The 107,176-nt window shown below is 66.0% G+C and carries 116 protein-coding genes, 1 tRNA gene and 1 riboswitch (2 of these 118 running past the window's edge); of the genes, 49 read left to right on the forward strand and 68 right to left on the reverse strand.

Annotation, left to right across the window (positions count from 1 at the left end):
- Positions 1 to 1,542, forward strand: the 3' portion of a protein-coding gene (locus B9Z03_RS25640) for a M23 family metallopeptidase (protein WP_085466816.1). Its footprint begins 414 nt before the window's first position; only the last 1,542 of its 1,956 coding nucleotides appear in the window; its start codon lies beyond the left edge, outside the window; its stop codon occupies positions 1,540 to 1,542.
- Positions 1,543 to 1,575: 33 nt separating this feature from the next.
- Here the strand turns inward: B9Z03_RS25640 and B9Z03_RS25645 are convergent, their stop codons facing one another.
- Positions 1,576 to 3,009: an MFS transporter gene (locus B9Z03_RS25645; RefSeq protein WP_244561844.1), complete on the reverse strand. Its 1,434-nt coding sequence runs from the start codon at positions 3,007 to 3,009 to the stop codon at positions 1,576 to 1,578.
- Here B9Z03_RS25645 and B9Z03_RS30345 point away from each other — a divergent pair.
- A complete protein-coding gene (locus tag B9Z03_RS30345) occupies positions 2,972 to 3,109 on the forward strand; it encodes a hypothetical protein (RefSeq protein WP_244561948.1) in 138 nt (45 codons plus the stop codon). The genes B9Z03_RS25645 and B9Z03_RS30345 overlap by 38 nt on opposite strands.
- A gap of 76 nt (positions 3,110 to 3,185) precedes the next feature.
- On the opposite strand, the gene B9Z03_RS25650 is transcribed toward B9Z03_RS30345, so the two are convergent.
- Both B9Z03_RS25650 and B9Z03_RS25655 read right to left on the reverse strand, forming a co-directional pair.
- On the reverse strand, positions 3,186 to 4,583 hold the full coding sequence (locus B9Z03_RS25650; RefSeq protein WP_085466818.1) for a L,D-transpeptidase family protein: 1,398 nt from the start codon (positions 4,581 to 4,583) through the stop codon (positions 3,186 to 3,188).
- A gap of 154 nt (positions 4,584 to 4,737) precedes the next feature.
- Complete coding sequence (locus B9Z03_RS25655) at positions 4,738 to 5,301, reverse strand: TetR/AcrR family transcriptional regulator (RefSeq protein ID WP_085466819.1); 564 nt, start codon at positions 5,299 to 5,301, stop codon at positions 4,738 to 4,740.
- A 110-nt stretch (positions 5,302 to 5,411) separates the two neighbouring features.
- Between B9Z03_RS25655 and B9Z03_RS25660 the strand changes: the two genes are divergently transcribed.
- Positions 5,412 to 6,200, forward strand: a complete 789-nt coding sequence (locus B9Z03_RS25660) for an SDR family NAD(P)-dependent oxidoreductase (RefSeq protein ID WP_176247642.1) — start codon at positions 5,412 to 5,414, stop codon at positions 6,198 to 6,200.
- A gap of 6 nt (positions 6,201 to 6,206) precedes the next feature.
- Here the strand turns inward: B9Z03_RS25660 and B9Z03_RS25665 are convergent, their stop codons facing one another.
- Positions 6,207 to 7,178, reverse strand: coding sequence for a GlxA family transcriptional regulator (locus tag B9Z03_RS25665; protein ID WP_085466821.1), 972 nt, complete (start codon positions 7,176 to 7,178; stop codon positions 6,207 to 6,209).
- Positions 7,179 to 7,305: 127 nt separating this feature from the next.
- Between B9Z03_RS25665 and B9Z03_RS25670 the strand changes: the two genes are divergently transcribed.
- On the forward strand, positions 7,306 to 8,451 hold the full coding sequence (locus B9Z03_RS25670; RefSeq protein WP_085466822.1) for a DJ-1/PfpI family protein: 1,146 nt from the start codon (positions 7,306 to 7,308) through the stop codon (positions 8,449 to 8,451).
- 102 nt (positions 8,452 to 8,553) lie between these two features.
- Here the strand turns inward: B9Z03_RS25670 and B9Z03_RS25675 are convergent, their stop codons facing one another.
- From B9Z03_RS25675 to B9Z03_RS29595, 5 genes are all read right to left on the reverse strand, one after another.
- Positions 8,554 to 9,366 carry a transglutaminase-like domain-containing protein gene (locus B9Z03_RS25675; RefSeq protein ID WP_085466823.1) on the reverse strand — a complete coding sequence of 271 codons (813 nt, stop codon included), beginning with the start codon at positions 9,364 to 9,366 and terminating at the stop codon, positions 8,554 to 8,556.
- A gap of 7 nt (positions 9,367 to 9,373) precedes the next feature.
- Entirely contained in the window at positions 9,374 to 9,637 is a 264-nt protein-coding gene (locus B9Z03_RS25680; protein ID WP_085466824.1) for a DUF1488 family protein, read from the reverse strand.
- 75 nt (positions 9,638 to 9,712) lie between these two features.
- Positions 9,713 to 10,078: a hypothetical protein gene (locus B9Z03_RS25685; protein ID WP_085466825.1), complete on the reverse strand. Its 366-nt coding sequence runs from the start codon at positions 10,076 to 10,078 to the stop codon at positions 9,713 to 9,715.
- Positions 10,075 to 10,335, reverse strand: a complete 261-nt coding sequence (locus tag B9Z03_RS25690; RefSeq protein WP_085466826.1) for a hypothetical protein — start codon at positions 10,333 to 10,335, stop codon at positions 10,075 to 10,077. The genes B9Z03_RS25685 and B9Z03_RS25690 overlap by 4 nt, the downstream gene beginning before the upstream one ends.
- Positions 10,332 to 10,661, reverse strand: coding sequence for a hypothetical protein (locus B9Z03_RS29595; RefSeq protein ID WP_139832392.1), 330 nt, complete (start codon positions 10,659 to 10,661; stop codon positions 10,332 to 10,334). The genes B9Z03_RS25690 and B9Z03_RS29595 overlap by 4 nt, the downstream gene beginning before the upstream one ends.
- Before the next feature lie 268 nt (positions 10,662 to 10,929).
- On the opposite strand from B9Z03_RS29595, the gene B9Z03_RS25695 reads away from it, so the two are divergent.
- Both B9Z03_RS25695 and B9Z03_RS29955 read left to right on the forward strand, forming a co-directional pair.
- Positions 10,930 to 11,322, forward strand: a complete 393-nt coding sequence (locus B9Z03_RS25695) for a hypothetical protein (RefSeq protein ID WP_085466827.1) — start codon at positions 10,930 to 10,932, stop codon at positions 11,320 to 11,322.
- 68 nt (positions 11,323 to 11,390) lie between these two features.
- A complete protein-coding gene (locus B9Z03_RS29955) occupies positions 11,391 to 11,558 on the forward strand; it encodes a hypothetical protein (RefSeq protein ID WP_176247643.1) in 168 nt (55 codons plus the stop codon).
- A 136-nt stretch (positions 11,559 to 11,694) separates the two neighbouring features.
- Here the strand turns inward: B9Z03_RS29955 and B9Z03_RS25705 are convergent, their stop codons facing one another.
- The 3 genes from B9Z03_RS25705 to B9Z03_RS25715 form a co-directional block, all read right to left on the reverse strand.
- The gene (locus tag B9Z03_RS25705; protein WP_085466829.1) at positions 11,695 to 12,981 is read right to left on the reverse strand and encodes a flavin-dependent oxidoreductase; all 1,287 of its coding nucleotides are present in this window, start codon (positions 12,979 to 12,981) and stop codon (positions 11,695 to 11,697) included.
- A gap of 87 nt (positions 12,982 to 13,068) precedes the next feature.
- Positions 13,069 to 13,467 (reverse strand): SH3 domain-containing protein, encoded by a 399-nt coding sequence (locus B9Z03_RS25710; RefSeq protein ID WP_085466830.1) that lies wholly within the window; start codon positions 13,465 to 13,467, stop codon positions 13,069 to 13,071.
- A 31-nt stretch (positions 13,468 to 13,498) separates the two neighbouring features.
- Positions 13,499 to 13,924, reverse strand: coding sequence for an EF-hand domain-containing protein (locus B9Z03_RS25715; RefSeq protein WP_085466831.1), 426 nt, complete (start codon positions 13,922 to 13,924; stop codon positions 13,499 to 13,501).
- Between the two features lie 287 nt (positions 13,925 to 14,211).
- Between B9Z03_RS25715 and B9Z03_RS25720 the strand changes: the two genes are divergently transcribed.
- From B9Z03_RS25720 to B9Z03_RS25735, 4 genes are all read left to right on the forward strand, one after another.
- On the forward strand, positions 14,212 to 14,571 hold the full coding sequence (locus B9Z03_RS25720) for an EF-hand domain-containing protein (RefSeq protein WP_085466832.1): 360 nt from the start codon (positions 14,212 to 14,214) through the stop codon (positions 14,569 to 14,571).
- A 126-nt stretch (positions 14,572 to 14,697) separates the two neighbouring features.
- The gene (locus B9Z03_RS25725; protein WP_244561845.1) at positions 14,698 to 15,354 is read left to right on the forward strand and encodes an RNA polymerase sigma factor; all 657 of its coding nucleotides are present in this window, start codon (positions 14,698 to 14,700) and stop codon (positions 15,352 to 15,354) included.
- Positions 15,351 to 15,800, forward strand: a complete 450-nt coding sequence (locus tag B9Z03_RS25730; RefSeq protein ID WP_139832393.1) for a hypothetical protein — start codon at positions 15,351 to 15,353, stop codon at positions 15,798 to 15,800. Before B9Z03_RS25725 ends, B9Z03_RS25730 begins: the two co-directional genes overlap by 4 nt.
- Positions 15,797 to 16,189, forward strand: coding sequence for a periplasmic heavy metal sensor (locus B9Z03_RS25735; RefSeq protein WP_085466834.1), 393 nt, complete (start codon positions 15,797 to 15,799; stop codon positions 16,187 to 16,189). The genes B9Z03_RS25730 and B9Z03_RS25735 overlap by 4 nt, the downstream gene beginning before the upstream one ends.
- 46 nt (positions 16,190 to 16,235) lie before the next feature.
- On the opposite strand, the gene B9Z03_RS25740 is transcribed toward B9Z03_RS25735, so the two are convergent.
- The 10 genes from B9Z03_RS25740 to B9Z03_RS25785 form a co-directional block, all read right to left on the reverse strand.
- Complete coding sequence (locus tag B9Z03_RS25740; protein WP_085466835.1) at positions 16,236 to 17,162, reverse strand: hypothetical protein; 927 nt, start codon at positions 17,160 to 17,162, stop codon at positions 16,236 to 16,238.
- Positions 17,110 to 18,273, reverse strand: coding sequence for a radical SAM protein (locus B9Z03_RS25745; RefSeq protein WP_085466836.1), 1,164 nt, complete (start codon positions 18,271 to 18,273; stop codon positions 17,110 to 17,112). Before B9Z03_RS25745 ends, B9Z03_RS25740 begins: the two co-directional genes overlap by 53 nt.
- Positions 18,274 to 18,285: 12 nt before the next feature.
- Entirely contained in the window at positions 18,286 to 18,558 is a 273-nt protein-coding gene (locus tag B9Z03_RS25750) for a hypothetical protein (RefSeq protein WP_085466837.1), read from the reverse strand.
- Between the two features lie 146 nt (positions 18,559 to 18,704).
- On the reverse strand, positions 18,705 to 18,935 hold the full coding sequence (locus tag B9Z03_RS25755) for a hypothetical protein (protein WP_085466838.1): 231 nt from the start codon (positions 18,933 to 18,935) through the stop codon (positions 18,705 to 18,707).
- A 203-nt stretch (positions 18,936 to 19,138) separates the two neighbouring features.
- Complete coding sequence (gene clpB / locus B9Z03_RS25760; protein ID WP_085466839.1) at positions 19,139 to 21,748, reverse strand: ATP-dependent chaperone ClpB; 2,610 nt, start codon at positions 21,746 to 21,748, stop codon at positions 19,139 to 19,141.
- Positions 21,749 to 21,949: 201 nt separating this feature from the next.
- On the reverse strand, positions 21,950 to 22,585 hold the full coding sequence (locus tag B9Z03_RS25765) for a DUF4167 domain-containing protein (protein WP_432417015.1): 636 nt from the start codon (positions 22,583 to 22,585) through the stop codon (positions 21,950 to 21,952).
- A gap of 320 nt (positions 22,586 to 22,905) precedes the next feature.
- Positions 22,906 to 23,763, reverse strand: a complete 858-nt coding sequence (gene prmC / locus B9Z03_RS25770; protein ID WP_085466841.1) for a peptide chain release factor N(5)-glutamine methyltransferase — start codon at positions 23,761 to 23,763, stop codon at positions 22,906 to 22,908.
- Positions 23,764 to 24,019: 256 nt separating this feature from the next.
- Positions 24,020 to 25,096 carry a peptide chain release factor 1 gene (gene prfA, locus B9Z03_RS25775; protein ID WP_085466842.1) on the reverse strand — a complete coding sequence of 359 codons (1,077 nt, stop codon included), beginning with the start codon at positions 25,094 to 25,096 and terminating at the stop codon, positions 24,020 to 24,022.
- Between the two features lie 8 nt (positions 25,097 to 25,104).
- Positions 25,105 to 27,375, reverse strand: coding sequence for a phosphoenolpyruvate--protein phosphotransferase (gene ptsP / locus B9Z03_RS25780; RefSeq protein WP_085466843.1), 2,271 nt, complete (start codon positions 27,373 to 27,375; stop codon positions 25,105 to 25,107).
- A gap of 75 nt (positions 27,376 to 27,450) precedes the next feature.
- Positions 27,451 to 28,725, reverse strand: a complete 1,275-nt coding sequence (locus B9Z03_RS25785) for an aspartate kinase (protein ID WP_085467869.1) — start codon at positions 28,723 to 28,725, stop codon at positions 27,451 to 27,453.
- Positions 28,726 to 28,930: 205 nt separating this feature from the next.
- Here B9Z03_RS25785 and B9Z03_RS25790 point away from each other — a divergent pair, with 205 nt between their 5' ends.
- Positions 28,931 to 29,647: a gamma-glutamylcyclotransferase gene (locus tag B9Z03_RS25790; protein WP_176247687.1), complete on the forward strand. Its 717-nt coding sequence runs from the start codon at positions 28,931 to 28,933 to the stop codon at positions 29,645 to 29,647.
- Here B9Z03_RS25790 and B9Z03_RS25795 read toward each other — a convergent pair.
- Both B9Z03_RS25795 and B9Z03_RS25800 read right to left on the reverse strand, forming a co-directional pair.
- Positions 29,637 to 30,398 carry an ABC transporter permease gene (locus B9Z03_RS25795; protein WP_085466844.1) on the reverse strand — a complete coding sequence of 254 codons (762 nt, stop codon included), beginning with the start codon at positions 30,396 to 30,398 and terminating at the stop codon, positions 29,637 to 29,639. The two genes, B9Z03_RS25790 and B9Z03_RS25795, sit on opposite strands and share 11 nt — an antisense overlap.
- Positions 30,395 to 31,321: an ABC transporter ATP-binding protein gene (locus B9Z03_RS25800; RefSeq protein WP_085466845.1), complete on the reverse strand. Its 927-nt coding sequence runs from the start codon at positions 31,319 to 31,321 to the stop codon at positions 30,395 to 30,397. Before B9Z03_RS25800 ends, B9Z03_RS25795 begins: the two co-directional genes overlap by 4 nt.
- A gap of 217 nt (positions 31,322 to 31,538) precedes the next feature.
- Between B9Z03_RS25800 and ubiG the strand changes: the two genes are divergently transcribed.
- On the forward strand, positions 31,539 to 32,291 hold the full coding sequence (gene ubiG / locus B9Z03_RS25805) for a bifunctional 2-polyprenyl-6-hydroxyphenol methylase/3-demethylubiquinol 3-O-methyltransferase UbiG (protein WP_085467871.1): 753 nt from the start codon (positions 31,539 to 31,541) through the stop codon (positions 32,289 to 32,291).
- Positions 32,292 to 32,335: 44 nt separating this feature from the next.
- Complete coding sequence (locus B9Z03_RS25810) at positions 32,336 to 33,508, forward strand: ATP-binding protein (RefSeq protein ID WP_085466846.1); 1,173 nt, start codon at positions 32,336 to 32,338, stop codon at positions 33,506 to 33,508.
- Here B9Z03_RS25810 and B9Z03_RS25815 read toward each other — a convergent pair.
- The 4 genes from B9Z03_RS25815 to B9Z03_RS25830 are packed head-to-tail and all read right to left on the reverse strand — an operon-like array spanning position 33,505 to position 35,857.
- Positions 33,505 to 33,930 (reverse strand): DUF1178 family protein, encoded by a 426-nt coding sequence (locus B9Z03_RS25815; RefSeq protein WP_085466847.1) that lies wholly within the window; start codon positions 33,928 to 33,930, stop codon positions 33,505 to 33,507. The genes B9Z03_RS25810 and B9Z03_RS25815 overlap by 4 nt on opposite strands.
- Entirely contained in the window at positions 33,927 to 34,784 is an 858-nt protein-coding gene (locus B9Z03_RS25820) for a carbon-nitrogen hydrolase family protein (RefSeq protein ID WP_085466848.1), read from the reverse strand. Before B9Z03_RS25820 ends, B9Z03_RS25815 begins: the two co-directional genes overlap by 4 nt.
- Before the next feature lie 11 nt (positions 34,785 to 34,795).
- Complete coding sequence (gene grxC / locus B9Z03_RS25825) at positions 34,796 to 35,053, reverse strand: glutaredoxin 3 (protein WP_085466849.1); 258 nt, start codon at positions 35,051 to 35,053, stop codon at positions 34,796 to 34,798.
- Positions 35,054 to 35,083: 30 nt separating this feature from the next.
- On the reverse strand, positions 35,084 to 35,857 hold the full coding sequence (locus B9Z03_RS25830) for a ComF family protein (RefSeq protein WP_139832395.1): 774 nt from the start codon (positions 35,855 to 35,857) through the stop codon (positions 35,084 to 35,086).
- Between the two features lie 97 nt (positions 35,858 to 35,954).
- Here B9Z03_RS25830 and B9Z03_RS25835 point away from each other — a divergent pair, with 97 nt between their 5' ends.
- A complete protein-coding gene (locus B9Z03_RS25835; protein ID WP_085466851.1) occupies positions 35,955 to 36,827 on the forward strand; it encodes a methyltransferase domain-containing protein in 873 nt (290 codons plus the stop codon).
- Between the two features lie 15 nt (positions 36,828 to 36,842).
- Here B9Z03_RS25835 and B9Z03_RS25840 read toward each other — a convergent pair whose 3' ends face one another.
- The 6 genes from B9Z03_RS25840 to B9Z03_RS25865 form a co-directional block, all read right to left on the reverse strand.
- Positions 36,843 to 37,013 carry a Flp family type IVb pilin gene (locus B9Z03_RS25840; RefSeq protein WP_244561846.1) on the reverse strand — a complete coding sequence of 57 codons (171 nt, stop codon included), beginning with the start codon at positions 37,011 to 37,013 and terminating at the stop codon, positions 36,843 to 36,845.
- Positions 37,014 to 37,110: 97 nt separating this feature from the next.
- Positions 37,111 to 37,425 (reverse strand): hypothetical protein, encoded by a 315-nt coding sequence (locus B9Z03_RS25845; RefSeq protein WP_085467872.1) that lies wholly within the window; start codon positions 37,423 to 37,425, stop codon positions 37,111 to 37,113.
- Between the two features lie 100 nt (positions 37,426 to 37,525).
- Positions 37,526 to 37,945: a (deoxy)nucleoside triphosphate pyrophosphohydrolase gene (locus B9Z03_RS25850; RefSeq protein WP_085466853.1), complete on the reverse strand. Its 420-nt coding sequence runs from the start codon at positions 37,943 to 37,945 to the stop codon at positions 37,526 to 37,528.
- Between the two features lie 13 nt (positions 37,946 to 37,958).
- A complete protein-coding gene (locus tag B9Z03_RS25855; protein ID WP_244561847.1) occupies positions 37,959 to 38,726 on the reverse strand; it encodes a GNAT family N-acetyltransferase in 768 nt (255 codons plus the stop codon).
- Between the two features lie 5 nt (positions 38,727 to 38,731).
- Positions 38,732 to 39,973 (reverse strand): bifunctional glutamate N-acetyltransferase/amino-acid acetyltransferase ArgJ, encoded by a 1,242-nt coding sequence (gene argJ, locus B9Z03_RS25860; RefSeq protein ID WP_085466854.1) that lies wholly within the window; start codon positions 39,971 to 39,973, stop codon positions 38,732 to 38,734.
- Positions 39,974 to 40,048: 75 nt separating this feature from the next.
- A complete protein-coding gene (locus B9Z03_RS25865; RefSeq protein WP_085466855.1) occupies positions 40,049 to 40,318 on the reverse strand; it encodes a putative antibiotic biosynthesis monooxygenase in 270 nt (89 codons plus the stop codon).
- A gap of 99 nt (positions 40,319 to 40,417) precedes the next feature.
- Between B9Z03_RS25865 and B9Z03_RS25870 the strand changes: the two genes are divergently transcribed.
- The 3 genes from B9Z03_RS25870 (at position 40,418) to B9Z03_RS25880 (ending at position 43,279) form a co-directional block, all read left to right on the forward strand.
- Positions 40,418 to 41,011 carry a TetR/AcrR family transcriptional regulator gene (locus B9Z03_RS25870; RefSeq protein ID WP_085466856.1) on the forward strand — a complete coding sequence of 198 codons (594 nt, stop codon included), beginning with the start codon at positions 40,418 to 40,420 and terminating at the stop codon, positions 41,009 to 41,011.
- Between the two features lie 425 nt (positions 41,012 to 41,436).
- Positions 41,437 to 41,895 (forward strand): hypothetical protein, encoded by a 459-nt coding sequence (locus B9Z03_RS25875; protein ID WP_085466857.1) that lies wholly within the window; start codon positions 41,437 to 41,439, stop codon positions 41,893 to 41,895.
- A 448-nt stretch (positions 41,896 to 42,343) separates the two neighbouring features.
- Positions 42,344 to 43,279 carry a transposase gene (locus B9Z03_RS25880; protein ID WP_085463671.1) on the forward strand — a complete coding sequence of 312 codons (936 nt, stop codon included), beginning with the start codon at positions 42,344 to 42,346 and terminating at the stop codon, positions 43,277 to 43,279.
- A 142-nt stretch (positions 43,280 to 43,421) separates the two neighbouring features.
- Here B9Z03_RS25880 and B9Z03_RS25885 read toward each other — a convergent pair whose 3' ends face one another.
- On the reverse strand, positions 43,422 to 44,297 hold the full coding sequence (locus B9Z03_RS25885) for a peptidylprolyl isomerase (protein ID WP_085466858.1): 876 nt from the start codon (positions 44,295 to 44,297) through the stop codon (positions 43,422 to 43,424).
- A gap of 237 nt (positions 44,298 to 44,534) precedes the next feature.
- Between B9Z03_RS25885 and secA the strand changes: the two genes are divergently transcribed.
- On the forward strand, positions 44,535 to 47,261 hold the full coding sequence (gene secA / locus B9Z03_RS25890) for a preprotein translocase subunit SecA (protein WP_085466859.1): 2,727 nt from the start codon (positions 44,535 to 44,537) through the stop codon (positions 47,259 to 47,261).
- A 32-nt stretch (positions 47,262 to 47,293) separates the two neighbouring features.
- Here the strand turns inward: secA and B9Z03_RS25895 are convergent, their stop codons facing one another.
- From B9Z03_RS25895 to B9Z03_RS25905, 3 genes are all read right to left on the reverse strand, one after another.
- Positions 47,294 to 47,776: a hypothetical protein gene (locus B9Z03_RS25895; RefSeq protein ID WP_085466860.1), complete on the reverse strand. Its 483-nt coding sequence runs from the start codon at positions 47,774 to 47,776 to the stop codon at positions 47,294 to 47,296.
- 212 nt (positions 47,777 to 47,988) lie between these two features.
- Positions 47,989 to 49,080, reverse strand: a complete 1,092-nt coding sequence (locus B9Z03_RS25900) for a helix-turn-helix transcriptional regulator (protein ID WP_085466861.1) — start codon at positions 49,078 to 49,080, stop codon at positions 47,989 to 47,991.
- 85 nt (positions 49,081 to 49,165) lie between these two features.
- A complete protein-coding gene (locus B9Z03_RS25905; protein WP_085466862.1) occupies positions 49,166 to 49,474 on the reverse strand; it encodes a hypothetical protein in 309 nt (102 codons plus the stop codon).
- A gap of 160 nt (positions 49,475 to 49,634) precedes the next feature.
- Between B9Z03_RS25905 and B9Z03_RS25910 the strand changes: the two genes are divergently transcribed.
- Together B9Z03_RS25910 and B9Z03_RS25915 are read left to right on the forward strand one after the other, a co-directional pair.
- Positions 49,635 to 51,044: a lipopolysaccharide biosynthesis protein gene (locus tag B9Z03_RS25910; protein WP_085466863.1), complete on the forward strand. Its 1,410-nt coding sequence runs from the start codon at positions 49,635 to 49,637 to the stop codon at positions 51,042 to 51,044.
- Positions 51,044 to 52,327 carry a GNAT family N-acetyltransferase gene (locus B9Z03_RS25915; RefSeq protein WP_085466864.1) on the forward strand — a complete coding sequence of 428 codons (1,284 nt, stop codon included), beginning with the start codon at positions 51,044 to 51,046 and terminating at the stop codon, positions 52,325 to 52,327. The genes B9Z03_RS25910 and B9Z03_RS25915 overlap by 1 nt, the downstream gene beginning before the upstream one ends.
- Here the strand turns inward: B9Z03_RS25915 and B9Z03_RS25920 are convergent, their stop codons facing one another.
- Positions 52,328 to 53,965, reverse strand: coding sequence for an acyl-CoA synthetase (locus B9Z03_RS25920; protein WP_085467874.1), 1,638 nt, complete (start codon positions 53,963 to 53,965; stop codon positions 52,328 to 52,330).
- A gap of 352 nt (positions 53,966 to 54,317) precedes the next feature.
- Positions 54,318 to 54,402: transfer RNA gene (locus B9Z03_RS25925), tRNA-Leu, on the reverse strand.
- Positions 54,403 to 54,578: 176 nt separating this feature from the next.
- Between B9Z03_RS25925 and B9Z03_RS25930 the strand changes: the two genes are divergently transcribed.
- Positions 54,579 to 55,085, forward strand: coding sequence for a disulfide bond formation protein B (locus tag B9Z03_RS25930; RefSeq protein WP_085466865.1), 507 nt, complete (start codon positions 54,579 to 54,581; stop codon positions 55,083 to 55,085).
- A 30-nt stretch (positions 55,086 to 55,115) separates the two neighbouring features.
- Here the strand turns inward: B9Z03_RS25930 and B9Z03_RS25935 are convergent, their stop codons facing one another.
- Together B9Z03_RS25935 and B9Z03_RS25940 are read right to left on the reverse strand one after the other, a co-directional pair.
- Complete coding sequence (locus B9Z03_RS25935; protein WP_085466866.1) at positions 55,116 to 55,673, reverse strand: HNH endonuclease; 558 nt, start codon at positions 55,671 to 55,673, stop codon at positions 55,116 to 55,118.
- Between the two features lie 111 nt (positions 55,674 to 55,784).
- On the reverse strand, positions 55,785 to 56,453 hold the full coding sequence (locus B9Z03_RS25940) for a DNA-3-methyladenine glycosylase family protein (protein WP_085466867.1): 669 nt from the start codon (positions 56,451 to 56,453) through the stop codon (positions 55,785 to 55,787).
- 56 nt (positions 56,454 to 56,509) lie between these two features.
- Between B9Z03_RS25940 and gluQRS the strand changes: the two genes are divergently transcribed.
- Positions 56,510 to 57,430 carry a tRNA glutamyl-Q(34) synthetase GluQRS gene (gene gluQRS / locus B9Z03_RS25945; RefSeq protein WP_085466868.1) on the forward strand — a complete coding sequence of 307 codons (921 nt, stop codon included), beginning with the start codon at positions 56,510 to 56,512 and terminating at the stop codon, positions 57,428 to 57,430.
- A gap of 90 nt (positions 57,431 to 57,520) precedes the next feature.
- A complete protein-coding gene (locus B9Z03_RS25950) occupies positions 57,521 to 58,393 on the forward strand; it encodes a DMT family transporter (protein WP_085466869.1) in 873 nt (290 codons plus the stop codon).
- On the opposite strand, the gene B9Z03_RS25955 is transcribed toward B9Z03_RS25950, so the two are convergent.
- Positions 58,376 to 59,227, reverse strand: a complete 852-nt coding sequence (locus B9Z03_RS25955; RefSeq protein ID WP_085466870.1) for a YihY/virulence factor BrkB family protein — start codon at positions 59,225 to 59,227, stop codon at positions 58,376 to 58,378. The genes B9Z03_RS25950 and B9Z03_RS25955 overlap by 18 nt on opposite strands.
- A 164-nt stretch (positions 59,228 to 59,391) precedes the next feature.
- Between B9Z03_RS25955 and B9Z03_RS25960 the strand changes: the two genes are divergently transcribed.
- From B9Z03_RS25960 to B9Z03_RS25985, 6 genes are all read left to right on the forward strand, one after another.
- The gene (locus B9Z03_RS25960) at positions 59,392 to 59,583 is read left to right on the forward strand and encodes a twin transmembrane helix small protein (RefSeq protein ID WP_085466871.1); all 192 of its coding nucleotides are present in this window, start codon (positions 59,392 to 59,394) and stop codon (positions 59,581 to 59,583) included.
- A 19-nt stretch (positions 59,584 to 59,602) separates the two neighbouring features.
- A complete protein-coding gene (locus tag B9Z03_RS25965) occupies positions 59,603 to 60,184 on the forward strand; it encodes a cob(I)yrinic acid a,c-diamide adenosyltransferase (RefSeq protein WP_085466872.1) in 582 nt (193 codons plus the stop codon).
- A gap of 25 nt (positions 60,185 to 60,209) precedes the next feature.
- Positions 60,210 to 60,977 carry a rhomboid family intramembrane serine protease gene (locus tag B9Z03_RS25970; protein ID WP_085466873.1) on the forward strand — a complete coding sequence of 256 codons (768 nt, stop codon included), beginning with the start codon at positions 60,210 to 60,212 and terminating at the stop codon, positions 60,975 to 60,977.
- 265 nt (positions 60,978 to 61,242) lie between these two features.
- Positions 61,243 to 61,989, forward strand: a complete 747-nt coding sequence (locus B9Z03_RS25975) for an electron transfer flavoprotein subunit beta/FixA family protein (RefSeq protein WP_085466874.1) — start codon at positions 61,243 to 61,245, stop codon at positions 61,987 to 61,989.
- A 24-nt stretch (positions 61,990 to 62,013) separates the two neighbouring features.
- Positions 62,014 to 62,943: an electron transfer flavoprotein subunit alpha/FixB family protein gene (locus B9Z03_RS25980; RefSeq protein WP_085466875.1), complete on the forward strand. Its 930-nt coding sequence runs from the start codon at positions 62,014 to 62,016 to the stop codon at positions 62,941 to 62,943.
- 121 nt (positions 62,944 to 63,064) lie between these two features.
- Complete coding sequence (locus B9Z03_RS25985; protein WP_085466876.1) at positions 63,065 to 63,943, forward strand: 3-hydroxybutyryl-CoA dehydrogenase; 879 nt, start codon at positions 63,065 to 63,067, stop codon at positions 63,941 to 63,943.
- Between the two features lie 5 nt (positions 63,944 to 63,948).
- Here B9Z03_RS25985 and gloB read toward each other — a convergent pair whose 3' ends face one another.
- Positions 63,949 to 64,716 (reverse strand): hydroxyacylglutathione hydrolase, encoded by a 768-nt coding sequence (gene gloB, locus B9Z03_RS25990; protein WP_085466877.1) that lies wholly within the window; start codon positions 64,714 to 64,716, stop codon positions 63,949 to 63,951.
- A gap of 101 nt (positions 64,717 to 64,817) precedes the next feature.
- Here gloB and B9Z03_RS25995 point away from each other — a divergent pair, with 101 nt between their 5' ends.
- Positions 64,818 to 65,564 carry a class I SAM-dependent methyltransferase gene (locus tag B9Z03_RS25995; RefSeq protein WP_085466878.1) on the forward strand — a complete coding sequence of 249 codons (747 nt, stop codon included), beginning with the start codon at positions 64,818 to 64,820 and terminating at the stop codon, positions 65,562 to 65,564.
- Positions 65,565 to 65,606: 42 nt separating this feature from the next.
- The gene (locus B9Z03_RS26000; RefSeq protein WP_085466879.1) at positions 65,607 to 65,807 is read left to right on the forward strand and encodes a hypothetical protein; all 201 of its coding nucleotides are present in this window, start codon (positions 65,607 to 65,609) and stop codon (positions 65,805 to 65,807) included.
- Between the two features lie 56 nt (positions 65,808 to 65,863).
- On the opposite strand, the gene metA is transcribed toward B9Z03_RS26000, so the two are convergent.
- Both metA and B9Z03_RS26010 read right to left on the reverse strand, forming a co-directional pair.
- Complete coding sequence (gene metA / locus B9Z03_RS26005) at positions 65,864 to 66,802, reverse strand: homoserine O-acetyltransferase MetA (RefSeq protein ID WP_085466880.1); 939 nt, start codon at positions 66,800 to 66,802, stop codon at positions 65,864 to 65,866.
- Positions 66,803 to 66,847: 45 nt separating this feature from the next.
- A riboswitch (SAM riboswitch) is annotated at positions 66,848 to 66,925 on the reverse strand.
- Between the two features lie 72 nt (positions 66,926 to 66,997).
- Positions 66,998 to 68,350 (reverse strand): MFS transporter, encoded by a 1,353-nt coding sequence (locus B9Z03_RS26010; protein WP_085466881.1) that lies wholly within the window; start codon positions 68,348 to 68,350, stop codon positions 66,998 to 67,000.
- Positions 68,351 to 68,633: 283 nt separating this feature from the next.
- On the opposite strand from B9Z03_RS26010, the gene B9Z03_RS26015 reads away from it, so the two are divergent.
- Complete coding sequence (locus B9Z03_RS26015) at positions 68,634 to 70,004, forward strand: S8 family peptidase (protein WP_176247645.1); 1,371 nt, start codon at positions 68,634 to 68,636, stop codon at positions 70,002 to 70,004.
- A 38-nt stretch (positions 70,005 to 70,042) separates the two neighbouring features.
- Positions 70,043 to 70,321 (forward strand): hypothetical protein, encoded by a 279-nt coding sequence (locus B9Z03_RS26020; RefSeq protein WP_085466883.1) that lies wholly within the window; start codon positions 70,043 to 70,045, stop codon positions 70,319 to 70,321.
- Here B9Z03_RS26020 and B9Z03_RS26025 read toward each other — a convergent pair.
- Positions 70,297 to 71,046, reverse strand: a complete 750-nt coding sequence (locus tag B9Z03_RS26025) for a copper chaperone (protein WP_085466884.1) — start codon at positions 71,044 to 71,046, stop codon at positions 70,297 to 70,299. The two genes, B9Z03_RS26020 and B9Z03_RS26025, sit on opposite strands and share 25 nt — an antisense overlap.
- A gap of 9 nt (positions 71,047 to 71,055) precedes the next feature.
- On the reverse strand, positions 71,056 to 72,480 hold the full coding sequence (locus B9Z03_RS26030; protein ID WP_085466885.1) for a tyrosinase family protein: 1,425 nt from the start codon (positions 72,478 to 72,480) through the stop codon (positions 71,056 to 71,058).
- A 259-nt stretch (positions 72,481 to 72,739) separates the two neighbouring features.
- On the opposite strand from B9Z03_RS26030, the gene hisC reads away from it, so the two are divergent.
- On the forward strand, positions 72,740 to 73,837 hold the full coding sequence (hisC, locus tag B9Z03_RS26035; RefSeq protein ID WP_085466886.1) for a histidinol-phosphate transaminase: 1,098 nt from the start codon (positions 72,740 to 72,742) through the stop codon (positions 73,835 to 73,837).
- Entirely contained in the window at positions 73,834 to 74,769 is a 936-nt protein-coding gene (locus B9Z03_RS26040) for a prephenate/arogenate dehydrogenase family protein (protein ID WP_085466887.1), read from the forward strand. The genes hisC and B9Z03_RS26040 overlap by 4 nt, the downstream gene beginning before the upstream one ends.
- 34 nt (positions 74,770 to 74,803) lie before the next feature.
- Here B9Z03_RS26040 and B9Z03_RS26045 read toward each other — a convergent pair whose 3' ends face one another.
- From B9Z03_RS26045 to B9Z03_RS26060, 4 genes are all read right to left on the reverse strand, one after another.
- Positions 74,804 to 75,043, reverse strand: a complete 240-nt coding sequence (locus B9Z03_RS26045; protein ID WP_085466888.1) for a hypothetical protein — start codon at positions 75,041 to 75,043, stop codon at positions 74,804 to 74,806.
- Positions 75,043 to 76,263, reverse strand: coding sequence for an aminomethyltransferase family protein (locus tag B9Z03_RS26050; RefSeq protein ID WP_085467875.1), 1,221 nt, complete (start codon positions 76,261 to 76,263; stop codon positions 75,043 to 75,045). Before B9Z03_RS26050 ends, B9Z03_RS26045 begins: the two co-directional genes overlap by 1 nt.
- 187 nt (positions 76,264 to 76,450) lie before the next feature.
- Entirely contained in the window at positions 76,451 to 78,022 is a 1,572-nt protein-coding gene (locus tag B9Z03_RS26055) for a phytoene desaturase family protein (RefSeq protein WP_085466889.1), read from the reverse strand.
- Positions 78,009 to 79,628 carry a phytoene desaturase family protein gene (locus B9Z03_RS26060; RefSeq protein WP_085466890.1) on the reverse strand — a complete coding sequence of 540 codons (1,620 nt, stop codon included), beginning with the start codon at positions 79,626 to 79,628 and terminating at the stop codon, positions 78,009 to 78,011. The genes B9Z03_RS26055 and B9Z03_RS26060 overlap by 14 nt, the downstream gene beginning before the upstream one ends.
- Before the next feature lie 157 nt (positions 79,629 to 79,785).
- Here B9Z03_RS26060 and B9Z03_RS26065 point away from each other — a divergent pair, with 157 nt between their 5' ends.
- The 3 genes from B9Z03_RS26065 to B9Z03_RS26075 all read left to right on the forward strand — a co-directional run bounded on the left by B9Z03_RS26065 (position 79,786) and on the right by B9Z03_RS26075 (position 82,421).
- Positions 79,786 to 80,565: a class I SAM-dependent methyltransferase gene (locus tag B9Z03_RS26065; protein ID WP_085466891.1), complete on the forward strand. Its 780-nt coding sequence runs from the start codon at positions 79,786 to 79,788 to the stop codon at positions 80,563 to 80,565.
- An 8-nt stretch (positions 80,566 to 80,573) separates the two neighbouring features.
- Complete coding sequence (gene betI / locus B9Z03_RS26070; RefSeq protein ID WP_085466892.1) at positions 80,574 to 81,257, forward strand: transcriptional regulator BetI; 684 nt, start codon at positions 80,574 to 80,576, stop codon at positions 81,255 to 81,257.
- A gap of 63 nt (positions 81,258 to 81,320) precedes the next feature.
- Positions 81,321 to 82,421, forward strand: coding sequence for an ABC transporter substrate-binding protein (locus B9Z03_RS26075; protein ID WP_244561848.1), 1,101 nt, complete (start codon positions 81,321 to 81,323; stop codon positions 82,419 to 82,421).
- 383 nt (positions 82,422 to 82,804) lie between these two features.
- On the opposite strand, the gene B9Z03_RS26080 is transcribed toward B9Z03_RS26075, so the two are convergent.
- Complete coding sequence (locus tag B9Z03_RS26080; RefSeq protein WP_139832396.1) at positions 82,805 to 83,263, reverse strand: hypothetical protein; 459 nt, start codon at positions 83,261 to 83,263, stop codon at positions 82,805 to 82,807.
- A gap of 486 nt (positions 83,264 to 83,749) precedes the next feature.
- On the opposite strand from B9Z03_RS26080, the gene B9Z03_RS26085 reads away from it, so the two are divergent.
- Positions 83,750 to 84,997, forward strand: coding sequence for a flavin monoamine oxidase family protein (locus B9Z03_RS26085; protein ID WP_085466894.1), 1,248 nt, complete (start codon positions 83,750 to 83,752; stop codon positions 84,995 to 84,997).
- Between the two features lie 12 nt (positions 84,998 to 85,009).
- Here the strand turns inward: B9Z03_RS26085 and B9Z03_RS29605 are convergent, their stop codons facing one another.
- From B9Z03_RS29605 to B9Z03_RS26105, 5 genes are all read right to left on the reverse strand, one after another.
- On the reverse strand, positions 85,010 to 85,417 hold the full coding sequence (locus tag B9Z03_RS29605; RefSeq protein ID WP_139832397.1) for a DUF5615 family PIN-like protein: 408 nt from the start codon (positions 85,415 to 85,417) through the stop codon (positions 85,010 to 85,012).
- The gene (locus B9Z03_RS26090; protein ID WP_085466895.1) at positions 85,414 to 86,055 is read right to left on the reverse strand and encodes a DUF433 domain-containing protein; all 642 of its coding nucleotides are present in this window, start codon (positions 86,053 to 86,055) and stop codon (positions 85,414 to 85,416) included. The genes B9Z03_RS29605 and B9Z03_RS26090 overlap by 4 nt, the downstream gene beginning before the upstream one ends.
- 116 nt (positions 86,056 to 86,171) lie before the next feature.
- Positions 86,172 to 87,245, reverse strand: a complete 1,074-nt coding sequence (locus B9Z03_RS26095; protein WP_085466896.1) for an ABC transporter ATP-binding protein — start codon at positions 87,243 to 87,245, stop codon at positions 86,172 to 86,174.
- Positions 87,246 to 87,261: 16 nt separating this feature from the next.
- Positions 87,262 to 88,083: an ABC transporter permease gene (locus tag B9Z03_RS26100; protein ID WP_085466897.1), complete on the reverse strand. Its 822-nt coding sequence runs from the start codon at positions 88,081 to 88,083 to the stop codon at positions 87,262 to 87,264.
- Positions 88,080 to 88,997 (reverse strand): ABC transporter permease, encoded by a 918-nt coding sequence (locus B9Z03_RS26105; RefSeq protein ID WP_085466898.1) that lies wholly within the window; start codon positions 88,995 to 88,997, stop codon positions 88,080 to 88,082. The genes B9Z03_RS26100 and B9Z03_RS26105 overlap by 4 nt, the downstream gene beginning before the upstream one ends.
- Before the next feature lie 250 nt (positions 88,998 to 89,247).
- Between B9Z03_RS26105 and B9Z03_RS26110 the strand changes: the two genes are divergently transcribed.
- On the forward strand, positions 89,248 to 90,657 hold the full coding sequence (locus tag B9Z03_RS26110) for an aminotransferase (protein WP_085466899.1): 1,410 nt from the start codon (positions 89,248 to 89,250) through the stop codon (positions 90,655 to 90,657).
- Between the two features lie 18 nt (positions 90,658 to 90,675).
- On the opposite strand, the gene B9Z03_RS26115 is transcribed toward B9Z03_RS26110, so the two are convergent.
- A complete protein-coding gene (locus B9Z03_RS26115; protein ID WP_085466900.1) occupies positions 90,676 to 91,596 on the reverse strand; it encodes a LysR family transcriptional regulator in 921 nt (306 codons plus the stop codon).
- A 106-nt stretch (positions 91,597 to 91,702) separates the two neighbouring features.
- On the opposite strand from B9Z03_RS26115, the gene B9Z03_RS26120 reads away from it, so the two are divergent.
- Positions 91,703 to 92,371, forward strand: coding sequence for a L,D-transpeptidase (locus B9Z03_RS26120; RefSeq protein WP_085466901.1), 669 nt, complete (start codon positions 91,703 to 91,705; stop codon positions 92,369 to 92,371).
- Between the two features lie 21 nt (positions 92,372 to 92,392).
- Here the strand turns inward: B9Z03_RS26120 and B9Z03_RS26125 are convergent, their stop codons facing one another.
- The 3 genes from B9Z03_RS26125 to B9Z03_RS26135 are packed head-to-tail and all read right to left on the reverse strand — an operon-like array spanning position 92,393 to position 94,729.
- Entirely contained in the window at positions 92,393 to 93,748 is a 1,356-nt protein-coding gene (locus B9Z03_RS26125; protein ID WP_085466902.1) for a sensor histidine kinase, read from the reverse strand.
- Positions 93,745 to 94,416 carry a response regulator transcription factor gene (locus tag B9Z03_RS26130; RefSeq protein WP_085466903.1) on the reverse strand — a complete coding sequence of 224 codons (672 nt, stop codon included), beginning with the start codon at positions 94,414 to 94,416 and terminating at the stop codon, positions 93,745 to 93,747. Before B9Z03_RS26130 ends, B9Z03_RS26125 begins: the two co-directional genes overlap by 4 nt.
- Before the next feature lies 1 nt (position 94,417).
- Complete coding sequence (locus B9Z03_RS26135; protein ID WP_085466904.1) at positions 94,418 to 94,729, reverse strand: PepSY domain-containing protein; 312 nt, start codon at positions 94,727 to 94,729, stop codon at positions 94,418 to 94,420.
- A gap of 124 nt (positions 94,730 to 94,853) precedes the next feature.
- Between B9Z03_RS26135 and B9Z03_RS26140 the strand changes: the two genes are divergently transcribed.
- Entirely contained in the window at positions 94,854 to 95,129 is a 276-nt protein-coding gene (locus B9Z03_RS26140) for a PepSY domain-containing protein (RefSeq protein WP_085466905.1), read from the forward strand.
- Entirely contained in the window at positions 95,129 to 95,710 is a 582-nt protein-coding gene (locus B9Z03_RS26145) for a cytochrome b/b6 domain-containing protein (RefSeq protein ID WP_085466906.1), read from the forward strand. The genes B9Z03_RS26140 and B9Z03_RS26145 overlap by 1 nt, the downstream gene beginning before the upstream one ends.
- Before the next feature lie 52 nt (positions 95,711 to 95,762).
- Here B9Z03_RS26145 and B9Z03_RS26150 read toward each other — a convergent pair whose 3' ends face one another.
- The 4 genes from B9Z03_RS26150 to B9Z03_RS26165 form a co-directional block, all read right to left on the reverse strand.
- Positions 95,763 to 96,962, reverse strand: a complete 1,200-nt coding sequence (locus tag B9Z03_RS26150) for an aromatic ring-hydroxylating oxygenase subunit alpha (RefSeq protein WP_085466907.1) — start codon at positions 96,960 to 96,962, stop codon at positions 95,763 to 95,765.
- A 245-nt stretch (positions 96,963 to 97,207) separates the two neighbouring features.
- Positions 97,208 to 98,470, reverse strand: a complete 1,263-nt coding sequence (locus tag B9Z03_RS26155) for an HlyC/CorC family transporter (RefSeq protein WP_085467878.1) — start codon at positions 98,468 to 98,470, stop codon at positions 97,208 to 97,210.
- Between the two features lie 2 nt (positions 98,471 to 98,472).
- Positions 98,473 to 99,603 carry a 3-dehydroquinate synthase gene (aroB, locus tag B9Z03_RS26160; RefSeq protein WP_432417016.1) on the reverse strand — a complete coding sequence of 377 codons (1,131 nt, stop codon included), beginning with the start codon at positions 99,601 to 99,603 and terminating at the stop codon, positions 98,473 to 98,475.
- Complete coding sequence (locus B9Z03_RS26165) at positions 99,600 to 100,202, reverse strand: shikimate kinase (protein ID WP_085466908.1); 603 nt, start codon at positions 100,200 to 100,202, stop codon at positions 99,600 to 99,602. Before B9Z03_RS26165 ends, aroB begins: the two co-directional genes overlap by 4 nt.
- A 158-nt stretch (positions 100,203 to 100,360) precedes the next feature.
- Between B9Z03_RS26165 and B9Z03_RS26170 the strand changes: the two genes are divergently transcribed.
- The 5 genes from B9Z03_RS26170 (at position 100,361) to B9Z03_RS26190 (ending at position 104,200) form a co-directional block, all read left to right on the forward strand.
- Positions 100,361 to 100,510 carry a histidine kinase gene (locus tag B9Z03_RS26170; RefSeq protein WP_085466909.1) on the forward strand — a complete coding sequence of 50 codons (150 nt, stop codon included), beginning with the start codon at positions 100,361 to 100,363 and terminating at the stop codon, positions 100,508 to 100,510.
- Positions 100,511 to 100,523: 13 nt separating this feature from the next.
- Positions 100,524 to 101,432 (forward strand): site-specific tyrosine recombinase XerD, encoded by a 909-nt coding sequence (locus B9Z03_RS26175; RefSeq protein ID WP_085466910.1) that lies wholly within the window; start codon positions 100,524 to 100,526, stop codon positions 101,430 to 101,432.
- 104 nt (positions 101,433 to 101,536) lie between these two features.
- On the forward strand, positions 101,537 to 102,484 hold the full coding sequence (locus B9Z03_RS26180; RefSeq protein ID WP_085466911.1) for an acetyl-CoA carboxylase carboxyltransferase subunit alpha: 948 nt from the start codon (positions 101,537 to 101,539) through the stop codon (positions 102,482 to 102,484).
- 211 nt (positions 102,485 to 102,695) lie between these two features.
- Complete coding sequence (locus B9Z03_RS26185; protein ID WP_085466912.1) at positions 102,696 to 103,949, forward strand: L,D-transpeptidase family protein; 1,254 nt, start codon at positions 102,696 to 102,698, stop codon at positions 103,947 to 103,949.
- On the forward strand, positions 103,949 to 104,200 hold the full coding sequence (locus B9Z03_RS26190; protein WP_085466913.1) for a sulfurtransferase TusA family protein: 252 nt from the start codon (positions 103,949 to 103,951) through the stop codon (positions 104,198 to 104,200). Before B9Z03_RS26185 ends, B9Z03_RS26190 begins: the two co-directional genes overlap by 1 nt.
- On the opposite strand, the gene B9Z03_RS26195 is transcribed toward B9Z03_RS26190, so the two are convergent.
- The gene (locus B9Z03_RS26195; protein ID WP_085466914.1) at positions 104,190 to 105,296 is read right to left on the reverse strand and encodes a CobW family GTP-binding protein; all 1,107 of its coding nucleotides are present in this window, start codon (positions 105,294 to 105,296) and stop codon (positions 104,190 to 104,192) included. The two genes, B9Z03_RS26190 and B9Z03_RS26195, sit on opposite strands and share 11 nt — an antisense overlap.
- Positions 105,297 to 105,303: 7 nt before the next feature.
- On the reverse strand, positions 105,304 to 106,455 hold the full coding sequence (locus B9Z03_RS26200; RefSeq protein WP_085466915.1) for a D-alanyl-D-alanine carboxypeptidase family protein: 1,152 nt from the start codon (positions 106,453 to 106,455) through the stop codon (positions 105,304 to 105,306).
- Between the two features lie 192 nt (positions 106,456 to 106,647).
- Between B9Z03_RS26200 and B9Z03_RS26205 the strand changes: the two genes are divergently transcribed.
- Positions 106,648 to 107,176, forward strand: partial view of a M20 aminoacylase family protein gene (locus B9Z03_RS26205; RefSeq protein ID WP_085466916.1) — the start only. Its footprint extends 638 nt past the window's final position; the window shows 529 of its 1,167 coding nt (coding positions 1-529); its start codon is at positions 106,648 to 106,650; its stop codon lies off the right edge, out of view.

Consider the following 107,176-nt stretch of genomic DNA (forward strand, 5'->3'; position numbering starts at 1 on the left):
TCGCGCAGCTATCCGCCCTTCGATCCGCTCGACGTCTTCTCCGACGACGATGCGCCTGCGCCCGCCACGGCCGAGGCGCCGGGCGTCATCTATGGCGCGAAGGTCGAGAGCGAGGTCAGCCTGCGCACCATCGACTTCCCCGTAGCGACGGCGGCCTTCGACGAGAAGAGCGCGCTGAGCGCGGACGAGATCGAGGAAGTGGTGCGCGAGACCGGCATCGCGCTGTCGGACGGCGCGGTCCAGGTCGCCGCTCTCCATTATGTCGATCCGGAGCGCTTCGGTCAGTCGCTCGGCGGCGCCGGCATCGGCCAGTCCTATGCCCGCATCATTCCCGAAAACGTCTCGACCGCCATCCGCGCGCCGATGGACGGGGGATCGGTCGGATTCTCCGAGGACTACGTGCCGATTCGCGCCGAGAAGGATCTCAGCGATGCCTTCAAGGACGCCGGCTACGACGAGGAGATGTCGTCCGGCATGGTGAAGGCGCTCGTCTCACACCTCGGCGGCCCCGCGATCAAGCAGGGCAGTGTGCTGCGGATCGGGGTCGAATCGACCGGAACGCAAAACCGGATCGTCCGCTGCAGCCTCTACGATGGCCAGCAGCACATCCTTTCGATCGCCATCGACGACCGGAACAGGTTCGTTCCGGCCGACGAACCCGAGAGAACATCCGAACTCGCGAGCGCTTTCGACGATTCGCCGGCGCCGCTCAGGGCCCGCGGCGATCTGCCGAACGTCTATGACGGCATCTACCGCTCCGCTTATTCCTACGGCATGTCGCGGCAGATGACACAGCAACTCATCCGCCTGCTCGCCTCGGACGTCGACTTTCAGTCGCGTCTCAACCCGTCCGACCGGATCGAGGTGTTCTTCTCGCAGCCTGCGGACGATGATTCGGCCTCGGACGAATCCGAGCTTCTCTATGTGAGGGCGTCTTTCAGCGGTAACACGCGCACGCTCTACCGTTTCCAGATGCAGGACGGCTCCGTCGACTACTTCGACGCCGACGGCCGCTCGGCACGCCAATTCCTGCTGCGCAACCCGGTCCCGAACGGCAAGTTCCGCTCCGGCTTCGGCGGCCGGCGGCATCCGATCCTCGGTTATGTTCGCATGCACACCGGCGTCGACTGGGCGGCCCCCCGCGGCACGCCGATCATCGCGGCCGGCAACGGCGTTGTGGAGAAGGCTGGATGGACCGGCGGTTATGGCCGGCAGACCATCATCCGCCACGCCAACGGCTACGAGACCTCCTACAACCACCAGAGCGCGATTGCCCAGGACGTCGTGCCGGGCGCGCGTGTCCGCCAGGGCCAGGTCATCGGCTATGTCGGCTCGACCGGCCTGTCGACCGGACCGCACCTCCACTACGAGCTGATCGTCAACGGCAACAAGGTCGACCCGATGCGCGTGCGCCTGCCGACCGGTAAAGTGCTGAAGGGCGAGGAGCTTGAAGCCTTCAAGAAGGAAAAGGAGCGCGTCGACACGCTCCTGGCCGACGACGAGAAGAATCCGCTCAAGGTCGCGGAAGCAGCGGCGAAATAGGGCGGCGCAGTTCGGCCTTCCCGGACGGCTCGACTATTCTTCCGATTCGGTCCGCTTCGGCGAGCTCGGCACGGTCGCGAGCGCGACGAGCGCCGACAGCACGCACAGTCCGGCATTGACGAACGCGACGGTGGCGAAGGCGCTGTCGCCGGCCGCAATTCGCGCAGCCTCGCTCGCCGCGTCGAGCACCGTCTCCGACGCGACACCGAATTCGGGCACCTTGCCCGCGAGATCCCCAAGGGCCGAGGCATAGCCGAACGCGGTGACGACCCCCATCGCCGCCACCGCGATCAGACCGGCGATGCGCGATACGGCGTTGTTGATTCCGGACGCCGCCCCAGTCTGCTGGTCCTCGACGACGGTCATGACGGCGGTCGACAGTGGCGAGACCACCAGCGCCATTCCGAGCCCCATGACCACCATCATCGGGAAGACGCCGACCCAGAACGAGTGATACTGCGCCAGCGAGACGACGCCGAGGGCGGCGAAGGCCGCGCCGACGATCAGGCTGCCGACGGCGATCGGCAGTCTTGGTCCGATGTTGTCGGACAGTTTCCCGACGATCCCGGACAGGAGCGCGATGAAAACCGAAAGCGGAAGAAAAAGAAAACCCGTCTGCGCCGGGCTGACGCCCCAGCCGGCAATCAGCAGCATCGGCAGATAGAACAGGATCGCCGACAGCGCGAAATAGAGGAAGAATGTCGAAACGTTCGCGCCACTGAAGGCGCGGTTGGCGAACAGGCCGAGGTCGACCATCGGCTCCGACGCTCGGCTCTCCCAGAAGACGAATGCCGCGAGGATCGCCAGGCCTGCGACGATCGCCAGGACGGACTGCGTCGGCGAGGCGCCGTTCTCGCCCTCGGTGAGTATCGTCAATCCGAAGGCGAGCAGGCCGAAGCCGATGGCGGCGAGGACTGCGCCGTTGAGGTCGAGCGCCTTTTTGCTGCCGGGCGGGTCTGCCGGAACGCGGACCGCCAGGAGCCAGACCGCCACCGCGCCAAGCGGCAGATTGATGGCGAAGATCGCACGCCAGATCGAATCGTCGAAGACCGAGAGGGCAAACCCGCCAAGAACCGGGCCGAGCGCGGTGGTCATGGCGGACGCCGCCGCCCAGATGCCGATCGCCCTGCCCCGCTCCGCCTTCGGATAGGCTTTGGCGATGATGGCCAGGCTGCACGGCACCATGATCGCCGCACCGATGCCCTGCACGGCGCGGAATGCGATGAGCAGCGCCGCATTCGGCGCCAGCGCACAGGCGACCGACGCGGCGACGAAAAAGGCGATGCCGGCGATGAAGGTGAGCCTGAGGCCGAATCGATCGCCCGCCGCGCCTCCCGTCAGGATCAAGGCCGACAATGTCAGCGCATAGGCGTTGGAGATCCATTGAGCATTGGCGAGCGAGGCACCGAGATCGGCCCGGATCGCCGGCATGGCGATGGAGACCACCGATCCGTCGATGAATCCCATGCTCGACGCGAGGATAGCGGCGGCCAGCACATATCGCCGGCGTGAAGACGGGCAGAAGGTCGATGCGGAAGCGGACGATACGGCCATGAAGGCAGTCTAGCCGCAAAAGAATGGAGGGGGGCCGGAATTCGTTCAGGCCAGTGGCCGGCGGCGTGAATCGCCGCGTGCCTCCTGCCCTACTCGACGAACTCCACCGTCACGCCCTTGGTGACCAGTTTTGCCAGTTCCTGCGCGTCCCAGTTCGTCAGCCGCACGCAGCCATGGCTGTTGGTCTTGCCGATCTTGGAGGGATCGGGCGTGCCGTGGATGCCGTAGGTCGGCTTCGACAGCGCGATCCAGACCGATCCCACCGGGCCGTTCGGGCCGGGCGGGATGCGCAGCACCTTGGTGTTGTTGCCCTGGGTGAAATTGATCTTCGGATTGTAGGTGTATTCCGGATTGATCGCGACGCGCTCGACGGAATGCGTCCCGCTCGGCGACGGCGTGTCGGACGAACCGATCGTCGCCGGATAGGCCACCACGAGCCGCCCCATTGCATCATAGGCGCGCACCTGCTCGCGGCCCTTGTCTGCGATGATGCTGGCCACCTTGCGCGTGACGTTCCCGCCCGTGTTGGCGACGCGAATCACCGCGCCCGGCCGGAATTCGACGCCCTTGTTGAGATCCTTCAGATAGGTCTCGCTCATGTGGAAGCGCTCGGCGAGCATTTCCACCACCGACGTGTAGCTCATCGCCTCGAGCTGCGCCTTCTCGCTATAGTCAGCCGGGATCGACGCGACATAGGGGCCGGCGACGTCCTCCGGCGTGATCGTGTAATCCATAAAGGCTTCGCCGCCGCGCGCCGCGAGCTCGCTCTCGACCGTCGCGAAATCGACCATCGACAGCTTCACCCCGGTGATCTCCTGATAGGCGGCGATCGCCTTGTCGACATTGCCGCCCATATGGCCATCGATCACGCCGGGCGAGACGCCGGCGCGGTCAAGCAGCACCTGCAGCTTCGCCACGTTGAGGTCGGCCTTCTTGGAAATGGTCGGCTGGTCGGCAGGCGCCGAAGGCGACAGCCTTGGCTCGTCCGAAGGCGTCGGCAGCGCGCGGCGCTCGACCGGCTCGTCATAGACAGCTCCGCCGGGTGCCGGGGGGAAATAGGTGCCGTCTATGGAGGCCTCGTCGCCGGGATAGGCCTGGTCCTCGTACGGATCGGCATAGGCCGGATCGTACTCCTCGCGCGACACGCCATAGCCGCGGGCGCGGTCGCGCTCCAGCCGGCGCATGTCCTCCGGATCGTCCAGATAGTAGCGCCCGCCGCGTTCGGCATAGGGGTCCTGATAGCGCGGCTGGCCGGGCGGCACCGAGCCGGTGGCGCGGCGGTCGAGATTGCGCGGCCGCTCGATGCGCAGGATCTCGCCCGTATAGGCGTCGCGGATCACCCTGCGGCCGTGCTGGTCATAGTAGACCTCGATCTCGCGCGCCTGCGCGAGACGGTAGTCGTCCTGCGCAAAGGCCGGAACGGCGGTCAGCGAGGTGGAGGAGATCGCGGCCGCGAGAGCGGGCAATAGGATGGTCTTGAGCTTCATGCGGCGAAAACTCTTGTCGTCGGATCAGGTTGCGGAAGGCTCACGATTTCTCCCGCGCCCTCCTTCAATGCGCAGATTATGGTTTCTCGAAGATGAACCGAGGATGAAGACGAATCGGCGCCGAAGCGCGGCCCGGAGCGCCCTGCCCCTTGGACTAGCTGGCTGATATCTCGCCGATGCGAGTATCGATCCAGGCGCGGGTCTCCTTCAGAACCTCTTCGGAAAGAGCCGGATCGTCGATCGACCGGGCGAGGATCATCGCCCCTACCATCGCCGCCCAGCTTCCTATCGCTGCACGGCGCCTTTCCCCCGTATCCCCGCCGGGCAGTCCTTTACCGATGCGTTCGATCTGCGATCCAAGTCCTTTCGCCATGGCCGCCCGCGCGGCCGGGGTCTGGTGACGCGTCTCGGCGGCCAATCCTGCCGTCGGGCAACCGTCGGCCGCGTTGTCGCGATGTTCGGGCGAAAGATAGGCGTCCAGATAGGTCCGAAGATCGCCGGACCCGCCCCCACTGGACGCCAGGGCATGGGCAAGGGCCTGGGCCACTAGGTCGTCCTTGGAATCGAAGTGGCCATAGAATCCGCCATGGGTCAGGCCGGCGGCCTTCATCACCTCCGCCACGCCGACCGCGTCGAACCCCTTCTCGCGGAACAGCCGGCCGGCTGCATCCAGGATCCGGGCGCGGTTTTCCGCCATCTGCTCACGGCTGACTCTCATTCCCGAATTCTCCGCCGGCGCCATTGACGTTTACATGACGACCATCATATTAATTTGGAATCATGATGACCGTCATGAATATAGGTTCCATCCGAGAAACGAGCAATCCCATGGCTGATATTCCCTCCGTCCTCATCACAGGAGCGTCCTCTGGAATCGGTGCGACTTACGCCGAGCGTTTCGCGCGCCGCGGCCATGATCTTGTTCTGGTGGCGCGGGATATAACACGCCTCGAGGCCCTTGCCGCGCGGCTCCGGGCTGAAACCGGCGTGGCTGTCGACATTCTGCCGGCCGATCTCACGCAACCCGGCGACATCGCTGCGGTGGAGACGCGGCTGCGCGCGGACCGCCGGATCGGGGTGCTCGTCAACAATGCGGGCGCCAGCCTTGCAGGCCGTTTCGAGAAGCAGCCGGCCGATGGTCTCGATCGCCTCGTCGCCCTCAACGCCACCTCTGTCGTCCGGCTCGCCAGCGCCGTGGCTCCGCGTTTCGTGGAAGCGGGCGCGGGAGCCATCGTCAACATCGCCTCGGTGGTCGGACTGATCCCGGAGTTTGGCCAGACGGTCTACGGCGCGACCAAGGCGTTCGTCCTGTTCCTGTCTCAGGGGCTGAGCTTCGAACTCGCGCCTAAAGGCGTCTACGTGCAGGCGGTTCTTCCTGCGGCGACACGCACCGAGATCTGGGAGCGGGCGGGCGCCGACGTCAATGCCCTGCCAGCGATGATGGAGGTCGGCGAGTTGGTGGATGCGGCCCTTGTCGGCTTCGACCGCCGTGAACCCGTGACGATTCCCGTGCTTGGCGAGGCCGGAAAGTGGGAAGCCTATCAGGCGGCGCGCCAGACAATGCTTCCGGATTTTTCGCAGATCCATGCGGCCGAACGCTACCGCGCGGCGTCCTGAAAACACTCACAGCTCCGGATGCATGTCGCGGAACAGCCGCGGCGCGATGCCGAAGCGGCGCTCGAAGGCCTCCGCGAGGCGCGCGGGTGGAAAAAGCCCCACCTGCGCCGCGACCGATTTCAGCGACAGCCCGCGCGACAGAAGCATGCGCGCGGCGTCGAGCCTGGCGGTTTCGACGAAGCGGGCCGGCGTCTGGCCGGTCGCCGCCACGAATCTGCGATGAAAGGTGCGCTCGGTGAGGCCGGCGCGGACGGCCAGCGATGGCACGTCCAGGGACGCGTCGAGATTTGACTGCATCCACCCGATCAGGTCGGCAAACGGGCTGCCGCCCTTCACCTGCGCCTTGAGCACGGGGCTGAACTGCGACTGGTAGCCGGGCCTGCGGGCATAGAGCACCAGCCGCTTGGCGACCTCGCCGGCGATCGACGCATCGAGATCGCGCGCGATCATCGCCAGCGCCATGTCGATACCCGTGGTCACCCCGGCCGATGTCCACAGGCGGCCGTCGATCACGTAGAGCGCGTCGGGATCGACCGTCACCCTGGGAAAAGTCTCCGCGAAGGGCTGGCAGGAATCCCAATGCGTCGCGACACGGCATCCATCGAGCAGGCCCAGCGCCGCGAGCACGAAGCCGCCGGTACAGACCGAACCGAAGCGCTCCGCCGTTCCGGCCAGGTGCGGGAGGGCCGCCCGCAGCGCCGGGTCCGCCACCGCGGGCAGGAGATGCTCACGCTCGGCGCCCACGACCAGCACCGTCCGGGCTTCCGCGGATCGAAGATCGGCGATCGGCCGCGTCTCCAGCGCGACGCCGCTGCTGCTCTCCACGCCTCCGCCCCGGGCCGATGCGAGCCCGACCTTGTAGAAGTCGGACTTTCCGCGCTGGCGCAGTGCGCGATTGGCGCCGTTGAAGACCGATGCCGGCCCCGAGACGTCGAGCAGTTCGAACCCCGGATAGACGATGAAGGCGACATCATGCATTGGCAGAAATTACCATATCTATGTCATTTCTGCCAGACACCCGCGGTGCTAGGTTTTTGCCGCGATGGGGAGCGCCCGGCAGGCATGGGCGTTCTCCCGAATTCGGGTCCTTGGTCTGGAGACGATCATGTCGAAATCCTTCTTCATCTGGGGCGGGGTCGCTCTCGTCATCCTGTCGCTTGCAGGCTTCGGAGGCTGGCTGCTGACGCTTCCCGCAGGAACAGCGGCGGCAGAGGCGCCGCCGGTGCCGCAGCAGGAGGCCGATGCGATGCTTGCTGCGCTGAAGCCGAAGCGCGAGCGGCCGCTGGTCGCCGTCATCGGCATCAACGACGCCACCGAAACCACCGACTACCTGATGCCGACCGGCATCCTGCGCCGCGCCGACGTGGCCGACGTGATGATGCTGGCGACCGGCGAGGGTCCGGTGCAGCTCTATCCGGCGCTCAAGGTCGAGCCGGACGCGACCATCGCGGCCTTCGACGCCGCGCATCCCGAGGGAGCGGACTATGTCATCGTGCCCGCCATGAGCCGCGACGACGATCCGGCGGCGCTCGCCTGGATCAGGAGCCAGGTCGAAAAAGGCGCGACGATCGTCAGTGTCTGCGCCGGCGCCAAGGTCGTGGGCGCAGCCGGCCTGCTCGACGGCAAGCGCGCGACGACGCATTGGTACTATCTCGGCGAGCTGCTGCAGCGCAGCCCGACGGCCCGCTATGTCGCCGACCGGCGGATGGTCGTGGACGGCACGGTGGCGACGACGACCGGCATCAGCGCCTCCATGCCGATGATGCTGACGCTGATCGAGGCGATCGCCGGCCGGGCGAAGGCGGAAGCGGTCGCGCGCGACCTCGGCGTCGAACGGTGGGATGCGCGCCACGCGAGCGGCGCGTTCAAGATCACGCGCCCATTTGCGACGACCGTGCTCGTCAACCGCTTCGCCGTCTGGAACCGGGAAGAGTTCGGGATCCGTCTCGAGCCGGGCATGGACGAGGTGTCGCTGGCCTTGGTCGCCGATGCGTGGTCGCGAACCTATCGGTCGAACGCGACCACCTACGCCGCCTCGACGAACGCGGTGGAGAGCCGGAACGGCGTGCGCGTCATTCCCGACGGGTCGGGCACGGGCTTGCCAGAAGACCGGCGCGTCTCGACCTACCCCGATCAGCGGCCCGCCGATGCTCTCGACCACGCGCTCGACGCAATCGCGGCGCGCTATGGGGAGCGCACCGGCAATGTGGTTGCCATGCAGCTCGAATATCCGAAGCGGGCGACCGACTGATGATGGGGCAGATCTGGCAGGCTCGACGCTTCGCCCGCTGAAGGGCTCGAAACGGCCCGCCAGCATCTTGCCGTCAGGTCGCCCCCTTTGCGCCGACGGCCCTCACGCGACCGCGTCTACCTCATACGTCCACACCCGGAACGACTTCAGCACATGCGGGCCGAAGGAGTTGATCAGCGGGATGTCGGCGGCGTCGCGGCCGCGGGCAACGACGATGCGGCCGATACGCGGCCGGTTGTTGCGTGGGTCGAACGTGTGCCAGTCGCCGTCGAGATAGACCTCCATCCAGGCGCTGAAGTCCATCGGGTCGACCACCGGCACGCCGATATCGCCGAGATGGCCGTTGACGTAGCGCGCTGGGATGTTGAGGCAGCGGCAAAGGGTGACGGCCAGATGGGCAAAGTCGCGGCAGACGCCGATCCGCTCCTGCCAGGCCTCGTAGGCGGTGCGCGTCGAGCGCGCCTGCATGTAGTCGAAGTTGATGTGGCCGTTGACGAAGTCGCACACCGCCTGCACGCGGGCCCATCCCGGTGTCACGTTGCCGAACAGGTCCCACGCGGTCTGCGACAGCCGGTCGGTCTCGCAGTAGCGGCTGCCCATCAGATAGACCAGGCACTCGTCCGGCAAATCCGGCACCGGCATCTCGCGCGCATCGGGCAGGATGCGGTCTGGCAGGCCGTCATCCTCGATCGTCGCGTCGCCCCACAGTGTCAGGTCGCCGGCCGGCGCGACGAGCCTGCGGCAGCGGTTGCCGAAAAGGTCGCGATAGCTCGAGACCGGAACGACCGGATTGGTGAAGGTCTGCTCCGGAACCCGGACATCGGCGGCCCGGTCGTCGTGGACCGACATGAGGCAGACGAGAGCAGTAGGCTGGGGAAAGGTAAGCGTGATGTCGTAGCCGTAGCGGATCAGCATCCGGGCCTCATCGAAAATCGGCGGAGGTGAGCGTGTAGGACGTTCGTCGGCCATGCGAATAGGCTTCGCGGGCGACATCTTGGATGGATCCGCGCGCCGCATCAAACGCCGAAAGATACTCGGCCTCCGACGGCACCGGCGAACCTCGCACGGACAACGCGTCCGCCTCGATGAAGAACGGCACCTCGAACATGCCGTCGTGGCCGATGAAGCGCACGGCGTTGCGCACCTCGTCGAAACTGCGGCTCGGATTGGGGAAGGCAAGGCCCATGACGCTCACGCCTTGCCCTTGGCGCGCAGCGCAGTCGGGCTGGTCGCAAGCTTGATCTGGCTGCCGAAAGTGCTCTCAGGCGTGGGCGGAGCCTTGTCCTGCTTCGGCTTCCTGATCTCGCGCGTGCTGCGTTTCTGTCCCTTGGCCATGGCCGAATGTCCTTTCGAGGAGAGCTGCGTCGTCCGATCCGGACGACGGCGTCGCGGCCTCGAGACTGTCCTGCGTTGCCACCCGCTCGTGACGTTCGTCGTCGCTGCGGATGCGGTACTGTAGGGAATCGCCCCGCGGCGGTAGCCTCGCGGTGATGTGGTAGTTGCCGGCAGCCTTGGCGAGGCGGCCGAAGCCGCCCTTCAACCTCACGAGTTGCCCCACCGCAAAGAGATGGGTCGCAGCTTCCTGCCGCACCGGGCGCGCGCCGGGCCGTCGGGTGTCGTTCGTCATGATCCAAGATCCCTTTCGAGAGCGGATTTGAGATCGGCGGAATCGATCGGCACGATCTGGAACCTCGTCGCGGGCCTGCCGATCCCTGGCAGATGGAGAAAGGCACCGACCTGCCGCCAGGCAAGCAGCGAAAGACCTTCGACCAGCTCCTCGTCATAGTCGACGCGGTAATCGCCGGCTGGCTGCGCGCTATCCAGGCCTTGCAGCCGGAAGGGCGAGGAGAAGTGGACAGTCGTCTGCGTCGTGCGGATGGTCATGCCTTCTGCTTTCCGCAAGCGGTCGCCACGGCAGCGCCTGCACCAATGCCATCCGAACCGGACCGATGCCGGGCTGCCAGTACATCCGTGGTCAACTCGGCGTTCGTTCCAGGGTTCGAACGGCGCGACATGCCGCGCCGGAAAGGCGCAAGGCGGTCGCTATCGAAAATTCGGTGGTGGATGGCGGGTCTCTGACACCGCGAAAGCCAGATCGGCCAAATCAACGAGATCCATATATGCGCCTCAATCGAGTTTTGTTCAAGCTGGAACGCATGTTTTATTTTCAGAAAAGCTGAAAACGATACGCGTTCGAAATCCAGATTCAAATTGAATTCCTGTTTTCACCCGAGCGAACATCAGTCGATGTCCTGTTTTTGGGCCGTATTATTTTGAGTCGCGGAGTTTTATTTTCCCCGCTCCTATCATTCGATCTGCAATGGGGATATTGTCGAAGAGCGGTTGTCTCCTACGGTGGCTGCAGAAAGAACCCCGATGAAATCCGCTCCACTTCCACGACCGCGTCGTCATCCGGCGCGCGGAAGATGATGTGCCATTCCCCGGCGGGCTTCCCCACATCAACCAAGGAGCACATCGATGGCCATGCAAGGCAGCGCGACCAAGACCCTGTCCCAGCGCTGGGACGATTACCGTCCAACGAAATCGACCCTCGTCTGGGCCTGCATCGGCGCGGCGGTGGTGACGATGATCGTTGGCTTCACCTGGGGCGGCTGGATGACCGGCAAGACCTCGCGCGAACTGGCGTCGGCAGCCGGATCGACGGCGCGTGGTGAACTCGCTGGTCAGATCTGCGTCGACAGGTTCAGGACCGCGCCCGACTCCGCAGCGCGACTGACCGAGCTCAAGGCGCTTTCCGGCGCCTTTGCCCAGCGACAGTTCGTCGAGGCAGGCGGTTGGGCGACGATGCCCGGCCAGACCACGCCCGACAGGCGAGGCGCTGAAGCCTGCGCCGCCGCACTCGTCGCCTGAGCCCACACCGAAGACCTCACGCTGGCCGGGACGCACGCCCCGGTCAAATGCCCAGCAAGGAGCGCACGATGATCACCTATACCAAGAAGCCGGCGCCCCAGCCGACCCCGAACGAGACCGAGACAAACCGCTTCGACCGCATCCGCAAGGCCGCAGCCGAGCAGCACAGGAAATCCGACACCGACGGCGCCAAGCGCCGCGAGCGCCGGACGGTCGAGGACAACCGGATCATCTGAGCCGGTTCATACGCGGAAGGAGGCACGACACCAATGAGATATCTCGACCGACTGAAGACCGATCCCTCGCTTCTGCTGCTCATCTTGATGATCGCCGGCCTGGGCGCCATCGTCGTCTACCTGGCGCTGAGCAGCATCACCTACTGACCTTCGCACCGGGCGCGATTGTCGGCGGCGCCGTGTTGAGCGTGTCGATGGCAAAGCCCGCGGCCTTCTTGTAGCCGGCCATGAACGCGGCGCGTTCCTCGGACGGAATCACGTCATCTATAGTGTCGAAGGTGCCGCCGCAGCGCTCGTCGACCAGATTGAGAAGACCGAAGGGCCCTGCCCCACGGTTGCGCAACACGAGTTGCGAGATCGGCCCGCAGAAGCGCGAATCGTAAGCGGCGAGCGCCGCCTCGCCAAGTCCATGCTCGACCATCGCCGCGCCCAGCGTGCGTGTGTCGACGATCGCCTGGCTCGCGCCGTTGGAGCCCGTCGGATACATCGGATGCGCCGCGTCGCCGATGAGGATCACCCGCCCGTCCTGCCAGGTTGCGACAGGATCGCGGTCGATCATCGGGTTCTCGTAGGCGCCGTCCGCGCCGGAAAGCAGAGCGGGAACGTCCAGCCAGTCCCAGGTCCAGCCATCGAAATGATGGATGAAGTCGTCGATGGCGACCGGCCTGAACCAGCCGGAATTCTTGCGCCCCTCTGCCGCATCGACCGTGACCTCCGCGATCCAGTTGATCGTCGCGAGGCCAGTCGCCGGGTCCGGCGGCGAGATCGGGTAGAAGACGAAGCGGTGGCGGTGGGTGCCGAGACCGACAAAGGAAGCGCCGGACCGGATCGGCACGCCGGGGCTGACGCCACGCCACATGATCGCGCCACCCCAATGGATCGGCGGCTGGGCCGGGTGCATTTGCGCGCGCACCGCCGAATGCATCCCGTCGGCGCCGATCAGCAGTGAACAGCGGAATTCGGAACGACCCCCGTCGGTCGCCTCGACCGAAGTGGTAACGGTGCCGTCGGCCTCGTTGCGATAGCCGATCACCCGCCGGCCGGTGCGCACCGCGCCAGGGCCCATCCGCTCGACGACCTTGCGATAGAGCAGCATCTGCAATTCGCCGCGGTGGACCGCATATTGCGGCCAGCGATAGCCTGCGAGAAGTCCGCGCGGCTCGGAATAGATATCGTTGCCGTTCAGCCCCACCAGCGCCCATTCGCGCGCCGGCATGCCGATACGGTCGAGTTCCTCGGCGCCGATGCCGAGATCGCCGAGTTCGCGCACCGCGTTGGGCTGCAGGTTGATGCCGACACCGAGCGGCTTCAGCTCGCGCACCTGCTCGAACACGACGCAGGGCACGCCGATCTGGTGCAGCGTTAGCGCCATGGCCAGACCGCCGATGCCGGCGCCGGCGACCAATACGGGCAGCTCTTTCATGTGGTCCCTCCGCCGGCTCTCCTAGCGGATCATGACGGTGGAGGGAACAGGGGCCTCGAGAGCGGATGGCTGGTCGCGTCGTTGCGATCAGTCTCCGGTCCAGCGATCCCATCGGCGGTCCATACGCCGATGGACGCGGTATTCCACCCGCGCGTCGCGGCGAGCATCGACCCAGGGAGAGGCGGCCGGAACACGATGGTACACAGTCGTCACCGGCACGGAATAGCCCGGCGCCGTATAATAGATATGGCTGGCGGACACCCAGCCCCGACGTCCCGCCCAGACGACATCGCACCAGGACGAGCCGGGAAGGCAGCCGACGATTGTGATCGATTGGCTGGACGGGACGACGACGATGACGGCGTGCCGGGTGCTGGGACCGGCCCGCATGTTGACGGTCGCCGTGGTGAGGCCCGGGCTTGCCGCTGCCTCCACGCCGGACCAGATGAGCGCCGCCAGGGCGACGAAGGTCAGTTTCAGTTTCATGATTTTCTCCTGTCAGTCGGTTTGCCGGGCACTATCGCTGCCGAAGCGCCCTCAGCTCTGAGAGGGACAGAGAACCATCGCCATTGGCGTCCGCGAGCCTGAGCCGGTCGGGAACGAACGTTGAGAATTCCTCGCGCGAGATGCGGCGATCGCGGTTGGTATCCATCTGCGTCGCTTGCGCCGCCATATCGTCGGCCGAGTCCGTTGCGATGTTTCGCCGGTCCTCCAGCCGTCGCGCCGCTGCGTCCAGTTCGCCCGTGTCGAGAAACCCGTCGCGATTTGCATCGAGCCGGTCGAAGAATACGCCCCGCGCGACTTGTACCTCCGAGAACTGGATCGCCCGATCGCCGTTCGCATCCAGCTTTCGGAACATCTTTCGGACATTCTGGACGTCGGAGGCCCAGGCGCCACTCGCAGCGAGCAGAAGCGGGGCGAGGAGAAGGAGCTTCGTTTTCATGCGTATCCTCTATGCAATAGGGCCGTCGCGACCCTGTCTGCATCGTCCTACGCAGCCGAACGTGTGCTCCTACGCTTAAGGCGAATGATTTCCTGTCGCCCGGCAGCGTCGGTGCGGCGACAGTATTTTCCACGCGAGCGTAGGAGGGGGCCCTTCCACGCGTATGGAGGGATGACCGCTTCGGAGCGGCTCATGGAAACGAAAGGGATATCAGTCATGCGACCTGTATCAGCGGCGCTTGCTGCCTTCATGATCGGTCTGGCGACGCCCTCTGGGCCCAGGCGACGATGCCAACGACGCGTCTCGATCGCCTTGACACCGATGGCGACGGGTTCGTCTCGCGCAACGAGATCGTGGCGGCGCGCGATCGCCTGTTCGAAAGACTGGACGGCAACGGCGACGGCAAGCTCGATGCCGACGAAATCGAGGAGTTGCGCGATGTCATCATGGATCGCGCCGTCGCCGCGCAGGCACGGCTGGCCAATCAGTCGCGGCGGATGGACACGAATGGCGACGGAGCGACCTCCAGGGAAGAGTTCGGCGCCCGGACCCTCCTGTTCGACCTGGCCGACCGCGACGGCGACGGCCGGCTCTCGGCTGCCGAATTCGTGATGATGCGTGGCCTCCTCGGCGGGCGTGGCGGTTGACGACAACGACACTTTTCTCGTTCGCTGGCGGGAAGGAGTTCAGGTCCCGGTGAAACGCTCTTTCCAGTTCCGCTTGGTCGCACTCGGCTTGACCATCCCCGCAAGGGTTGCCGCCGGCATCGCTGAGTGGAACCGCAACTGCCGCCGGAGGTCAGGGCCAGCGTGAGCGGTGGGGAAGATTTCGGCGATGAACGGCGGCGCGAGCTTCGCGAGGATGACAATCTCCTCGTCCGGGTCGGCTTGGGCGATGATGGCGCGCTGGTGCGGCTCATCGATCGTCAGGGGCGAGGCTTGCGCCTGTTCGCCGCCCGCTATCTTGGAAGTGCCACGGATGCGGAGGACATCGTGCAGGATGTGTTCGTCGCGGCATGGAAACACGCCCGTCGGTTCGACCCCGCCAAAGGCCGGGCCACGACATGGCTCTATCGCATCGCGGCGAACCGCTGCATCGACGCGCGCCGCAGGCGTAGCTTTCGCGCCTTCATCGGCCTCGACGACGTGCAGGACGCAATCGCCGGCGACGAGCCGACCGCCGACGCGCTTGTAGGCGCGCGCCAGGAACTCGCGGTCGTCCGCAATGGCCTGTCGCGCCTGCCGGAGCGGCAGCGCATGGCCCTGTTGCTGCGCGCCGTCGCCGACCTCGACGTCCCGGCGATAGCCCATGTCATGGGCGCCAGCGCCGGCTCCGTCGAGCAGTTGCTCGTGCGGGGCAGAAGGGGCTTGAGGGATCACCTGGCAAGAACGCAGCAGACAGACGGGGATCGCAAAGGGACATCCAAATGACCGAGGAAGAATTTGAGAGCCTGAAGCGCCGCTTCGGCGACGATATCGCCGCCTGGCCCGCGCCTTACAGGCAGGAGGCGCACTTGTTCCTTGCGCGGGAACCCGGGGAAGCGGACATCGGCAGCGACGCTCGCCTCGATCGGATCGTTCTCGAATCCGCGCTGGCGGAAACGGACGAGCAGGCGATCGCGCGAAAGGTTCTGGCGCGAATCGACCGTGGGCCCGTCTTCCGATTCCCTCTCATGATGCCGTCATGGCGGCTTCCCGCCGCGGCGGCCGGATTCGCCATCGTTCTGGTCGCGGCCGGCATAGCCGGTTATTCGGCAGCGGGGTCGGACCTCTGGCAGATCGATCGGGCGCTGCTCGCTCTTGCGACCGGCGAACCGGCGGTGACGGACATTGAGATCGATTGGCCGGGAAACGTCGGTCAGGAGGATTTGCTATGACCCGCCGGTCCACGCTGCAATTGGTGCTCGTCACGGCACTCGCCCTGTCCGTGATCGCGAACGGGTTTCTTCTCGGTTTCGTCGCGCGGAGCATCGGCGCAGGCGGCGGCTTGGCTGTGCTTTCCGAGAGCATCGGCAGTGCTTATCCGGCCGAAGTGCGCGCCGAGTTTCGCCGCCTGTTGCGCGAAAACCGGCCGCGCACTCGCGCGGCGCTGCGCGATCTGCGGCAGGCGCGTCAGAAGCTGGCCGCGACGGCAAGGGCTGCCCCGCTGGATGAGACGGAAGCCAGGCGCGCAATGCAGGAGGTGCGGACCGCAACCGATGCGCTTCAGAGCCTCGTGCAGGAACTGCTGCTGGAGGCCTTGAAGCGGACCCGCGGCGCAAGCTGACCAGCGCCCCGGCGCAAGCGAACCTGATGACGCGGAACCCGCCCTCTCACGCCCGCGCCGCCGACGCCTCGTCGCAGGCCCTCAGGATCGCCAGGAACGCTGGATCGACGTTCTCCTCGATCGCGTCGAGCACGCGCTGCGCACCACGGTCGCCCTGCGCGTCGCGAAAGCCCTTGGCGGCACGGCGGCGCTCGTCGCTGTCGGGGTCCGCCTCGTCCCAGTACGAGAGCAGCACGTGCCAGACCACCAGCGCCTGGACGAACTGGTACGGATCGAGCGGATTGCCCGACCAGGGCGAGACGATCGGCGCGCGACCGGTTTCGTGGACGAGCTGCCGGCCGGTGGCGCATTCGGCGAGGAACATGATGCCATGCACCGCCTCATGGATCAGCCCGTTCACCTGCGGATTGTCGAACCGCGCCTCTTCGCCCACGCCCACCATCGAGTAACCCGGCAGCGACGAGATGCTGCTCGATCCCACGCAGTTGGGCGCGAGTGCCAGGCGGCGTGTGCCGCCGGCGACGATCGCGCCATAGGCCGGCCCGTCCATGATCGCCGCGAAAACGTCCTTCACCCGCCGCACCAGCGCCGACGAGGCGGGATAGGCGTCCGCATAGGTCGCCCGCTCCGCCTCGTGGCCGCTGGAGACGACGATCGGTGCCACGCCCGCGCCGTCCCACTGCATCAGCGATTCGCCCGGCATCGCCATCAGCACCTCCAGATTGGCGACGACCTCGTCGAGGTCGAAGCGCAGGCGGCTGTAGGAGGCGCCGATGAAATAGGGATCGTTGGCGATCAGCGCCTCGCGTGCCGGCGAAATGTCCGTCACATTGCGCAGCGGCTGCAAAAGCTCGCTGACATAGGCCCGCGTGCGGGGCGCGAGGGTCGCCTCCAGCCCGCGCACCATGGTCGAGATGGGCTTAGGCCGCAGGTCGATGAGCGGTTCGAGAAGCCGAAAATCCTGGTCCGACATTGATCCTCTCCAGTTCGGTCGCGATCTCGCCGGCCATGCGCTCGAGCAGCGCATCCCAGACGTCGCAGTAGATCGAAGGTTGCGAAAAGTCCTCGCCGGTGAAGCGGTGCGGCAGGTAGCCGCCGCCACAGGCGGGCAGCCAGCGGCAGTCGGCGCATTTCGCCGGCAGCCGCTGCATGAGCGCGATGTCCTCGCGCTCCTGATGGGCGCGGAATTCATGCGTGAGCACGTGGTGGACGTCCTCGTTGAGCGGCGCGCAGATGCGGCCGACATCCGAGATGCCGATCGAGCCGTCGGTCTCGACCACCAGCATGGTCCTCAGATCCCCGCCATGCGCATCCATGCCGGACTTCTCGCCGACGAGACCGCGCAGCAGCGTGCGCAAGGTGCGGATGCGCGGCGCCGCCTGCCCGTAGGACGACCACCGCTCGTAGACCTCGATCCAGAAGCGGGCGAAGTCGGCCGGATCGAAATCCGGCCCCGGCAGGTTGGCATGGTTGCCGTCCGGCAGCAGGAAGTCGATATCGCGCACACCATTGCGCACGAACCAGTCGAGCAGTTCGCCGCCATGCGGCAGCGGCTTGGAGACGACGCAGAGGATACCGCCGAACAGGCGGTGGAAGCTTCGTTCCGTCGAAAGATCGTGCAGGATCGAGGTGAGCCGCGCGCTGGTGCCGCGCCCGAAATGATCGACGCGGTTGCGGTCGTGAAGCTCGGGCGGCCCGTCGAGGCTGATGCCGAAGGAAACGTCGAGACGGTCGAGCAGGTCGAGCCACGCCCTGTCGAGCAATAGGCCATTGGTCTGCATGTGGAAGCGCAACTCGACGCCTGCGTGCTGCTTCAGCATCGCGCAGATCGCCTCGAAGCGGCGCCGGCCGACGAGCAGGGGCTCGCCGCCGTGCAGCTCGACATGGAACTCCTTGAGGCCGAATTCCTCGGCCTGCCGCCGGATCCGCCGCGCCACCGCCATCACGATCTCGTCCGACATGACGGCGGGACGGCCCTGCCAGCTCGTGTCGCCGCGATTGTAGACGTAGCAATAGGTGCAGTTGATGTTGCAGCGCTGGGCGATCTTGAGGATCGCCCAGTTGACCACCGGAGCGGAGCCCATGCCGGCCCCCGCTCAGCGGATGCGCTTGACGAAGTCCTTGGCCGCGAGCTTCTTCGCGCCCTGGACCTCGGAAAACAGCTGCGCGGGCAGCACGACTTCTTCCGCAGTGAGCAGGAAGGAGATCGCCTTGTCCTTCGAATGGTTCGAATAGTGCCGGTCATGCGAGGCGAGCTCGTCGCCGCCGATCATGGGCTGGATGACGTTGGCGATCGCGAGATTGCGAAACTTCGCGATCTCCTCGGGCTTCGCGTCGGTGAGGTCGAATGCGATGGTCTTGCTGGCCATGGTGGCTACTCCTCTGTGCCGTTCAGTCGCGTGACCGGATGCCGGGCCACGACGATGCGGCGGCCCGTGCAAAGCGATCACGTCACGGTAGGAATGGTCAGGACGCCCGAATATGAGAAGCTTCACATTGCGAGGAGGCCGATCCCTCAGCCCGAAAACGCCACCTTCACGCCGCGCTGGCGGAAATAGGCCTGCATCAGCTTGCGGCCCGAGCGGTTGCCCTGGGCGAGCTTTGCAGGATCGAAGATCGCTTCCTTGACGCCCTCGCGTGCCATGGCCGACTTCAAGGTCGCGATATGGATGTCGAGATCCTCATTGTTCGCCTGCAGCGATCCATAGATGCTCTCGATGGCCTCGGCCACGGTCGGCTCGCTCACGGGTAGTCTCCTGCGGTAGATGATCGGTCAGGATGGCAAGGGGTCGGCTGCTGCCGGACAGCCGGCGACAGCGGCCCCCGTTAGCAGGGCCGGCGCCGGATGAGAAGCCGCGCAGCCTAAACACTCCGCCGAATAGGGCCCCAACACAGCAAAACGCCCCGCGCTTGCACGCGGGGCGTCCATTTTTGGGTTGCCGTCAGGCCTTAGGCCGCTTCGGCCTCGTTCTTCACGCTCTGCGGCCCGGTCCGGAAGTTCAGCCGGTCGGAGCCCGTCGTCACCACCACGCGCGCGCCGTCGCGGATGTCGCCGAGCAGGATCTTCTCGGCCAGCGGATCCTGCAGTTCCTTCTGCATGACGCGCTTCAGCGGGCGGGCGCCGTAGGCGGGATCGTAGCCCTTGGAGGCCAGCCACTCGATTGCCTCTTCGTCGAGGTCGAGCGTGATCTTGCGGTCCTCCAGCAGCTTTTCGAGCCGCTTGAGCTGGATCTTGACGATCTGGCCCATGTCCTTGCGCCGCAGGCGATGGAACAGGATCACCTCGTCGATCCGGTTCAGGAACTCCGGCCGGAACGATGCCTTCACCACCGCCATCACCTCGTCGCGCGCGGCGTCGACATCCTGGTCCTCGCCCAGCGAGACCAGATATTCGGCGCCGAGGTTCGACGTCATGACGATCAGCGTGTTGCGGAAGTCGACCGTGCGGCCCTGGCCGTCGGTCAGGCGACCGTCGTCCAGCACCTGCAAGAGCACGTTGAACACGTCCGGATGCGCCTTCTCGACCTCGTCGAACAGCACGACCTGGTAAGGCCGCCTGCGCACCGCCTCGGTCAGCGCGCCGCCCTCGTCATAGCCGACATAGCCGGGAGGAGCGCCGATCAGCCGGGCCACGGAGTGCTTTTCCATGAACTCCGACATGTCGATGCGCACCATCGCCTGCTCGTCGTCGAACAGGAAGGAGGCGAGCGCCTTGGTGAGCTCGGTCTTGCCGACGCCGGTCGGGCCGAGGAACATGAACGAGCCGATCGGCCGGTTCGGATCCTGCAGGCCGGCGCGGGCACGCCGCACGGCCTTGGACACGGCCTGCACCGCCTCGCCCTGGCCGACGACGCGCTTGGCGATCTCGTCTTCCATGCGCAGAAGCTTCTCGCGCTCGCCTTCCAGCATCTTGTCGACCGGGATGCCGGTCCAGCGGGAGACGATGTGCGCGACATGGTCCGGCGTCACGGTCTCCTCGACCATGCCGCCCTTGCCGTCCTGCGCTTCGGCCTCGACAAGCTTCTTCTCCAGCTCGGGGATACGGCCATAGGCAAGCTCGCCCGCCTTGGCGAAATCACCCTTGCGCTGCGAGATCGCCAGCTCGTTGCGGGCGTCGTCCAGTTCCTTCTTCAGGTCGGCCGCGAGACCGAGCTTCTGCTTCTCGGCCTGCCACTTTGAGGTCAGCGCATCGGACTCCTCCTCGAGGCCGGCGAGCTCCTTCTCCAGCTTCGACAGGCGGTCCTTCGAGGCCTCATCCTTCTCCAGCTTCAGCGCCTCGCGCTCGATCTTCAGCTGCATGATGCGGCGGTCGATCTCGTCCAGCGCCTCGGGCTTCGAATCGACCTGCATGCGCAGGCGCGAAGAGGCCTCGTCGACCAGGTCGATCGCCTTGTCGGGCAGGAAGCGGTCGGAGATATAACGGTTCGACAGCGTGGCTGCGGCCACCAGCGCGGAGTCGGCGATGCGCACCTTGTGGTGCTGCTCGTATTTCTCCTTCAACCCGCGCAGGATCGAGATCGTGTCCTCGACCGAGGGCTCGTTGACGAAGACCGGCTGGAAGCGCCGCGCAAGAGCCGCGTCCTTCTCGACATGCTTGCGGTATTCGTCGAGCGTGGTCGCGCCAACGCAATGCAGCTCGCCGCGCGCAAGTGCCGGCTTGAGCAGGTTCGACGCATCCATCGCGCCGTCCGCCTTGCCCGCACCCACCAGCGTGTGCATCTCGTCGATGAACAGGATGATGCCGCCCTCGGCCGAGGTGACCTCGTTGAGCACGGCCTTCAGCCGCTCCTCGAACTCGCCGCGATACTTCGCGCCGGCGATCAGTGCGCCCATGTCGAGCGCCATCAGCTTCTTGTCTTTCAGTGTCTCCGGCACGTCGCCGTTGACGATGCGCAGCGCCAGGCCCTCGGCGATGGCCGTCTTGCCGACGCCCGGCTCGCCGATGAGAACGGGATTGTTCTTGGTGCGGCGCGACAGCACCTGGATGGTGCGGCGGATCTCGTCGTCGCGGCCGATGACCGGATCGAGCTTGCCCGCGCGGGCATCCGCCGTGAGGTCGCGCGCATATTTCTTCAGCGCGTCATACCCCTGCTCGGCCGAGGCCGAATCGGCGGTGCGGCCCTTGCGGATGTCGTTGATCGCGGCGTTCAGCGCCTGCGCGGTCACGCCCGCCTTGGCGAGGATGTCAGCGGTCTTGGCCGACTTCTCCACCGCAAGCGCGGTCAGAAGCCGCTCGACCGTCACGAACGAGTCGCCCGCCTTCGTCGCCATCTCCTCGGCAGTAGAAAAAACCTTGGCCAGCGGCTGCGACAGATAGAGCTGCCCGTTGCCGCCCTCTACCTTGGGCAGCTTGTTGAGCGCACCCTCGACCGCGACAAGCACGGCGCGCGGATCGCCGCCGGCGCGGGAAATCAGCGACGCAGCAAGGCCCTCCGGATCCTCGACGAGGACCTTGAGCAGGTGTTCGGGCGTGAACTGCTGGTGGTTGCGCGAAAGCGCCTGCGTCTGGGCGGACTGGATGAAGCCGCGGACGCGCTCGGAATACTTCTCGATGTTCATATGTGTCTCCTTCCCTCCCCGGCCCTTCAAGGCGCCGGATCGGCCTGATGACGAACCCCCAAATGCGGCAGGCTCTGATCGGCTGGATATGGGTATGCCCGTTCGACCTCTCAAGACGCCTTGACGAAGGTCAAATAAAAAGCCAGCGGGAGGGTTTCCCCTGCCCGCCGGCTGATGCTTTTCCGTGCGCGATGGCTGCGGTCAGGCCGCCTCGTCGGACGGCTCCGATGCCATGGCCGGTTCGGCCGCGGGCGCGGCTTCCGCCTCGGCGCCTTCCCCTGCCCCGTCCTCGCGGGCGGCGAAGTCACGGCTGCGGCGGCGCGGACGGCGGGCGCGGCGCGGCGCAGCCTCCTCGCCTTCCGGCGACTCGCCATTGCCGTTCGGCTGTGCGCGCTGCTCGCGCGACTGATCTTCGCCCGAAGCCTCGGGGTTCAGCGCCACCTCGGCCGGAATGCCGGCGATCTCGGGCTGCGGCCCGGTGCCGTCGTTCTGCTGGCGCTGCGGCTCGAACGACTGCTGCGGAGCCGGACTGTCCTGGTCCTCGTCGTCGTCCTGGTCGTCGCGCTGGTCGCGGTTGAACTGCTGCGGCATCTGCGCCTGGGCGGCCGCGATGATGCGGTTGTAATGCTCGGCGTGCTGCAGATAGTTCTCCGCCATGACGCGGTCGCCGGCGCCCTGCGCGTCGCGGGCGAGCTGCATGTATTTCTCGGCGATCTGCTGGGCCGAGCCGCGGATCTTCACATCCGGGCCGTTCGACTCGTAGCTGCGGGTAAGCGGGTTCGGGCCTTTGCGGTTCTGATTGTTGTTATTGTTATTGTTGTTGTTACGGCCGCGCATGCGCCTGTTCTGCTGTTGTGGCCTCATTAGACACTCTTGTTGGAGATGTTGCGAAACACGACATGCCGGCCTGGGAGGGACCTGGTCTGTCGCCTTGTTTCCGACGGTCGGGCGCCTGTATCAACGCCGCCGCCATCCATTCTGTTTCCGGTTCAAACCTGTCCGGACGTTCCCCACGCGACGCACCAAGCATCGCTCACGCATGGAGGCAGTTTGTTTTCAACGGGAACCGAATCGACAACGGCACTGCCTGCTACGTCTTGTCCGGTGACAGAAACGTAGCGACATTCCATTGGGATGCAAGCCTTTTCTTGCGCGGGTCATTGTCGCAGGAACGAGAGCGCCCGCTCGTGGCCGCCGAGATCGCGCCGGGAGCCGGCCTGACGGAAGCCCTGTTCCGCGAAGATGCCCGCCACGTCCGGCCCTTGCCCCGCTCCAATCTCCACCATGACCGCGCCACCCGGCGCGAGGTGCCCTCCGGCGTCGCGCGCGATGGTTCGATAGGGCATGAGCCCGTCCGCCCCGCCGTCGAGCGCGCGCAGCGGATCGAACGAGCGAACCTCAACCGCGAGCGAGGCGATCTCCGCCGACGGGATGTAGGGCGGGTTCGAAACGATCAGATCGAACACGCTGTCGACCCCGCCGAACCAGTCCGACATTACGAATTCCACTCGCTCCGCCAGCCCGAGCGCTTTGGCATTGGCCCTCGCCGTCTCCAGCGCACCCGGCGCGATGTCGGTCGCGACGACGTTGGCGCGGGGCTCCGCTGAAAGAATCGCCAGCGGAATTGCCCCGGTGCCGGTGCCGAGGTCGAGGAGGCGGCACGCGCCACGCTCCTCGCAGACCGATGTCACGAAAGGCAGCGCCAGATCCACCAGCGCCTCGGTGTCCGGTCGCGGCTCCAGCGTGTCGGGTGAAAGCGAAAGCCTGAGCCCATAAAACTCGCGCGCGCCGAGGATGCGATGCACCGGCTCCCCCGCTTCCCGCCGCGCCAGCGCCAGCGCCAGCTTTTCGGCAGCTTCCGCCGAAACGTCCATCTCCGGCCGCGCCAGGAGATCTGTGCGGGTCGTGCCGGTCAGATCCTCGACGAGAATACGCGCATCCAGCGCCGCATCGACGATACCGGCGTCGGAAAGCCGTGCGCGGGCGATCCGGTGGAGGGCGGCAAGGGTGGTCATGAGCTTCGCCAGCCGGCGCACGTCGACCGGCAGTTGGACGGCCCGATACCCCCCTCTGGCCTGCCGGCCATCTCCCCCTCAAGGGGGGAGATTCTCCCTCGAATCGGCTTTCGCCAAACTCCGAGGCTGAAGAGAAGGCGACGCGGCCAAAGCTTCCAATCTCCCCCCTTGAGGGGGAGATGGCCGGCAGGCCAGAGGGGGGTCGTCAGACGCGCGGACATCTCCAAATAATCGGTCGCGATGCGGGCCACACCGCTCAATTCGTCCCGAACTCCGCCAAGAGCTTCGACTGGTGGTCCGCCGTCAGCGCGTCGATCACCTCGTCGAGGTCGCCCTCCATCACCCGGTCGAGCTTGTAGAGCGTCAGGTTGATGCGGTGATCGGTCAGCCGCCCCTGCGGGAAGTTGTAGGTGCGGATGCGCTCGGAGCGGTCGCCGGAGCCGACCTGCGCCTTGCGCGATTCCGACCGATCCGAATCCGCCTTGCTGCGCTGCAGGTCGTAGAGCTTGGCGCGCAGGATCTGAAAGGCCTTGGCGCGGTTCTGGTGCTGCGAGCGGCCTGCCTGCAGCAAGACGATTCCGGTCGGAATATGCGTGATGCGCACCGAGGAATCGGTGGTGTTGGCGTGCTGGCCGCCGGCGCTCGACGCGCGCAGGGTTTCAAGGCGAACGTCTTCCGGCTTGATTTCGACGTCGACCTCTTCCGCCTCCGGCAGCACCGCCACGGTTGCGGCCGAGGTGTGGATGCGTCCCTGCGTTTCGGTGTCGGGCACGCGCTGGACCCGGTGCACGCCCGATTCGAACTTCAGCGCCGCGAACACGCCGCGACCGGAGATCGAGGCGATGATTTCCTTGTAGCCGCCCTTCTCGCCCTCGCTCGCGGACTCCAGCTCGACTTTCCAGCCCTTGGACGCGGCATAGCGCTCGTACATGCGGAACAGGTCGCCCGCGAACAAGGCCGCCTCGTCGCCGCCCGTGCCGGCGCGGATTTCCAGGATGGCGCTGCGCTCATCCGCCGTGTCGCGCGGCAGGAGCAGGATCTGGATGGCCTTCTCCAGCTGCTCGATCCGCTCGTTCACCTCGTCGATCTCGGCCTCGGCGAGCTCGCGCATCTCCTTGTCGGTCGCAGCATCCGCAAGCATCGCCTCGATGCCGGCCTTGTCGGCCTCGGCCTTGCGCAATTCGCGCACCTTCAACGCCATGTCCTGGATTTCGGCATATTCGGACGAGAGCTTGACATAGGCATCCGGATCGACGCCGGCCGCCATCTGGGCCTCCAGCATCTCGTAGCGCTTGACGACCTGGTCCAGTCGTTCCGTGGGCAATTCGGTCATGGTGTGGCTCAGAGAGGGACGCTGTTTTCCGCGGCGAAGGCCTGCAGGTCGCGGCGAAGATTACGGAAGGCGCCTCCGGAGGCGAGCGCGGCGGACAGAAGCTCCTCGAGCCGGCTGACCTGAAGCTCGCACAGCATCGCCTTGACGGGGCCGATCGCGGCCGGCGACATCGAGATCGACCGGTAGCCGAGCCCGATCAGCGTCATGGCGGAGATCGGCCGCCCGGCGAGCTCCCCGCACAGCGTCACCGGCGTGTTGGCGCGCGCGCCGGCGTCGGCGATCTGCTTGAGCACGCGCAGGAACGGCACCGAGAGCGGATCGAAGCGATCCGACAGCTGCGCATTGCCGCGGTCGGTCGCCATCACGAACTGGAACAGGTCGTTCGAGCCGACCGAAACGAAATCCACCGCCTCCATCAGCTCGTCGAGCTGCCACAGCAGCGCCGGCACCTCGACCATCGCGCCGACCTTCAGGGTCGTCGGCAGCAGATAGGCGTGGCGCGACAGGTGCCGCACCTCCCGGTCGATGATCTCGCGCGCCTGCGCGATCTCGCCCAGCTCCGTCACCATCGGCAGCATGACGCGCAGCTCGCCGCCGCCGGCAGCGCGCAGCAGCGCGCGCACCTGGGTGCGCAGCAGGCCCGGCCGGTCGAGCGTCAGGCGGATCGCGCGCCAGCCGAGCGCCGGGTTCTCCTCCTGCGCGGCACCCCGGAAATAGGGCAGCACCTTGTCGCCGCCGATGTCGATGGTGCGGAAGGTGACGGGCTTGCCCTTCGCCGACTCGAGCACGTCGCGATAAAGCCGCTCCTGCGCCTCGGCGCGGGGGAAGGTCGCCGCGACCATAAACTGCAGCTCCGTGCGGAACAGGCCGATGCCCGCCGCGCCCGATTCGGCGAGCTGCGGCAGGTCGACCGCGAGCCCCGCATTCATCATCAGGTCGACATGCACGCCGTCCTTCGAGACCGACGGCTTGTCGCGCAGCTCGCGGTAGAGCTCCTGCCGGCGGGCGCGGAAGCGCACCTTCTCGGCATAGGCCGCCTCGACGTCGGGCTGTGGGCGCAACTGCACCGTGCCGTCCTCGCCGTCCACGATGATGGCGTCGCCGTTCTCGGACATCGACACCACGCCCTTGAGCTGCCCGGCGACCGGGATGCCCATCGCGCGCGCCACGATCACCACATGGCTGGTGATCGAGCCCTCCTCCAGCACCAGGCCGCGCAGCTTCTCGCGCGGATAGTCGAGCAGTTCCGCCGCTCCCATCTGCCGCGCGACGACGATGGCGTCCTTCGGCAGGGTCGCGGCCACCATCTCGGGTCCCCGCCCCATCAGCTGCCGCAGCAGCCGGTTGGCGAGGTCGTCGAAATCGCTCATCCGCTCGCGCAGGTATGGGTCGGTCATATGCGTCATGCGCGCCCGCATGTCGCTCTGCACCTTCTCCACCGCCGCCTCGGACGACAGGCCGTTGTGGATCGCCTCCTCCAGCCGGCGCACCCAGCCGCGGTCGTGGGCGAACATGCGATAGGCCTCGAGCACGGCGCGGTGCTCGCCCTCGAAGGCCACCTCGCGGCGGGACATCATGTCGTCGATCGAGAGCCTGAGCGAGCCGAGGGCCTCATCGAGACGCTTCAGCTCCTCCTCGATGTCTTCGTTGAACAGGTTCGTAACGACGATGCGCGGCTCGTGCAGCACGACATGGCCGAGCCCGACGCCCTCGTTGAAGGCCAGGCCCCTGAAGCTCGCGGGCCGGGTCAGGTCCAGCTCCATGCCAGGCCGGATCAGCCGCGCGAGGTCGCCCGCCGCGATCATCTCGGCGATCACCATCGCGATCGTCTCGAGCGCCTCGACCTCGTCGTCTCGATAGATGCGCTTGGTCTTGTTCTGCACGACCAGCACGCCGAGCGTGCGGCCGGCGCGCAGCACCGGCACGCCGAGGAAGGAGTTGTAGATCTCCTCGCCCGTCTCCGGCAGATAGGCGAAGGCCGGATGGTTCTGTGCGTCGGAGAGGTTCAGCGCCCGGGCGCTGGCGGCGATCGTGCCGACGAGACCCTGGCCGAGGCGCAGCTGCGCCAGGTGCACCGAGCCGGGGTTCAGGCCTTCCGTCGCATAGAGCTCGAGCACCGAATCGGCTCTGAGCACATAGAGCGAGCAGACCTCCGCCACCATGTTCTTCGCGATCTCGCGCACGATGCGGTCGAGACGCGTTTGCGGGTCGAGCGCCTCCGCCATCAGCTCGCGGAGCCGTCTCAGAAGCGCGCGCGGGCCGGGCACGTGATCGGGCATGTCAGGACTCCAACGGGCAACCGCGCCGGACGCCTCCCGCGCCGACGTGATCAGACCCGCATCGATATTTCCAGACTACTGCTTATCCAGACCGTAGACGGAATGCAAAGTCCGAACGGCGAGTTCGGTATAGGGCCCGTCGATCAGAATGGAGATCTTGATCTCGGACGTGGTGATCGCGCGGATGTTGATGCCCTTCTCGGCCAGCGCCTTGAAGGCGGTCGCGGCGACGCCCGCATGGCTGCGCATCCCGATGCCGATCACCGACACCTTCGACATCCCATCGTCGTGCTGGACGACGTCGAAGCCGACCGTCTCGCGCACCTTGTCGAGGATCGCGAGCGCCTTGGCGACGTCGCCCTGCGGCACGGTGAAGGTCATGTCGGTGCGCGAGCCGTCCTCGGAAATGTTCTGGACGATCATGTCGACATTGATGCCGCCTTCGGCGAGCGGCCCGAAGATGCCGCCGGCGACGCCGGGGCGGTCCGCGACGCGGCGGAGCGAAATCTGCGCCTCGTCCTTGGCGTAGGCGATACCGGTGACGACCTGCTGTTCCACGATTTCATCCTCGTCACAAATGAGGGTTCCGGGCGGGTTGAGAAGATCGCCCATGCCCGGGGCATCCGGATCTTCGAAGGAGGAGCGCACGAAGGTGCGCACCTTGTGCACCATGGCGAGCTCGACCGAGCGCACCTGCAGCACCTTGGCGCCGAGCGAGGCCATCTCCAGCATCTCCTCGAAGGAGATCTTGGCAAGTCGGCGCGCCTTCGGCTCGATGCGCGGGTCGGTCGTGTAGACGCCGTCGACATCGGTGTAGATGTCGCAGCGGTCCGCCTTGACGGCGGCGGCGATCGCCACCGCGCTGGTGTCCGAGCCGCCGCGGCCGAGCGTGGCGATGCGCCCGTCCGGCGCGATGCCCTGGAAGCCGGCGATCACGGCGACCTGCCCCTGGCCGAAGCGCTGGATCAGCTTCGAACCGTCGATGTCGGCGATCCGGGCCGCACCATGCGCGCTGTCGGTGGTGATCGGGATCTGCCAGCCCTGCCAGGAGCGCGCATCGACGCCGATCGACTGCAACGCGATGGCGAGAAGCCCAGCCGTCACCTGCTCGCCGGAGGCAACGACGGCGTCATATTCTCGCGCGTCGTAGAAGGGAGCGTTGGAGCCCGCGACCTTGGGCATGTTCTGCACCCAGGCGACCAGCTCGTTGGTCTTGCCCGACATGGCGGAGACGACGACGGCGACCTCGTGGCCCGCGTCGACCTCGCGTTTGACGTGCCGCGCCACATTGTGGATACGGTCGAGATCGGCGACGGAGGTTCCGCCGAACTTCATCACGATGCGCGCCATGGCGGTCGAAAGGTCCTGATTCGGGGCCGTGCTGCCAGGCTCGGCTCTCAATGGTTGGGGCGCCGCATTCCTCCCCGGACCGCGGCGCGCGGCTTCCTTAGCCAAATCGCCTCCGATCCGCAAGGCGACCCGGCGCGGCCGTCTGGCGCGCGATCGGAACGCGATGATATGATCCGCGTGAACGGCTTCGGATGGTCGGGTGGCGATGGACGGAAACGCGAAACGGCAGATGCGGCTGAGCCGGGAGCATGTTGCGAAAGCGACGCGCAAAATGCCCGATCCCGGCATCCACCTCCTGCCCGGCTTCGTGCCCGCGACCGATGCCGACTACGACCGCGTCGTCGCGGAAATCATCGCCGGCGCGCCAAATGACGGCTTCTGGGTCTTTGCCTACGGCTCCCTGATCTGGAACCCCGACTTCGACTTCACCGAACAGCGCAACGCGGTGGCGCGCGGCTGGCGGCGGCGCTTCTGCCTCGGTTGGGACTATCGCTGGCGCGGCAACCGCGAGCAGCCGGGGCTGATGCTGGCGCTCGACCGCGGCGGCCAGTGCAACGGCGTCATCTTCCGCCTGCCCGACGCGGCGATCGAGGCCAACATGCATCGGCTCATCCGCCGCGAGATGAGCATGGTGCCGAGCGCCTTCCCGCCGCGCTGGATACGGGTCGAGACGCCGGACGGGCCGCTGAAGGCGCTCACCTTTGCGATGAATCGCAACAGCGGCCGCTACATCGGCTCGCTCGACGACGAGGCAATCGCCGACGTGCTGGCGACCGCCTGCGGCTTTCGCGGCTCGATGGCCGAATATCTCCACGCGACGGTAAGCCACCTGGACATGTTGGGAATCCGCGACCGGCACCTGTGGCGGTTGCAGGAAATGGTCGCCGAGCGGCTGGACCGTGCGGAGCCCGTCAGTTCTTGAGCCTGTAGCCGGTGCGGAACATCCAGCCGGTGACGGCGAGGCAGCCGAGAAGGAAGAGCACTGTCATCGCAAGGCTCGTCCAGACATTTACGTCCGCCGCCCCGACGAAGCTCCAGCGGAAGCCGCTGACCAGATAGACCACCGGGTTGAACAGCGACACCGCCTCCCAGAACGGCGGCAGCATCTCGATCGAGTAGAAAGTCCCGCCGAGGAAAGCGAGCGGCATGACGATGAGCAGCGGGATCACCTGCAGCTTCTCGAATCCGTCGGCCCAGATGCCGATGATGAAGCCAAACAGGCTGAACGAGACCGAGGTCAGCACCAGGAACAGCAGCATCACAAACGGGTGCTCGATCCTGAGCGGCACGAAGAAGGCGGCCGTTGCGAGGATCACGAGGCCGATGATCACCGACTTGGTGGCGGCCGCGCCGACATAGGCCGTGACGATCTCGAGATGGGAAACAGGCGCCGACAGCAGTTCATAGATCGTGCCGGTGAACTTCGGAAAATAGATGCCGAAGGACGCATTCGAGATCGACAGCGTCAGGATCGACATCATGATCAGCCCGGGCACGATGAACGCGCCGTAGCTCACTCCGCCGATCTCGGGGATGCGGGACCCGATCGCCGCGCCGAACACCACGAAATAGAGCGCGGTCGAGATGACCGGCGAAACGATCGACTGGAGGATGGTGCGGAAAGTGCGCGCCATCTCGAATCTGTAGATCGCCTGGACAGCGCGAAGGTTCATGTGCGGGCCTCCAGAAGTCCGACGAATATCTCTTCCAGCGTGCTTTGCCGGGTCTCGAGGTCGCGGATCGCTATGCCTTCGCGGGCAAGGTCGAGGAACAATGCGTTGATGCCTGTCCGGTCTGCGGTGGCGTCGTAGGTGGAGACGAGCGCGTCGCCTCCGTCTGCAAGGTCCAGCGCGTGCGAGGAGAGAGACGGCGGTAGTTCCGTCAGCGGCTCGCGCAGTTCGATCCGTAGCTGTTTCTTGCCGAGCGTGCGCATCAGCACGTCCTTGTCCTCGACCAGGATGATCTCGCCCTTGGAAATGATGCCGACGCGGTCGGCCATCTCCTGCGCCTCCTCGATGTAATGCGTGGTCAGGATGATGGTGACGCCGGTGTCGCGCAGGCCGCGCACCATCGCCCACATGTCGCGGCGCAGCTCGACGTCCACGCCGGCCGTCGGTTCGTCGAGAAAGAGAACCTCCGGCTCGTGGGCCAGCGCCTTTGCGATCAGGACGCGCCGCTTCATGCCGCCGGACAGCGTCATCACCTTCTCCTTGCGCTTGTCCCAGAGCGACAGCGACCTCAGCACTTTCTCGATATGTGCCGGATCGGCCGGCTTGCCGAACAGCCCGCGGCTGAAGGAGACGGTGGCGAAGACCGACTCGAACGCGTCGATCGAAAGCTCCTGCGGCACGAGCCCGATCATGGAGCGCGTCTTGCGATAGTCGCCGACGATGTCGTGCCCACCGACCCTGACACTGCCCGTGCCCAAATTGACCAGACCGCACACAATGTTGATCAGCGTCGTCTTGCCGGCCCCGTTCGGCCCCAGCAAAGCGAATATCTCACCCTTGCGGACGTCGAGACTGACGTTCTTCAGCGCTTCGAAGCCGTTGGCATAGGTCTTGGACAGGTTGGAGATCGAGATGATCGGCTGCATCGGCGACGGCTCTTCCAGATTGGTGCGTCGGATATAGACCGGATGGCGGCTCGCCCCAACCTGACCGAAGCGATAGCTGACAGGCCCTGACAGCCGCTCGATCGTGTCGTCGGCGAGCCGCCACGGGCCCCGGCATCCCTCTCCCGAACGGAACCAAGCGCCTTGACATCGAAGCCTCGTCGCCCGACTTGTGTGGCCGAAGAGGGAGATGAACGACATGGCCGAAGCCCAACGCACGACCATCGACGCCGACGAAGTGGAACGCTTCTCCCGCATGGCGGCGGAGTGGTGGGATCCGAACGGCAAGTTCCGCCCGCTGCACAAGTTCAACCCGGTCCGCCTCGCCTACATTCGCGACAAGGTGGCCGAGCGATTCGGCCGTGATCCGCGCGCGCCGCACCCCTTCGAGGGCCTGCGCATCCTCGACATCGGCTGCGGCGGCGGCCTCCTGTGCGAGCCGATGGCGCGGCTGGGTGCCGAGGTCGTCGGGGCCGACGCATCCGCCACCAACATCGAAGTCGCCAAGCTGCACGGGGTGGAGAGCGGCCTGACCATCGACTACCGCGCCACGACCGCCGAGGCGCTCGCCGACGAGGGCGAGAAGTTCGACGTGATTCTGAACATGGAGGTGGTCGAGCACGTCGCCGACGTCGACCTGTTCCTTGCCAAATGCGGGCAGATGGTGAAGCCGGGCGGGCTGATGTTCGTCGCCACGATCAACCGCACGCTGAAGGCGCTGGGGCTTGCCATCATCGGGGCGGAATACGTTCTGCGCTGGCTGCCGCGCGGCACCCACCAGTTCGGCAAGCTCGTGCGGCCGGACGAACTGGAATCCGGCCTGGGCAAGGCCGGCCTCACCATCATCGACCGCACCGGCGTCGTCTACAACCCCCTCGGCGACCGCTGGCAGCGCTCGAAGGACATGGACGTCAACTACATGGTGCTGGCGGAACGGCCTCGGGCCAGCTAGCGATTATCCTTGCAATTCTGGAGTGACACTCCATAAATGCAAGGATGATTGTTCGACGCATAGAGTCTCGACTGGTCGAATTGCTCGACACAAACCCGACGGTAGCACTATTAGGCCCGCGTCAGGTTGGCAAGACGACATTGGCCCTGACCGTCGCCGAGACTCGCCCGTCCATATATCTGGATCTGGAATCGGAAGCCGACCGTGCCAAGCTCGCCGAGCCTGAGCTCTTTCTATCGGCCCATCAGGACAAGCTCGTCATACTTGATGAAGTTCATCGCGCCCCGAACCTGTTTCAGGCGCTTCGCGGACTGATCGACCGCGGTCGCAGGGCTGGCGCCAGGTTCAGCCGGTTTTTGCTGCTCGGCTCCGCTTCGATGGAACTCTTGCGACAATCCGGTGAATCCCTTGCCGGACGGATCGCTTATCTGGAAATGCAACCGATCGACGGACTGGAAGTGCCCGCTCCGGACACCGACAGATTGTGGGTCCGCGGTGGATTTCCAGACAGCTATCTCGCCAGTTCCGACAGGATATCGATGAGATGGCGCCAGGATTTCATTCGTACTTATCTCGAACGTGACATACCTGCTCTCGGTCCCCGTATACCTGCTGAAACGCTGAGGCGGTTCTGGACCATGCTGGCCCACCAGCAGTCGGGCCTGCTCAATGCGGCACAACTTGCTGGATCCCTCGGCGTAACCGGCAAGACCATCGCCTCCTATCTTGACCTCTTGGTCGATCTGCTGCTGGTGCGCAGGCTCGAACCGTGGCATGCGAATACGACCAAGCGGCTGGTCAAATCTCCGCGAATTTATGTCCGGGACAGCGGTCTGGTTCACGCCTTGCTGGGTATCGGATCAGAGAATGATGTCCTGGGCCATCCAGTGGCTGGGCCAAGCTGGGAAGGGTTCGTGATCGAGACTTTGATCGCAGCCGCCCCGGAAGGCACTCAACCGAACTTCTATCGGACTGCTGCCGGAGCTGAAATCGATCTACTGCTCGTCCTCCCCGGGGGCGCGACGTGGGCTGTCGAAATCAAGCGTAGCCTTGCTCCCAAGGCAGAGCGCGGCTTCCATACTGCCTGCGAAGACGTCGATCCGGAAAGAAGATTGGTTATCTATCCTGGAAAGGATGCATACCCTCTGGGACATGGCATCGAAGCGATGCCCCTTTCGCTCGTAGGCAAAGCGCTGCTGGGTCTCGCTCCAGCCTAGTTCCTGTCGTCCGGAAACACCGGCAGCGGCATGAACTCTACCCCGTCCTCGATCAGGTCGCGGGCCTCCTCGGGCGTTGCCTCGCCATAGATGCCGCGCGCCTCGGTCTCGCCGAAGTGGATCTTTCGCGCTTCCTCGGCGAACTTGTCGCCGACGTTCTCGGCATTCTCCCGCACCTGCTTCGACATTTCCTTCAACGCCGCCATCAGCTTCTTCTGCTCGGCGTTTGCCGCAAGCGCCATCTTTTCCTTCTTCCGGCCGGTCGAGACGGCCGGCGCCATCAGCGACTTCGACACCTTGTGCGAGCCGCAGACCGGGCACTCGACGAAGCCGCGCTTCGACTGCGTGTCGTAGTCGGCGTTGTCGCGGAACCAGCCCTCGAATTCGTGGGCCTGGTCGCAGTGGAGGGAGAAGCGGATCACGATGCGGCTTTCAGGGCAGGTTCGGGACGCGCGACTTCGACCGAGAATTCGCGCGCATTCTTCAGGTTCGGGATCTTCTTGCGCGCCTCGGCGGAGGCGGCCGTGTCGATCTCGGCATAGATAATGCCGGGCTCGGCGTGGTCGGCCTCGGCGACGACGCGGCCCCACGGGTCGACGATGAGCGAATGGCCGTAGGTCTCTCGGCCGTCCTCATGCGTGCCGCCTTGCGCGGCGGAGATCACCCAGGCGCCGTTCTCGATGGCGCGGGCGCGCAACAGCACGTGCCAGTGCGCCTCGCCGGTCTGGCGGGTGAAGGCGGCGGGCGTGGTCAGCACCTCGGCCCCGGCCAGCGCCTGAGCGCGGAAGAGCTGCGGAAAGCGCAGGTCGTAGCACACCGCCATGCCGAGATTGGCGAAGGGCAGCTCGGCCACCACGGTGCACCCGCCGGGCTGGTAGGTCGCCGATTCACGCCAGCTCTCGCCATTGTCGAGGTCGACGTCGAACATGTGGATCTTGTCGTAGGTCGCGATGTCCGCGCCGTCCGGACCGACGAGGAACCCGCGGTTGGCGATCCTGTCGCCGGCGGCGATAGCCGTCGAGCCGACATGGATGTGGACGCCGAACTCGCGCGCCAGCCGCCGCGCGGCAGACGCGACGAGGTCACCCGCATCGTCCCTCAGCGATGCCTTGAGCGCCGCGCGGTCGCGCATCAGCGCGCCGGTCATCTCCGGCGTCTGGATGTAGACGGCACCATTTCCGGCCGCCTCGCGCACCATCCTCTCGAAAGTCTCGGCATTCCTCTCGACGGAGGTGCCCGAACGCATCTGGATGGCGGCTGCCTTGAAGATGGTCATGTCGTGGCTCCTCAGGCGGCCAGCAGCGGGTCGAGCTTGCCGGTGCGATCGAGCTCGTAGAGATCGTCGCAGCCGCCGACATGCGTCTCGCCGATGAAGATCTGCGGGAAGGTCGAGCGGCCGTTGGCGCGCAGGATCATCTCCTGGCGCAGCTCCGGCGAGTAGGTCGCGTCGTGCTCCTGGAAGTCGACGCCCTTCTCCTTCAAAAGCCGTTTCGCCGCTGCGCAGTAGCCGCAGAAATCACGCGTGTAGATCGTAACCTGTGCCATGTCCGGTCCAGCCTTCGCCGCCTATGCCGACTATATAGTGTCGTCTTCCTCGGGCCGGAAGTCCCCCGGCAGGACGCGCGCGAAGGTCAGCACGTCGACATGCGCCGCCTTGGCCCTACGCAACGCCTTCGCCACCGCCGAAACGGTCGCGCCGGTGGTGTAGACATCGTCCACGACGAGGATGCGCCGGCCGGCCACTTCGATCTCCCGCTCCGCCGCCACCTTGAAGGCGCCGCGCACATTGTCCTCGCGCTGGCGCAATCCCAGCCCCACCTGCTGGCGCGTCGGCTTCACGCGGTTGAGCACGTCGGGCGAGAACGGCACGCCCGACAGTCGCGAGATCGCCCGCGCCAGCTCCGCCGACTGGTTGAAGCGGCGCGACAGGAAGCGTAGGCGGTGCAGCGGCACCGGCACGATCAGGTCCGCGTCGGGCAGCAGTTCGCGCCCCGCCCTGATCATCCAGCGCGCCATCCACGGCGCAAGGTCGGTGCGGTCGCCATATTTCAGCCCGTGCACCATCCTCCGCGCGATGCCGCCATGGGCGACGGCTGCCCGCGCGCGGTCGAAGGGCGGCGGGTAGGCGATCGCGTCGGCCGACAGCATTCCCGGCCCCATCTCGTGGCTGAACGGCGTGCCCATCACCTCGCACCAGGGCTGTTCGAGGAAGCGCAGGCCCCGCCAGCACGCGCCGCACAGCGCGCCTGGCTGGCTGACGAGGCGGCGGCATCCCGCGCAGGCCGGCGGGAACAGAAGCCGCGCCGACATCGACGCCGCCCGTGCCGCAAGGCTCTTGATCTCCTGCATCCGATCGGCCACCTGAGAAAGGACACAGGCTAGCATGCGATGGGCCTGCCGCAAGGGCAGTCGCCCACCATCCCAGCCAGAAGCCCGGACCGCGCCCTTGGAACCGATCATCGACACCGATCTCGCAACGCGGCGCAAGCTGCGCGCGGCAGCGCTGCCCGTGGCGGGCGCCGACTTCCTGCTGACGCGCGCAGCCGAGGATCTCGCCGATCGCCTGGCAGCGGTCGCGCGCCGTTTCCCCCACGCTGCCACGCTGTTCTCGCCGGGCGGCGCGACCGCGCGCGCTCTCTTGGCGAGCGGCAAGGTGGACGACGTCGCCGAGGTCGTCGCCCATCCGGCACTCGCCGGCTCCGGCAAGCTCCTGCTCGGCGTCGCCGAAACGCTGCCGCTCGAACCCGCCTCGCTCGACCTCGTCGCCTCGCTGATGGCGCTGCACGAGGTGAACGACCTGCCCGGCCTGCTGATCCAGGCGCGCCGCGCGCTGAAGCCGGACGGCCTGTTCCTCGCCGCCTTCCCGGGCGCCGGCACGCTGGCCGAGCTGCGCGACAGCCTGCTGGCCGCCGAAACGGAGCTGACGGGCGGCGCCAGCCCGCGCGTCCTGCCCTTTACCGACGTCAGGGACGCCGGCGCCCTCCTCCAGCGCGCCGGCTTCGCGCTGCCGGTGGCCGACATCGAGACGGTGGTCGTGCGCTACGATTCGATGTTCGCATTGATGCGCGACTTGCGCGCGATGGGAGCGACGAACCCGCTTCTGGCGCGCCTGCGCAGGCCGACCGGCCGGGCGCTGCTCCTGCGCGCGGCCGAGATCTATGCGGAACGGCATTCGGATCCCGACGGGCGCATCCGCGCCACCTTCGCAACCATCTGGCTGTCGGGCTGGGCGCCGGACGCCTCGCAGCAGAAGCCGCTCAGGCCCGGATCGGCGAAGATGTCGCTGGCGAAAGCGCTGGGAGACGAGTCGGCGGGATGAGGCTGGTCGGCTCGCCTACTGCGTCGGCGTGTCGTCGAGGAATTTGGCGATTTCGAGAAAGCGGACTTCCATCCGGTTGCCGAAATGCGTGATGCCGCCGACGATGACCAGCGACAGGCAGACGAGGATCATGCCGTATTCGACTGCGGTCGCGCCGCTGCGATCCTTCAAAAACCGGACGAACATCTTCGACACCCCCGCCGAGCCTCTCCAGACACATTAGTCGAAGCCGATTAAGAAAGGTTAACGAGACAGCATTAACCAATGCTGAAAAGCCGGCTGTTCAGCCGCAATCGCCGCTGCGCGTGCCGTCGTCGCGGATGATGCAGATCGCCGCCGGCGAATCCTGCAGCACGCTGCGACGGATGACGTAGCTCGACCCGCCACCGCGGTTGACCGAGCCGGTCGACATGCGGTCGATCCCGTCCGCACCGACGATGCGCTTGGTCTGGCTCTCGGCGAGCGGCGCGAGGATCACCGCCAGCGCGACCGCGGCGGAGCCGAACAGCAGCGCGGCGCGCAGGATGCCCACCCCGGCAATGCCGAGCAGCGACGGACGATCACCGCGGATGGACTGCCACTCAGCTTCCGGATTCATCGATTGCCCCCGCAATGCGCCGGCGCCGTCCGCGCCGGTATCGAAAGGCAGCATTCTCACGATTGGATAAAGGATCGATTAACGAAACGCGCCGCGGCCGCTACAGCAGGTCGATCAGGAACGGGATCAGCGGCGCGTCGGCGGGCGGCATCTCGTAATTGCGCATGTCGCGCGGGCGCACCCATTTCAGCCGCTGCCCCTCCTTGCCCACCGGCGTGCCCCAGAAGCGGCGGCAGACGAACAGCGGCATCAGAAGGTTGAAGCTCTCATAGGCATGGCTGGCGAAGGTCAGCGGCGCCAGGCATGGCACCTTGGTTTCGATGCCGAGTTCTTCGGCAAGCTCGCGCACCACCGTCTCCTCGGGCGTCTCGCCCGTCTCCACCTTGCCGCCGGGAAATTCCCACAGGCCGGCGAGCTGCTTGCCCGGCGGGCGTTCGGTGATCAGCACGCGCCCGTCGGCGTCGACCAGCGCGCAGGCGGCGACCAGCAGCAGCGGCTTGGCAGGGTTCGTATCGCTCATCGCTGGCGTCCGGTCATTTCGGCGGCTGCCGGTAGTGGTAGTCGTAGACCCGGCGGAAGCCGAGGGATTTGTAGAGCGAGAGCGCCACCGTGTTGCTCGCCTCGACCTGCAGCCAGCCGATCTTCGCGCCGCGCAGCCGCGCCCATTTCAGCGCCGACAGAACGACGCGGCGTCCGTGCCCCTTGCCGCGCTCGCCGCTGAAGGTCGCCACCTCGAACAGGCCGGCAAGGTCGCCGTCATGCACGCAGATCGCGCTCGCCACCGGCCGGTCGTCGTCCTCCAGCAGGAAGAGCCCGCTCTCCGGCTCGATCGAGCTGACGATCTCCGACAGGCCCGGCCGTATCGACGGCTCGAAATCGTGCACCGTCATCGCGGCGCTGATGAAGCGGGCCATGTCCTTCATCGGGATCTGGGAAAGCACATTGTCGAGGTCGACGGCCGAGAGATCGATCGACATCACGACGGATTCGGAGAAGCGGCTCCACCCCTCCTGGTCGAGATAGGCGGAGATGAACGCGCCGCCGAGCGGCGACATGCGGAAGGTGGTCGGCCGGCCATAGGCCTCGAAGCGGCGCGAGGCGCGCGCAATGCGCTCGGTCAGGTTGTCGCAGTCGCCCGGATCGAGCGGATTGATCGAGTTCAGCCGCTTGGCCGGGTGACCCGCCGTGAGCCGGACCACCCACGTGCCGTCATAGTGCACCGACGAGGCCGGCCAGGCGCGAAATCCGGCCGCCTCGAAGCGGCGGACGATCGGCAGCAGGTCTGCGTCGAACTGCGGCACGCCGGTCAGCTTCTGTAGTCGCCGTTGATCGCGACATATTCCTTGGTGAGGTCGCAGGTCCACACCGTCGCCTTGCCGCGCCCAAGCCCGATGTCGGCGCGCACCCGGATACGGTCCTTCTTCATGTAGGCGGAGGTCTCGGCCTCGGAATAGGCCGGGTCGCGCTCGCCCTCATGCGCGACGCGGATGTCGCCGAACCAGACCGAGAGGCGGTCGCGGTCGGCGGGCTCGCCGGCCTTGCCGACCGCCATCACGACGCGGCCCCAGTTGGCGTCCTCGCCGGCGACCGCGGTCTTCACCAGCGGCGAATTGGCGATGGACAGCGCGATCTTCTTGGCCGAGCGCGCCGATTTCGCGCCCGTCACCGTCACCTCCACCTCCTTGCGCGCGCCCTCGCCGTCGCGCACCACCTGCAGCGCCAGGTTCTTCAGGATCTTGTTCAGCGCGCGGCGGAAGGACTGGAGCCTCGGGTCCTTGGCGTCGTCGATGCGCGGCGCGCCGCGCTTGGCCGCCGCACCCGTCGCAAACAGAAGCAGCGTGTCGCTGGTCGAGGTGTCGCTGTCCACCGTGACGGCGTTGAACGTCTTCGCCGTGCCCTTCGACAGAAGCTCCTGCAGCACGGGCGCCGCGATCGGCGCGTCGGTCGCGACGAAGGAGAGCATCGTCGCCATGTCGGGCGCGATCATGCCTGCGCCCTTGGCGATGCCGTTGATCGTCACCAGCGTCTCGCCTAGAAGCACGGTCTGCGTGGCGTATTTCGGATAGGTGTCCGTGGTCATGATGGCCTTACCGGCCTCCGGCCACAGCGCCGGCTCGGCGCGCTTGGCCATGTCGGCCAGCAGATGCGTGAACTTCGCCGGGTCGAGCGGCTCGCCGATCACGCCGGTCGAGGCGAGGAAGACCTCGGACGAGGCGCAGCCGGCGGCGGACGAAGCGGCCTGCGCTGTCGCCTCCGTCGTCGCCCTGCCCTTCTTGCCGGTAAACGCATTGGCGTTGCCGGAATTCACCACCAGCATGCGGGCGCTGCCGCCCGGCAGGTTCGCCCGGCAGAGATCGACCGGCGCCGAGGGGCATTTCGAACGGGTGAAGACGCCTGCGACCTGCGTGCCGGCGTCGAAGACCATAGCGAGCAGGTCGGTGCGGCCCTTGTATTTGATGCCCGCCTCGGCGGTGGCGATGCGCACGCCTTCGATCGGCGGCATCTTGGGCTGGGACTTCGGTGCAAGCGGCGAAACGGCGGTCGACATGGCGTGTTCCGGTGGCTGGATCGGTCGCGCCCGTTTGCCCGACCGATCACGCCCGCGCAAGCCCAATCGGCGGTTTCACTGCCTCACGACCGGGTTGATGAAGCGATGAAAGCGCTTCTGCACCGTGGGGATCAGCCCCCATACCATCGACGTGACCACGATCGGCACGAGGATCAGCGTCCGCTGCCAGATCGTCCAGCCCTCTGTGAGCGGGAAGATCAGGTAGAGCAGCCCGGTGACCAGCGGATAGACGCCGAGCAGGACGAGGAAGGCGAAGCGCGGCCGCGAGAAGCGGACCGCACCAGTCTGGGAGGAAATGGTCTGGGAGGAAACTGCGTGCGACATGGAAGGCCCCATCGATACGATACGTTCCGTTAAATAAAACGAGCCGTTTCGTTTCGTCAAGGGACGTGTTATGCGGATTTGCGGAAGGAGCTATGTGGAATGGATGGCACTGAGGTGGAGGGGCGCCGCTCGATCGGCGCCAGGCGCAATCCCGAAAGCGCCGAGGCGATCCTGGAGGCCGCGGAGGCGGTGCTGCTCGAATCCGGCTATGCGGGCTTCTCGATCGAGGCCGTGGCGCGGAAAGCCCGCGCGGGCAAGCCGACCATCTACCGCTGGTGGCCGAGCAAGGCAGCGCTCCTGCTGGATGTCTACCACCGGCAGAAGCGCCACGTGGTCTTTCCCGACGACGGCCCGCTCGAAGAGGATCTTTATGTCTTCGCGCGCAGCCTGTTCGCGCAGTGGCACGGCACCCCCGTCGGCGAGATCTTCCGCTCGATCATCGCCGAGGCGCAGTCCGACCCGAAGGCCGCCAGGGCGCTAGAGGAGTATTACGCCGAGCGACGCCGCCAGTCCGGCCGGATCACCGAACGCGCCATCGCACGCGGCGAAGCGCGGCCCGACACCAACCCGCAGATGGTCGCCGACCTCGTCTCCTCCTACGCCTGGACCCACCTCCTGACCAACCGCCTCGACGAGGACGACACCACCCTCCGCGCCGCCATCCGCACCGTCGTCAGAGGCGTGCTGGCCTGACGACGGCGCGAACTCTCGGCCGCTCCCGCCCTCGCGGCTCCTCCCTCGCCTGCGCGCCCACTCCACCACGCTTCGCGTGGTCCCTTGCCGGGGCGAGCCACTTGTCTCGCCCGTCCTTCGGACCCCCCGCTTCGCAGTGGAGGATCCGCGCGCTCAGCCGTCGCTTTTTATTCCTTTGATGACGGATGCGGGCGGAAGGCGGCGAGGCACCTGATCCTCCCCCGTTTACGAGGGAGGGGGATCACGCGAAGCGTGGTGGAGGGGGCGCGAGAGGCTGATGTCGTGCGAAGCCTGGGTCAGCTCTGAGGTGGATCGATTTCCGCCCGTTTCCTGCTAACTCCTTGTTCCCGTTCGCGCCCGAAATATTTCCATCCCCACCCCTGCCAGCATGCCCGACACTACGTCCGGTCAAACAGGAGCCGGCGATGGGCTGGAGGGCGAAGGCAGGGAGGCAACAGGCGGTAAAGGCGCGGATCGTCATGCGCCTGTTCTCGATCGCCGACATGGCCGAACAGGCCGCCGGCCGCTCATTCTGGGTCCGCTGGTGCGTGCTGTGGGCCGCCTGGCAGGCCAATACGCTGCTGAGTGCCTATGTCGAAGGCACGCTCCGGAGCTTCGCGCGCAGACCCTGGTCGCCCGTCCCGATGCCGGCCGGCTTCGGCAGCACTCCTTTCGATGCCGAGGACATCGCGGACTCGCTCAGGGCATTCGGGCTCTACATGCGGGCGGTGTCGGCGCAGCTGCTGCATCTCTCGTTCCTGCACCGGGGGCAGGCGTCAGACGAGGCCGGCAATGAGGACGGCGCGATCCATGGTCTCGGCGCGTTCATCGAAAGGCTCGCCATATCCGCCTCCGTACCGGTCGAACTGCACGACACGTCCTGAAAAGCACCTGTCGTGCCCCTGATCGCAGTGCTATCGCAGATGAGATCGGCCTTCCCTTGCACGGGGAGGACAATCGCGCACGCCGTCATTCCGGGGCCGCGCAGCGGAACCCGGAACCCAGAGCGCCGGGCAAGCAAGCCGTTCACCGACCGTCGCGACCATGTCGGGGCGTGGATCAGGACAATGTACAGGCGTTGGCACTCTGGATTCCGGGCTCCGCTGCGCGGACCCGGAATTGTTTGTCTGAATCGGGCTAGAATACGGGTGGAACTGCGGGCTCTTCGACAGCCCGCAGTTCCGGCGGCAGGCAACCGTCCCGGAATCGGGTTTGCACCCGTCGTCATCAAGGTTCCTGCCGTCTCGCGCCATCGCTTGGAGAGTTGATCGGGCCGCTGATCGCCACGCCCGCAAACAATCTCAAGCCAGCCTGGATGAGGATAGCATCAGCATGGCCCTTCTGCACCACCTTCCCCGCCGCTGCCTGGGCTTCGACGTCGCCAAGGAGACGATCGCCGTCTCCGATGGCCGCACCGTCGAGGTCATCGACAACCGCCGTCCCGCCATCCGCCGGTTTCTGCGGGCCTGCCGCGCCGATTTCGCCGTGTGCGAGCCGACCGGCGGCCACGAGACCGTCCTGCTCGACGAGTGCCTGCGCCTCGACCTGCCGGCACACCGCGCCGACACGCGCAAGCTCAAGGCCTTCATCCGTTCGCGTGGCCGGCTCGGCAAGAGCGACGCCATCGATGCGCGCGAGCTGGCCGCCTATGGCCTGGAGCGCTGGGCGAGCCTCGCCCTGTGGCAGGCCGCCGACCCCCGCCAGGAAAGGCTCAAGGCGCTGGTTCGCCGCCGCGACGACCTCGTGGCTATGAAGGTGGCCGAGCAGAACCGCTCGAAGGCGCCCGGGGCAGCCGAACTGGCCACGACCTTCCGAGCCGTGCTGGCCGTCCTGAAGCGACAGATCGCGCGCGTCGAGCAGGCAATCCGCACGCTCATGCGCAGCGGGGTGCTGAAGCACAGGAGCGCCGTCGTCACCGCCATGGCGGGCATCGGCCAAGTCACCGCCGCCGCCCTTCTCGCCGCGATGCCGGAACTCGGCACCATGGACCGAAGGCAGGCCGCCGCGCTGGCAGGCCTGGCGCCGCATCCCAACGAAAGCGGAAAGAAGGTCGGCTACCGACGCATGCGCGGCGGCCGCCCGGCCGTGCGAACCATACTCTACATGCCCGCCATGCAGGCCGCCTGCGGACGCGGCGAGTTCGCGGACTTCTACAAACGCCTGCTGGCCGCCGGAAAAAAGCCAATCCTCGCCCTCGCCGCTGTCATGCGAAAGATCATCGTGACCCTCAATGCCAGGCTAAGGGACGCTCAAATGCAGCAGAGTTGATGACGGCGGTGAGGGGCAGTGCCCAGCCTTCGAAAGCTCGCGCGGCCCCTCATCCGCCCTTCGGGCACCTGTGCCGAGGCGAGCCGCTTGTCTCGCCCGTCCTTCGGACCCCCGTGAACGGGGAAAAGGAAAGGCCGTCGGATTACTCCGCCGCGCCGGCCTGCTTCTCGATCTCCTCGACGCCCTTCTTGAGCGCCTCGTCCTTGATCTCGACCTGGGCGCCCGCGCGCAGGTCCTTCACCGTGGCGAAGTAGAGGTCACGGAAGACGAGCTGGCGGATCTGGTCTTTCACCTGGTCGAACGGCACCGGCGGCTGGGTGCGCTTCTCCTCGACCTTGATGACGTGGAAGCCGAACTCGCTCTTCACCGGCGTCTTTGTGTAGGAGCCGGGTTCCAGCGCGAAGGCGGCCGCTTCGAATTCCGGCACCATCTGGCCCTTCGAGAAGAAGCCGAGGTCGCCGCCATTGGCGCCCGAGCCTGGATCGTCCGACTTCTCCTTGGCGATCGCCTGGAAGTCGCCGCCCTCGTCGAGCCTCTTGATGACGTCCTTGGCCTCTTCCTCGGTCTTCACCAGGATGTGGCGGGCATGGACCTCCTCGACCGGCGGCCGCGCGGCGATTTCCTTGTCGTAGCGTGCCTTCAGGTCCTCGTCGGTGACCTTCGGCGAGATTTCCTTCTCGATCACCTGCGCATGCAGGGCGCGATCGTTGAGGAAGGCGAGCTTGCGCTTGAACTCGTCGTCCTGGTCGAGCTTGGCGGCCCTGGCCTTCTCGGCCATCAGCCTGATCTCGATGATGGCCGACAGCGCCGCCGCCCGCTTCTGCTCAGGCGTGAGCTGCGCGAACTGCTGGTCGAGTTCGCTGACCGCCATCTGCACGTCCGCCTCGGTGACCGGCTGGCCGCTGACGGTCGCGACGACCGTGTCGGCCTGCGCAAGGGCGCCGAACGTCGCCGACGCAAGCAGGCCGAGCGCCAAAGCAACGCGCGCGGCCGGCCGCTTCCTGAGAGTGATATTCATACAACTGTTCTCCTGTAGAGCTCCGAGGCGCCTTCGAAACAGGCCCGATTTGTGGCGGATTTTCGGTGCGTCGCGCGCTCTGGCGCAACGTTGACATCAGGGTTGCCCCCTCTTATCTGTCCTTCGACTTGGCGTCCAGAACCGTTTTCCGGACGCTTTTTTGATTGTCGGCAGGCCGGCGCCCGCCAGGCCAAGGTCCGGCGGCCCGCCGGATAGTCTCTGTTGAAAGGACCAGTTATGGTCAGTCTCGGCGGCCTCGCCCGCAAGATCTTCGGCTCCGCAAATGACCGGCGTGTGAAGGGCACCCGTCCTCGCGTCGAGCAGATCAACGCGCTCGAAGATGAGATGCGGGCGCTCTCCGACGAGCAGCTCCGTGGCAGGACCGCCGAGTTCAAGCAGCAGCTGGCCGATGGCGCCACCCTCGACCAGATCCTGGTGCCTGCCTTCGCGACTGTCCGTGAAGCGGCTCGCAGAGCGCTCGGCATGCGCCCCTTCGACGTCCAGCTCATCGGCGGCATGGTGCTGCACGAGGGCTCGATCGCCGAGATGCGCACCGGCGAGGGCAAGACGCTGGTGGCGACCCTGCCGGTCTATCTCAACGCGCTGGAAGGCAAGGGCGTCCACGTCGTCACCGTCAACGACTACCTCGCCACCCGCGACTCGGGCTGGATGGGCCGCGTCTACGGTTTCCTCGGCCTGACTACGGGCGTCATCGTCCACGGCCTGAGCGACGAGCAGCGCAAGGCCGCCTATGCCTGCGACATCACCTACGCGACCAACAACGAGCTCGGCTTCGACTATCTGCGCGACAACATGAAATACGACCGCGCCCAGATGGTGCAGCGCGGCCACCACTACGCGATCGTCGACGAGGTCGATTCGATCCTGGTCGACGAGGCGCGCACCCCGCTCATCATCTCCGGTCCGCTCGAGGACCGTTCGGAGATGTACAACACCGTCGACCGCTTCATGCTGCAGCTCAACCCGGAAGACTATGAAGTCGACGAGAAGCAGCGCACCACGATCTTCACCGAGGTCGGCACCGAGAAGCTGGAGAACCTGCTCACCGAGGCCGGCCATCTCAAGGGCGAGTCGCTCTACGACGTCGAGAACGTCGCCATCGTCCACCACGTCAACAACGCGCTGAAGGCGCACAAGCTGTTCCAGCGCGACCGCGACTACATCGTGCGCAACGGCGAGATCGTGATCATCGACGAATTCACCGGCCGCATGATGCCCGGCCGCCGCTATTCCGAGGGTCTTCACCAGGCGCTGGAGGCGAAGGAACACGTCGCGATCCAGCCCGAGAACCAGACGCTCGCCTCGATCACCTTCCAGAACTACTTCCGCATGTACAACAAGCTGGCCGGCATGACCGGCACAGCGAACACCGAAGCCGAAGAGTTCGGTAACATCTACAACCTCAACGTGGTCGAGATTCCGACCAACCTGCCGGTCAAGCGCATCGACGAGGATGACGAGGTTTACCGCACCGTCGAGGAGAAATACCGCGCGATCACGAAGGAGATCCGCGAGGCCCACGCGCGCGGCCAGCCGGTACTGGTTGGCACCGTCTCCATCGAGAAGTCCGAGCTTTGGGCAGACCGCCTGCGCAAGGACGGCTTCACCGACTTCCAGGTGCTGAATGCCCGCCACCATGAGAGCGAGGCGCAGATCGTCGCGCAGGCCGGCAAGCCGGGCGCGATCACCATCGCCACCAACATGGCCGGCCGCGGCACCGACATCCAGCTCGGCGGCAATGCCGACATGCGCATCGCCGAGGAACTGGGCGACATGCCGGCCGGCCCCGAGCGCGAGGCGAAGGAAGCCGCGATCAAGGCCGACGTGCAGGCGCTGAAGGAAAAGGCGCTGGCCGCCGGCGGGCTCTACGTGCTCGCCACCGAGCGCCACGAATCGCGCCGCATCGACAACCAGCTCCGCGGCCGTTCCGGCCGTCAGGGCGATCCGGGTCGGTCGAAGTTCTTCCTGTCGCTGCAGGACGACCTGATGCGCATCTTCGGCTCCGACCGCATGGACGGCATGCTGCAGAAGCTCGGCCTCAAGGAAGATGAGGCCATTATCCATCCCTGGATCAACAAGGCGCTGGAAAAGGCGCAGAAGAAGGTCGAGGCGCGCAACTTCGACATCCGCAAGAACCTCTTGAAGTTCGACGACGTCCAGAACGACCAGCGCAAGGTGGTGTTCGAGCAGCGCCTCGAACTGATGGACGCCGAGACCGTGTCCGACACTGTGGCCGAGATGCGCCAGGAGGTGATCGACGACATGGTGACCAAGCACATCCCCGAGACGGCCTATGCCGAGCAGTGGGACGTGAAGGGCCTGCGCGAAGCGGTGCAGACCAATCTCAACCTCGACCTGCCGGTGGAGGAATGGGCCGCCGAGGAAGGCATCGACGAGGAAGCGATCCGCGAGCGCATCACCGCGGCAGCCGACAAGGCCGCCGCCGACCGCGCCGACCGCTTCGGGCCGGACGTGATGGCCTATGTCGAGAAGACGATCGTGCTGCAGACGCTCGACCATCTCTGGCGCGAGCACCTGGTCAACCTCGACCATCTGCGTTCCGTCGTCGGCTTCCGCGGCTACGCGCAGCGCGATCCGCTGCAGGAATACAAGCAGGAGGGCTTCGAGCTCTTCCAAGCCATGCTCGGCAACCTGCGCCAGGCGGTGACCGCGCAGCTGATGCGCGTCGAGCTGGTGCGTGAGGCGGCGGAAGCCCCGCCGCCGCAGGTGCCGGACATGTTCGGCCACCACATCGACGGCACGACCGGCCAGGACGATTTCGGCGAAGGCGCCGGCACGGTGACGCTGGCGCAGGAGGTTGCGGTGTCCGCCGAGGACCGCAACCCCAACGACCCCACCACCTGGGGCCGCGTCGGCCGCAACGAACCCTGCCCCTGCGGCTCAGGCAAGAAGTTCAAGCACTGCCACGGCGCGTTCGTGTGAGGTGATTGGCGAGCCGCACCTCACTCCGGCTCTCAGGGGAGCGGGTACCGCTGGCCCTGGAAGCGGAGCGTCACGTTGCAGCTCTCCTCGAATCCGTTGATGTAGATCGTATTCGACAAGACCGCGGTCCCAGCAGCCGGCGCGGCGGGAACCTGCCCTGCGATGCGACCGGTGGCGCTATAGGTGAACATCCCGTTGCCGATGCCGGAAGCCTGAAGCGGACGCATCACCGCGCCGACCATGGAACCCGAGGGATAGGTGAAGTTCTGGGCATAGTAACCCCAGTAGAGGGACAGCCCGGTACGATTGGCGTTGCCGTTCCAGTTCGGCGGATAGAGCCTCGCCGCGGCACAATTCCCAACGCTCCAGCCAAGCGCGGCGCAGGCCGGTGATGCCGTGATGATGCACGCATTGCCGCGGAACTGATTGGCGGCTGCGGCATCGGTCGCCGCGCCGCCGGCGAGCAAACCAGCAAGCGCCAGTGCGGCAGAACAGGAAATCTTCTTTTGCGTCATGGAATGTCCCCTTTCGTTGCGGTTTCTGCGCTTTCGATCTTCAGTGCGTCGGATGTCCGGCGCGTCCCGCTCCGCAAGCGGTCGTCGGCCAGCCACCACAGATCATCCAATGGTGAACCGCGCCGGATTTGCGTGACCCATCTGGGCTATTAGGCCTGAAACCGGGGAATTTCGTGCAATGGAGGCGGAACGGGGGACACGCGCCGCGCTCCCTATGCCTGCCCACCCACCATCTGCGTCAACAGTCGCGCCAAATCGACCTGACGCCGGCAGCCGGTCTTGCCGAGCACGCTCTTGAGTTGGTTGCGAACGGTATCGACGCTCTTGCTGTCCGCGGTCGCAATCATGCCCACCGTCTGTCCGGCGGCGATACGCGCCGCGATCGCGGCCTCGGTGGGCGACAAATCGAACAGCGCCTGCAGGAGATGCGTCTGGACTGTTGGCGAAGTCGACGGCCTGCTCAGCACCAGGATGGCGGATGCGGGCCCGAACAGATCATGCGCCCCGCGGCGGATCGGAACGACGTGGAGGATGGCAGGGTTGCTGCTGATTCCGCCGCGAAGTGGAATCGAGCGGACGCTACCGACCGAACCGATCAGACGCAGCGACTCGGCAAGCACCACGTCGGCGCGCCTGTCCAGCAGGGCGATCCGCTCGCCTCCCCGCGTCGTCCAGAGGGATCGCGCATCGTCGAACTGTGCGTTTGCCAGCAAGACCGCACCCGACGGCCGCACTGCGCAGGCTGCGAGGCCGAGGCCTGCCAGCGTTTCCACGGCGGTCTTCGCGCGCTCGAACGCGAGACGGGCCGACAAGAGAGTTGCGCGCGCCAGATGTGGCCGGAGCGAATCGAGCCACGTCACCTTCTCCCTGCTGAACGGTTCGCCGGTGTAGCGGCCTTCCGTATGGACGACCACCATCTCGCCGCTCGGCATCGGGATCGCCGTCGCCGCGCCGTCGCCATATCCGCGCGGAAGGAAGAAGTCCCGGAACATCGGGAGGGTCTCGCGTTCCTCCGGCGTGAATACGTCGAAGTCTGTCAGGAAGCCCGCATGCTGAACGGCCAGCAGGCGACGGGTTCGCTCACTGTCCGGATAAAGTGAGAAGAACTCCAACGCATCCTTCGCATACTGATCGGAAGACGCGACAAAGCGTACATCGTGCCCCTTGGCGGCAAATATGATTGCGTGCCCGCCGGTGGTGCTTCTGGCGATGTCCCCGAGTAGGCCTGGCCAGAATTCCGGCAAAACCGATGCCTCGTAGATCTTGTCCACGAGACCCGCATCGGCCACGAGTGCAGCGCCCATGCCGAACTCCTCCCTGCGCCCGCAAAGAAGTTATCCGATGGCATCGCGTTGGCAAGAGATCGCGCCGGCTGTTGCGCACATCACCTCAGATGCCCGAGCCGTCGAGCTCCATGTCGTCACCCTCGTAGGGCCCCGGCATCGGCGCCTCCGGTTCTCCCGCATTGGCCTCGGGCAGCGGCATCCAGCATTTGAGTTCCGGATCGGCGTAGCCGATCACTGCCCCGGGAGCGGAGTCGGCCGCGCGCCAGCCTTCGATGCCGTACTGGTCGGCGCGCGCCCAATAGGCGACGTCGACATCGGCGGGGCCTTGCTCCACCGGCCGCACGGTCACGAGGATGCGCGTGCCGTCTTTCGGCGCGCTCGACATGTGCCGCCATTCGTCCGCTGATTCCATCGCTCGCCTCCTCGCTCGCTGCCCGTCCATGAAACGGTTCCGCGGCCATCCGGTCAATGCGGCAGATGCGGCCGGCCGAAGAACGGAACGGCGGCCTTGCACTTCCCACCGTTTTTTAAGCACTGTCTGCTAACGCTCCCGCAGCAAGGAGTTCGAAGCGTTGCGTTTTTCAGCGGCCACCACCGCCGATCGCCTGTTGCCGCCCGGCCTGGCCGATCGCGCTCGCCCCCTCATGGGGAAGGTGGACGCTGTGCTTTTTTCCGACGACGACAGGGCTGAGGCCGGTCGCGTCTCGATCATCGCATTCGCCATCCGCATCCTCAGCGCATTCATCGCCTTCGTCAGCCAGGTGCTGCTGGCGCGCTGGATGGGCGCGTTCGAATACGGCATCTTCGTGCTGGTCTGGGTGACGATGATCATCCTCGGCAACCTGTCCTGCCTCGGCTTCCACACCTCGATCATCCGCTTCATCCCGGAATACCGCGAGCGCGGCGAGCTGAACGAACTGCGCGGCGTCATGCTCGCCAGCCGCCTCTTCGTGCTGATTGCCTCGACGGTGATCGCGATGATCAGCGCCGGGCTCATCCTGCTCTTCGCCGACCGGATCGAGGACTACTACATCATCCCGTTTCTGATTGGCATTTTCTGCCTGCCGATGATCGCCCTGTCGGACGTCGTGCAGGGCATCTCGCGCGCCAATGCCTGGGCCATCTCCGCGCTGTCGCCGACCTACATCGTCCGCCCCGTGCTGATCATTGCCTTCATGGGCGCGGCCCTCCTGATGGGTTACGAACCCAATGCGAGGACGGCGCTGATCGCGGCGGTCGCCGCCACCTATGCGACGACCTTGTGGCAGCTCGCCACCGTGACGACGCGGGCGGATCGCGGCATCGAGAAGGGTCCGCGCACGACCGACATGCGCGGCTGGATCGCGGTCTCCCTGCCGATCTTCCTGATCGAGGGCTTCGCCTTCATGCTGACCAATGCAGACGTGCTGATGGTGGGCGTGTTCCTGCCGCCGCACGATGTCGCGATTTACTATGCGATGGCCAAGACGCTGGCGCTGGTGCACTTCGTCTACTTCGCGGTGAAGGCCGGCGTCGCGGCGCGCTATGCGCAGTTCACCCACGGGGCGCGGGACAAGCTCGGCGATTTTGCCCGGGAGACCGTGAACTGGACGTTCTGGCCGTCGCTGGCGATGGGCATCTTCGTGCTGGCGATCGGCCAGCCCATCCTCGCTCTGTTCGGTCCCGGATTCGAGGAAGGCTATCCCTACCTCTTCGTGCTGGTGCTGGGCGTTGTCGCCCGCTCGTCGGTCGGGCCGGCCGAAAGCCTGCTCACCATGAGCGGCAACCAGAACGTCTGCGCAGTCGTCTATGGGCTCACACTTGCGCTAAATGTCGCGCTCAACGTGATCCTGATTCCACGCATCGGCCTGTGGGGCGCGGCGGTCGCCACCTCGGTGTCGATGGCATTCGAGGCAGCCGCTCTCTCGGTCGTCACCTGGTATCGGCTGGGCATCGTGATGATCGTCTTTGCGCCGCGCCGCCGCGCCGGGGAGCTCGACTGATGGCCGCCAAACCGATCATGGAGGAGATGAGCGGCAGCGCCGCCGGGCCGATGATCGCGGGCCTGGCCGGCTATTCCGAGGAGCCGCAGAGCCTCGCCTTCCAGCAGATTGTCGCCCAGGACAGGCGCCCGCGCCATCTGGCGATCTATGCCGCCTCGGCCGGCTTCGAGCTGGTGGAGGAACTGGAGCATCTCAGCGCCCGCACCATCGAGCCCAACGTCTTCTTCAATCCGCGCTTCCTGGCGCCCGCCATGCCACGGCTCGAGGATCGCGAGGTGCGGCTGGCCGTGATCCGCGACGGCGACGAGAACAGGAGCCGCCTGCGGCTGCTCGTGCCGTTCTCCATCGAGAAGCCGCCGGTGCCGCTCGGCGTCACGCTCATGCGCGCGTGGTCGAGCCCCTTCGGCCCGCTCGGCACTCCGTTGATCGACCACGACGACCCAGTCTCGGTGGTGGAGGATTTCCTCGACATGCTCGCGCGGCCGCGCCTCAAGCTGCCGAAGGTGCTCGTGCTGCCCGACATCAGGCTCGACGGCCCGGTTGCGCACGTGCTGCGCACGGTGGCGCTCGGCCGCAACCTGTCGTTCCACGAGACGCTGAAGGTTGAACGCCCCTTCCTCGAAAGCACGCTCGACGGCGACACCTATCTCAAGAATTCGCTGCGCGCCCACCACTATCGCGAGTTCCGCCGCCTCAAGCGGCGCCTCGCCGACCACGGCGCCGTCGAATACACGATCGCCCGCCAGCCGGACGAGATTCGCCATGGCGTCGAGGCATTCCTGTCGCTGGAGGCGTCCGGCTGGAAGGGCCGCCAGCGCACGGCGATGGCAATCGACCGCTACCGTGCCGCCTTCGCCCGCGAGGCGGTGCACGGCCTCGCAGAGCGCGACATGTGCCGCGTGCACATGCTCACCCTGAATGGCAAGGTTATCGCCTGCCTGATCGTCTTCATCGAGAACGGCTGCGCCTACACCTGGAAGACGGCGTATGACGAAGAGTATGCGGCCTATTCCCCCGGCACGCTGCTGATGATCGAGGTGACGAAGACCCATCTCGACGATCCCAACATCGTCGCCACCGACAGCTGCGCCGTGCCCGACCACCCGGTGATGAGCCGCATCTGGAGCGAGCGCAAGCCGATCGGCACCTTCGTCCTGGCCCTGACGCCGGAAGCCGACCGCGCCGCGCGGCAGGCGACGAAGCAGCTCCATCTCTACCAGGAGACCCGCAATGTGGCGCGGATCATCCGCAACCGGCTGCGTGTCCTTCTCGGCCGCGACTGATCAGGCGCTCTCCGCCTCGCGCTTGGCGCGGTCGCGGAAGATACGGCGTATCACCTTGCCGGTGGTGGTGAGCGGCATGGAATCGACGAACTCCACTTCGCGCGGATATTCGTGCGCCGACAGCCGCTCGCGCACAAAGGCACTGATCTCGCTTTTCAGCGTATCGCTCGCCTCCACCCCCTCCTTGAGCACGACATAGGCCTTGACGATCTCGGTGCGCAGCGCGTCGGGCTTGCCGACGGCCGCCGCGAGCGCGACGGACGGATGGCCGACGAGGCAGTCCTCGATCTCGCCGGGGCCGATGCGATAGCCTGCCGAGGTGATGACATCGTCGTCGCGGCCGAAGAACTGGATATAGCCGTCGGCATCCATGATCCCCTGGTCGCCCGTGGTCATCCAGTCCCCTATGAACTTTTTCGCGGTCGCCTCGGGACTGTCCCAATATTCGAGGAACATCACCGGATCGGGCCGCAGCACCGCGATCTGCCCCGCCTCGCCGGCCGGCATCGGCCGCCCATCCGCATCGATGATCGCGACGGTATGGCCTGGCACGGCCTTGCCGATCGTGCCGGGGCGGCTGACGCCGACAAGCGCCGAGGAGGCGATCACGGCATTGCACTCCGTCTGGCCGTAGAACTCGTTGACCGGCAGCCCGAGCGCCCCTTCCGCCCATTCCCAAGTCTCGCGGCCGAGCGATTCGCCCGCCGAACCGACGCTGCGCAGCACATGCGAGAAGCGCGTCGGAATGTCCGGCACCGACTTCAGCATCCTCAGCGCTGTCGGCGGGATGAAGGCGTTGCGCACTTTCATCCGCTCGACGAGCAGAAGGGCGGCTTCCGGATCGAACTTCTCGAAGCGCGCACAGACGACTGGAATGCCGAGGTAAAGTGACGGCAGCAGTGCGTTAAGCAGCCCGCCCGCCCAGGCCCAGTCGGCCGGCGTCCACATCAGGTCGCCCGCCTGCGGCAGGAACTCGTAGGCCATCTGCAGCCCCGGCAGGTGCCCGAGCAGCACTCGGTGGCCATGCAGAGCGCCCTTGGGCGGGCCGGTGGTGCCGGAGGTGAAGATCATCATCGCCGGATCGTCCGGCGTGGTGTCCTCCGGTTGAAAAGAGGTAGAGGCGCCGGCCAAGAGCGCTTCGAAGCCAAGGGCCCTGCCGTCCCGTCCGTCGACGGAAACGACCAGTTCCAGATCCGGCAGCCGCGCGCTAATGCGCGAAACCTTCGCCAGCCCCGCCGCATTTGTGACGATCGCCCTGGCGCCGGCCGTCTGCAGCCGGTATTCCAGCGCCTCGACGCCGAACAGCAACGCCAGCGGCACCGCGATCGCGCCGAGCTTGTAGATGGCAACATGCGCGATCGCGGTCTCGAAGCCCTGCGGCAGCAGCAGCGCGACCCGGTCGCCGCGGCGCACGCCGCGTACCTTGAGCGCATTGGCGAAGGCGTTGGAGCGTTCGGCCAGCGCGCCGAAGGTCAGCATCCCGGGCTGTTCCTCGCCGCGATATTCGATCAGCGCGACCCGGTTCGGCTCCTGGCGCGCCCAGGCATCGGATACGGAAACGCCGATGTTGAAGCGCTCAGGAATCTGCCAGCGGAAACGGCTGGCGAGGTCGGCATAGTTGTCGCTGCGCTGGAGCAAGGTCGTGGAAAGCCTCCGCCGCTGGTCGTCCGGGAACGGCGCGAACAAAACGCCCGTCGGAAGCGGGTGTCAACGTTTCTTTCGCAGTGCAACAAAAAAGCCCGCCGCGGGAGGAGGTGCGGCGGGCTTGATTTGATTGCGGCGCGGGAGGAGGTGCACCGCAACTCTGTTGGCTCTCTGGGAGGAGGTAGATCACCAACAACGCGAAGATAGGATTCGGCCCCGATTCAAACAAGCGCCAATTCTGCATGGCTGATCTGCAATTTTGCAATGCAGCATAACTGTTAGCGCATGCAGCATGAGCAATTGCCCGCAGAATGGGCGAAAACGACTCATGGAGGAAATGGGCGATTGGTGCCCCCTGCCGGGATCGAACCAGCACTCCTCTCGGAACCTGATTTTGAGTCAGGCGCGTCTACCAGTTCCGCCAAGGGGGCGCGCCGCCGGACGAAATCCGGGGCGACGGCTGCGGACTATACTTTCGCGCCCCTTTCCGTCAACCGGTCTTCGCACTGCGCGCGGAAGTCGCGGGCTTGTGAAGCGCCGCGGTCTTGCATTTGACGCGAACATGGCGTTGCTCGCGGCCGATATCCCTGCCGGAGCGACCCGACCCATGTCTCTTGCCTCCCCGATCGGCGAAACCCAGAAATGGGCGGCACTCGCCCTTCTCCTCGGCATGGCGGCGACCGTCGGCACCGCGCTCGGCTTCGAGCATATCGGCGGCTACATTCCCTGCATGCTCTGCCTCCAGCAGCGCATCCCTTACTACATAGGCGTGCCGGTGATGGCGCTGGCGCTGGTTGCGATCTGGCTGCGCTGGCCGCCGATCGTCGCCCGCCTCCTGCTTCTGGCAGGCGCGCTGCTAATGACGGTCGGCCTCGGCCTCGCGATTTATCACTCCGGCGTCGAGTGGCACTGGTGGCCGGGTCCCTCGAGTTGCGGCGCGGTCGTTGCCCCGCAGGGCAGTGGCAACGGCGTGCTCGACCAGCTGAACACGCTGATCCCGCCTTCCTGCGACGAGGCGGCCGGCCGATTCCTTGGCCTGTCCTTCGCCGGCTGGAACGTGCTGGCGAGCGCCTTGTGGGCAGCGGTTGGGTATAGGGCAGCGTTCAGGCGCTGATTCCTCTCTCCGTGAACGGGGAGAGGGGAGCTAGGGCTCCAGCTCCACGTCCCAGTAGAGATAGTCCATCCAGCTTTCGTGCAGATGGTTGGGCGGGAAGAGCCGGCCGTTGTTGTGCAGGTCGTGCACGGTCGGGTGAAAAGGCTTCTGCATCGGCCACATCTTCGCCTGCGCCGGCAGCATGCCGCCCTTGCGGAGATTGCAGGGCGAGCACGCCGCAACCACGTTCTCCCAGGTCGTCGCTCCGCCGCAGCGGCGCGGGATGACATGGTCGAAGGTGAGATCCTCCGGCGAGCCGCAGTACTGGCACTGGAAGCGATCGCGCAGGAACACGTTGAAGCGGGTGAAAGCCGGGTTGCGCGACGGCTTCACATAGCTCTTGAGGCAGACCACTGAAGGCAGCTTCATCGAGAAGGTCGGGGACGAGACGGAGTGGTCGTACTCGGCGACGATGTTCACCCGATCGAGGAACACGGCCTTGATCGCGTCCTGCCAGGACCAGAGCGACAGCGGGTAATAGCTGAGCGGACGGTAGTCCGCATTCAGCACCAGTGCCGGCAAACCATCTGGCGAGACATGAACTGTCACGTCGCGTTTCTCCTGAGGCCCGAAGCGTTCGGCGAGGATACTGTAAGCGAGACGTGACAGGATTGTGAAGCGAAGAAAGTGGCTGGACTGTTGCCGCAAAGCCCCATTTGTTCAGTTTTTTTCTAGGTTTAGCGCCGTTTCGGCCGCCGGCGCGGCCTCCCGGCCCTTGAGATGGCGGTAGTAGGCCCAGAACAGGCGCGCCGCGACCGCCCGCCACGGCGCCCATGATTCGGCGATCGCAATCAGTGCCTTTTCGCCCGGACGAGGGTCGATGCCGAGTGCGGCGCCCACCGCCGACTGGAGCGCCACGTCGCGCGCGGGGAACACGTCCGGGTGCCCGGCGCAGGTCAGGAGATAGACCTCCGCCGTCCAGCGCCCGATGCCCGGAACGGCGCTCAGCGAGGCGATCGCTGCCTCCCCGTCCGCCTCGCAGAGGGCGGAGAGATCAAGCCCGTCGCGCACCGCGCGCGACAAAGCGAGCACCGTCGCCTGCTTGGGGCGCGACAGGCCCGCCTGGCGGAAGAGATCAGGATCGGCCCCGAGTACGGCCTGCGGAGTCAGCGGCGCGATAAGCGACACCAGCCGGGCGAGGATCGCGTCCGCGCTGGCCCGCGACACTTGCTGCGAGACGACGATCGAGACGAGACTCGAAAAGCCCGGCGAGGACAGCCGTAGCGGAATGTCGCCCGCTGCTGCGCGGATCGCAACCAGCCGCGGATCGGCGCCGACGAGCGCGTCGAGCGCCTCGACGATGTCGGAATCACTGGAAATCCGCCGCATCCGCTTTCTTTTCCTCCAACGCAAAAAGCCGTAGCAATGAACCGGCGAAGGCGGCAATGCCTTCGAGTCCCATTCCACCCAGCAGGACAGACGTGGCGAGTCCACCCGTTTTCCGTTTTGCCCCGAGCCCCAATGGCGAGCTTCATCTCGGCCATGCCCGCTCGGCGCTCCTGAACCAGCGGCTGGCGCGCGAAGCCGGCGGGCGCTTCCTGCTGCGCATCGAGGACATCGACCTCGCCCGCTGCACGCCGGAGTTCGAGGCCGGCATCTATCGCGATCTCGAATGGCTGAAGATCGAATGGGAAAAGCCGGTGCGCCGCCAGTCGGAGCATTTCGTCGACTACGCGGCCGCGCTCGAACGCCTGAAGGCGATGGGCGTCGTCTACCCCTCCTTCATGAGCCGGGGGCAGATCCGCGACCACATCGCCGAACACGAAACGCCGTCGCGCCGCTGGCCGCGCGATCCGGACGGTGCGCCGCTCTATCCTCACGTCGACCGTGCCCTCACCCGCCGCGAACGGCAGAAGCGAATTGCGTCCGGCGCGCCGCATGCCTGGCGCCTCGACGTGGCGGCGGCGATGGAGACGGCCGCGGAGAAACTCACCTGGACGGAACTAGGCGCCGGACCGCTGGGCGAGACCGGAAAGGTTACCGCCCGCCCTGAGATCTGGGGCGACGTGATCCTGTCGCGGTCCGACGCGCCGGCGAGCTACCACCTCTCGGTGACGGTTGACGATGCGATCCAAGGCATCACCGACGTGGTGCGCGGCCAGGATCTCTTCCATGCGACCGCGATCCATCGCCTGCTGCAATCGCTGCTCGGCCTTCCCGTGCCCCGCTATCGGCACCACAGCCTGATCGTCGGCGAGGACGGCCGCAAGCTCGCCAAGAGTCGGCGCGACACGGGGCTCAGGGCACTGCGCGAGAGCGGGATGAGCGCAAAGGAAGTTCGCGCGCTGGCGCTGGAAGGGCTGTGATCCGCTACCAGGGCGTGGACCAGCCGTTTCGCTTTGCCTGCGAGGGCCGGTTGACATAGAGCGGACCGGCATCGCGAACGGAATACCCCTATGACCTCGCCGACATCCTTGGTTCCAGCGCTGTTCGTCGTGCTCTGGGCGACGGGCTTCATCGGCGCGCGCTATGCAATGCCTTGGGCGGAACCCTTCTCCTTTCTCGCTGTGCGCTTCGGCCTGACGATGCTCATCATCGGCGGAATCGTTGTCGCGACCGGCGCGCGCCGGGCAGATTGGCGCGGCGCAGCCCACGCCGCCTTCGCCGGCGCGCTCATGCATGGCGTCTATCTCGGCGGCACCTTCTGGGCGATCCGCCACGGCATGACGGCAGGCTTTTCCGCGCTCATCGTCGGCCTGCAGCCGCTGATCACCGCTCTCGTCGCGGGGATGGCGCTCGGCGAGCGCGTCGATACGCGCAACTGGCTGGGCCTCGGCCTGGGCTTCGTCGGCGTAGTGATCGTGATCTGGCCGAAGCTGGGCGCTGCGACGGATGCGCTCACGCCCGCCGCGCTCGGCGCAATGGTGTTCGGCGTCGTCGCGATGAGCGTCGGCACGATCTGGCAGAAGCGGTTCGTCGGCGGCCTTGATCTCGTCACCGGCAGCTTCTGGCAATATGTCGGTGCGACCGGCCTGATGGCAGCGATGTCGCTGCTGCTGGAGACGCGCACCTTCGTGCTGACCGGCGAACTGGTCTTCGCGCTCGTCTGGCTGGTGCTGGTGCTGTCGATCGGCGCGATTTTCCTTCTCATGTATCTCATCCGCGAAGGATCGGTCGCGAAGGTGTCATCGCTGTTCTACCTCGTGCCCGCGGTGACCGCGCTGATGGCATGGCCGCTGTTCGGCGAGACGCTTACGCTCGTGCAGATCGCAGGCATGGCGGTCGCGACGGCCGGCGTGGCGCTCGCCACCTCATCCCGCGATGCGTGAACGCGCGTCGAGATAGCGGCGGATCGCGGCGTTGAACTCGCCGCCGAGGATGAAGATCACCGAGATGATGTAGAGGAAGATCACCGCGATCATCACCGAGGCGAGGCCCGCATAGGTCGAGACATAGGTCGAGAACTGCCGGAGATACGCGGCGAAGATACTGGACCCGGCCAGCCAGGCGATCAGCGTGAAGACGATGCCCGGGATGACGTCGCCCAGGCCCCGTCGCCCCGCCGGCAGCCAAAGATGCACGGCGAACAGGCCAAAGACGATGACGCCGGAGGCGATCACGTAGCGCCAGAGTGTGATCGTGCCCATGTAGGGGCCGATCCAGTTCAGGTTCTTCTCGGCGATGTCGGCGATCAGCGGCGCCAGAACGAGCAGCACCGAAATCGCGAGGAAGCCGAGCGTGGCGATGAAGACGAAGGCCATGCTCTGGATGCGGCGGAAGAGAAAGGAACGCGTGTCTGCCACCCGGTAGGCGCGGTTGAGAGACGTTCTCAGCGCTTCGATGCCGTTGGAGGCGAACACCGCGGCGGCGATCACGGAGACCGTCAGGAAATCGCCACGCTGGACGGTGAGTACGTTGCGCACCTCCTTGGCGATCGGCTCGGCGATCTGCGGCGGCCACGTGTCGAAGACCAGATGCACCGCCGTATCCGCAAAGGCGTCCGCGCCGAGAAAGCTCGCGAGCGCTGTGGCGAAGATCAGGAACGGAAACAGCGCCATCAGCGCGGAAATCGCCAGATGGCTGGACATCGACCAGCCATCGTCCGTGTTGAAGTGGCCCATCGCGTCGGACAGGATCCGTTTCGCGGCGACGATGTTTCGCATGGCTCTCCGCCGATTGTCTCGCAAGGTTGAATATGGGAAGGGTTTTCGGGAAACAACCCGCGCGGGGCCTTCCCGTCGCCGCCTTTGCACCCGAAATGTGCTTCAAGGGCCGCGGCAAGCGCCATGCGACGTGCGCCGGCGCGTGCCGGCAAGAGGAAAGAGCGATGTCCACGGTCTTCAACATCTTCGCGATCGTCGCCATGGTCGCGGTCGTCATCGTGCTTCTGCGCGGGCTCTGGAACATGATGAAGGGCGGTGACGCGAACACGTCCAACAAGCTGATGCAGGCGCGTGTCTTCCTCCAGTTCGTCGCGCTGTGCCTGGTGCTGCTCGCGGTCTACTTCACGCGCAAATGAGCGGCTTCCCGGGGGGATCATGGTCAAGCTGAACAAGATCTACACGCGCACCGGCGACGACGGCACCACGGGATTGGCTGCCGGCGGCAGGCGGCTCAAGCACGACCGGCGCGTCGAGGCCTACGGCACCGTGGACGAGGCGAACTCGACGATCGGAATGGCGCGGCTGTACACCGCCGAACAACATTCCGAGATCGACGCCATGCTGTTCCGGATGCAGAACGATCTCTTCGACCTTGGCGCCGACCTCGCCACGCCCGAGACGGGAAAGCCGCTCGGCTACGAGCCGCTGCGCATCGTGGCGGCGCAGGTGGTGCGCGTCGAGACCGACATCGATTCGCTCAACACACGCCTCCAGCCGCTCCGCTCCTTCGTGCTGCCGGGCGGTTCGCCGGCTTCCGCGCATCTCCACCTCGCTCGCACGGTCGTGCGCCGAGCCGAGCGGATCGCCGTCGAGCTCGCCCGTATGCCAGGCGAAAGCGTCAATCCGGAGGTCGTGAAATATCTCAACCGCGCCTCGGATTTCCTGTTCGTCGCCGCCCGCGTGGTCAATGACAACGGCGCGGCCGACGTGTTATGGGTGCCCGGACAGAACCGGTGACGGTGGGGCCGTGGGGGCGCTCTGAATGTTCATTCCGCTGCACGACGCCAACAGCCTGAAACACATCAAGATGCAGTATGTGACGATCGGGCTGATCGTCGCCAATGTCGTCGTCTGGCTGATGACCACCTTCTCCAGCGAGAATTTCGCGCAGGCGGCGGCGATCGGGCTGGGCTACATCCCCTCGACGATCTACGACCTCGCCGAGCGCGGTCCGGGCCAGATCCTCGTGCCGGACGTCTTCACCTACGTCACCTATGCATTCCTGCACGGCGACTTCATGCATCTCGCCGGCAACATGCTGTTCCTGTGGGTGTTCGGCGACAATGTCGAGGACGCGCTCGGCCATGTCCGTTTCCTGATCTTCTACCTGCTCTGCGCCATCGCCGGCGCCTGGCTGCACGGCATCGTCGACGTGAATTCGCAGGTGCCGCTGATCGGCGCCTCCGGCGCGATCGCGGGCGTGGTCTCGGCCTATCTCCTGCTGCATCCGCGGGTGAAGGTCTGGGTGCTGGTGCTGATGCGCCTGCCGCTGCGCATCCCCGCCTGGATCCCGATCGTGCTCTGGATCGCCTTCCAGTTCGTCATGTTCGCCGCCGCGGGCGAGGAGCAGGTCTCCTGGGCCGCGCATATCGGCGGCATCATCGCAGGCGCGGTGCTGGTCGTCTTCATGCGGCGCAAGGGCGTGCCGCTCTTCGACAAGGACATCGTCACGCCGCGCGGAGCCGAAGTTACCCTGCCGCCCCCGGCCACTGCGCCGGTTTCCCCAAGCGGGCCCTGGGGCCGGCAGTAGCATTCTTGTCAGCCGACCCCGGCAGATCCGTCGTGGCCATGCCAACTCCCTTGCTGCCCTATGTGTTGGCGGCGCCGACACAGCCGTTTCGCGGCTGTCGTTTGCTTATTGACGCGACTGGCCCCCACGACTAGAGCAACAAGCGTTTTTCGGGTCTTTGAGGCCTGATGTCCGTTTTCTAGTGCCGCCACGTCGGCAATTGGCCAACCGGCAAGCCATCTGCGTGATAGCAGCGCCGGACACGCATCAGAGAGGAAATCGACGCATGAAAGTACTTGTGCCTGTGAAGCGGGTTGTGGACGCGAATGTGAAGATCCGCGTCAAGGGCGACGGCTCGGGCGTCGAGCTCGCCAACGTGAAGATGGCGATGAATCCGTTCGACGAAATCAGCGTCGAGGAAGCGATCCGCCTGAAGGAAGCCGGCAAGGTCGAAGAGATCGTGGTCGTGTCGGTCGGCCCGGCACAGGCACAGGAGACGATCCGCACGGCGCTCGCGATGGGTGCTGACCGCGGCATTCTGGTCAAGGTCGACGAGACTGTGGAGCCCCTGTCCGTGGCCAAGATCCTCAAGGGCATCGCGGATGCCGAGAAGCCGGAACTGATCATCCTCGGCAAGCAGGCCATCGACGACGACGCCAACCAGACCGGACAGATGCTGGCCGCACTGCTTGGCTGGTCGCAGGCGACGTTCGCCTCGAAGGTCGAGCTTGCCGATGGCAAGGCCAAGGTGACGCGCGAGGTCGACGGCGGCCTGCAGGTGATCGAGGTGAAGCTGCCGGCGATCGTGACGACGGATCTGCGCCTCAACCAGCCGCGCTACGCCTCGCTGCCGAACATCATGAAGGCGAAGAAGAAGCCGCTGGACGAAAAGACGGCCGGCGACTTCGGCGTCGAAGTGAAGGCGCGGCTGAAAGTGCTGAAAACGGAGGAGCCGGGCGGCCGCAAGGCGGGCGTGAAGGTCAAGACCGTCCAGGAACTCGTGTCGGCCCTCAAGGGCGCCGGCGTCATCTGAGGCGATCAGGAAAGGATCAGAACAATGGCAATTCTCCTCGTCGCCGAACACGACAACGCTTCGCTGTCGGACCAGACCTCGAAGGCCCTCTCCGCCGCGCTGAAGATCGGCTCGGACGTGCACATCCTCGTCGCCGGCAAGGGCGCCAAGGCAGCCGCCGATGCGGCCTCCAAGCTTAAGGGCGCAACCAAGGTGCTGCTTGCCGAGAGCGATGCGCTGGCCGAACGCCTTGCCGAGCCGGTCGCGGCCACCGTTGTCGCGCTCGCGGGCGGCTACGACACGATCATCGCGCCGGCGACCACCATGGGCAAGAACGTCATGCCGCGCGTCGCTGCGCTGCTCGACGTGATGCAGATCTCCGAGATCATCGAGGTGGTCTCGGCCGACACGTTCAAGCGTCCGATCTACGCCGGCAATGCGATCCAGACGGTGCAGTCGTCTGATCCGAAGAAGGTGATCACCGTGCGCACCGCCTCGTTCCAGGCGGCAGGCGACGGCGGCTCGGCCCCGGTCGAGAGCGTCAACGCGGCGGCCGATCCGGGCCTCTCCTCCTTCGTCGAGAACCGGCTGTCGGAAAGCGACCGTCCGGAGCTGACCTCGGCCAAGATCATCATCTCGGGTGGCCGCGCGCTGGGCTCCTCGGAGAAGTTCCAGGAGGTCATCCTGCCGGTGGCCGACAAGCTGGGTGCGGCCGTCGGCGCAAGCCGAGCCGCGGTCGACGCGGGCTATGCGCCGAACGACTGGCAGGTCGGTCAGACCGGTAAGGTGGTCGCGCCGCAGCTCTACATCGCGGTCGGCATCTCCGGCGCGATCCAGCACCTCGCCGGCATGAAGGACTCGAAGGTCATCGTCGCGATCAACAAGGACGAGGAGGCCCCGATCTTCCAGGTCGCCGACTACGGCCTCGTCGGCGATCTCTTCACCATCCTGCCGGAACTCGAAAAGGCGCTTTGACAGCCGGCCTGCAAAGGTATGAAATCTCTGGGGCGGGGTAGACGAAGTCTCCCCGCCCTTTTAGTTTGCACTGCACAAAGACCCGGGGCACTCGGGTCCGGGTGGAGACAGGGCGAGGAACATGGGCAAGATCGGAACCGTCGGCATCATCGGCGCCGGGCAGATGGGCGGCGGCATCGCCCATGTCGCGGCACTCGCCGGCTACGACGTCCTCCTCTACGACATCTCCAAGGACCGCATCGAGAAAGGCATCGCCACCGTCAGCGGCAATATGGCTCGCCAGGTCGCCTCGGGGAAAATGCCTGAACAGACCCGAAACGCCGCTGTTGGCCGCATCCGGCCGGCCGAGACGATGCAGGATCTCGCCGGCGCCGACCTCGTGATCGAGGCGGCGACCGAGGACGAGACGGTCAAGCGCAAGATCTTCCAGCAGCTCTGCCCGGTGCTGAACCCGGAGGCGCTGCTTGCCACCAACACCTCCTCGATCTCGATCACCCGCATGGCGGCGAGCACGGACCGGCCGGAGCGTTTCATCGGCATCCACTTCATGAACCCGGTGCCGGTGATGAAACTGGTGGAGCTGGTGCGCGGCATCGCCACCGTCGACCAGACCTTCGAGGCGGCGAAGGCCTTTGTCCATTCTCTCGACAAGACGATTACGGTGGCCGAGGACTTCCCGGCCTTCATCGTCAACCGCATCCTGCTGCCGATGATCAATGAGGCAATCTATGTGCTCTATGAGGGCGTGGGCACGGTCGAGGGCATCGACACGGCAATGAAGCTCGGCGCCAACCATCCGATGGGACCGCTGCAGCTCGCCGACTTCATCGGCCTCGACACCTGCCTGTCGATCATGCAGGTGCTGCACGACGGCCTGTCCGACACAAAATACCGCCCTTGCCCGCTTCTGGTGAAATATGTCGAGGCTGGCTGGCTCGGGCGCAAGGCCGGCCGCGGCTTCTACGACTATCGCGGCGAGACGCCCGTTCCGACGCGGTAGGCATCCTAGAACACGTCCTTCCGCTTCCTGACTTCGGCGAAGACCGCCTCGTCGGAGGCCGTTTCCATGCCCAGGTTCCTGCGGATTACCGGGTCGTGCCAGCGCAGGAACGGGTTGGTCGACATCTCGGCCATCAGCGTCGTCGGCAGCGTCGGCTTGTCGGCGGCGCGCAGCGCCTCGATCTCCTTCGCGCGCTCCTTCAGCGCTGAGTTGGTCGGGTCGATCGACAGCGCGAAGCGGGCGTTGGACAGGGTGTATTCGTGGCCGCAATAGACGACTGTCTCAAGCGGCAGTTCGGCGAGCTTTTTCAGCGACCGATACATGTCGGCCGGCCCGCGCTCGAACAGACGGCCGCAGCCGAGTGCGAAAAGAGTATCGCCGGCAAAGAGCAACCCGTCCTTCGGCAGGTGATAGCAGACGTGGCCGGCCGTGTGTCCGGGCGTCTCGATGACGCGGACCGGATGGCCGGAGAAGTCGAAGCTCTCGCCATCGACCACCGTCCTGTCGATCCCGGGGATCTTCGCGGCCTCCGCCTTCGGCCCGATGATCGTCAGGCCGAAGCGCTCCTTCAGCGCGAGATTGGCCTCGACATGGTCGGGGTGGTGGTGCGTGGTGAGGATGACAGTCGGCCGCCAGCCGGTGCGCTCAATCGCCTCGAGGATCGGCCGCTCCTCGGGCGCGTCGATCACTGCGGTCTGCCCGGTCGAGGCGTCGTGCAGCAGGACACCGAAGTTATCGCTTCGGCACATGAATTGTTCGACCATCAGGGGCATGAGCAGCTTCTCCGGGAGATGGCCGGAAGATAGGGCGGCCACCGGCCGATGTCATCCCGCGTTCCTTGAACAATCACCGACACACGGGTACCGTCCAGACCATGCATGCCGACATCGTCGATCTTCGCGCCTTCTATTCGTCCCTGCTCGGCAGGCTGGCGGAGAAGTCGATCGCGGCCGCGATGGAGCCCGTGTGGGCTGCGGTCCCCAACGAGCGGCTGGTTGGCCTCGGCTATGCGCTGCCCTGGCTGGAACGGTTCGGGAGCGACGCCGAGCGCGTCTTCGCCTTCATGCCGGCGACGCAAGGGGCCGTGAACTGGCCGCCGCAGGGGCCGTCCGCCACCGCTCTCGTGTTCGACGAGGAACTGCCGCTGCCCGACTCCTCGATCGACCGTATCCTGATGGTCCATGCGCTCGAGCATTCCGAGGACCCGCACGAGACGCTGAAGGAAATGTGGCGGGTGCTGGCCCCGAACGGACGCCTGGTCGTCGTCGTGCCGAACCGCCGCGGCGTCTGGGCCCGCCTCGAACACACGCCCTTCGGCACCGGCCGGCCCTATTCGCGCGGCCAGCTCATCAAGACGCTGCGCGAATCGAACTTCACCCCCGGTCTCTTCTCGGAGGCGCTGTTCTTTCCGCCGAGTCATCGCAGGGCGGTCCTGCGCCTGCATCACTATCTCGAGCGGGCCGGGCGGCGCTTCTGGCCGATGTTTTCCGGCGTGATTGTCGTCGAGGCGCAGAAGCGGCTCTATCAGGGAATTCCCGTCAGCCGGCGCGCCTCGCGCCGCGTTTTCGTGCCCGTTCTCAGTCCGCAGGGCGCCGGACGCAGCTCGTTAACCGATCGGTAACCATGTTGTCGCAGCATTCCCCCGGGCAAATCGGGGAATAGCATGCAGATCACCCGCTTCGACGACCGGCGCGTCATTGGCGCCATCATCGCGCAGCTTTCGGAGCTGGGCTGGGAGCTCGACGACCTCGACATGCATCTGAGCCTTCACGGTCCAGTCGATCTCGACCTGCTGCAGGAATGCATCCGGGAGGCCAACGAGGCCCGGACGGACGCACCTCTGCCCCTCGCCCAAGCCGCCTGACCGCATCAAATCCTGCAATCGGCTTCCGCGCAACGGACGTCACGCGGAAGCAGAGGTTAAGCTGTGACGAGCCTCGGGCGCTGGCCGATCTTGTCCAGATCGAACGAGGTCGTCTGGTAGACCTGGTTGATCCAATTACCGAACAGTAGATGGGCATGCGAGCGCCAGCGGTTGAGCGGTGGCCTGCTAGGATCGTCGTCCGGATAGTATTCGTGCGGTATCGCGATCGGCGTGCCCGCGGCGACGTCGCGATCGTATTCTTCCTTCAGCGACGTCGAGTCGTATTCGATGTGGTTGAACATGTAGAGCCGGTTGCCCGTCCGTTCGGCGACAAGGCATGGGCCGGTCGCATCCGATTCCATCAGCAGCTCCAGGCTCGGCGCGGCGGAGACGTCGACGGCCTTCACCTCTGTCCAGCGCGAGACCGGAATGGCAAAATCGTCCGAGAAGCCGGCGAGATAGGGCGACGCCGGGGCATTGTTGGTGTGCCTGAAGACCCCGAAGGCCTTCTTGTCCAGCGGATATTTCGGGACGCGATGGAAGTGCCAGGCGGCCGCCATGGCGCCCCAGCAGATGAAGAAGGACGAGTGCACATTCGACTTCGTCCAGTCGAGAATGCGGGTCAGCTCGTTCCAGTAGGACACCTGTTCGAACGGCAGCAGCTCGATGGGCGCTCCGGTGATGATGAAGCCATCGAACTTGCGCTCCGCGACCTCTTCCCAGGTCTGGTAGAAGGAGATCAGGTGTTCTTCGGACGTGTTCCGAGCCTTGTGGCCGCCGATGCGCACGAGCGACAGTTCGACCTGCAGCGGGGACGCCCCGATCAGGCGCGCAAACTGCGTTTCGGTGCGGATCTTGTTGGGCATCAGGTTCAGGAGCCCGATCTGCAACGGACGGATGTCCTGGCGCAGCGCGGTCCGCTCGTCCATCACGGACACGCCCTCGCGCACGAGGACTTCCCGGGCAGGAAGCTGATCGGGTATCTTGATCGGCATCGCAAACTCCAAACAAAAACCGGCCTGCGGGTCGCGCAAAGCCGGTTGCAATCTGCGACGGCCCTTTAGCGACTTGTTTAACGTGGCTGCAAGCCGACCGGCCAAATCACCACGGGTTCACGCACCACATAGTCCCGCCCGGAGCGGGCGTCAATGGGACGGCGAACCGGCACAGCCGGCCCGCCGCATCCCATGTCATGCATCGATGTCGACGTTGCTCGTCTCCTTGCCGACCAGCAGAGCGCTCAGGGTGATGAGCGCCATGACCGACAGGTAGACGCCCACCCAGAAGGGGCTGCCTCCGCCCACGCTCCAGAGCGCCACCGCCACGAAGGGAGCGACTGCGGCGCCGAGGATCGAGGAGACGTTGTAGGACACGCCCGAGCCCGTATAGCGCACATTGGCCGGGAAGAGCTCCGGCAGCAGCGCGCCCATCGGGCCGAACGTCATGCCCATCAGCGTGAAGCCAAGGATCAGCCAGGCCAGCACGCCGGGTGTGCCGAGCGAGAGAAGCGGCACCCAGCACAGGCCGAACAGGGCGATGCCCGTCGTCACCCAGATGAGCGTCTTGCGGCGGCCCCAGCGGTCGGCCCAGGGGCCGGACACCAGCGTGAAGATGCCGAAGAAGACCACGCCAACGATCATCATCAGCACGAAGGTCCGGTAGTCGTAGCCGAGGCCCGGCACCGCCGCCGTGGTGGCCGCGCGGCCGTAGCTGAGCGAAAAGGTCGTCATCAGGTAGAACAGCACGTAGGTCGCCAGCATGTAGAGCGTGCCCAGGATAAGCTCCTTCCAATGGTCGCGGAACGCGGCAGCCAGCGGCAGCTTCTGCACCTTGCCCTTCTTGACCGTGTTCTCGAAGGCCGAGCTCTCGACGAGGTTGAGCCGCACCCAAAGGCCGACGGCGACCATGACGATCGAGAACAGGAAGGGGATGCGCCAGCCCCAGTTCAGAAAGGCTTCGGAAGGCCGCGAGGGGTCGTCCGACGGCATCAGCGCGGCGATGACCAGGAACAGCCCGTTGGCGATAATGAAGCCGATCGGCGCGCCGAGCTGCGGGAACGTGCCGAACACCGCCCGCTTGCCGGCCGGCGCATTCTCGGTCGCCACGAGCGCCGCGCCGCTCCACTCGCCGCCGAGCGCGAAGCCCTGTGCCAGGCGCATGATCACCAGCAGCGCCGTGGCGAGCCAGCCCGCGGTTTCGTAGGTCGGCAGCGCACCGATCAGGAAGGTCGCGATGCCCATGGTGAGCAGCGCACCGACGAGCGTGATCTTGCGGCCGCGCCGGTCGCCGAGATGACCGAAGAAGATCGCCCCGAGCGGGCGCGCCACCATGGCGGCGCCGAACACCGCGAAGGAGGCAAGCAGCGCGGTCGTCTCATTGCCCGCCGGGAAGAAAAGGTGCGGGAATACGAGCACTGCCGCGGTGGCGTAGACGTAGAAATCGTAGAACTCGATCGTCGTGCCGACCAGGCTTGCGAGAATGACGCGCGAGCGCGGATTGGCTGGCGCTGCGTGTCCGGCGTTGGCCGTCGCGATGGTCGACATGGATATGCTCCTTGGAAGGCCGGCAGAATCTGGCCTGGGCGCCGGTTGCGCTCCGCTGCTGCCGCACGTTTTGGTCCGGGATTGCGGCTGCGCTATCAAAACGATGGTGTCTCTTGAAGGTCCGATCGTGCATAGCCGCCATGCGTCACCGCCGGGTTGGGGCCGGCGGACGTGGGGAGAGCGGCGCTCCGGCAAAGATTTGCCGCGAAAGTGAAGTCCGACACGCTCAACTTTCGCATCTGGTTGTATGTTCCGCGAATACAACTTGGTGGGGAGGAAGGGGATGGCACGCAGATATGGGGCCAGACGGCGTTATGTCGTCCTGCCGGGCGCGGGAGTAACAAGCGAGACGATGCAGTCCTCGGTGGCAGGCATGCGTGCGGGCATCGTCAAGGTCGCCGCGGACAATATCGGCCGCTACGGGCATTTCAGCGCCAACACCATGGTGGCGGCCGCCCGCTCGGCCAGCGACGAGCTCGGCGAGGCAGTCGGCAGCAGCGACTTCGAAGTCGTGTCGCAGCGATTTCCCGACGGCCCTGCCGTGGTCGCGATGACGCATGCGGGCAGGCTCGCGCTGGAGGCGGCCAATCCCGACCTTCGCGTGCTGCCGATTACCAAATACTACCTGCCAGGCCGCAAGCCGCAGCGTGCCACGGCGCGCACGGCCGGCGCCATGCCGAGCGGCATCAGCGCGGTCGACGCCGCCGGTACTGTCTTTTCCGCCGACGCCAAGCAGTACTTCCTGGCGGGAGAGGTCAACGGGCACCAGAACGGCAAGGACGTGACCGTCGGCGTCGTCGACACCGGCGTCGACAATGCCCATCCGGCACTGGCAAAGAGTGTCGGGCTGCTGCGCTGCCTCATCGCCGGGGCGGATCCGACATCTGGGCGTCCGGTCGACTGGGGATCTGACTGGACCGAGGAGGCTGGCCACGGAACCCATGTCGCCGGCATCATCGCAGCCGAGGCAGGCCACGGCGGCCCGGCGGGCGTTGCGCCGGAAGCACGCGTCATCTCCTATCGCGTGTTTCCCGACACGGGTGGCGCGCCGAAGGGAGCGGAAAATCCGGAGATCATCGATTCCATCCGCGCGGCGATCGACGACGGATGCGACATCGTCAATCTCAGCATCGAGGGGCCGAAACTTCGGGAGGACGGTGTCCGCAACGCGATCAACGACGCATGGGTGCACGGGGTGGTCTGCGTCGCCGCAGCCGGCAATGGCTTCGGCCTTCCCGTCAGCTACCCGGCCGCACAGCCGCACTGCGTGGCGGTGACGGCGATCGGGCGCGACGGTGCCTTTCCGGCCGTCCCCGCCTTCACCGTCCATGTCTCGAACCAGCGCTCCGCGGTGGACCCGGCGATCTTCCTCGCCTCCTTCTCCAACTACGGCCCCCAGGTGCAGTTCACCGCGCCGGGCCATGCCATCGTCTCGACATTCCCGAACGGCGGCTGGTGGATCATGTCCGGCACCTCGATGGCGGCGCCGTTCGTCAGCGGCATCCTCGCCCGCTTCCTGTCGGGCAACCCGAACATCATGGCCATGGAACGAAACCAGTTGCGCAGCGCCGCGATGGTGCAGATGCTGATCGCACGCGCCAAGGTGCTGCGGCTGCCCCAGGCCGCACAGGAGGGCTACGGATTGCCGGCCTGACGGGCCGCTCCTATATTCAGGCGCGCAGGAGGCATCCCATGGGCGAGTTTCGGACAAGGCTGGTACTGCTGGAGGACTATGCGCGCCGCGCCCCCAACCAGACGAGCCCCGACACCGAAGACCTGAAGAAGCAGCTCGCCTCGCTGCCGGAACTCGGCGAGGTCGAACTCGCGCCCAACACCCAATCGACCGTCATCGCCACCGTGCCGATGAACAGTCCGCGCGACCGCGAAAAGGTGAAGGCGCTCATCAACCGGAAGGTTGACGGTTGGCAGGTAATCGAGGAGTCGACCTACAACCTGCCCAAGACCTTCTGACGCGGCAGAAGCGCGCGAAGCGTCTCAAAGGCCGGCGGGACCTGCCATCGCGGGGACCCCGCCGGGAGAACTCTCTCGCAGAACAATACGAGGGCAACCACCGCCATCGCGGCCACGTGACCGCCTGCGACGGTGAACGGCACCAGCATCCAGGGCCAGCACGTCATCACGCACGCGGAGCCGGTGCGCAGGCCGTGGGAGAGGCATTCCCGGTTGGCCCGCGAACCGAACGCGCTGATCCGGTGCCGCCGGTGGCAGAGGTTGCGTGCCACCTGTGCTGCCGGCGACGCACTCCAGAGAACAGCAAGCACGAGGGATACTGGCAAGGCGACCGAACCCGGCAGGACGAGCAGCATCGCCACAACGGCTGGAACGAGGATGACGGCGGCTGCAAGCCACGCCAGCACATAGCCGGCCCCGAACAGGGCCAGTGCGCGGGACCGACGCCTCGCGATGCTCGAGCGCCAGACGTTGTCCACGGGATCGGCGATCAGCAGCGGCATCATCGCCGCCACCATCAGAGTCCACTCGGCCAGGACTGGCCAGATGGACCAGCCCGGCCCGAGCGCGAGCGGCAGTTCGGACAACGGAACCCGCCCGAGCGCGCCGCAGAGCGCGGACAGGCCGTCCTGCCGCTGCAGGAGCGCGGAAGCCGCGAAGCCCGACGCCGCCACGACGGCCAGTCCGCGCAGCGGCGGCGATGCGGTCGACAGGAACGAGAACACCGCCGTTCCTCAACCGCCGGGCTGGCTGACCACCGTCACCTTCTCGATCGTGATCTCGCTGGCCGGCGCGCCGTCCACCTGCTCGACCCGCACGTCGAGCTGCTCGAGCCCGGCACCGGTTCGCTCCATCAGCCGGCGCGCCAGGTCGGTGATGTCGATTACCGCGCCAAGCCCGTTGCCGGCATGCGGCCCGTCCGAGCGCGTCGCCTTGGCGAGGCCGAAGAGCGAGACCGTCTTCACCGGCGCAGGCGCCACGGCAGGCACCGTGCCAGCCGAGGGTACGCCAACGGAGATGGCGAGCGTCCCGCTGGGCGCCGTGCCTTTGATGTTCTCCAGGTTGAGGAAGATGCGTCGCGGCGCGAGCGCGGCGGGGCTCGCGGCCTCGGGAGCTAGCGCGACCCTCGTCGCGGCGGGCGAAGCCCCCACGACGACGCGGCCGTCGTTCGAGCCGAGAAGCTGCGACGGCGGAGGCGGAACGGACGAAAGCGTTGCGGGCATGGCGGCTCCTCCGACACCGGCCACGAGCGTCGGCCCGCCGGTACCGGCCGTGAGATCGTCGTACGTAGGCGCAAGCGCGCCTCCCGGCAAGGTGTCGCCCGGCGTGAAGACGGCGAGATTGCCCGCCGGATCGGGCATCTGGAACTGCCGCGGGAACGGACCGCCGGTCCAGGCGGCGCCGTTTTCCTGGACGTTGCCCGCCCAAGTGAGCCAGGCGGCCCACAATCGGTCGACATTGCAGTGATGCAGCCAGAAGATCGGATCTAGACCGGCATAGTCGGGATCGCCCATGAAGCCGCCGATCATGACGTGCACGATGTTGTGCGGATCCTGCTCCACCGCTCCCGTCGCGCCGCCGAAATGCAGGAACCCCGTCGCGCCGCCTCCGAAGCCGAGCGTACCAGGTGCGGATGTGAAGCGCGTCTCGCTCATCGCGGCGAGCGAGATTCGCGCCAAGTTGAGCTGCGTCGAGACGCGCGGCGGAGCGGCCAGTGGATTTGGCCTGCCGTTCGGCATGGTCGCCGCGGTGAACGGCGCCGGCATATTGGCCCTGTTCGGGTTCGAAGCGTCGAGATAGTTCCAGTAGGGCAGGGCCCAGTCGTCTGGACCGCCGAGATCCGCGACCGTCTGCGCCACCACCGCCTCGAGGGCGGCGAGGTAACCGCGATGCCACGGCAGGAAGAACCAGCCGCCGTGCTGGCACTGGTCCCACATCGTCGCCCGCTGCGATGGCGACGGCAGTGGCGCGCTCGGGCTGATGACGCCGTTGCTGACCCAGCCGCCCGGATCCATGCCGTGGATGGCGGCAAGATATGTCCAGCTGGTTGGGTCCGTGATCGGGCGCTGCAGCAGCGCCTCGACCGCAAGTGCATACCATTCGAGCGTCGGGTTCCAGCCCGCGCCAAGCTTTGCCACGTCCCTGCGTATCCGCGCCATGACAGTCTCCCCCAACACAGACGCTCGGGCGTCGCGACACTCCCGACCGCCCAGCCTTCCTCTTGGTAACTCCGGTATCTCAGATTGTCTGTGATGAATTTAACATATCTATGGTTGCATATCTCCTTTTCGCGAGGGATCGCCGTAGGCCCGCAGGTTGGCGAATGAGCGTCCGATCGCCCCGACCGGCCGCGCCCCCTTCCCCCACCCCACCAAAATCCGCTAAAGGCACGCGTCTTCTCGAACAGGAACAGCCGCCATGTCCGCATCCCTTCGTCCCGAGCCCAAACCCGGCGTGATGGACATCGCGGCCTACGTGCCGGGCAAGAGCGCGGCCCCTGCCGGCGTGAAGCTCCACAAGCTCTCCTCCAACGAGAACCCGCTCGGCGCTTCGCCCGCCGCCAAGGAGGCGGTTAAGGCACTGACCGAGAAGATGGAGTTCTATCCCGACGGTGCCGCTACGAAGCTGCGCGAAGCGATCGGCGAGGTGCACGGGCTGAACCCCGCCAACATCGTCTGCTCGAACGGATCGGACGAGATACTCGGCCTGCTGGCGCAGACCTATCTCACGCCGGGCGACGAGGCGATCATCACCGAGCATGGTTTCCTCGTCTACAAGATCTACACCCAGGCCGCAGGCGCTGTACCTGTAACCGTCCGGGAGAAGGACGCGACGACCGATGTAGACGCGATCCTTGCCGCCGTGACGGACAGGACCCGCATCGTCTTCCTCGCCAATCCGAACAACCCGACCGGCACCTACATCCCCTTCGATGAGGTAAGGCGACTGCACGCCGCTCTGCCGAAGAACGTGCTGCTGGTGCTGGATGCGGCCTATGCCGAATTCGTGCGCCGCAACGACTACGAGTCCGGCATCGAGCTGGTCTCTTCGACCGAAAACGTCGTGATGACCCGCACCTTCTCCAAGGTGTACGGGTTGGGCGGTATCCGTCTCGGCTGGGCCTACTGTCCGGCCCACATCGCCGACGCGATGAACCGCATGCGTGGCCCCTTCAACGTCAACGCCGCCGCGATCGAGGCCGGGATCGCCGCGATCCGCGACCGCTCGCACGTCGAGCGGTCTGTCGCGCACAACGAGCAGTGGCTGGCCTGGACGACGGAAGAGCTGACGAAGCTCGGTCTCAACGTCACCCCCTCGGTCGGCAACTTCGTCCTGATCCACTTCCCGGCCGGCGACGCGCATTCGGCCGCGAAGGCAGACGATTATCTCACCGCCCGCGGCTATGTGCTGCGCCGGGTCGCGGCCTACGGCTTCCCCAACGCGCTGCGCATGACGATCGGCACCGAGGACGCCAATCGCGGCGTCGTTGCGGCGCTGAAGGACTTCCTCAAATGACCGAGCCGCAGTTCGAGAAGATCGCGCTGGTCGGCATCGGCCTGATCGGCTCGTCGCTGGCGCGTGTCATCCGCCGCGAAGGGCTGGCGAAGCACATCGCCATCTCCACGCGCAGCGCGGCGACGCTGAAGCGCGCCGAAGAGCTCGGTCTCGGCGACAGCTATTCGACCGATGCAAAGGAGGCGGTGCGCGACGCCGACCTCGTCATCGTTTCGGTTCCCGTCGGCTCGTCCGGCGCAGTGGCCGAGGAGATCGCGCCGGCCCTGAAGCAGGGCGCGATCCTGACGGACGTCGGCTCGACCAAGGGCTCGGTCATCGCACAGATGGCGCCGCACGTGCCGGCCGGCGTGCACTTCATCCCGGGGCATCCGCTGGCGGGGACCGAGAAGTCGGGACCGGACGCGGGATTTGCCGACCTGTTCGAGAACCGCTGGTGCATCTTCACGCCTCTGCCCGGCACCGACCCGGCAGCACTGGAGAAGCTGTCCTCCTTCTGGCGCGCCTGCGGATCGAATGTCGACGTGATGGACGCCGAGCACCACGACCGCGTGCTGGCGATCGTCTCGCACCTGCCGCATATCATCGCCTACAACATCGTCGGCACCGCCAGCGATCTGGAAGAGGTGGCGGAAGGCGAAGTCATCAAATACGCCGCCTCCGGCTTCCGCGACTTCACCCGCCTCGCGGCCTCCGACCCGACCATGTGGCGGGACGTGTGCCTGCACAACAAGGACGCGATTCTCGAAATGCTGGCGCGCTTTTCCGAAGACCTCGCCTATCTGCAGAAAGCGGTGCGCTGGGGCGACGGCGAGAAGCTGTTCGACCTCTTCACTCGTACGCGCGCAGTCCGCCGCTCGATCATCGAAGCCGGTCAGGAAGTGGACGTTCCGGACTTCGGCCGCCAGGTCGTGGCGCATCCGCCGAAATCCTAGCGTCCCATTACTGTTCACGGAGGAAAGGGGAGGGCTAGACTCCCATCTTCTCCAGCCAGTACTTGCCGCATCCCCGGTCGCGGATGATCGCCAGCGGGTCCTGGTGGTCGAGGCGGGAGCAGAGCCTGTAGACCTCCAGCGTCTCGGCGTTCATCAGCCCCCGCTTGTAGAGGAACATCGCCGCCGCATAGCGCGCCCGGCCGGACCACGCCTCGCCGAGCGGCATACGGACGAGCGCCCAGTTCTCGGCAAGTTCGGAATCGTCGTCCGCCATCAGAAATCCCCAGGCGGGGTGGCAGTGCGTCGCGCGAGCTTGACGAAGGGCCGTTCGACGATCTTAGCGCGCTTCATCAGCTTCTGGTAGCGCAGTTCGCGCATGGCGTAGATCTCGACCCAGAGATCGTCGACGATCTTCGTCCCGAAGGGCCGTTCCAGGCTGGCAATCGCAATGTTGCGCTTGCCCGTCGGCGACCAGATGCCGGCCGTGACGATCCCCGCCTCCTTCGTCTTGCGATGGTAGACGATCGCATGCTCGGCCGGCACGTTGCCCTCGATCTCGAGGCCGACGAGCACATGTTTCAGCGTGCCCTCGCGCCGCGCGCGCTCGATAGCGCGGCGACCGTTGAAATGCGGCTTGTCGAAGTCGACCATCCAGTCGAGCCCGATCTCGTCGGGCATGCGCACGCGGTCGGCACGGACGGCATGCTCGGCCGCGATGAAATCCGCATTGGCGACGATGAAGCCGGTTTCGATGCGCGCACGGTTGAGCGCGGTGTAGCCGATGGCGCGGATGCCGCGCAGCTGACCCGCCTCGAACAGGTGATCCCAGAGTGCCAGCGCAAGCTCCGCCTCGACAAACAGCTCGTAGCCGAGATCGCCGGTGAAGCCGGTGCGCGAGACTGTCACCTCGCCCGCACCGAAGGGAAAGACGCGGATGTCGAACGGCTTCATCATCTCAATGCCAGCAAGGCCCGCATCCTTGAGCACCGCGCAGGAGGTAGGCCCCTGCACCGCAAGCCCTGCGATCTCCTCGGTCTCCTCTCTTACGGTTACGTCGAAGCCGATAACGCTGTCGAGCAGCCATGGCAGGTGCCGCTCCTGGCAGCACAGGCGGAACCGTGTCGCGGAAAGGCGGAACAGCGTGCCGTCGTCCAGCACATGCCCCTCGTCGTCGCACCACGCAGTGTAGTGCACCTTGCCCGGCTTGAGCTTGGCGACGTTGCGGAGTGTCAGGCGATTGCAGAATGCCTCGGCATCCGGCCCCTCGATGCGGTATTTCACCATCGGCGAGATGTCGAACACCGCCGTCTGCGAGCGGATGGCGAAATACTCCATCTCTTCGTCCCACAGAGAATGCGGCGCCTTGTAGCCGGCCCAGGAATACCAGTCGTTCTGCTGCGACAGCGCGGCGAGGCGGGGGTGGAAGGGCGATTCGAGGCGCAGGTGCTCGATGTGGGACTGGGCCGCGCGGCGGGTGGCGAGAACGTTCGTCATAGAGAGGTCGAGCTTCAAGCAGCCCTCCGCTGGTCTGCCGAATAGGCAACGCCGTCATCCTCGGGCTTGTCCCGAGGATCTGCTGCCGCTGGCCACGTGTCCGAAGACCGTACTGCCCGTTCGCCGAAGTTGGTAGATCCTCGGGACAAGCCCGAGGATGACGGCGTGGGGGTATGGGAACAGATCATCATTCCCTCCCCTTCAGCGCCGCTCGCGCGGCATTCATCCCCGGCACGCCCGAAATCCCGCCGCCCGGATGCGAACCGGCGGAGGCGAGCCACAGCCCCTCGACCGGCGACGCATATCGCTCGACCCCAAAGAACGGCCGGTTGACCAGCATCTGGTCGACCTGCAGCTCGCCATGATGCCAATGGCCGCCCGGCATGCGGTAGCGCGCCTCGATGTCAGAGGGAGTGAGCAACTCGGCATGCTTCACAAGCGAGCCAATGCCCGGCGCATAGCGTTCCAGCACCGCCATGATTGCGGCAAGGAAAGCGGGCTTGCCGATCTCCCACCCGCCCTTCAGCGCATAGGGCGCAAACTGGACGTTGGCGGAGAGCACGCAGCCGCCGGCTGGCGCAAGCGAGGGGTCGGCGAGGTTCGGCAGCACGATCTCCATCACGGGCTCGGGCGAAAACTCGCCGTACTTCGCCGGGTTGAACGCACGCTCCACCGCCTCCGATGACGGCGCGATCACCAGCCTGCCCGCCAACGCCTCCCGCGGCGCGCGGAATGTGGGGACGCCGGAGAGCGCGAGGTAGAGCTTTGCGACATTGCCTCTCATGCGGATCGCCAGCGCCTTGCGCACCAAACCGGTGTCGAGTTCGGCCGGGCCGACGAGATCGACAAGCGTCGTGCGCGGGTTGATCGCCGAGACGACAATATCGGCGCGGACTTCTTCGCCGCTCTCCAGGCGGATTCCGGTGGCGCGGCCCTTCTCGACCAGGATGCGCGAGACGGGCGCGCCGGTGCGGATCGTGACGCCGCCAGCCTCCGCCGCGTTGCGCATCGCCGCGACCACCGCGCCCATGCCACCTTGCAGAATGACCTGTCCGCCGGCCGCGCCGGCGACCTCACCCGTCAGCCGATAATAGAGGCCGAGCAGCGACGTCGGCGAACGCGGACCGAGATGGCTGCCGAGCACGGCCTCGAAGCCGACGAAGCCTTTCAACCGGTCGTCGGAAAGGTGCTCGTCGGCGACGTCATGGACGTTCATCAGCATCATGCGCAGGAAGTCGCGCATGTCTTCCCTGCCGAGGCGCTTAAGCGCCAGGGCTATACCGCCGAAGCTGAGCGCTTCCGTCAGCGCCATGCTGCCGAGGGACGGCGGGAGCTTGGTCAGGAAGGGCTTGAGAATGGCAGCGTAGCGGAAGAGCTGGGCCCGCATGGCGAGCCAGGCCTGCGTTTCCGAGGCCGTTACGTCGCCGTCGATCGCCTCGCCCCAACCGCCGGAGAGGATAATAGGGTCGCGGTCGCAGGAAATGAGGACTGTCGGCGCGAGGTCCGTGCGGGCGAAGGTCAGGCTATGGCGCGGCAGATCGATCGCCTTGACCACCTCCGGATGCAGCCGATTCAGCACATGCGCGGTCGAGGCGCGGTAACCGGGGAAGAATTCTTCGGTCCGCGCCGGGCCACCGACCTCCGTGTCGGCCTCCAGCAGCAGCACCCTGCGCCCGCTTTTGGCGAGCACGGCCGAGGCGACGAGGCCATTGTGGCCGCCGCCGATCACGATGATGTCGAACAGCTCAGATGACGTCATGGGCGTCGCTCATTTGCCGGTTGGGCCGCTTCAAGTCGCGCAGGATCTCGGCCGCGGCGTTGCGCCCCGGCGCGCCCATGACGCCGCCGCCGGGATGGGTGGACGAGCCGCACATGTAGAGGCCGCCAACTGGCGAGCGGTACTGCGCGTAGCCCGGCACCGGGCGGTTGAAGAGGAGCTGGTCGAAAGTCAGCTCGCCCTGGAAGATGTTGCCTTCGGTCAGGCCGACTTCCGCCTCGATCTCACGCGGTGTGCGCACCTCCATGTGAACGATGCGGTCGCGGAAGCCGGGCGAATAATCGGCTATCTGGGAAATCACGGTCTCGGCGAAGGCGTCGCGGTCGGCGTCGGTCCAGTCGCGCCCCTCGATCTTCGGCGGCGCGTATTGCACGAAGCAGGACATGAAATGCTTGCCCGCCGGCGCCATGGTCGGGTCGAGCGTGGTCGGGATGACCATGTCGAGAAAGGGATCGGCCGAGAAGCGGCCTTCCTTCCAGTCGTCGTAGCCGCGCTCCATCCGCTCCACCGTGTCGGTGAAGTGCATATCGCCCTTGAGGCAGGGGGAGTCCTTCGGCAGGGCGGGAAACTCCGGCATCGAATCCAGGGCTATGTTCACCTTGCCGGACGAGCCGCGGATCTTGAAGTTCTTCACCCGCCGCAGGAACGGCTCGGGCAGTTCGTTCTCCTCGACCAGCTTGAGGAAGGTGCGCTTCACGTCCGCATTGGAGATGACGATCTTTCCGCTCACCTCCTCGCCATTCGCCAGCACCACGCCGGTGGTGCGGCCGCCGCGGACGAGGACGTGGTCGACGCCGGCGCCGGTGCGGATGGTGCCGCCCGAGGCCTTGAAGGAGTCCGCCAGTGCCTTGGTCACCGCGCCCATGCCGCCCCGCGCATAACCCCAGGCGCCGACGGAACCGTCGACCTCGCCCATGTAGTGGTGGAGAAGCACGTATGCCGTGCCGGGCGACATCGGCCCGAGCGCCGTGCCGATGATGCCGGAGAGCGCGAGGTTCGCCTTGATCACGGGCGTCTCGAAATACTCGTCGAGGAAATCCGAGATCGACATCGTCCAGAAGCGGAGCGTCAGCGCCATCTCGGCCGGCGTCAGCCCGCCGAATTTCTTGCCGAGATAGAGCAACTCCCCGAGGTCGCGGGGCTTGAGGCTCGTCGGGTCGGGTGCGGTGCGCATCAAGAGCGGCTGGATGAAGCGGCACTGCCGTGTCACGTCGCGGGCGTAGCGCTCGTAGGCTCCCGCGTCCCTTGGCGACCACCGCGCGAACTCGCGCCGGTGAGCGTCGTGGTCGCGGTAGGAAGCGAGATAGTCGCCATCCTGCGTAAGCACCGCGCCGCCTTCGTAGGGGATGACCTGCAGGCCGAAGCGCGGCAGTTCGAGGTCGCGCATGATCTCGGGCCGAAACAGCGAGCAGACATAGGAGCAGTTGGAATAGAGCCAGCCGGGCGTGAGCTCGCGACTTGTGGCGGCGCCGCCGACCCAGTCGTTCTTCTCGACCACCAGCACGTCGAGGCCCGCCCGCTGCAGGTAGCAGGCGTTGACGAGGCCGTTGTGGCCCGCGCCGATCACGATGGCGTCCCAGGTCTTCAAGCCGTCTCCCCTCGCGGTCTTTCGCAAGGCTGCCACGGAAAATCCTCACCTGTCCAGCCATTTTGAATGAACGTTCAACAAGAGCGCTTGCGATTTCCTCCAACTGCGCTAGGGTTTTGCATACTGTCGACCGATCCGCGCGGGAGAGTTGCGGGCCATGCACGACCAGCCCGAATATGACGACACCGCGATCCGCTTCCTGGAAGCGCTGTGGGGCGACGGCTGGCTGTCGCCCGGTGGTCCGGACGAGGTCGACCGCGTGCTCGAGGGCGTCGACGTCAAGGGCAAGCGCGTGCTCGACATCGGCTGCGGCTCGGGCGGCATCGCGATCCATATCTTCAGGCAGCACGGCGCGGCCCATGTCACCGGCTTCGACATCGAGGAGCCGGTGATCCGCCACGCGATCGACCGCGCCGCGATGTGCGGGCTCGCCAACGTCGTCGAGTTCGTGCAGGCGCCGCCGGGCGCGCTGCCCTTTCCCGACGAGAGTTTCGACGTCGTCTTTTCCAAGGACGCGCTGCTGCACGTTCCGGACAAGGACGCGATGTTCGCCGAGATCTTCCGCGTGCTGAGGCCCGGCGGCACATTTGCCGCGTCGAACTGGATGATCTCCCACGACGGCGAGCCGTCGGACGACATGAAGGCCTATATCGCGGCGGAAGGCCTGAGCTTCGCCATGGCATCGCCCGCCCGCTACCGCGCGGCGATGGAGCGCGCCGGCTTCCGTGATGTCGTCACGGTCGACCGCAATCCATGGTACCGCGAGGTCGCGCGTGGCGAGTTGGAGAACCTCAAAGGCCCGATGTTCGAGAAGGCTTCGAACGCGGTCGGCGAGGACTATGTGCGCAAGAACATCAAGACCTGGGAAGCGATGCAGAAGGTGCTTGACTCCGGCGAGCACCGGCCCACCCATCTGCGCGGAAACAAGCCGGAATAATCAGACAGATGCTCAAGACCGCCGAACGCCCGAAATCGGAACAGCCCAGAGAAGCTGACAGCGAACGCAAGGGCCGCAAGGCCTCGAAGGAGACGCGGCGGCTGCAACTGATCGAGGCGACGATCGATTCGCTGGCGAAGCGCGGCTATTCCGAGACGACGATGGCCGACGTGGCGGACGGCGCCGGTCTGTCGCGCGGCATCGTCAATTTCCATTTCGAGTCCAAGGAAAAGCTGCTCGTCGCCACCCTCCAGCACATGTCCGAGGAATATGCCGCCCACTGGCGCGGCGCGCTGGACAAGGCGGGCGACGATCCGGCGAAGCGGCTGGCGGCGGTCGTCGCGGCCGACTTCGACCGCGCGATCTGCTCGCGCCGCAAGCTCGCCGCCTGGTGCGCGTTCTGGGGCGAGGCGAAGTCGCGGCCGACCTACCAGGCGCTGTGCGGGTCGCGCGACCTCGCCTACCAGAACACGATGGTCGAGCTCTGCGCCGCACTTGCGAAGGATGGCGGCTACGCCTTCGATCCGGAGAAGGTCGCGCTCGGCCTCGCGGCGATGCTGGAAGGTCTGTGGCTGCGGCTGATGATGGGCGGCGAGGAGATCAACCGCGAGAAGGCGCATGAGGCCGCGCTCGAACATCTGGCGATCGTCTTTCCGAAGCACTTTGCGCAGTCCGGCGCGCGCCGGACGTAGCCCGGGACAAGGGGCGCCCAGATCAAGCATACGGGAACGAAAACGGGACAGGAGAACCCCATCATGACAGCATTCGGCATGACAGCATTCGGCAGACGGACATTGCTCACCGCATCCCTTGCCGCCGCGCTCGCCGCGTCGGTGTCGACCGTGTCGCTCGCCGAGGATGGCGAGCTCACCATCTTCGACTGGTCGGGCTACGAGGACCCGGCCTTTCATCCGAAATATGTCGAGAAATACGGCGACTCGCCGACCTTTACCTTCTTCGGCGACGAGGACGAGGCGTTCGAGAAGATTCGCGCCGGCTTCAAGACCGACCTCGCGCACCCCTGTTCGCAGAGCGTGGTGAAGTGGCGCGAGGCGGGCATCCTGCAGCCGCTCGACACCTCGAAGATCCGTGGCTGGAACGACCTGAACCCCGGCATCATGGCGATGAAGAACCTCGCCACGGACGCAGACGGCAAGGCCTGGTTCATGCCCTGGGACTGGGGCAACACCGCGCTGACCTACAACAGCGAGAAGATCAAGCGGGAGGAGGTGACCTCGCTGAAGGCCTTCGCCGACCCGAAGTTCAAGGGCCGCGTCTCGATCGGTGACAATGTCGACGACGCCTATGCGCTGGCGAGCCTCGTCATCGGGCTGAAGGACTGGACGGCGATGACGGACGAGCAGTTCAAGCAGGCCTCCGACTTCCTGCGCGAGGTGCACAAGAACGTGCGCCTCTACTGGACCGATTCGACGGAGATCGTGCAGGCGCTGGGCGGCGGCGAGGTCGACCTCGCCTGGGCCTGGAACGACGCCGGCACGCAGCTCGCCAACGAAGGCAAGCCCTTCGTCATCAATCGCGACACGGCCGAAGGCCTGACGACCTGGGTCTGCGGCTACGTGATGCTGAAGGACGCGCCCGGCAACACGGACAAGGCCTACGAGTTCCTGTCCGACGTCAACGACGACCCGGAGGTCGCCAAATACATCGTCAACGACTGGGGCTACGGCCATGCCAATGCCAAGGCGATGGAGGCGGTCGATCCCGAAGTGCTGAAGGCGAAAGGCTATGCCGACGTGGAAAAATTCGTCGACAAGACCCTGTTCCAGTCCCCCGTGCCGGCGGAGCTGAAGACCAAGATGATCGCCGAATTCGAGAAGATCAAATCGGGGTATTGAAGAGAACCGGATGGGCGGTACGGGCTTATGCGTCCTTCCTTCTCCCCGTTCGCGGGGGTCCGAAGGACGGGCGAGACAAGCGGCTCGCCCAGGCATGGGTGTCCGAAGGGCGGATGAGGAGCGCGGTCGACGGCATGTCAGCGCCGTCATTCCGGGTCCGCGCAGCGGAACCCGGAATCCAGCGCGCCAACGCTGGTGTATTAACCCGATCTGCGCTCCGGCATGGGCGCGACGGTCGGTGAACGGCCTGCCTGCCCGGCGCTCTGGGTTCCGGGTTCCGCTGCGCGGCCCCGGAATGACGGCGCGCGAAATTGTCCTCCCCGTGCACGGGAAGGCCGATTTCATAGGCGATGATGCTGCGATAAGGGCACGACAGGCGCACCTCAGGACGTATCGTGGGGTTCGACCGGCACGGCGGCGGATATGGCAAGTCTCTTGATGAACGCACCGAGGCCATGGATCGCGTCGCCCTCGTTGCCGGCCTCGTCGGACGCCTGCCCACGGTGCAGGAACGACAGGCGGCATAGCTGCGCTGCGATGGCCCGCATGTAGTGGCCGAATGCCCTGAGCGAATCGGCGATGTCCTCCGCGTCGAGAGGACTGCCGCCGAAGCCGGCCGGCATCGGGACGGGCGTCCAGGGTCTGCGCGCGAAACTCCGCAGCGTGCCTTCGACATAGGCGCTCAGCAGCGCATTGGCCTGCCAGGCGGCCCACAGCACGCACCAGCGGACCCAGAACGACCGGCCGGCAGCCCGTTCGGCCGAGTCGGCGATCGAGAACAGGCGCATGACGATCCGCGCCTTCAACGCCTGTTGCCTCCCCGCCTTCGCCCTCCAGCCCATCGCCGGCTCCCCGTTTTGACCGGACATAGTTTGGGGCAGTTTCGCGAAGGGTGGATGAAAAGATTTTGCGCGCCAACGGGAACAAGGGGTTAGCGGGAAACGGGCGGAAATCGATCCACCTCAGGGCTGACCCGGACTTCGCACGACATCAGCCTCTCGCGCCCCCTCCACCACAAGACGTAGGCTCCCACACGCCCCCTCCACCATGCTTCGCATGGTCCCCCTCCCCCGTATTACGGGGGAGGATCTACGCGCTCGGCCATTGCTTCTTATCCTTTTGATGAAGGTAGCCACGGGAGGGCGGCGAGGCACCCGATCCTCCCCTGCGAAGCGGGGGGTCCGAAGGACGGGCGAGACAAGTGGCTCGCCCCGGCAAGGGACCACGCGAAGCGTGGTGGAGGGGGCGCGACGGCGGGGATTCACGGCGTCCCCACCCTCGCCCACACCCTCGAACAGGTGTAGACGGAAGGCGAGGGTCGATCTCCAATGCATGACGTCATCATCATCGGCGCCGGCTTCACCGGTCTTTCCGCGGCTCGCGAGTTCGCGCGGCAGGGCAAGGATGTCGTCGTGCTGGAGGCGCGCGACCGGGTGGGTGGGCGGGTGGAATCGCAGGTGAATGCGCTCGGCGAGCGTGTCGACACCGGCGGGCAGTTCGCCTGCGACGACATGGCGAACGTGATGGCGCTGCTGCGCGAGCACGGGCACAGACTGGTCAGCCCCGCCTTCGAGGGACGGGACGTGTCGGTGCCGCCGCTGCCGTCAGACAGCCTCGACCGGGCGCGGCAGGGCGCGATGGAGCTGCGCGACCGCTATGTCGCAATGGACCCGGACGATCCTGCGATCGCCGGCCTCACCGTCGTCGCCTGGCTGGATCGCCAGCCGGAGGATGCGAACCAGAAGGCCGCCTTCCGCTCGATGCTGGAGGGCCTGTGGTGCCAGCCGATCGACGACGTGCCGCTGTGGTACATGATCGACAACGACCGGCGCATCACCAACGAGCAGTTCGAGCTGCAGCATTTTCCCGCACGCACGATGCATGCGCTGGCGGAGGATCTCGCGGCTGAGCTTGGCGACCGCGTGCGGCTGTCGGCGCCGGCGCGCGGGATCGTCTGGAGCGAAGGCGGCGTGAGCGTCGCCACGCCCTCCGGAACGATCGAGGCCCGCGCGGCGATCGTCGCCCTGCCGCCCTCGATGGCCGCGCGGCTCGACTACGCCCCTGCCCTGCCGGCACCTCTGGCGTATGCGCTGTCGGTGTGGCGCAGCGGTTTCGTGATCAAGCTGTTCATCCGCTACAGCCGCGCCTTCTGGCTCGACAAAGGGCTGTCGGGCGTCGTGATGTTCCGCGAACCCGCCGGACTGTTCGCCTGCGACACCGGCACGCGCGAGCGGCCGGCGCTGACCGGCTTCATCGGCGGGCCGAGCGCGCTGGAATGGCGAGAGCGGGGAGAGAATGGCATCCGCGAGGACTTCCTCGCTTTTCTCTCCGGCGCGCTGGGATCTAAGGCCGCCGCGCCGCTGGACATGCTGGTCCGCGACTGGTCCCATGACCAATGGTCGGGCGGCGCCTACAGCGACCTGATCATGGACATGAACGCTCGGGACGCCGAGGCGGTGATTGCCGCCGGCATCGGCCCGCTGCATTTCGCCTGCTCGGAGATTTCGCCGGAGTATCCGGGCTATGTGGAGGGGGCGATCGTGGCGGGGAGGATGGTGGCGGAGGGGCTCAAGTAGTTTGAAACGCTCCTAGCGGTTGGTACGGATAAAATGAGGTCCAATATCAACCCACATACGACGCGCTTTCTTCTCCAAAGCATAAGACCATTCAACACCAATAAGAGACATTGCCTGGGCAAGTCGCTTGGACGCAAGCACCTCATTGCATCCGAGGCGAATGATGCTTAGCTCATCGTATCGGTCTCCTTGCGGAGTTACTCCGTACCTTTTAGCCAGTTGATTGAAGTCTCGGTCTATGACGACGAGAACGGCTTGATTTGCAAGAGCGGTCGCACAGACAAGTCGATCATCCGCTTGCTCCATCAGGACCTGATCGTAGAAAATCACAGTGTGGTGGTTAGCTAGAAAAATATCTGAAACGGAAACCGGGACACCGGCATCTAAGAGGACACGAAAGCTGCCGTGTTTCCCGGTCACGCAGCCTCGTCAAAGGCAATGGCAGCGCGAATGTCATCCTCGGTTAGAGATGGATATTCGCGTTTGATTTGATCAACGGAATAGCCTGCGTCAGCAAACGACTTTACGCTGCTCACTGGCACGCGAGTGCCGGCTATTACAGCCTGATTATGAACAACGCCGCGCTTGCGCTCTATACTCCCGATCTTGTCAGCGTCACGAACACCAAGTTGCTTGATCCGCTCATGCATACCACTAACGACGATTTTTAGAGGTATCTGAAGTACTTCCTGCCCAGAGCCGGCTTCATATCGGGTCGCATTTTCGCGTTCAATGACGACCTTTTTTCCTCTTACGTAGAGGATACTCTTCACCCACCTTTCATCGCCCAAGTGAGAAAGCTCTTCCTTGACCTCCCGGAGGTGTGGGAACGATACTCGCGTCTCATTGCGAAGCTGGTTCAGCACGCGAAGTGAGAGAAGATCGCGAAATGAGTAAAGTCGGCTATAAGCTCGTCCAGATTCATGAAAATCTATACTCGGAACAAAGAAACCGCTTTTGTACCAAGACGCGAGCTGACGCTTGCTAACGCCAGTCAGGCGAGCAGCTTGGTCCTCAGTGAACGCTGCTATAACGTTCATCGATTCGCGACCTGACATTTTCTACTCCGCATCAAAGCAGTCTAAACTTCGCAGCGATGCGCGCAAGATCACATTTCCGCGGCGAGAAGATCCTATCTATGCCTCGCCAAAACGTTAAAATGTAGGCCGACCCGTCAATCCGCCAGCGCCACCAGCGCGTCGGGATCGTAGCCCAGCCTGATCCTTGCCCCGAGCGGCAGGTCGTCGGCGCCGAAATCGTTGGTCTCGGTGACCGAGAGCGGCTTTTCCATGCCGGGCACGTCGACAACGAGATGGGTGATCTCGCCGAAATAGTGCCGCTCGACCACCGTGCCGGCGATCTCGTGCTTCGCGGTCGCGTCGTCCCACAGGACGCGCAGGCGCTCCGGGCGGATGCCGAGGGTGGCCTCGCGGCCCTTGGCGGCGAAGGCGCGCGGCTTTTCAGTCTTGATCCGCCCGAAAGCGGCCGTGTCGACGACGATCGACTCGCCGTTTTCCTCGACGAGGTCGGCGCGGATAAAATTCATGCCGCCGAGGAAGTCGGCGACCTGGCGGTTGACCGGCTTCTGGTAGATTTCCTTCGGCGTCGAGACCTGCGCGATACGGCCGCCGAACATGACGGCGATGCGGTCGGACATGGCGAGCGCCTCGTACTGGTCGTGCGTGACCAGGATGAAGGTGATGCCGACAGCTTGCTGCAGCTTGCGCAGTTCGACCTGCATCTGCTCGCGCAGCTTCTTGTCGAGCGCCGAGAGCGGCTCGTCGAGCAGGAGCACCTTGGGCCGCATGACCAGCGCACGCGCCAGCGCGACGCGCTGCCGCTGGCCGCCGGAGAGCTCGGTCGCGCCGCGGTTCTGCAGGCCGGCGAGCGAGACCATCGACAGCGCTTCGTCGACGCGGCGCTTCTCCTCGGCCGCGCCCAGTTTCATCCGCTTCAACCCGTAGGCGACGTTCTCGCCGACCTTGAGATGCGGGAAGATGGCGTAGGACTGGAACACCATGTTGGTGGGCCGCGCATTGGCGGGGATGCCGGCCATCGGCTGGCCGTCGATGGCGATCGTGCCCGAGGTCGGCTGGTCGAAGCCGGCGATGAGCCGGAGCAACGTGGTCTTGCCGCAGCCGGAGGGGCCGAGGAGAGAAAAGAACTCGCCTTCGCGGATGGTCAGCGTCGCGCGGTCGAGGGCGTGGAAATCGCCGTAGCTGCGCGTCACGGCATCGATCTCGATCATCGGTCGCGCGGCGGGTTCAGGCAAGCAGACCTCCGGTCGTCTGGGTTCGCTCCTGCGCGCGGCGACGCATGAGTTCGGCGATGGTGAGAAGAAGGATGGACGCGACCAGAAGCAGCGTGCCGAGCGCCAGCACCCCCGGCAGCCGCGCGGCGAAGCGCAGCTGGCCCCAGATATAGACCGGCAGCGTCACGTCGTTGCCGCCGAGGAAGAAGGCCATCATGAAATCGTCGAGCGAGATGGTGAAGCCGACCAGCAGGCTGGAGATGATCGCCGGCGCCATCATCGGCAGCGTGACGCGCCGGAAGGTGCCGAAAGAGGTCTCGCCGAGATCGGCCGAGGCCTCCTCCAGGCTGCTGTCGAAACCCTCGAAGCCGGAAATGAGCACCGAGATCGAATAGGGCAGGCAGACGAGCACGTGGCCGAGCGTGACGGTGAAGAGCGTCAGCGGCATGCCGATTGCGAGCACGATGATCAGGATCGACACGGCGACGATGATCTCGGGCATGACCAGCGGCGCCATGATCAGCCCCTGCATGGCGCGCTGGCCGCGGAAGCGGTAGCGCGTCAGGGCGCGGGCGGCGCAGATGCCAAGCACGGTGGATAGAAGCGCGGCTGCCACGCCGACCAGGAGGCTGTTCCAGGCGGCGTCGAGCAGCGCCGGCGTCCTGGGCAGGCCGGCATACCATTTGAGCGTGAAGCCGGAGAGCGGAAACTGCGGCGACGGCGACGCGTTGAGCGAGAAGACCGGCAGGAGCAGCACCGGCAGGTAGAGGAACAGGATGAACAGAACGGCATAGGCCGGCAGCCAGCTTCCGGCGAAACGGCGCGCCGGGTTCATCGCAGCGCCCTCACCGCCGCGCGCAGCGCCAGCACTGCGCCGCCGGCCATCAGGCAGACGGCGATCATGGTGGTGACAGAGAGGGCCGCACCGAGCGGCTTGTTCATCGCGCGGCCGAACTGCGCCTGGATGGCGTTGGCGATCATGACGCCGTCGGTGCCGCCGACCATCTTCGGCGTGACGTAGTCGCCGACGGTCGGGATCATCACGATCAGCAGCGCGGCGATGACGCCGGGCAGCGAGAGCGGCAGCGTGACGCGCAGGAAGGAGCGCATGGGACCGTCGCCGAGATCGGTCGCGGCCTCGATCAGCGTCCGGTCGACCTTCTCCAGCGAGACGAAGATCGGCAGGATGGCGAAGGCCACCCAGGCATGGGTGAGCGTGATCAGCACGGCGGTGGAATTGTAGAGGAAGGCGTCCGACGGCTCGGTCGTGATGCCGAGCCCCATCAGCGCCGAGTTGATGACGCCGTTGTAGCCGAGCACGACCTTCCAGGCCATGACGCGCAGGAGATAGCTCGTCCAGAACGGCACGGTGATGACGAACAGCCAGATGTTCTTGTGCCTGCCGCCGTGGAACGAGATGAAATAGGCCACCGGATAGGCGAGCGCGACGGTGAGCACGCTGACGGTGAGCGAGATCCACAGCGAGCGAAACAGCAGGTCCTGGTAGATCGGCTCGAAGATCGCCTGCCGGTAGTTCTCCAGCGTGAAGGTGCGGTCGACGGTGAGGTAGGTCTGCGTCCAGAACGAATGCGCGATGACGACGACCACCGGCAGGCCGAGCATGGCCAGCGCATAGAGGAACGGCGCGGAGATGAGCGTGTAGCCCTTCGCCTCCTCCGACTGCAGAAAGGATCCGGTTCGCGCGCGGGACGCAGGCCCTGCCGAAACCCCTTCCGCAGCCGCAGCCATCATCTGGCTCCGTGCCTACGGATGGGTCGCAAGAGGGGCGTGAGTGCCATTCGCTCTTCCCGGCGCGGATCGGTTCCGCGCGCCTATCAACCGGCTTTCCGGCATCATGCGCAAGTCCCAATTGAAATCAAGCGCTATTTCTGCCATATTGACTGAACGGATATTCAAAACAGGACGAATTTCCTTTTGATTTCCGTCGTTTTTGCTTTCATGTGCCGTGACTGACGGCACCCTTCGGCGGGAGCAGCAGATGGCCGCACTCGAAAAGCTCGACGCCGCGGACGCGGCCGGCGACGGGACCACGGAGCGCGCGGCCCGGCACCTTGTCCAGCCATGGCCGACGGCGGGCCAGATCGGCGCGGAGGCGCGCACCTATATCGCGTACGGCGACGGCATCTACATCACGGGCGCCGGGGGCGAGCGGCTGATCGACGGGCCGGCCGGCATGTGGTGCGTCAATGTCGGGCACCGGCGCGCGGAACTGGCGGACGCGATGCGCGACCAGGCGATGGAGCTCTCCTACAACACGCCCTGGTACACGATGAACGAGCCGTCGGTGGCGCTGTCGGAGCGGCTGGCCGCACACGCGCCAGGCGATCTGAACCATGTCTTCTACACGACCGGCGGCTCGTCCGCGGTCGAGACGGCGCTGCGCTTCATGCAGTTCTACAACAATGTGCGCGGCCGGCAGGAGAAGAAGACGATCCTGTCGCGCCAGGGCGCCTATCACGGCTCAACCTATCTCTCCGGCTCCCTCAACGGCCGCCCGCGCGACCGCGACTGGATGGACGGCGCCGACGGCATGGTGGTCAAGCTCTCCTCGCCCAATCCGTTCCGGCGGCCGGCGGGGATGAGCGTCGAGGCGTTTTCGGATTTTCTCGTCGAGGAATTCCGCGAGACCGTGGCGCGCATCGGCGCGGAGCGGATCGGCGCCTTCGTGGCCGAGCCGATCCAGGCCTCGGGGGGCGTGATCGTGCCGCCGGACGACTACCTGCCACGCATCGCGCAAATCTGCCGCGACAACGACATCCTCTACATCTCCGACGAGGTGGTGACGGCGTTCGGGCGCGTCGGCGAGGTTTTCGCGTCGCTGGACGTGTTCGGCGTCGAGCCGGACATGATCACCTTCGCCAAGGGCGTCACCTCCGGCTATTTCCCGCTCGGCGGCGTGATGATGTCGGACCGGCTGTTCGAGACGCTGCGCCGCTCGAACCATCCCGACGCGATGTTCGCGCACGGGCTGACCTATTCCAGCCACCCGGTCGGCTGCGCGGTGGCGCTGAAGAATCTCGACCTTCTGGAAGGCGGCATCCTCGACCATGCGCGTTCGGTCGGACCCTATTTCCAGCAGCGGCTGAGGACGCTGGAGGAGCTGCCGCTGGTCGGCGAGGTGCGCGGCCTCGGCCTGATGGCCTGCATCGAATGCGTCGCCGACCGCGACAGCATGAACCCGCTGAAGCTCGACAACGAGGTCGGCAGGCGCATCGACCGGCACTGCCAGGAGCTGGGTCTTCTGGTGCGGCCGCTGATCAACATGTGCGTGATGTCGCCGCCGCTGGTGATCAGCCGGGAACAGGTCGACGACATGGTCGCGATCCTGCGCGAAGGCATCTCGCGAACGATGGACGACCTGCGCAGAGAAGGGCTGTGGAGGGGGTGAGAACCCTCGCCGCGTCGACTACGCGGCAGCGTCCGACCGGTCGATGCCATCGACCGCTCGAAGCGCGGGAACGGCGAAATCGCTGAACGCACGAACGACCGGCCGCATGAAGCGGACGGAGGGATAGGCAAGGAACGCCTCCGTCGGCCTGACCTCATAGCCCGGCAGGATATGGACGAGCCGCCCGTCCGCCAGCTCGTCGTTGACCAGAAGCCGCTGGACGGGACCCGCCGCGTGGCCGCTGAGAAGCGTCGCGGAGATCACCTCCGCATTGTTGGTCCGCAGGACCGGCCGGACCGGGACGTCGACCGACGCTTCCCCTTGCTGAAGGGTGAGCGTGTCGCGCTGTGACAGCAAGGTGGAACTGGTGATCACGTCGATCTCGGACAGACGCTCGACCGTTTCGATGGGCCCGCTCCGCTGCAGGAAGGTCGGTGAGGCGACCAGGATTCGTCGGACAAGGCCCAGGCGACGCACGATCAGTTCCTGCCCCGCCGGGCGGCCGTATTTCACCGCGATATCGAAGTTCTCGTAGACGAGGTCGACCTCACGGTTTTCCACAACGAGATCGATCGTGACCGCCGGAAACAGCTTCTGGAAACGCATCACGATCGGGTGCAGGTGCCTGGCGCCAATGCACGAGGGGGCATGGAGGCGCAGCGGGCCTTCGATCGCTCCCATGTCGCGGCGCACCCCTTCCAGCGCGGCGTCGATCGCAGCCAGCGCCGAACGGCTCGCATCGTAGAGCGCCTGACCTTGCGGCGTGGGCCGGACCACCCGGGCGGAGCGCTCGAGCAACCTGGCACCGAGATGCTGCTCGAGATTGCGCAGATGTTTGGTGACGGCGGGCTGCGAGACGGAAAGATCGCGGGCAGCGGCAGTGACGGAACCGCGTTCGACGGTACGGACGAACGCGCGCAAGGCGACGGCGATATTCATTCACATATCCGATGGCTATGGCTTCTATGACCTCATAACACATGGACACCGTGCGTGCCACCGGGTCTAACGGCGCCACAGGTTTCACGAGGTTCCCAGCAGTCAAATGATGATCACCAGACGCAGTCTACTGGCCGGCGCGTCGCTGGCGCTTGCAGGGTGCTCGATGCAACAGCGCCCGTCCATCGCTCCCGGACCGACAGCCGAGACCTCCTATGCGACCATGTATTCGTCGATCGACACCGAGCCCTTTCCGGTTCCGGCGATCGACCTGAAACGGGTCAAGCCGCAATTCCTGCGCCGTGTCGTGGTCTATGAGACCGAAAGGCAACCCGGGACCATCGTGGTCGATCCCGCCGCGCGCTACGCCTATCTGGTGATGCAGGACGGCCGTGCGATGCGCTACGGCATCGGCGTCGGCAAGCAGGAAGGGTTCAATTTCCAGGGCGAGGCGACGATCGCCCGCAAGGCCGAATGGCCGGGCTGGCGCCCGACGCCGGCGATGATCGCGCGGGAGCCGGATCGGTACGGCCCGCTGAAGGAAGGGCTGCCCGGCGGAAACGGCAATCCGCTCGGTCCCCGCGCACTCTACCTCTACACGAATGGCGAAGACACGTATTACCGGCTGCACGGCACAGTGGAGCCGTGGACGATCGGCACCATGGTTTCGTCCGGGTGCATTCGCCTGCTGAACCAGGACATCATGGATCTGTACCGTCGCGTTCCGGTCGGCACGAAGGTCGTCGTCCTTCCGGTAAGCGGATCATCGGCTTGAGGACAGGCGGAGCTTCCACATTCAGGCCCTGAGGCGCGGCAGATCTATCCTCGCCGACAGTCCGCCGAGCTCCGAGCGGCCGAGGGTGACCGAGCCGCCATAGGCTTCCGTTATGTCGCGAACGATCGCGAGGCCGAGGCCGGCGGCGCCGCTACGGTCCAGCCTGCCGCCGCGCGCGAGCGCGACCGCGCGCTCGTCTTCTGCGAGCCCCGGGCCGTCGTCCTCGACCAGCAGCGAGATCGTCCCGGCAGTGCCCTCCCATCCGACACGGACGCGGGAGCGCGCATGACGCGCAGCGTTGTCGAGGAGGTTGCCGAGCATCTCGTTGAGGTCGTCTCCATCGACGGGAAGGAGGACGGTATCGGGAACGCCCACCGTGATGGTCTTGCCTTCCGCCGCCGGGATGCGCTCGACAACGCGTGCGATTCGCCGCGCCGCGTCCGCGAGCGGCGTCGCGGCGCGGCTGGTGCCGTGGCGCAACCGGGTGCGGGTGAGCTCGCGGTCGACATGCCGGCGCATCGAGTCTGCCAGCGCTTCGAGATTGTCTGCGATCTCACGGTCGCCGCGCTCGCGCAGCCTGCGTATGTCTGCGGCGATCGCGGTGAGCGGGGTCTTGAGGCCGTGCGCCAGGTCCGCGGCACGATCGCGCGCACGGACAAGCTCGCGTTCCTGAGTGTCGAGAAGCGAGTTCATCTCGGTGACCAGCGGCTCGACCTCGCGCGGCACCCGGGTCGACAGCCGGCGTGCCCTGCCCGCGCGAACCTCGCCGACGGCTTCAGCGACAGCGGCGAGCGGGCGCAGGCCCGAAACGATCTGAATCCATATGCCGGCGGCGAGCATCGATCCAAGGGCGGCCAGCACATAGCCCGTATCGCGCGCAAAGCCGCTCCGGAGCTCGGCAAGCTGGGCCCGGTCGATGCCGACCGTCACGCGCAGGCGATGGTCGACGCCGTCGACCGGCACGACCAGGTTGCGCTCATGCAGAAGGAGGGAGGTTCCCTGCGGACCCGCCGTATCGCGGGTCAGTTCTGCGCCGGCAGCGACTTCCGGCCCGCGCGGGATGACAAAATCCCACAGCGAACGGGAGGCCAGCCGCCCCCCGGCCGTCTGATCCTCGATTTGCCAGTAGAGCCCTCCGAACGGTCGCGAGAAGCGGGGATCGGCGGGTTCGCGGGCGAGGCTGAGCGTGCCGATCCGATCGATCCGGAGCGTGCCGGCGATCGACTGGAGATGGGTGTCGAGTTCCTGCCCGACGCGGCGATCCAGATGACGCGAGAACAGGGCGGACAGGCCGATGCCCGTGACGACGAGCGCGACCGCCAGCAGGCCGAGGCCGAGTGCGAAGAAGCGCAGCCGGAGCGAACGGGTCGACCTCACGATGACGCCGCCTCGTCCGGAACGAGGTAGCCGAAGCCGCGGCGGGTCTCGATCAGCGCTGCCGGCAGCTTGCGCCGCACGCGTCCGACCAGCACCTCGACCGCGTTGGATTCACGCTCGAAATGCTGAGCCTGCAGATGTTCCGCCAGTTCCTGCTGCGGCACGACGCGGCCGCGATTGAGCATGAGGTATGCGACGAGGCGATATTCCTGCGGAGACAGCGCGACGGGCACGCCGCGTACGGCAAGCCGCATCTGGCGGGTGTCGAGTTCTGCCTCGCCCACCCGGATCACCGCCGAGGAATGGCCCGACGAGCGCCGGATGATGGCCCGCAGGCGCGCAAGAAGCTCTTCCATGCGGAACGGCTTCGGCAGGTAGTCGTCAGCGCCGGCGTCTATGCCCTCGACGCGCTCGCTCCAGGTTCCCCGCGCGGTCAGCACCAGAACCGGAAAGTCGCGGCCGGCCTCGCGCCACCGCTTGAGGATGGCAAGCCCGTCCATGCCCGGCAGGCCGAGGTCAAGGACGCAGGCGCCGTAGGATTCGATGTCGCCCTGAAACCAGCCGTCCTCGCCGTTAGCCACCGCATCGACCACGAACCCGCCGGCCTCCAGCGCGGCGGCGACATCCTCGCGGATGAGACGGTCGTCCTCGACGAGCAGCACGCGCATCTCAATCGTGCCCCGTGTCGAGGATGCGTCCGGTCGCGGGGTCGACCTTGATCTCGAGGCGGCGTCCGTCGGGGCCGAGAAGATAGATCTCGTAGACCAGGCCGGCGTCATCGTTCTCCAGCTCGACCTCGAGCACGTCGCCCGTGAGACCATGCACGCGCAGGAGTTCGATGATGCGGGCAAGCGGCAGCACCTCGCCGCGCTCCCGCGCCCGCTCGATCGTCCTGCGGTCGTCGTCGCCGCCCTTGTCGGCGAGCGCGGGCGAGATGCCGGCAATGAGGACCGCGAAGCAGGCGGCGAGAGGGACACGCATGCGCGTTTCCTAGCACATCCGCGGATGACAAATCGCTGACATCCCCGCTCAGCGGTCTGTCATCGCGAGCCTGCGAGAAAGGCGGCGTCGAAGGGCAGAAGCCCGAATTGAGAAGGAGACAGACATGAACAAGCTCGCTTTCATCCTCACCCTCGCCGCCACCCCGTTCGTGGCCTCGGCCGCCCTCGCCTCACCGTCCTGCGGCAACGCTCCCCAGTCCAGCTGGATGAGCCTGAAGGACGTCGAGGCCAAGGCAACCGCGATGGGCTACAAGGTGCGCCAGGTGAAGATCGAGGACGGCTGCTACGAGGTCTACGCGCTCGACAAGGACGGCAAGCGCGTCGAGGCCTATTTCAACCCGGTGACTGCCGAGGTCGTCGAAACCAAGCTCGACGACTGATGAGCGCGGAACCGATGAGACCGGATGCCGGCGGCGCGATGCCGCCGACCACGGTCAAGGTGTGGGATCCGTTCGTGCGGGTTTTCCACTGGGCTCTGGTCGCCCTGTTCGTCTTCGCCTTCCTGACTGGAGACGAGTGGCAGGGCCCGCACGAAACCGCCGGCTACGTCATCGCCGGCCTCGTGGCCGCGCGCATCCTGTGGGGCCTCATCGGCAGTCGGCATGCGCGCTTCTCGACCTTCGTCCGATCGCCGGTTGAGGTGGCTCGCTTTATCGGTGCAACGGCACGGTTTTCCGCACCGCGCTATCTCGGTCACAATCCAGCCGGAGCGGCGATGATTCTCGCCCTGCTCGCGGCGATCGGCGTCATCGCGACGACGGGATACATGATGACCACCGATGCCTATTGGGGCGTCGAATGGGTCGAGGGAATGCACGAGACCGCTGCCTGGGGCACGCTTGGACTGATCGTGCTGCATGTGGCGGGCGTCGCTCTCGCCAGCATCGAGCATCGGGAAAATCTCGTTCGGGCGATGTTCACGGGACGCAAGCGGGCGCCGGGAGCCGACGACCGCGCTTGACCAGGACGTTCACGCCGGCGGGCGAGGTCGCGCCCGCCGGCATGCCACCCGATCAACGTTGCGAGAGCAGCGCCTCGTTCAGCCCCCAGACGTCCTTTTCCTCGGGCGCCGATTCGAGATTGACCACCGGCAGGACGGCGCGGATATGGTCGTGGTGGGTGCGCACGCCGTATTCGAGGTCCGACAGGTAGAATCCTTCGAAGCCGTTCGATGTCATCGACTCGTTCGACCATTCGGACAGTTGCACGTCCTCCGCCATCGTGTCGCGATCGATGCGGAAGGCAAGATAGCGCGCGGCGGCCTGCTCGCGGCTCTCGTCGGCATAGCGGTAGATCGCACCGCGCAGCAGCGTCTGGCCGGTGGAGAGCGGAAATTCCTGGTAGAACTGGACCGTCTCCGGCGTCATCGCGATCACCATATTCGGGAACAGACCGTAATAGATCCAGGCACGACGAAGCGGTTCGGGCAGGCGCTCCGGCTGCGGCGCGATCTTGACGTAGTTGCGCACGCTCCAGCGTCGGCCGGCATGCGGATTGTAGGTGGCGAAGGAGCGCGAGACGCCGTTGACGAACGGCTCGTCGTAATAGGTCGAACCGTAGAGATCCTGCAGCGCCGGATGGGCCATCGCAACGTGATAGCCCTCGTTGTCGACGTCACGCACCGACTTCCAGTTGACGTTCGACACGCTCGACCAGATGCCCCAGGAGGGCACCATCTCCTCTACTCGGTAAGGCGCGATTTCGGCCTCGTGCCGCCGCATCAGCTCGGCGACGTAAGGCTGCGGACCGGGGCGGAAGCGGATGAAGATGAGCCCCATCCAGATTTCGAGGTCGAGCTGCTTCAGGCCGAATTCATGCCTGTCGAGATCGGGGAAGGAACGCGGCCGCGCGGCGCCACGCAGCGTGCCGTCGAGATTGTAGACCCAGCCGTGGAACGGGCAGACCAGCGCGTTGCGGCAGTTGCCCTGGTTGTCGGCGACGACTCTGCTGCCCCGATGCCGGCACATGTTGAGGAAGGAGCGCACGACCCCGTCCTTGCCGCGCACGACGAGCGCGCGCTCGCCGACCACGTCCATCGCCAGGTAGTCGCCGGGGTTCGGCACGTCGGACACGTGGCCGACGATCTGCCAGTGGGTGCGAAACAGGTGCTCCTTCTCCAGTTCGAGGAGCGCCGGACTGTGATAGGTCCAGCCCGGAAGGCCACTGCGGTCCCAGTCGTTCGGAATAGCCACATTGCCCGCATGGCGGTTCATGAAAGCCCCCGTTCTTATTGAATGTTCATTCAATAAGAACATATTTATCTTTATAATGCAATGGGTTGTGCAAAACGCCCTAGATATGCAGCGCGTGATGCGACTGAACTTGGCGAACCCCCGCGCCGAGTCTGCCCGGATTTCCGTCGTGAAATCCGCGCCTTAGCCAAGCTTCGCCGCGAGCCGGCGAGGGCATGGATGCGATTGTCGATATGCCCTGAAATCCAAGGGCGTGGAAGCGACCCTCAGGTCGACTTCACGCGCAGGCGCACGATGCGGTTCCTCTCGCGCTTCAGCACCACGAAGCGCTTGCCGTGGAAGGTAAAGGCCTGCTTCTCCTCGGGAATGGTCTGCGCCTCGTGGATGACGAGGCCGGCGACCGTCACCGCCTCGTCGTCCGGCAGGTTCCAGTCGAGCGCCCGGTTGAGGTCGCGGATCGGCACCGTTCCGTCGACGATGACCGATCCGTCCGGCTGCTGGCGCACCCCCTGCATGTCGATGTCGTGCTCGTCGGCGATCTCGCCGACGATCTCCTCGATGATGTCTTCCAGCGTGACGAGGCCTTCGACCTCGCCATATTCGTCGACCACGATCGCGATGTGCGCCTTGCGGCGCAGGAAGGCGTTGAGCTGGTCCTGCAGCGAGGTCGTGTCGGGGACGAACCAGGGCTTCGACGCGACCTTCATGATGTCGATGCGGGAGAAATCGTGCTGAACCTCGTGCAGCGCCCGCAGCAGGTCCTTGGCGTGGATGACGCCGACGATGTTGTCGATTGAGCCGCGCCAGACCGGGATCCGCGTATAGGGGCTCCGCAGCACCTCCGCCACGACGGTTGCCGGCGGCGCGTCGCCGTCGACGGCGCGGATCGACGTGCGGTGCACCATGATGTCGGAGACTTCGAGCTCCGCGAGGTCGAGCAGGCCGCCGACGCGGTCGCGGTCGGCCTTGATGAACGCGCCCTCGCGATGCAGCACTTCCAGCGTGCCGCGCAGTTCGTCATGCGCCGACAGGAGCGACGTGTCGCTGGACAGGTTGATGCCGAACACCCGCAGCAGACCGCGGACGGCGCCATTGGCGAGAATTGAAAGAGGCCCGAACAGGAACACGATGAAGCGGGCGAAGGGCGAGACGAAAAGCGCGAACTGCTCGGGGCGCGCCAGGGCCCACGATTTTGGCAGGATCTCGGAGAAGATCACCAGGAGCACGGTCATGCCGATGGTTGCGTAGATGACGCCGGCGTCGCCGAAGATGGTCAGAAGCAGGCTCGTCGCGAGCGCGGAGGCAAGGATGTTGACGAGGTTGTTGCCGATCAAGAGCGCGCTGACCAGCCGGTCCTTGCGCTCAATGAGTTGCTCGACATGCCGGGCGCGGGTGTCGCCGCCAGCCGACAGCGCATGGAGACGAGCCCGCGACGCGGCGGTCATTCCCGTCTCGGTGCCGGAAAAGAAAAAGGACAGGACAATAAGGAACAGGATCGCCCCACCGGTGACAAGGAGCGTCGTGTCGATCGTCACAAAAGGTTCTCCCTGAGAAAGGAAAGGACTTCGGAGGCCGGCACGTCCTTGGCGATGAAGGACTGCCCGATGCCGCGCGTCAGGATGAAGGTGAGCGCGCCGCGCGATACCTTCTTGTCCTGCGAGATGTATTCCAGAAGCCGCTCGGCGCCGGGGAGCTCGCCCGGCACGTCGGACATCCGCCACGGCAGCCCGACGTCGCGCAGGTGCCGCTCGACTCGCTCGGCGTCGTCGAGGCTGGCGAGGTTCATCCGCGCCGAGAAGCGGTGCGCCAGCGCCATGCCGATCGCCACGCCCTCGCCATGGACGAGGCGGGCGGAATCGTAGGCGGTCGCGGCTTCGAGCGCGTGGCCGAAGGTGTGGCCGAGGTTGAGCAGCGCCCGGTCGCCGGTCTCGAACTCGTCGCGGGCGACCACATCGGCCTTGGCCTGGCAGGACACGGCGATTGCCCGGGTGCGGGCGGGTCCGCCGGAGAAGACCTCCTGCCAGTTGGCCTCCAGCCAGGCGAAGAAGTCGGGCCGGTCGATCAGGCCGTATTTCGCCACCTCGGCATAGCCGGCGCGGAACTCTCGCTCGGAGAGCGTATCGAGCGTGCCGGTGTCGGCGATCACCAGCTTCGGCTGCATGAACACGCCGACCAGGTTCTTGCCGCGCGGCGTGTTGATGCCGGTCTTGCCGCCGACGGAGGAATCGACCTGCGCCAGAAGCGAGGTCGGCACCTGGACGAAGTTCATGCCGCGCCGGACGATGCCCGCCGCGAAGCCGGTGAGGTCGCCGATCACGCCGCCGCCGAGCGCAATGACGGCGTCGCGCCGCTCGAGCCTGGCGCCAAGCACGCCGTCGACCACCTGTTCGAGATGCTCGAAGCTCTTGGTCTTCTCGCCCGGCGGAAGCGTGATCGCCACCGTCTCGATGCCGGCCTTGGACAGGCTGTCGGTCAGCGCGGGAAGCCAGGCGGCCGCGACGTTGCCGTCGGTGACGATGGCCGCACGCACGCCGGGCAGCCGCGCGGCGATCTCGGTTCCGGCGCGCTCGATCAGGCCCTTGCCGATGAGGATGTGGTAGCTGCGCTCGCCGAGGCCGACGGTGACGACCTCGGGCACGCCGGTCGCGCCCATCGCATTCATGCGGCACCCTCCTTCGACTGCTCCTCGCGGTCAAGCCAGGACGACAGGGCCTCGAGCACCTCGGCCATGATCTCCTCGCGCCGCACGTCGCGGGTCGTGACCGTGATGTCGGCGAGCCCGTAGACGGGATAGCGCTCGGCCATCAGGCGCTCCATCACCGCGCGCGGGTCTGGCGCCTTGAGCAGCGGCCGGTTGGGCTTCTTGGCGACGCGGGTCATCAGCGTGTCGAGGTCGGCCTTGAGCCAGATGGAGATGCCGTCGCGGACGATCGCCTCCCGGGTATGCGCGTTCATGAAGGCGCCGCCGCCGGTGGAGACCACCTGCGGGCCATCCTTGACGAGGCGGCCGACGACGCGCTCCTCCAGCGCGCGGAACTCAGGTTCGCCGTAGCGCTCGAACAGTTCGGGGATCGTCATGCGCGACACGGTCTCGATCTCGTGGTCACTGTCGACGAAGGCAAGCCCAAGCGCCTGCGCCAGCTTGCGCCCGATCGCCGTCTTGCCCGCCCCCATCAGCCCGACGAAGACGACCGAACGCCCGCCGAGCCTGTCTTTCAGGCCGGCATGCGCGGAATCCAGCGTCTCCATTTCCTGAACCATCGGATTTTCCGGGCAATTGCCAGTGTCGGGGCGTATCGACATCAAAAGGCCTAGCGCGTCAAGCAGGGCCGGTCCTGCGCCGGCGTCTTGAATTGACACAGGCGTCGTCCCATAACGGACAGGGGCGGACGACAGGACAATCAGGGCAGATCGGGGTAATGCCGACACTCTTCAGGCTTCTGACGGTCATCGCGCTCATCGTCGGGATCGTCTACGGCGCGATGCATGCGCTGGTCTTCTTCGTCAGGCCGAACAAGGGCGAGATGACCGAGCGCGTGCCGGTCGAACGCCTGATGCGCGACAAATGACGGGCGAAAGCGGATGAACAGCGCATCGCTGGTCGAGTCGTTCCTGGAGATGATGAGCGCCGAGCGCGGCGCGGCCGAGAACACGCTGGCCTCCTATCGCCGCGATCTCGACGACGCGCGCGAACACCTCTCGGGCGAGCCTGGCGGCCTGGCCGGGGCCTCGTCGGCGGCGATCCGCGGCTATCTCGACGGCATCGCGCAACGCGGCTTCGCGGCATCGAGCCAGGCGCGCAAGCTGTCGACGCTGCGCCAGTTCTACAAGTTCCTCTATTCGGAGGGCCTGCGAGCGGACGATCCCTCGGGCCCGGTGGACAGCCCGCGCAAGGCCCGCCCGCTGCCGAAAGTGCTGAGCGAGGCGGAAACCGGGCGGCTGCTCGACCGGGCGGCGGAAGCGGCGACGACCGGCGAGACCGGCACGGTGCGCATGCTGGCGCTGGTGGAGGTTCTCTACGCCACCGGGCTTCGCGTCTCCGAGCTCGTCTCGCTGCCGGTCGGCGTCGCGACACGCGACGAACGCTTCTTCATCATCCGCGGCAAAGGCGGCAAGGAACGCATGGTGCCGCTGTCGCCAAAGGCGCGCGCGGCGATGCGCGACTGGCTGGCGCTGCGCAACGCCGAGCCGAAGCTTGCCGAGAGCCCCTGGCTTTTCCCCTCGCATTCGGAGCAGGGCTACCTGCCCCGGCAGGTTTTCGCCCGCGACCTGAAGACGCTTGCCGCCGGCGCGGGGATCGGCGCCAATCGCGTCTCGCCGCATGTGATCCGCCACGCCTTCGCCAGCCACCTGCTGCAGAACGGCGCGGACCTGCGAGCGGTGCAGGAATTGCTCGGCCATTCCGACATATCCACGACGCAAATCTATACGCATGTACTGGAGGAAAGGCTCGTGCGGCTGGTGCACGACCATCACCCGCTTGCCGATTAGGATGCGCGACGGTATGTGGAGGCTCGATTTCGCGCGCCGCAGACCCCATCTGGGGGCGATGCGCCGCCTATCCTACCTGTTTCCGGCGCGTGGTTCGCGAACGTATGTTTAATTATCTCGATTTCGAAAAGCAGCTTGCCGACATCGAAGCGAAGATCGCCGAGTTGCGGAAGCTGTCGGCTGACGGCAGCGTCGACTTCGCCGACGAGATCGCCCGGCTGGAGAAGCGGTCGCAGGATCTGCTGCGCGATCTCTACAAGGCGCTGACGCCCTGGCAGAAGGCGCAGGTGGCCCGCCATCCCGACCGTCCGCACTGCCTGGACTACGTGCGGACCCTGTTCACGGATTTCACGCCGCTGGCCGGCGATCGCAGCTTCGGCGACGACCATGCCATCATCGGCGGCTTCGCCCGCTTCCGCGGCGAACCGGTCGCGATCCTGGGCCAGGAGAAGGGCGCAGACACCAAATCGCGCCTGAAGCACAATTTCGGCATGGCGCGGCCCGAGGGCTACCGCAAGGCCGTGCGCATCATGGAACTCGCCGACCGGTTCAAGGTGCCGGTGGTGACGCTGGTCGACACGGCCGGCGCCTATCCGGGCATCAACGCCGAGGAGCGCGGGCAGGCCGAGGCGATCGCGCGCTCGACCGCCGCCTGCCTCAACCTGCGCAGCCCGAGCGTCTCGGTCGTCATCGGCGAAGGCGGTTCGGGCGGAGCGATCGCGATCGCCACAGCAAATCGCGTCTACATGCTGGAGCACTCGATCTATTCGGTCATCTCGCCGGAGGGCGCGGCCTCGATCCTGTGGCACGATTCGACCCGGGCGAAGGATGCCGCGACCAACATGAAGATTACCGCCCAGGATCTCCTCGACATGAAGGTGATCGACGGAATCATCCCCGAGCCGCTGGGCGGCGCGCATCGCGCACCGGAGACCGTCATCAACGCGACGGGCGACCGAATCGCCTCCGCGCTCGCCGAACTGCGGCAATCCAACGCGGACTACCGCGAGCAGCGCCGGGAGAAATTCCTGGCGATCGGCCGTAATCTCTGACGACGTTTTCAGGCAGCGCGCGCCATAAATTCGCCGCTCGGTTGCGCTGAATGAACTCTGCGTGACTTGAGGGTTCACGGGGACGCGCAACGCTTGCGGTAATGATTTTTCAAGGTTAACCGGACTAGCGTCAGGGTGATCCGACGGAAGACATACGCAAAGGTCGTTCGTTGTCGGGGATAATCAGCGGGACGAAAGACAGCGCCGAGTGATGAGTTCTAGCCTATTCCGCGCCGGTGCGCTCATTGCCTTGCTCGCAGTGGCGGGCTGCAACGGTTCGCTCGAGGAGATCGCGCCGAAATCCGAACGCGCCCTCTCCACGAAGATGACCGAACTCGTGCGGTCAAAGGGCATGCAGAAGAATTCACCGATCATGGTGCGTATCTTCAAGGAAGAGAACGTCCTCGAGGTCTGGAAGCAGAAGTCGAACGGCCGCTACGACCTCGTCACCAGCTACAACATCTGCAAATGGTCCGGAAAGCTCGGCCCGAAGTTCACCGAGGGCGACCGCCAGGCGCCGGAGGGCTTCTATGCCGTCGGTCCGGGGCAGATGAACCCGAATTCCAATTATTACCTCGCTTTCAACACCGGCTATCCGAACGCCTATGACCGCGCGCAGGGCCGTACCGGCTCGCACCTGATGGTGCACGGCGCCTGCTCGTCGTCGGGCTGCTATTCGTTGACCGATGCGCAGATGCAGGAGGTGTACGCCTTCGCGCGCGACGCCTTCGCCGGCGGCCAGACGGCGTTCCAGCTCCAGGCTTTCCCCTTCCGCATGACGGGCGCCAACATGGCCCGCTACAAGGACGATCCGAACTTCGAATTCTGGAAGATGCTGAAGGAAGGCTACGACCACTTCGAGATCACCAATCTGCCGCCGAAGGTGGACGTGTGCGAAAAGCGCTATGTCTTCAACCGTTTGACCGACGGGCAGACGGCCTTCTCGCCCACCGCTGCGTGCCCGGCCGCGACGATGCCCGACACGCTGGCGACTGCGTTCCAGTCGCACCAGTCAAAAGAGACAGCGGCGTTTTCGGCAGCTCTCACCAAGTCCGCACCGCCGCCGAAGGCCTCCATCCTGGGCGTGAAGGAAGCCAGCCTTGTCGCCGACTGGAGCAAGAAGCGGTCGCGTGGCGAGCGCGTGCCGATGGAGCCGCCGTCGATGCAGAAGGACGGCCGCGTCGTAGCATCCTCGACCATGGGTCGCATCGACTCGCCGCTCGGCCGCAAGATGGCGGCAATCGAGGCGGCCGAAGCCGCCAAGAAACGCGCCGAGGAAGAAAAGAAGCTTGCCGCCGAACGCGCCAAGGCGGACGCCGAAGCCAAGCGCATCGCGCTGGAAGAGGCCAGGAAGGCACCGAAGCCGGAGGCTACCGCCGAAGCCAAGGTCGAGCAGGCCGCGGCCGAGCCCGAAAGCAGCGTGACGGCGGTTCGCAAGCGCATCCGGAACCTGTTCGGCGGCTGATGAGCCGTCCAATCACGGTCTACGACCTCAGGGGACTGAACTGCCCCCTCCCCGTGCTCAAGGCCCGCAAGAGGTTGTCGAAGATGCGCCCGGGCGCGCGTATCTGGCTGGAGACGACTGACCCGCTGGCCGCGATCGACATCCCGGCCTTCTGCAACGAAACGGGCCACGAGCTGATCGAGACGCAGAAGGCGGACTACGGGCACCGTTTCCTGGTGAGCCGGCGACCGGCTCGCCCGATCAGGCCCTGAAGCCGGCGATCGCCAGCGGATTGTCCTCGATCGCCGCGCGGTCGGGCACGCCGATGGCGACCTGCCCGGTGATGGCCGAAAACAGCCGCCGCACATAGTCTTCCGGCAGGCCGTCGCCGATGACGACGAGACGCACGCCGCGCGGCCCTTCCGGCCAGAACGGCAGCCGCGCCGGCGGATGCAGCATCGACTGGACGCCGTGGATGACCAGCGGACGCGACGGATCCTCCGCCAGCTCGATCACGCCCTTCATGCGCAGCAGGCGCTCGCCCTGGGTGGAGCGGAGCAGATCGAGGAAGGTCTCGATCGCCGAATAAGGCACCGGCCGGTCGTGGACGAGCGAGAAGCTGCGGATATGGTCGTGGCGGTGATGGTCGTGATCATGGTGATGATGATGGCCATGATCGTGATCGTGGTCATGATGATCGGCCTGGTGGATCGCCTCGTCGCGCAGCCAGCGGCCGACATCGGCGGTCTTGGTGGCGGGATCGTAGAGGCCGCAGTTGAACAGGTCCGCGACGCTTGCCATCACCGCCGACGGCACGATCGGCGCACCGGGGTTGAGGCGCCGGATCGTCGCGAGCAGGTCAGCCGGAGGCTCGGCCATGTCCGTCTTGGTCAGCACGATCCGGTCGGCCACTGCGATCTGGCGCGCGGCCTCGGCGTGGCGGTCGATCGTGGCAAGGCCATTGATGGCATCGACCGTGGCGATCACGCCGTCGAGCCGGAACGCCTGCATCAGCGCCGGATGCCCCATCAGCGAGAGCAGGACGGGGACCGGATCAGCGAGCCCCGTTGTCTCGATGATCACGCGCTTGAGCGACGGCGTGCGCCCGGTCTGGATACTGTCGACGATGCCCGCCAACGTGTCGACCAGATCGCCGCGAACGGTGCAGCAGATGCAGCCGCCGGAGAGCTCGATCACCCCGTCGCTCGAGCTCTCGACGAGAAGATGGTCGATCGCCACTTCGCCGAACTCGTTGACGATGACGGCGGTGTCGACGAGCGCGGGATCCCTGAGGAGCCGGTTGAGCAGGGTCGTCTTGCCGGATCCGAGGAAGCCGGTGAGCACGGAAACGGGGAGTGGCAGGTTCATATGCGTCCTACTGCGTCACGCCGTTGGACGGCGCCTGCGCGCTTTCCTCGACCGGGGGCGTGTAGTCCGGGCGCGGCAGCGGCACCGGGATGTTGCCGACCATCGCCGGCCGCTCGAACTTCGGCATGAAGGGGGAGGCGGGACCGGTGGCATTGCCGATCGAGATGGCGGTGACCCGCGGCGTCGGCGGCTCGCCGCCGGTCAGATGCGCGGAATGAAATACGAGCTGGCCCTTTTCGTCCAGCGCGTCGAGACGCTCCTTGGCTGCGGCCTTGGTGCAGACCGTGTCGCGCATATTGATCGCCGGCGCGGTCTCCTCGCCGGGATTGGCCTTGACCTCCCAGAGCTTCGGGCTCTGGGCCGGCGGCAGCGAGAAGCCCTTGGCGAGAAGATCGGCCGCCTTGTCGGCGCGAGTGGCGACTGAGGTGGCGCCGATCACCACCGCGAGCATGGTGCGGCCGTTGCGCGTCGCCGAGGCGACGAGGTTGTAGCCCGCCGGGCAGGTGTAGCCCGTCTTCATGCCGTCGGCCCCGGTGAAGCGGCCGATCAGCGTGTTGTGGTTCTCGATCACGTCCTTGCCCGAGCCCAGCGCCTCGATGGTGAAGTAGGAGGCGTATTGCGGGAATTGGGCGCGCAGCGCGAGCGCCAGCACGGCGAGATCGTGCGCCGTGGTGTACTGGCGGTCGTCGTGCAGGCCATGCGGGTTGACGAAATTGGAGTTCGTCATGCCGAGCCGCTTCGCCTCGCTGTTCATGCGCGCGGCGAACGCCTCCTGCGAGCCGCCGAGGCTCTCGCCGATCGCGGTGGCGACGTCGTTGGCGGACTTGACCATGATGATCTTGAGCGCGGCGTCGAGGGTGAGCACCGTGCCGGCGGGATAACCCATCTTGCTGGGCGGCTCCTTCGTCGCCCTCTCGCTGATTCGCACCGGCGACTCGAGGGTCACCTCGCCGAGCTGGATCGCGCGGAACGCCACGTAGGCGGTCATCAGCTTGGTCAGCGAGGCGGGATACCAGCGCTGGAAGGCCTGCTCGCTGTCGAGCACCGCGCCGGTGTTCGCGTCAAGCAGCAGCGACGGACCGGCGTCGGCCGGCATCGCGGCGCCGAAAACGATCGACGCCACTGTCGCTGCCCACAGGAATCCGTTCGGTCGTCTCATTCGCGGAACTCGCCCCTTGCAGGTTCTTACCTGGTGTCCTTAAGCTTCGGCGGCAATGGGACGCGCCGCCTGGATCAGGGTGTTAGTGCGGACTAGTTAGCCTATGTGACGCCAAGATGGCAAAGGGCCGCCTGGCCGCGGCGATGTCAATCGCTTGCGCCAGGCTGCCACGCCGCCGGAGACGAAATCGATATGCCGATCCTCAACCGTGCCGCCGAACTCCAGGACGAGGTCGCCGCCTGGCGGCAGGAGATCCACCGAAACCCCGAACTGCAGTTCGACGTCTTCAAGACAGCGGCGTTCGTGAAGCAGCGGCTGGAGGAATTCGGTTGCGACGAGATCGTGACCGGCCTCGGCAAGACGGGTGTGGTCGGCATCATCCAAGGCCGGCTCGGTCCGGGCGAGACGATCGGGCTGCGCGCCGATATGGACGCCCTGCCGCTCAACGAGATCACCGGCAAGCCCTATGCCTCGACCACGCCGGGCAAGATGCACGCCTGCGGCCATGACGGCCACACCGCCATGCTGCTGGGCGCGGCGAAATATCTCGCCGAGACGCGCAATTTCGCCGGGCGGGTTGCGGTCATCTTCCAGCCGGCCGAGGAAGGCGGCGGCGGCGGCAACGAGATGGTCAAGGACGGCATGATGGACCGTTTCGGCATCACCCGCGTCTTCGGCATGCACAACATGCCCGGCATGCCGGTGGGCAGGTTTGCGATCC

Origin of the sequence: Mesorhizobium australicum (genome assembly GCF_900177325.1) — a bacterium.
GTDB classification, from domain to species: domain Bacteria; phylum Pseudomonadota; class Alphaproteobacteria; order Rhizobiales; family Rhizobiaceae; genus Mesorhizobium_A; species Mesorhizobium_A australicum_A.

Coding starts and splice junctions, on each gene's coding strand:
- B9Z03_RS25840 (WP_244561846.1), bottom strand. CDS start 37,013: ATGTTCGTCCGGTTTTTGAAGGATCGCAGCGGCGCGACCGCAGTCGAA.
- B9Z03_RS25800 (WP_085466845.1), bottom strand. CDS start 31,321: ATGCAGCCGATCATCTCGATCTCCAACCTGTCCAAGACCTATGCCAAC.
- ubiG (WP_085467871.1), top strand. CDS start 31,539: ATGGCCGAAGCCCAACGCACGACCATCGACGCCGACGAAGTGGAACGC.
- hisC (WP_085466886.1), top strand. CDS start 72,740: ATGTCCGCATCCCTTCGTCCCGAGCCCAAACCCGGCGTGATGGACATC.
- B9Z03_RS25900 (WP_085466861.1), bottom strand. CDS start 49,080: ATGGGCGCTGCACTCGTGGCCGATGCGGGTCTCGTGGACAAGATCTAC.
- B9Z03_RS25705 (WP_085466829.1), bottom strand. CDS start 12,981: ATGAAAGAGCTGCCCGTATTGGTCGCCGGCGCCGGCATCGGCGGTCTG.
- prmC (WP_085466841.1), bottom strand. CDS start 23,763: ATGACCACCCTTGCCGCCCTCCACCGGATCGCCCGCGCACGGCTTTCC.
- B9Z03_RS26015 (WP_176247645.1), top strand. CDS start 68,634: ATGGCACGCAGATATGGGGCCAGACGGCGTTATGTCGTCCTGCCGGGC.
- B9Z03_RS25670 (WP_085466822.1), top strand. CDS start 7,306: ATGTCGAAATCCTTCTTCATCTGGGGCGGGGTCGCTCTCGTCATCCTG.
- B9Z03_RS26115 (WP_085466900.1), bottom strand. CDS start 91,596: ATGAATATCGCCGTCGCCTTGCGCGCGTTCGTCCGTACCGTCGAACGC.
- gluQRS (WP_085466868.1), top strand. CDS start 56,510: ATGCCTTCGAGTCCCATTCCACCCAGCAGGACAGACGTGGCGAGTCCA.
- B9Z03_RS25750 (WP_085466837.1), bottom strand. CDS start 18,558: ATGGCCAGCAAGACCATCGCATTCGACCTCACCGACGCGAAGCCCGAG.
- B9Z03_RS26175 (WP_085466910.1), top strand. CDS start 100,524: ATGAACAGCGCATCGCTGGTCGAGTCGTTCCTGGAGATGATGAGCGCC.
- B9Z03_RS26195 (WP_085466914.1), bottom strand. CDS start 105,296: ATGAACCTGCCACTCCCCGTTTCCGTGCTCACCGGCTTCCTCGGATCC.
- B9Z03_RS25830 (WP_139832395.1), bottom strand. CDS start 35,857: ATGCAGGAGATCAAGAGCCTTGCGGCACGGGCGGCGTCGATGTCGGCG.
- B9Z03_RS26090 (WP_085466895.1), bottom strand. CDS start 86,055: ATGTCAGGTCGCGAATCGATGAACGTTATAGCAGCGTTCACTGAGGAC.
- B9Z03_RS25865 (WP_085466855.1), bottom strand. CDS start 40,318: ATGTCGCACGCAGTTTCCTCCCAGACCATTTCCTCCCAGACTGGTGCG.
- B9Z03_RS25690 (WP_085466826.1), bottom strand. CDS start 10,335: ATGACCATCCGCACGACGCAGACGACTGTCCACTTCTCCTCGCCCTTC.
- B9Z03_RS30345 (WP_244561948.1), top strand. CDS start 2,972: ATGGCGATGGAGACCACCGATCCGTCGATGAATCCCATGCTCGACGCG.
- B9Z03_RS25680 (WP_085466824.1), bottom strand. CDS start 9,637: ATGGGCCTTGCCTTCCCCAATCCGAGCCGCAGTTTCGACGAGGTGCGC.
- B9Z03_RS25895 (WP_085466860.1), bottom strand. CDS start 47,776: ATGACGCAAAAGAAGATTTCCTGTTCTGCCGCACTGGCGCTTGCTGGT.
- B9Z03_RS26185 (WP_085466912.1), top strand. CDS start 102,696: ATGAGTTCTAGCCTATTCCGCGCCGGTGCGCTCATTGCCTTGCTCGCA.
- B9Z03_RS25785 (WP_085467869.1), bottom strand. CDS start 28,725: ATGGCGCGCATCGTGATGAAGTTCGGCGGAACCTCCGTCGCCGATCTC.
- B9Z03_RS25795 (WP_085466844.1), bottom strand. CDS start 30,398: ATGAACCTTCGCGCTGTCCAGGCGATCTACAGATTCGAGATGGCGCGC.
- B9Z03_RS26200 (WP_085466915.1), bottom strand. CDS start 106,455: ATGAGACGACCGAACGGATTCCTGTGGGCAGCGACAGTGGCGTCGATC.
- metA (WP_085466880.1), bottom strand. CDS start 66,802: ATGCCGATCAAGATACCCGATCAGCTTCCTGCCCGGGAAGTCCTCGTG.
- B9Z03_RS26130 (WP_085466903.1), bottom strand. CDS start 94,416: ATGCGCGTGCTGCTCGTCGAGGACGACCGTCTCATCCGCGAGGATGTC.
- B9Z03_RS26140 (WP_085466905.1), top strand. CDS start 94,854: ATGAACAAGCTCGCTTTCATCCTCACCCTCGCCGCCACCCCGTTCGTG.
- B9Z03_RS26020 (WP_085466883.1), top strand. CDS start 70,043: ATGGGCGAGTTTCGGACAAGGCTGGTACTGCTGGAGGACTATGCGCGC.
- B9Z03_RS25645 (WP_244561844.1), bottom strand. CDS start 3,009: ATGGGATTCATCGACGGATCGGTGGTCTCCATCGCCATGCCGGCGATC.
- B9Z03_RS26050 (WP_085467875.1), bottom strand. CDS start 76,263: ATGACGAACGTTCTCGCCACCCGCCGCGCGGCCCAGTCCCACATCGAG.
- B9Z03_RS26040 (WP_085466887.1), top strand. CDS start 73,834: ATGACCGAGCCGCAGTTCGAGAAGATCGCGCTGGTCGGCATCGGCCTG.
- B9Z03_RS26190 (WP_085466913.1), top strand. CDS start 103,949: ATGAGCCGTCCAATCACGGTCTACGACCTCAGGGGACTGAACTGCCCC.
- B9Z03_RS25885 (WP_085466858.1), bottom strand. CDS start 44,297: ATGAATATCACTCTCAGGAAGCGGCCGGCCGCGCGCGTTGCTTTGGCG.
- B9Z03_RS25965 (WP_085466872.1), top strand. CDS start 59,603: ATGGTCAAGCTGAACAAGATCTACACGCGCACCGGCGACGACGGCACC.
- B9Z03_RS25730 (WP_139832393.1), top strand. CDS start 15,351: ATGACCGAGGAAGAATTTGAGAGCCTGAAGCGCCGCTTCGGCGACGAT.
- B9Z03_RS25975 (WP_085466874.1), top strand. CDS start 61,243: ATGAAAGTACTTGTGCCTGTGAAGCGGGTTGTGGACGCGAATGTGAAG.
- B9Z03_RS25845 (WP_085467872.1), bottom strand. CDS start 37,425: ATGAATCCGGAAGCTGAGTGGCAGTCCATCCGCGGTGATCGTCCGTCG.
- B9Z03_RS25685 (WP_085466825.1), bottom strand. CDS start 10,078: ATGACGAACGACACCCGACGGCCCGGCGCGCGCCCGGTGCGGCAGGAA.
- B9Z03_RS26000 (WP_085466879.1), top strand. CDS start 65,607: ATGCAGATCACCCGCTTCGACGACCGGCGCGTCATTGGCGCCATCATC.
- B9Z03_RS26165 (WP_085466908.1), bottom strand. CDS start 100,202: ATGGTTCAGGAAATGGAGACGCTGGATTCCGCGCATGCCGGCCTGAAA.
- B9Z03_RS26075 (WP_244561848.1), top strand. CDS start 81,321: ATGACAGCATTCGGCATGACAGCATTCGGCAGACGGACATTGCTCACC.
- B9Z03_RS26045 (WP_085466888.1), bottom strand. CDS start 75,043: ATGGCGGACGACGATTCCGAACTTGCCGAGAACTGGGCGCTCGTCCGT.
- B9Z03_RS25715 (WP_085466831.1), bottom strand. CDS start 13,924: ATGAAAACGAAGCTCCTTCTCCTCGCCCCGCTTCTGCTCGCTGCGAGT.
- gloB (WP_085466877.1), bottom strand. CDS start 64,716: ATGCCCCTGATGGTCGAACAATTCATGTGCCGAAGCGATAACTTCGGT.
- B9Z03_RS25650 (WP_085466818.1), bottom strand. CDS start 4,583: ATGAAGCTCAAGACCATCCTATTGCCCGCTCTCGCGGCCGCGATCTCC.
- B9Z03_RS26055 (WP_085466889.1), bottom strand. CDS start 78,022: ATGACGTCATCTGAGCTGTTCGACATCATCGTGATCGGCGGCGGCCAC.
- secA (WP_085466859.1), top strand. CDS start 44,535: ATGGTCAGTCTCGGCGGCCTCGCCCGCAAGATCTTCGGCTCCGCAAAT.
- B9Z03_RS26010 (WP_085466881.1), bottom strand. CDS start 68,350: ATGTCGACCATCGCGACGGCCAACGCCGGACACGCAGCGCCAGCCAAT.
- B9Z03_RS26100 (WP_085466897.1), bottom strand. CDS start 88,083: ATGAACCCGGCGCGCCGTTTCGCCGGAAGCTGGCTGCCGGCCTATGCC.
- B9Z03_RS25875 (WP_085466857.1), top strand. CDS start 41,437: ATGGGCTGGAGGGCGAAGGCAGGGAGGCAACAGGCGGTAAAGGCGCGG.
- B9Z03_RS25735 (WP_085466834.1), top strand. CDS start 15,797: ATGACCCGCCGGTCCACGCTGCAATTGGTGCTCGTCACGGCACTCGCC.
- B9Z03_RS25980 (WP_085466875.1), top strand. CDS start 62,014: ATGGCAATTCTCCTCGTCGCCGAACACGACAACGCTTCGCTGTCGGAC.
- B9Z03_RS25930 (WP_085466865.1), top strand. CDS start 54,579: ATGTCTCTTGCCTCCCCGATCGGCGAAACCCAGAAATGGGCGGCACTC.
- B9Z03_RS26120 (WP_085466901.1), top strand. CDS start 91,703: ATGATGATCACCAGACGCAGTCTACTGGCCGGCGCGTCGCTGGCGCTT.
- B9Z03_RS25745 (WP_085466836.1), bottom strand. CDS start 18,273: ATGGGCTCCGCTCCGGTGGTCAACTGGGCGATCCTCAAGATCGCCCAG.
- B9Z03_RS25720 (WP_085466832.1), top strand. CDS start 14,212: ATGCCAACGACGCGTCTCGATCGCCTTGACACCGATGGCGACGGGTTC.
- grxC (WP_085466849.1), bottom strand. CDS start 35,053: ATGGCACAGGTTACGATCTACACGCGTGATTTCTGCGGCTACTGCGCA.
- B9Z03_RS26085 (WP_085466894.1), top strand. CDS start 83,750: ATGCATGACGTCATCATCATCGGCGCCGGCTTCACCGGTCTTTCCGCG.
- B9Z03_RS26170 (WP_085466909.1), top strand. CDS start 100,361: ATGCCGACACTCTTCAGGCTTCTGACGGTCATCGCGCTCATCGTCGGG.
- clpB (WP_085466839.1), bottom strand. CDS start 21,748: ATGAACATCGAGAAGTATTCCGAGCGCGTCCGCGGCTTCATCCAGTCC.
- B9Z03_RS26180 (WP_085466911.1), top strand. CDS start 101,537: ATGTTTAATTATCTCGATTTCGAAAAGCAGCTTGCCGACATCGAAGCG.
- B9Z03_RS25915 (WP_085466864.1), top strand. CDS start 51,044: ATGGCCGCCAAACCGATCATGGAGGAGATGAGCGGCAGCGCCGCCGGG.
- B9Z03_RS25665 (WP_085466821.1), bottom strand. CDS start 7,178: ATGCATGATGTCGCCTTCATCGTCTATCCGGGGTTCGAACTGCTCGAC.
- B9Z03_RS25655 (WP_085466819.1), bottom strand. CDS start 5,301: ATGAGAGTCAGCCGTGAGCAGATGGCGGAAAACCGCGCCCGGATCCTG.
- B9Z03_RS25950 (WP_085466869.1), top strand. CDS start 57,521: ATGACCTCGCCGACATCCTTGGTTCCAGCGCTGTTCGTCGTGCTCTGG.
- B9Z03_RS26080 (WP_139832396.1), bottom strand. CDS start 83,263: ATGGGCTGGAGGGCGAAGGCGGGGAGGCAACAGGCGTTGAAGGCGCGG.
- B9Z03_RS25740 (WP_085466835.1), bottom strand. CDS start 17,162: ATGTCGGACCAGGATTTTCGGCTTCTCGAACCGCTCATCGACCTGCGG.
- B9Z03_RS25985 (WP_085466876.1), top strand. CDS start 63,065: ATGGGCAAGATCGGAACCGTCGGCATCATCGGCGCCGGGCAGATGGGC.
- B9Z03_RS25790 (WP_176247687.1), top strand. CDS start 28,931: ATGGACGGAAACGCGAAACGGCAGATGCGGCTGAGCCGGGAGCATGTT.
- aroB (WP_432417016.1), bottom strand. CDS start 99,603: ATGAATGCGATGGGCGCGACCGGCGTGCCCGAGGTCGTCACCGTCGGC.
- argJ (WP_085466854.1), bottom strand. CDS start 39,973: ATGTCGACCGCCGTTTCGCCGCTTGCACCGAAGTCCCAGCCCAAGATG.
- B9Z03_RS25850 (WP_085466853.1), bottom strand. CDS start 37,945: ATGAGCGATACGAACCCTGCCAAGCCGCTGCTGCTGGTCGCCGCCTGC.
- B9Z03_RS25955 (WP_085466870.1), bottom strand. CDS start 59,227: ATGCGAAACATCGTCGCCGCGAAACGGATCCTGTCCGACGCGATGGGC.
- B9Z03_RS26110 (WP_085466899.1), top strand. CDS start 89,248: ATGGCCGCACTCGAAAAGCTCGACGCCGCGGACGCGGCCGGCGACGGG.
- betI (WP_085466892.1), top strand. CDS start 80,574: ATGCTCAAGACCGCCGAACGCCCGAAATCGGAACAGCCCAGAGAAGCT.
- B9Z03_RS25810 (WP_085466846.1), top strand. CDS start 32,336: ATGATTGTTCGACGCATAGAGTCTCGACTGGTCGAATTGCTCGACACA.
- B9Z03_RS29955 (WP_176247643.1), top strand. CDS start 11,391: ATGATCACCTATACCAAGAAGCCGGCGCCCCAGCCGACCCCGAACGAG.
- B9Z03_RS26135 (WP_085466904.1), bottom strand. CDS start 94,729: ATGCGTGTCCCTCTCGCCGCCTGCTTCGCGGTCCTCATTGCCGGCATC.
- B9Z03_RS25995 (WP_085466878.1), top strand. CDS start 64,818: ATGCATGCCGACATCGTCGATCTTCGCGCCTTCTATTCGTCCCTGCTC.
- B9Z03_RS25695 (WP_085466827.1), top strand. CDS start 10,930: ATGGCCATGCAAGGCAGCGCGACCAAGACCCTGTCCCAGCGCTGGGAC.
- B9Z03_RS25765 (WP_432417015.1), bottom strand. CDS start 22,585: ATGCGCGGCCGTAACAACAACAATAACAATAACAACAATCAGAACCGC.
- B9Z03_RS26105 (WP_085466898.1), bottom strand. CDS start 88,997: ATGGCTGCGGCTGCGGAAGGGGTTTCGGCAGGGCCTGCGTCCCGCGCG.
- B9Z03_RS25880 (WP_085463671.1), top strand. CDS start 42,344: ATGGCCCTTCTGCACCACCTTCCCCGCCGCTGCCTGGGCTTCGACGTC.
- B9Z03_RS25870 (WP_085466856.1), top strand. CDS start 40,418: ATGGATGGCACTGAGGTGGAGGGGCGCCGCTCGATCGGCGCCAGGCGC.
- B9Z03_RS25960 (WP_085466871.1), top strand. CDS start 59,392: ATGTCCACGGTCTTCAACATCTTCGCGATCGTCGCCATGGTCGCGGTC.
- B9Z03_RS25820 (WP_085466848.1), bottom strand. CDS start 34,784: ATGACCATCTTCAAGGCAGCCGCCATCCAGATGCGTTCGGGCACCTCC.
- B9Z03_RS25940 (WP_085466867.1), bottom strand. CDS start 56,453: ATGCGGCGGATTTCCAGTGATTCCGACATCGTCGAGGCGCTCGACGCG.
- ptsP (WP_085466843.1), bottom strand. CDS start 27,375: ATGCCCGATCACGTGCCCGGCCCGCGCGCGCTTCTGAGACGGCTCCGC.
- B9Z03_RS25710 (WP_085466830.1), bottom strand. CDS start 13,467: ATGAAACTGAAACTGACCTTCGTCGCCCTGGCGGCGCTCATCTGGTCC.
- B9Z03_RS26030 (WP_085466885.1), bottom strand. CDS start 72,480: ATGGCGCGGATACGCAGGGACGTGGCAAAGCTTGGCGCGGGCTGGAAC.
- B9Z03_RS25905 (WP_085466862.1), bottom strand. CDS start 49,474: ATGGAATCAGCGGACGAATGGCGGCACATGTCGAGCGCGCCGAAAGAC.
- B9Z03_RS25970 (WP_085466873.1), top strand. CDS start 60,210: ATGTTCATTCCGCTGCACGACGCCAACAGCCTGAAACACATCAAGATG.
- B9Z03_RS26150 (WP_085466907.1), bottom strand. CDS start 96,962: ATGAACCGCCATGCGGGCAATGTGGCTATTCCGAACGACTGGGACCGC.
- B9Z03_RS26145 (WP_085466906.1), top strand. CDS start 95,129: ATGAGCGCGGAACCGATGAGACCGGATGCCGGCGGCGCGATGCCGCCG.
- B9Z03_RS25660 (WP_176247642.1), top strand. CDS start 5,412: ATGGCTGATATTCCCTCCGTCCTCATCACAGGAGCGTCCTCTGGAATC.
- prfA (WP_085466842.1), bottom strand. CDS start 25,096: ATGACCGAATTGCCCACGGAACGACTGGACCAGGTCGTCAAGCGCTAC.
- B9Z03_RS26095 (WP_085466896.1), bottom strand. CDS start 87,245: ATGATCGAGATCGATGCCGTGACGCGCAGCTACGGCGATTTCCACGCC.
- B9Z03_RS25675 (WP_085466823.1), bottom strand. CDS start 9,366: ATGCTGATCCGCTACGGCTACGACATCACGCTTACCTTTCCCCAGCCT.
- B9Z03_RS26065 (WP_085466891.1), top strand. CDS start 79,786: ATGCACGACCAGCCCGAATATGACGACACCGCGATCCGCTTCCTGGAA.